Annotated in this window: 82 protein-coding genes, 1 tRNA gene and 2 pseudogenes (1 of these 85 running past the window's edge); 55 read left to right on the top strand and 30 right to left on the bottom strand. The window is 66.9% G+C overall.

Translation table 11 applies throughout. The annotated features are described in order from the left end of the window. Both IEW24_RS21145 and IEW24_RS21150 read left to right on the top strand, forming a co-directional pair. Window positions 1-673: the 3' portion of an Lnb N-terminal periplasmic domain-containing protein gene (locus tag IEW24_RS21145; protein WP_244644583.1), read on the top strand. 344 nt of this gene lie to the left of the window's left edge; 673 of the gene's 1,017 nt are visible here — the last part of the coding sequence; the start codon falls outside the window, past its left edge; its stop codon occupies window positions 671-673. A 179-nt stretch (window positions 674-852) separates the two neighbouring features. Beyond that, a complete protein-coding gene (locus IEW24_RS21150) occupies window positions 853-2,919 on the top strand; it encodes a calcium-binding protein (RefSeq protein WP_188582383.1) in 2,067 nt (688 codons plus the stop codon). Window positions 2,920-2,997: 78 nt separating this feature from the next. On the opposite strand, the gene IEW24_RS21155 is transcribed toward IEW24_RS21150, so the two are convergent. Further along, on the bottom strand, window positions 2,998-4,104 hold the full coding sequence (locus IEW24_RS21155) for a polysaccharide deacetylase family protein (RefSeq protein ID WP_188582386.1): 1,107 nt from the start codon (window positions 4,102-4,104) through the stop codon (window positions 2,998-3,000). 400 nt (window positions 4,105-4,504) lie between these two features. Here IEW24_RS21155 and IEW24_RS21160 point away from each other — a divergent pair, with 400 nt between their 5' ends. The 5 genes from IEW24_RS21160 (at window position 4,505) to IEW24_RS21180 (ending at window position 11,265) form a co-directional block, all read left to right on the top strand. Then, complete coding sequence (locus IEW24_RS21160) at window positions 4,505-8,086, top strand: response regulator (protein WP_188582387.1); 3,582 nt, start codon at window positions 4,505-4,507, stop codon at window positions 8,084-8,086. Beyond that, window positions 8,068-8,925, top strand: coding sequence for a CheR family methyltransferase (locus IEW24_RS21165; RefSeq protein ID WP_210324266.1), 858 nt, complete (start codon window positions 8,068-8,070; stop codon window positions 8,923-8,925). Before IEW24_RS21160 ends, IEW24_RS21165 begins: the two co-directional genes overlap by 19 nt. A gap of 6 nt (window positions 8,926-8,931) precedes the next feature. Continuing rightward, window positions 8,932-9,489 carry a chemotaxis protein CheB gene (locus IEW24_RS21170; RefSeq protein WP_188582389.1) on the top strand — a complete coding sequence of 186 codons (558 nt, stop codon included), beginning with the start codon at window positions 8,932-8,934 and terminating at the stop codon, window positions 9,487-9,489. Beyond that, complete coding sequence (locus IEW24_RS21175) at window positions 9,486-10,535, top strand: diguanylate cyclase domain-containing protein (protein WP_210324267.1); 1,050 nt, start codon at window positions 9,486-9,488, stop codon at window positions 10,533-10,535. Before IEW24_RS21170 ends, IEW24_RS21175 begins: the two co-directional genes overlap by 4 nt. Before the next feature lie 100 nt (window positions 10,536-10,635). Further along, on the top strand, window positions 10,636-11,265 hold the full coding sequence (locus tag IEW24_RS21180) for a flavin reductase family protein (protein ID WP_188582392.1): 630 nt from the start codon (window positions 10,636-10,638) through the stop codon (window positions 11,263-11,265). 43 nt (window positions 11,266-11,308) lie between these two features. Here IEW24_RS21180 and IEW24_RS21185 read toward each other — a convergent pair whose 3' ends face one another. Next, a complete protein-coding gene (locus tag IEW24_RS21185) occupies window positions 11,309-12,565 on the bottom strand; it encodes a D-amino acid dehydrogenase (RefSeq protein WP_188582393.1) in 1,257 nt (418 codons plus the stop codon). Window positions 12,566-12,602: 37 nt separating this feature from the next. Then, on the bottom strand, window positions 12,603-13,721 hold the full coding sequence (gene alr, locus IEW24_RS21190; RefSeq protein ID WP_188582395.1) for an alanine racemase: 1,119 nt from the start codon (window positions 13,719-13,721) through the stop codon (window positions 12,603-12,605). Window positions 13,722-13,852: 131 nt separating this feature from the next. Here alr and IEW24_RS21195 point away from each other — a divergent pair, with 131 nt between their 5' ends. From IEW24_RS21195 to IEW24_RS21220, 6 genes and pseudogenes are all read left to right on the top strand, one after another. Further along, the gene (locus IEW24_RS21195; protein WP_188582397.1) at window positions 13,853-14,320 is read left to right on the top strand and encodes an Lrp/AsnC family transcriptional regulator; all 468 of its coding nucleotides are present in this window, start codon (window positions 13,853-13,855) and stop codon (window positions 14,318-14,320) included. A 120-nt stretch (window positions 14,321-14,440) separates the two neighbouring features. Continuing rightward, window positions 14,441-16,198 (top strand): D-lactate dehydrogenase, encoded by a 1,758-nt coding sequence (gene dld, locus IEW24_RS21200; RefSeq protein ID WP_188582399.1) that lies wholly within the window; start codon window positions 14,441-14,443, stop codon window positions 16,196-16,198. 223 nt (window positions 16,199-16,421) lie between these two features. Further along, window positions 16,422-16,529: pseudogene (locus IEW24_RS21205) on the top strand (IS5/IS1182 family transposase); the annotation flags it as partial. A gap of 467 nt (window positions 16,530-16,996) precedes the next feature. Further along, window positions 16,997-17,245 carry a hypothetical protein gene (locus IEW24_RS21210; protein WP_188582401.1) on the top strand — a complete coding sequence of 83 codons (249 nt, stop codon included), beginning with the start codon at window positions 16,997-16,999 and terminating at the stop codon, window positions 17,243-17,245. Between the two features lie 496 nt (window positions 17,246-17,741). Next, window positions 17,742-21,158 (top strand): hypothetical protein, encoded by a 3,417-nt coding sequence (locus tag IEW24_RS21215; protein ID WP_188582403.1) that lies wholly within the window; start codon window positions 17,742-17,744, stop codon window positions 21,156-21,158. Window positions 21,159-21,181: 23 nt separating this feature from the next. After that, entirely contained in the window at window positions 21,182-21,877 is a 696-nt protein-coding gene (locus IEW24_RS21220; RefSeq protein ID WP_188582405.1) for a hypothetical protein, read from the top strand. A 413-nt stretch (window positions 21,878-22,290) separates the two neighbouring features. Here the strand turns inward: IEW24_RS21220 and IEW24_RS21225 are convergent. After that, window positions 22,291-22,380 (bottom strand) — tRNA-Ser (locus IEW24_RS21225). 190 nt (window positions 22,381-22,570) lie between these two features. Beyond that, window positions 22,571-22,945 (bottom strand): acyl-CoA thioesterase, encoded by a 375-nt coding sequence (locus IEW24_RS21230; protein WP_188582667.1) that lies wholly within the window; start codon window positions 22,943-22,945, stop codon window positions 22,571-22,573. 367 nt (window positions 22,946-23,312) lie between these two features. Between IEW24_RS21230 and rplU the strand changes: the two genes are divergently transcribed. The 5 genes from rplU (at window position 23,313) to wrbA (ending at window position 26,851) form a co-directional block, all read left to right on the top strand. Further along, window positions 23,313-23,687 carry a 50S ribosomal protein L21 gene (rplU, locus tag IEW24_RS21235; RefSeq protein WP_188582407.1) on the top strand — a complete coding sequence of 125 codons (375 nt, stop codon included), beginning with the start codon at window positions 23,313-23,315 and terminating at the stop codon, window positions 23,685-23,687. Window positions 23,688-23,702: 15 nt separating this feature from the next. After that, window positions 23,703-23,972: a 50S ribosomal protein L27 gene (gene rpmA, locus IEW24_RS21240; RefSeq protein ID WP_188582410.1), complete on the top strand. Its 270-nt coding sequence runs from the start codon at window positions 23,703-23,705 to the stop codon at window positions 23,970-23,972. Window positions 23,973-24,129: 157 nt separating this feature from the next. Continuing rightward, complete coding sequence (locus tag IEW24_RS21245) at window positions 24,130-24,762, top strand: GNAT family N-acetyltransferase (RefSeq protein WP_188582411.1); 633 nt, start codon at window positions 24,130-24,132, stop codon at window positions 24,760-24,762. A gap of 457 nt (window positions 24,763-25,219) precedes the next feature. After that, on the top strand, window positions 25,220-25,726 hold the full coding sequence (locus IEW24_RS21250) for an RNA pyrophosphohydrolase (protein ID WP_188582413.1): 507 nt from the start codon (window positions 25,220-25,222) through the stop codon (window positions 25,724-25,726). Between the two features lie 525 nt (window positions 25,727-26,251). Then, entirely contained in the window at window positions 26,252-26,851 is a 600-nt protein-coding gene (gene wrbA, locus IEW24_RS21255; protein WP_188582415.1) for an NAD(P)H:quinone oxidoreductase, read from the top strand. A 189-nt stretch (window positions 26,852-27,040) separates the two neighbouring features. On the opposite strand, the gene IEW24_RS21260 is transcribed toward wrbA, so the two are convergent. Continuing rightward, on the bottom strand, window positions 27,041-27,403 hold the full coding sequence (locus tag IEW24_RS21260; protein WP_188582417.1) for a PRC-barrel domain-containing protein: 363 nt from the start codon (window positions 27,401-27,403) through the stop codon (window positions 27,041-27,043). A 407-nt stretch (window positions 27,404-27,810) separates the two neighbouring features. Here IEW24_RS21260 and IEW24_RS21265 point away from each other — a divergent pair, with 407 nt between their 5' ends. The 3 genes from IEW24_RS21265 to IEW24_RS21275 all read left to right on the top strand — a co-directional run bounded on the left by IEW24_RS21265 (window position 27,811) and on the right by IEW24_RS21275 (window position 32,230). Continuing rightward, the gene (locus IEW24_RS21265) at window positions 27,811-28,314 is read left to right on the top strand and encodes an RNA polymerase sigma factor (RefSeq protein WP_188582419.1); all 504 of its coding nucleotides are present in this window, start codon (window positions 27,811-27,813) and stop codon (window positions 28,312-28,314) included. Between the two features lie 111 nt (window positions 28,315-28,425). Beyond that, the gene (locus IEW24_RS21270) at window positions 28,426-29,376 is read left to right on the top strand and encodes a FecR family protein (protein WP_188582421.1); all 951 of its coding nucleotides are present in this window, start codon (window positions 28,426-28,428) and stop codon (window positions 29,374-29,376) included. A gap of 439 nt (window positions 29,377-29,815) precedes the next feature. Continuing rightward, complete coding sequence (locus IEW24_RS21275; RefSeq protein ID WP_188582422.1) at window positions 29,816-32,230, top strand: TonB-dependent siderophore receptor; 2,415 nt, start codon at window positions 29,816-29,818, stop codon at window positions 32,228-32,230. 83 nt (window positions 32,231-32,313) lie between these two features. Here the strand turns inward: IEW24_RS21275 and IEW24_RS21280 are convergent, their stop codons facing one another. Next, window positions 32,314-33,249 (bottom strand): polyphosphate kinase 2 family protein, encoded by a 936-nt coding sequence (locus IEW24_RS21280; RefSeq protein ID WP_188582424.1) that lies wholly within the window; start codon window positions 33,247-33,249, stop codon window positions 32,314-32,316. A gap of 156 nt (window positions 33,250-33,405) precedes the next feature. Between IEW24_RS21280 and IEW24_RS21285 the strand changes: the two genes are divergently transcribed. From IEW24_RS21285 to ligD, 3 genes are all read left to right on the top strand, one after another. Then, window positions 33,406-33,927, top strand: coding sequence for a hypothetical protein (locus IEW24_RS21285; protein ID WP_188582426.1), 522 nt, complete (start codon window positions 33,406-33,408; stop codon window positions 33,925-33,927). A gap of 227 nt (window positions 33,928-34,154) precedes the next feature. Further along, window positions 34,155-35,141, top strand: a complete 987-nt coding sequence (ku, locus tag IEW24_RS21290) for a non-homologous end joining protein Ku (protein ID WP_188582428.1) — start codon at window positions 34,155-34,157, stop codon at window positions 35,139-35,141. Between the two features lie 32 nt (window positions 35,142-35,173). Beyond that, window positions 35,174-37,804, top strand: coding sequence for a DNA ligase D (gene ligD, locus IEW24_RS21295; protein WP_188582430.1), 2,631 nt, complete (start codon window positions 35,174-35,176; stop codon window positions 37,802-37,804). A 109-nt stretch (window positions 37,805-37,913) separates the two neighbouring features. Here ligD and IEW24_RS29010 read toward each other — a convergent pair whose 3' ends face one another. Next, entirely contained in the window at window positions 37,914-39,209 is a 1,296-nt protein-coding gene (locus IEW24_RS29010) for a methyl-accepting chemotaxis protein (RefSeq protein ID WP_280514992.1), read from the bottom strand. 90 nt (window positions 39,210-39,299) lie between these two features. Between IEW24_RS29010 and IEW24_RS21305 the strand changes: the two genes are divergently transcribed. The 4 genes from IEW24_RS21305 (at window position 39,300) to IEW24_RS21320 (ending at window position 43,103) form a co-directional block, all read left to right on the top strand. Further along, complete coding sequence (locus IEW24_RS21305; protein WP_188582432.1) at window positions 39,300-39,458, top strand: hypothetical protein; 159 nt, start codon at window positions 39,300-39,302, stop codon at window positions 39,456-39,458. Between the two features lie 273 nt (window positions 39,459-39,731). Beyond that, window positions 39,732-40,733 (top strand): Bug family tripartite tricarboxylate transporter substrate binding protein, encoded by a 1,002-nt coding sequence (locus IEW24_RS21310; protein ID WP_188582434.1) that lies wholly within the window; start codon window positions 39,732-39,734, stop codon window positions 40,731-40,733. 360 nt (window positions 40,734-41,093) lie between these two features. Further along, entirely contained in the window at window positions 41,094-41,564 is a 471-nt protein-coding gene (locus IEW24_RS21315) for a tripartite tricarboxylate transporter TctB family protein (RefSeq protein ID WP_188582436.1), read from the top strand. A gap of 39 nt (window positions 41,565-41,603) precedes the next feature. After that, the gene (locus tag IEW24_RS21320) at window positions 41,604-43,103 is read left to right on the top strand and encodes a tripartite tricarboxylate transporter permease (protein WP_188582438.1); all 1,500 of its coding nucleotides are present in this window, start codon (window positions 41,604-41,606) and stop codon (window positions 43,101-43,103) included. A gap of 909 nt (window positions 43,104-44,012) precedes the next feature. On the opposite strand, the gene IEW24_RS21325 is transcribed toward IEW24_RS21320, so the two are convergent. Further along, the gene (locus IEW24_RS21325) at window positions 44,013-48,854 is read right to left on the bottom strand and encodes an NAD-glutamate dehydrogenase (protein WP_188582440.1); all 4,842 of its coding nucleotides are present in this window, start codon (window positions 48,852-48,854) and stop codon (window positions 44,013-44,015) included. A 345-nt stretch (window positions 48,855-49,199) separates the two neighbouring features. Between IEW24_RS21325 and IEW24_RS21330 the strand changes: the two genes are divergently transcribed. From IEW24_RS21330 to IEW24_RS21355, 6 genes are all read left to right on the top strand, one after another. Continuing rightward, on the top strand, window positions 49,200-49,802 hold the full coding sequence (locus IEW24_RS21330; protein ID WP_244644600.1) for a peroxidase-related enzyme: 603 nt from the start codon (window positions 49,200-49,202) through the stop codon (window positions 49,800-49,802). Between the two features lie 148 nt (window positions 49,803-49,950). Beyond that, complete coding sequence (locus IEW24_RS21335) at window positions 49,951-52,308, top strand: Orn/Lys/Arg family decarboxylase (protein WP_188582444.1); 2,358 nt, start codon at window positions 49,951-49,953, stop codon at window positions 52,306-52,308. Between the two features lie 58 nt (window positions 52,309-52,366). Next, complete coding sequence (locus tag IEW24_RS21340; RefSeq protein WP_188582446.1) at window positions 52,367-52,933, top strand: GNAT family N-acetyltransferase; 567 nt, start codon at window positions 52,367-52,369, stop codon at window positions 52,931-52,933. Between the two features lie 196 nt (window positions 52,934-53,129). Continuing rightward, window positions 53,130-53,585 (top strand): hypothetical protein, encoded by a 456-nt coding sequence (locus IEW24_RS21345; protein ID WP_188582448.1) that lies wholly within the window; start codon window positions 53,130-53,132, stop codon window positions 53,583-53,585. 116 nt (window positions 53,586-53,701) lie between these two features. After that, the gene (locus IEW24_RS21350) at window positions 53,702-54,346 is read left to right on the top strand and encodes a glutathione S-transferase family protein (protein WP_188582449.1); all 645 of its coding nucleotides are present in this window, start codon (window positions 53,702-53,704) and stop codon (window positions 54,344-54,346) included. Between the two features lie 260 nt (window positions 54,347-54,606). Then, window positions 54,607-56,151, top strand: coding sequence for a methyltransferase regulatory domain-containing protein (locus IEW24_RS21355; protein ID WP_188582451.1), 1,545 nt, complete (start codon window positions 54,607-54,609; stop codon window positions 56,149-56,151). Window positions 56,152-56,423: 272 nt separating this feature from the next. Here IEW24_RS21355 and ku (IEW24_RS21360) read toward each other — a convergent pair whose 3' ends face one another. Together ku (IEW24_RS21360) and IEW24_RS21365 are read right to left on the bottom strand one after the other, a co-directional pair. Further along, complete coding sequence (ku, locus tag IEW24_RS21360; protein ID WP_188582453.1) at window positions 56,424-57,251, bottom strand: non-homologous end joining protein Ku; 828 nt, start codon at window positions 57,249-57,251, stop codon at window positions 56,424-56,426. 9 nt (window positions 57,252-57,260) lie between these two features. Beyond that, window positions 57,261-57,458, bottom strand: coding sequence for a DUF3008 family protein (locus IEW24_RS21365; RefSeq protein WP_188582456.1), 198 nt, complete (start codon window positions 57,456-57,458; stop codon window positions 57,261-57,263). Window positions 57,459-57,635: 177 nt separating this feature from the next. Here IEW24_RS21365 and mbfA point away from each other — a divergent pair, with 177 nt between their 5' ends. Together mbfA and tyrS are read left to right on the top strand one after the other, a co-directional pair. Beyond that, on the top strand, window positions 57,636-58,613 hold the full coding sequence (mbfA, locus tag IEW24_RS21370; RefSeq protein ID WP_188582457.1) for an iron exporter MbfA: 978 nt from the start codon (window positions 57,636-57,638) through the stop codon (window positions 58,611-58,613). A gap of 232 nt (window positions 58,614-58,845) precedes the next feature. Continuing rightward, window positions 58,846-60,114, top strand: a complete 1,269-nt coding sequence (tyrS, locus tag IEW24_RS21375; RefSeq protein ID WP_373870110.1) for a tyrosine--tRNA ligase — start codon at window positions 58,846-58,848, stop codon at window positions 60,112-60,114. A 41-nt stretch (window positions 60,115-60,155) separates the two neighbouring features. Here tyrS and IEW24_RS21380 read toward each other — a convergent pair whose 3' ends face one another. Further along, on the bottom strand, window positions 60,156-60,944 hold the full coding sequence (locus IEW24_RS21380; RefSeq protein ID WP_188582459.1) for an SDR family NAD(P)-dependent oxidoreductase: 789 nt from the start codon (window positions 60,942-60,944) through the stop codon (window positions 60,156-60,158). A 138-nt stretch (window positions 60,945-61,082) separates the two neighbouring features. Between IEW24_RS21380 and IEW24_RS21385 the strand changes: the two genes are divergently transcribed. Continuing rightward, the gene (locus IEW24_RS21385) at window positions 61,083-61,967 is read left to right on the top strand and encodes an AraC family transcriptional regulator (RefSeq protein ID WP_188582461.1); all 885 of its coding nucleotides are present in this window, start codon (window positions 61,083-61,085) and stop codon (window positions 61,965-61,967) included. Between the two features lie 4 nt (window positions 61,968-61,971). On the opposite strand, the gene IEW24_RS21390 is transcribed toward IEW24_RS21385, so the two are convergent. The 6 genes from IEW24_RS21390 to IEW24_RS21415 all read right to left on the bottom strand — a co-directional run bounded on the left by IEW24_RS21390 (window position 61,972) and on the right by IEW24_RS21415 (window position 70,013). Then, entirely contained in the window at window positions 61,972-62,511 is a 540-nt protein-coding gene (locus IEW24_RS21390; protein WP_188582463.1) for an AAA family ATPase, read from the bottom strand. A 25-nt stretch (window positions 62,512-62,536) separates the two neighbouring features. Further along, window positions 62,537-63,799, bottom strand: a complete 1,263-nt coding sequence (locus IEW24_RS21395) for a hypothetical protein (protein ID WP_188582465.1) — start codon at window positions 63,797-63,799, stop codon at window positions 62,537-62,539. Window positions 63,800-64,036: 237 nt separating this feature from the next. Then, the gene (locus tag IEW24_RS21400; protein WP_188582467.1) at window positions 64,037-65,197 is read right to left on the bottom strand and encodes a hypothetical protein; all 1,161 of its coding nucleotides are present in this window, start codon (window positions 65,195-65,197) and stop codon (window positions 64,037-64,039) included. A gap of 297 nt (window positions 65,198-65,494) precedes the next feature. Next, window positions 65,495-66,952, bottom strand: a complete 1,458-nt coding sequence (locus IEW24_RS21405; protein WP_188582469.1) for a sensor domain-containing diguanylate cyclase — start codon at window positions 66,950-66,952, stop codon at window positions 65,495-65,497. Between the two features lie 162 nt (window positions 66,953-67,114). After that, window positions 67,115-68,983 carry a PHA/PHB synthase family protein gene (locus IEW24_RS21410; RefSeq protein WP_188582470.1) on the bottom strand — a complete coding sequence of 623 codons (1,869 nt, stop codon included), beginning with the start codon at window positions 68,981-68,983 and terminating at the stop codon, window positions 67,115-67,117. Window positions 68,984-69,119: 136 nt separating this feature from the next. Further along, complete coding sequence (locus tag IEW24_RS21415; protein WP_188582472.1) at window positions 69,120-70,013, bottom strand: LysR family transcriptional regulator; 894 nt, start codon at window positions 70,011-70,013, stop codon at window positions 69,120-69,122. Between the two features lie 105 nt (window positions 70,014-70,118). Here IEW24_RS21415 and IEW24_RS21420 point away from each other — a divergent pair, with 105 nt between their 5' ends. The 9 genes from IEW24_RS21420 to IEW24_RS21460 all read left to right on the top strand — a co-directional run bounded on the left by IEW24_RS21420 (window position 70,119) and on the right by IEW24_RS21460 (window position 78,630). After that, complete coding sequence (locus IEW24_RS21420) at window positions 70,119-70,949, top strand: putative hydro-lyase (protein ID WP_188582474.1); 831 nt, start codon at window positions 70,119-70,121, stop codon at window positions 70,947-70,949. A gap of 100 nt (window positions 70,950-71,049) precedes the next feature. Beyond that, window positions 71,050-72,315: an ABC transporter substrate-binding protein gene (locus tag IEW24_RS21425; RefSeq protein ID WP_188582476.1), complete on the top strand. Its 1,266-nt coding sequence runs from the start codon at window positions 71,050-71,052 to the stop codon at window positions 72,313-72,315. A gap of 27 nt (window positions 72,316-72,342) precedes the next feature. Beyond that, entirely contained in the window at window positions 72,343-73,221 is an 879-nt protein-coding gene (locus IEW24_RS21430) for a branched-chain amino acid ABC transporter permease (protein WP_188582478.1), read from the top strand. Beyond that, the gene (locus IEW24_RS21435) at window positions 73,221-74,201 is read left to right on the top strand and encodes a branched-chain amino acid ABC transporter permease (protein WP_188582480.1); all 981 of its coding nucleotides are present in this window, start codon (window positions 73,221-73,223) and stop codon (window positions 74,199-74,201) included. Before IEW24_RS21430 ends, IEW24_RS21435 begins: the two co-directional genes overlap by 1 nt. Continuing rightward, complete coding sequence (locus IEW24_RS21440; RefSeq protein ID WP_188582482.1) at window positions 74,198-74,929, top strand: ABC transporter ATP-binding protein; 732 nt, start codon at window positions 74,198-74,200, stop codon at window positions 74,927-74,929. Before IEW24_RS21435 ends, IEW24_RS21440 begins: the two co-directional genes overlap by 4 nt. After that, the gene (locus tag IEW24_RS21445) at window positions 74,922-75,626 is read left to right on the top strand and encodes an ABC transporter ATP-binding protein (RefSeq protein WP_188582484.1); all 705 of its coding nucleotides are present in this window, start codon (window positions 74,922-74,924) and stop codon (window positions 75,624-75,626) included. The genes IEW24_RS21440 and IEW24_RS21445 overlap by 8 nt, the downstream gene beginning before the upstream one ends. Window positions 75,627-75,808: 182 nt before the next feature. After that, the gene (locus tag IEW24_RS21450; protein WP_188582486.1) at window positions 75,809-76,570 is read left to right on the top strand and encodes a LamB/YcsF family protein; all 762 of its coding nucleotides are present in this window, start codon (window positions 75,809-75,811) and stop codon (window positions 76,568-76,570) included. 267 nt (window positions 76,571-76,837) lie between these two features. Then, window positions 76,838-77,590, top strand: coding sequence for a 5-oxoprolinase subunit B family protein (locus IEW24_RS21455; protein ID WP_188582488.1), 753 nt, complete (start codon window positions 76,838-76,840; stop codon window positions 77,588-77,590). Next, window positions 77,587-78,630 carry a 5-oxoprolinase subunit C family protein gene (locus IEW24_RS21460; RefSeq protein WP_188582490.1) on the top strand — a complete coding sequence of 348 codons (1,044 nt, stop codon included), beginning with the start codon at window positions 77,587-77,589 and terminating at the stop codon, window positions 78,628-78,630. The genes IEW24_RS21455 and IEW24_RS21460 overlap by 4 nt, the downstream gene beginning before the upstream one ends. Before the next feature lie 44 nt (window positions 78,631-78,674). On the opposite strand, the gene IEW24_RS21465 is transcribed toward IEW24_RS21460, so the two are convergent. The 5 genes from IEW24_RS21465 to IEW24_RS21485 form a co-directional block, all read right to left on the bottom strand. Then, window positions 78,675-79,562 (bottom strand): 2-hydroxy-3-oxopropionate reductase, encoded by an 888-nt coding sequence (locus IEW24_RS21465; protein WP_188582492.1) that lies wholly within the window; start codon window positions 79,560-79,562, stop codon window positions 78,675-78,677. Window positions 79,563-79,687: 125 nt separating this feature from the next. Continuing rightward, window positions 79,688-80,452 (bottom strand): HpcH/HpaI aldolase family protein, encoded by a 765-nt coding sequence (locus tag IEW24_RS21470; RefSeq protein WP_188582494.1) that lies wholly within the window; start codon window positions 80,450-80,452, stop codon window positions 79,688-79,690. A gap of 27 nt (window positions 80,453-80,479) precedes the next feature. Further along, window positions 80,480-81,979: a tripartite tricarboxylate transporter permease gene (locus IEW24_RS21475; RefSeq protein WP_188582496.1), complete on the bottom strand. Its 1,500-nt coding sequence runs from the start codon at window positions 81,977-81,979 to the stop codon at window positions 80,480-80,482. A 7-nt stretch (window positions 81,980-81,986) separates the two neighbouring features. Next, window positions 81,987-82,436, bottom strand: coding sequence for a tripartite tricarboxylate transporter TctB family protein (locus tag IEW24_RS21480; protein ID WP_244644584.1), 450 nt, complete (start codon window positions 82,434-82,436; stop codon window positions 81,987-81,989). A gap of 13 nt (window positions 82,437-82,449) precedes the next feature. After that, window positions 82,450-83,439, bottom strand: a complete 990-nt coding sequence (locus tag IEW24_RS21485) for a Bug family tripartite tricarboxylate transporter substrate binding protein (RefSeq protein ID WP_188582498.1) — start codon at window positions 83,437-83,439, stop codon at window positions 82,450-82,452. Window positions 83,440-83,640: 201 nt separating this feature from the next. On the opposite strand from IEW24_RS21485, the gene IEW24_RS21490 reads away from it, so the two are divergent. Continuing rightward, window positions 83,641-84,540, top strand: a complete 900-nt coding sequence (locus IEW24_RS21490) for a LysR family transcriptional regulator (protein ID WP_188582500.1) — start codon at window positions 83,641-83,643, stop codon at window positions 84,538-84,540. 274 nt (window positions 84,541-84,814) lie between these two features. On the opposite strand, the gene IEW24_RS21495 is transcribed toward IEW24_RS21490, so the two are convergent. Together IEW24_RS21495 and IEW24_RS21500 are read right to left on the bottom strand one after the other, a co-directional pair. Beyond that, the gene (locus tag IEW24_RS21495; protein ID WP_244644585.1) at window positions 84,815-85,702 is read right to left on the bottom strand and encodes a zinc-dependent alcohol dehydrogenase family protein; all 888 of its coding nucleotides are present in this window, start codon (window positions 85,700-85,702) and stop codon (window positions 84,815-84,817) included. 95 nt (window positions 85,703-85,797) lie between these two features. Beyond that, a complete protein-coding gene (locus IEW24_RS21500; RefSeq protein ID WP_244644586.1) occupies window positions 85,798-86,307 on the bottom strand; it encodes a MarR family winged helix-turn-helix transcriptional regulator in 510 nt (169 codons plus the stop codon). A 358-nt stretch (window positions 86,308-86,665) separates the two neighbouring features. Here IEW24_RS21500 and IEW24_RS21505 point away from each other — a divergent pair, with 358 nt between their 5' ends. The 3 genes from IEW24_RS21505 to IEW24_RS21515 are packed head-to-tail and all read left to right on the top strand — an operon-like array spanning window position 86,666 to window position 90,300. Further along, window positions 86,666-87,193, top strand: a complete 528-nt coding sequence (locus IEW24_RS21505; RefSeq protein WP_188582503.1) for a sugar dehydrogenase complex small subunit — start codon at window positions 86,666-86,668, stop codon at window positions 87,191-87,193. Between the two features lie 30 nt (window positions 87,194-87,223). Further along, a complete protein-coding gene (locus IEW24_RS21510; protein WP_188582505.1) occupies window positions 87,224-88,858 on the top strand; it encodes a GMC family oxidoreductase in 1,635 nt (544 codons plus the stop codon). Then, entirely contained in the window at window positions 88,858-90,300 is a 1,443-nt protein-coding gene (locus IEW24_RS21515) for a cytochrome c (protein WP_188582506.1), read from the top strand. Before IEW24_RS21510 ends, IEW24_RS21515 begins: the two co-directional genes overlap by 1 nt. A gap of 125 nt (window positions 90,301-90,425) precedes the next feature. Here the strand turns inward: IEW24_RS21515 and IEW24_RS21520 are convergent, their stop codons facing one another. From IEW24_RS21520 to ileS, 3 genes are all read right to left on the bottom strand, one after another. After that, the gene (locus IEW24_RS21520) at window positions 90,426-90,956 is read right to left on the bottom strand and encodes a hypothetical protein (protein ID WP_188582508.1); all 531 of its coding nucleotides are present in this window, start codon (window positions 90,954-90,956) and stop codon (window positions 90,426-90,428) included. Between the two features lie 251 nt (window positions 90,957-91,207). Continuing rightward, a complete protein-coding gene (locus tag IEW24_RS21525; RefSeq protein ID WP_188582510.1) occupies window positions 91,208-104,638 on the bottom strand; it encodes a DUF4114 domain-containing protein in 13,431 nt (4,476 codons plus the stop codon). 494 nt (window positions 104,639-105,132) lie between these two features. Then, complete coding sequence (ileS, locus tag IEW24_RS21530; RefSeq protein WP_188582512.1) at window positions 105,133-108,312, bottom strand: isoleucine--tRNA ligase; 3,180 nt, start codon at window positions 108,310-108,312, stop codon at window positions 105,133-105,135. A 317-nt stretch (window positions 108,313-108,629) separates the two neighbouring features. Between ileS and pqqB the strand changes: the two genes are divergently transcribed. The 4 genes and pseudogenes from pqqB (at window position 108,630) to IEW24_RS21550 (ending at window position 111,840) form a co-directional block, all read left to right on the top strand. Beyond that, window positions 108,630-109,511: a pyrroloquinoline quinone biosynthesis protein PqqB gene (pqqB, locus tag IEW24_RS21535; RefSeq protein ID WP_188582514.1), complete on the top strand. Its 882-nt coding sequence runs from the start codon at window positions 108,630-108,632 to the stop codon at window positions 109,509-109,511. Then, window positions 109,508-110,230: pseudogene (gene pqqC / locus IEW24_RS21540) on the top strand (pyrroloquinoline-quinone synthase PqqC); the annotation flags it as partial. The gene pqqB and the pseudogene pqqC, both read left to right, overlap by 4 nt. 123 nt (window positions 110,231-110,353) lie before the next feature. Then, window positions 110,354-110,728, top strand: a complete 375-nt coding sequence (locus tag IEW24_RS21545; protein WP_210324268.1) for a hypothetical protein — start codon at window positions 110,354-110,356, stop codon at window positions 110,726-110,728. Between the two features lie 155 nt (window positions 110,729-110,883). Further along, window positions 110,884-111,840 (top strand): glycosyltransferase family 2 protein, encoded by a 957-nt coding sequence (locus tag IEW24_RS21550; RefSeq protein ID WP_188582518.1) that lies wholly within the window; start codon window positions 110,884-110,886, stop codon window positions 111,838-111,840. 348 nt (window positions 111,841-112,188) lie between these two features. Here the strand turns inward: IEW24_RS21550 and IEW24_RS21555 are convergent, their stop codons facing one another. Further along, window positions 112,189-113,316 (bottom strand): S-(hydroxymethyl)glutathione dehydrogenase/class III alcohol dehydrogenase, encoded by a 1,128-nt coding sequence (locus IEW24_RS21555; protein ID WP_188582519.1) that lies wholly within the window; start codon window positions 113,314-113,316, stop codon window positions 112,189-112,191. A 132-nt stretch (window positions 113,317-113,448) separates the two neighbouring features. Next, on the bottom strand, window positions 113,449-114,021 hold the full coding sequence (gfa, locus tag IEW24_RS21560) for an S-(hydroxymethyl)glutathione synthase (RefSeq protein ID WP_188582677.1): 573 nt from the start codon (window positions 114,019-114,021) through the stop codon (window positions 113,449-113,451). 266 nt (window positions 114,022-114,287) lie between these two features. Here gfa and IEW24_RS21565 point away from each other — a divergent pair, with 266 nt between their 5' ends. Next, window positions 114,288-115,274 carry an AraC-like ligand-binding domain-containing protein gene (locus IEW24_RS21565; protein WP_188582520.1) on the top strand — a complete coding sequence of 329 codons (987 nt, stop codon included), beginning with the start codon at window positions 114,288-114,290 and terminating at the stop codon, window positions 115,272-115,274. Window positions 115,275-115,343: the final 69 nt, after the last annotated feature.

The following is a 115,343-nucleotide window of genomic DNA, read 5'->3' on the forward strand; positions in this document are numbered from 1 at the left end:
CAATTTCGACTGGCGCAGCGAGACCGACTTCACCCCGCGCTGGGAAACCCGCACCTATGATCTCAACGGGTTGCAGGGCGTGGACCTCGTCACCTCGGTGTGGGCCAACCCCGCCATCGCCCACACGCTCGTCAGCTTCGCCTTTGCGGACGGCCAGCATCTGGTGTTCTCGGTGGAGATCAGGCGCGAGCGCACCGAGGTGTTTTCCGAAATCGGCGGCTTCTTCAAGGAGTTCGAGCTGGCGATGATCGCGGCGGACGAGAATGACATCGTCCGTTTGCGCACCGATGCACGCGGCGAAACCGTCTCGCTGTTTCCGCTGAACGTCACGCCGGAGCAGGCGCGCAAGCTGTTCCTGTCCTATCTCGCCCGGACCAATGCCTTGGTGGATAAGCCGGAATTCTACCAGACCATCACCAGCAACTGCACCACGGTGATCTTCCGGCTGGCGCGCCTCGTGGCGCCGGGCCTGCCCATGGACTGGCGCATTCTCCTGTCCGGCTATGTGCCGGATTATCTCCATGATCATGGGGCCTTGCGCACGTCCCTGTCGCTCGACGAGACCAAGCGCGCGGCGGTGATCCACCGCAAGCCGGGAGATGCTTCGCCCGCCGGCACATTCTCGGCGGACATCCGCGCGGCGAGCCCGCTCTATGGGGCGGGGGTGCGCTGAGATGCTCGGTTCGCCATCGCATCTGTAAACTGATTCAAATTTAGAATTGAAATTCGGGCGATAGATCGCGCGAATGCTCCGCTTTTGTTGGATTTTGCAGCGTGTTATCCTTGGGATATGCGTGTCATCCGCGTTCCTGGATAAATATAAATTCCAATAATTGCAGCGGAGAGAACGTCATGAACCCGATCATTGGGTCCGATGGCAACGACAGCTTCACCGGTACCGCCGGTGATGACGAAATGTTCGGCCTTGGCGGCAATGACTGGCTGCGGGGCATGGAGGGCAATGACCATCTCCTCGGCGGCGACGGCAATGATCAACTGGATGGCTACGCCGGAAACGACTGGCTGGAAGGCGGTGCCGGAGATGATCTGCTGAGCGGCGGCGGCGGATATGTGGATCCGCCCGGCCCGGACGTACTGGATGGCGGGCCCGGCAGCGATACGGCGGTCTATACCTATTCACCGACCCGCGTCATCGTGGATCTCAATACCGGGACGGGCTATGGCGGGGCAGCCGAAGGCGACACGCTGATCAGCATCGAGAATCTGAACGGCAGCTTCTATGACGACGTGCTGATCGGTGACGACGGCGCCAATACCCTCAAGGGCGATTATGGCGACGACATCCTGATCGGCGGCGCCGGAGATGATGTCCTGCACGGTGGCCGGGGTGTTGATCTGCTCGTCGGCGGCGCCGGCAGCGATACGGCGGTCTTCTTCGAACCCTTCAGTTCACCGGACTCCACCATCAATCTCGCGCTCGGCACGACGCCGGACGGCGACATCCTGATCGGCATCGAGAATGTGGCGACGGGGAACGGCAATGACACCCTCATCGGCGATGACGGGGACAATGTGCTGAATGCCGGGGGCGGCCGGAACCTTCTGATCGGCGGGCTGGGCGCCGACACGCTGATCGGTGGCTCCGGCCTTGATACCGCAGACTATTCGGCCTCCGATGCGGCCGTGACCGTCAGTCTCGCCAGCGGCGAGGGCAGTGGCGGGCATGCGGAAGGCGATCGCCTGCAAGGCATCGACCGGCTTATCGGCAGCCTTCATGGCGACCGGCTGACCGGTGATGATAATGCCAATGTCCTGTTGGGCGGCGCGGGTGACGACCATTTGTCCGGCGCGGGTGGCAATGACGAGCTGACCGGCGGCGCGGGCGCGGACGTGCTCGATGGCGGCAGCGGCCTCGACTGGGCGCTGTATGCGTCAACGGATGGCACGGCCAGTGCCGGTGCGGTCTCCGTCAATCTGCTGCTCGGAATGGGAACGGGCGGTGATGCGGAGGGCGACACCTTCACCGGCATCGAGAATGTCCGGGGTACCGAATATGCCGACACGCTGATCGGCGATGATGCGGACAATGTGCTGGAGGGCGGCGGTGGTGCTGATGACATCAGCGGCGGTGCCGGCAATGACAGCATCATCATCGGCGCGGAAGGCGCGGTGGATGGCGGGGCCGGCGAGGACTGGCTGGAGCTGGACCTGACAGCCGCAGGGGACGTGGTGTTGGATGGAGAACGCGGTTTCTCCAGCAGTGGGGCCATCTTCACCGACATCGAGCATCTCGCCGTCGTCAGCGGGGATGGCGCGGATAGCTTGAGCGGCCTTGGCTTGGCGGACATCATCTCCGGTGGCGGCGGCAATGACAGCATCATGGGGCTGGGCGGCGATGACCGCCTCGATGGCCAGGACGGCGACGACACGGTGCGCGGTGGCGACGGTAATGACCGCATCCAGGGCGGGCATGGCTCGGACTGGCTGTTCGGCGATGACGGCGACGACTTCATTTATGGCGACGGGGAATTCTTCAGCGATAACAGCCGCGACTATCTGCGCGGCGGCGCCGGCAACGACTACCTGCGGGGCGACGGTGGCCACGATTCCCTGCGGGGCGGGGATGGCGACGACATCCTCGTGGGGGCCGGCGGAAACGATTATCTGGTGGGTGGTGCCGGGTCCGACACCTTCGTCATGGGGGTCGAGGCAAGCAGCCGGGATCGCATCGTGGACTTCACCGCGGGGGAAGGCGGCGACACCATCCATATCGAAATCGGGCTGACCTACCGCGCCGGGATGTTCAGCTTCGAGGATGTGCTGTCCCACGCCTCGCAGACCGACGAGGGCACCTATCTGGATTTCAGCCGGGGCTCACCCTGGACGTTCGGCGTGCTGATTCAGGACGTGGAGATCGCGGACCTGATGGCGGACAATTTCACCTTCCACCTGCTCTGAGGCCCCAAACGCATACGGCCCGGATCGCGATGCGATCCGGGCCGTATGCCGTTCAAGGTGTTGAAGCAGCTTGCGTCGTCAGTAGGAGCCGACGTTCCGTGCCACCGAGGCGGGCGGCAGCGGCTGGCCGCCGGTGGGCGTGATCGAGAGCGGCGCGCCGGGCACGGCTGCGTTCGAGTTGGCGGGGCGCTGGGCGTTTGCCGGCTTGGCGGCGCCATTGGCAGCGGCCACCGTGCCGTTGGCGGGGCGCGGGTTGGCGGCATTGTGCTGGGGCGGACGCGGCTTTTTGCGCGGCTGGGCGGGCGTTGCCGCCGGGGCTAGCGCGGCCACGGCCTTCGGCTTGTTCATGGCGATCAGCTCGGACACCGTGACGAACTTGTAGCCCTTGGCGATCAGCGCATCGAGCACCCGGGGCATGGCCGACACCGTGGTGGCATGAATGTCATGCGCCAGGATGATGGAGCCCGGGCGGACGTGGGTGGTGATCTGATTGTAGATGCTCTCCGCGTCCCGGATCTTCCAGTCCAGCGGATCCACGGACCAGTAGATCAGGCTCATGCCGTACTTCTGCTCCACGTGGCGCTGGAGCGCCGGCGTCATGGCGCCATAGGGCGGCCGCAGATAGATGGGCTTCTTGCCGATGACGTTCTGGATCGCGGCGTTGGTATCCTCGATCTGCTTGTCCACCGCAGCTTCAGTCAGCTTGGGCAATTGCGGGTGGTTCCAGGAATGGTTGCCGATCTCGTGGCCGGCGGCGGCGACCGCTCGCACCACGTCGGGATTGGCGACCGCATTGGAGCCGAGCATGAAGAAGGTGGCCTTGATGCCGCGTGCTTCCAGCATCTTCAGCAGCTTGGGCGTGGTCTCCGGATTCGGGCCGTCATCGAAGGTGATGGCGATATAGGGGCCATCCACCTCGGCGGACCGATAGGAGGCGGGGCCTTTGGGCGCCTCGGGCGCGGGCGTTGCCTGCGGGCCGAAGACCGGCGGCGCGAACACCGGGGAGGCCGCGGCAGCGATACCGCCCGCCGTGGCCTGGCCGGTGGCGGCCGTGCCGCTGTTCACGGCCGGCATAGTCACCTGGGCAAGCTTGGCTTCGGGCTTCGTCTCAGGCTTGGCGGCGGGGGGGCCGGCGTCGGCAACGCGCGCGATGGCCGTCGGCGCCGGGGCAGAGGCGGACGCCATGATCTGGCTGCACGCGATGCCCAGCCCGAGGGCTGCGGCAACGGCAACTGCGGAGACGGCCAATACTTTTTTCACGGCGAAGCCTTGCACCTGATGGGAGCATCTGCAGCGCAGTCTGATCCCGATCCCATGGATAAAGTGTGAAGCCCTTGGGTTTCGATACTCCGAAAACTGGATACGCGCCATGCTTGCAGCGCAGGACAAGCGCTTTCCTGTCCCCGACAGCGTGCTTTTGCCTTGTCATTTCGAAACCCGTGGCGCCTGTGCGACACTTCTGCGGTAGCGTGGGAGTGCTGATCTGCCGGTGACGACTTGAGCGGGCGGTGACGCATCCGAAACGCATCTCCTGTATGGAGAGCGGCAGGACTAGCGTGAGTTGCGTAGAGGGCGGGAGGGGCTGGTGACAAAGTCCAGGAGTACATGGCTTGCCGACCTTCCGGCTCAGTGGAAGTTCGCAATCCTGCTGTCGCTGATGACGGCTTTCGTCCTCGTGCTGTTCACCGGCAACATCCTGGCGGTGCGTGAATCCGACCGGGCGCAGGCCGAGGCCGAGGAACTGGTGGACATCATCAACCAGGCCAACCTCACCGCGCGTTCCCTGAATCGGCGGCAGATCTCGCTCATTCGCATGATCTTCGTGCGTTCCGCCGCCAATGTTCAGGTGTTCGAGACGGCTTCACAGGATGCGGACGGCTACATTCAGAAGCTGCGCGACCGGACGCAGACCCAGCCCGTCCTGCGCACCGCCGCCGATCGCGTGGCCAGCCTGAACGACCGCTGGCCGCAGCAGGTGGGCTCGCCCATGGTCGCGCTGTCGGAGCGGGTCGGGCGCGGGCCGGTGCCCAGCTCCGAGCGGGAAGAGGTCCTTGAGAATTTCCTGGTCGCGGAAACGGGCATGTCCGGCAGCCGGGCCGTGGTCGCGATCCTGGATCAGCTGTCCGCATCCGCCGGAGCCCAGCTGAAGGAGCGGCGCGAGGCGCTGGACCGGCAGGGCGATCTCCTGAGCATCGTCAATGCGGTGGCGCTCGTGGGCATGCTGCTGGTCAGCATCATTGCCTTCTATCTCAGCCGTCGGTTCATCACCCGGCCGCTGCGTCACATGGCAGAACTGATGGAGCGCCTTGCCGGGCATGACCATTCCATCGAGGTGCCGCACCTGAACCGGGGCGACGAGGTGGGCATCATCGGCAGGGCCTTGAACGTCTTCAAGGAAATGGCGATCACCACCTATGACAACGACTGGGTGAAGAGCGGTGTCGCCAGCGTCTCCTCCAACCTCCAGCGGGCGGAGGATTTCCGCAGTTTTGCCGCCAGCCTGCTGGCCGATCTGGCGCCGCGCCTGAATGCCGGGGTCGGCGTCTTCTATGCCTTCGACGAGGAGAAGCAGGAACTCGGCCTGCTGGGCAGCTACGGCTACAAGGAACGGCGGCACGTCTCCACCAGCTACCGTCTCGGCGAGGGGCTGGTGGGCCAGTGCGGCATGGAGCGCAAGCCGATCCTGCTGACGCCGGTGCCGGAGGACTATGTCCGCATTCATTCGGGCACCGGCGAGGCCAGTCCCAGGACGGTCTTCGTGCTGCCCATCATCGCCAAGGACCGGCTGCTCGGCGTGCTGGAAATGGCGAGCTTCGAGGCCTTCTCCGGTCGGCGCCAGCATCTGCTGGAGGAAGCAGCAGACATCATCGCGCTGTCGCTGGACAATCTTGCGCGCGCCCTGCGCACGCGGGAGCTTCTCGATCAGAGCCAGCGGCAGGCGGCGGAACTCAGGGCCGCCGAGGAAGAGCTGCGGGTGCAGCAGGAGGAATTGCGCACCACCAACGAACAGCTCCAGCAGCAGTCGCAGAAGCTCATCACCTCCGAGGAGGAACTGCGCGTACAGGCGCAGGAGCTGCAGTCGTCCAATGACGAGCTGCGCACGAATTCCGACGCGCTGAACGAGCAGAAGACGCAGCTGGAGCAGTTGCAGGCGGAGACCGAGCGCAAGGCCGAGGATCTGGAGCGGGCAAACCAGTACAAGTCCCAGTTCCTGGCCAACATGTCCCACGAGCTGCGCACGCCGCTGAACAGCCTGCTGATCCTCTCCCAGGATCTGGCCGAGAACCACACGGGCAATCTCGACGCGGATCAGGTGGAGGCGGCCTCCATCATCTTCTCGTCGGGCAGCAATCTCCTGCGTCTCATCAACGAGATCCTCGATCTGTCGAAGATCGAGGCCGGCAAGATGGACGTGGTGATGGAGCCGGTTTCCATTCCGGCCATCGGTCAGCGTATGGAGCGCAACTTCCGCCATGTGGCGCAGGAGAAGGATCTGACCTTCTCCGTCTCCATCAGCGAGGGCACGCCGCAATCGGTCATCACCGACGACGGCAAGCTGGAGCAGATCACCAACAATCTGCTGGGCAATGCCTTCAAGTTCACCGCCGAGGGCGCGGTGCGGGTGGTGTTCTCGGCGGTGGCAGGCGGCGGCCTGCAGGTGGAGGTGACGGACAGCGGCATCGGCATTCCCGCCGAGAAGCTGGAGACCATCTTCGAGGCGTTCGAGCAGGTGGATTCCTCCACCCGGCGCCAGTTCGGCGGCACCGGTCTCGGCCTTGCGATCTCCCGTAGCCTCGCCCAGCTGCTGGGCGGCACCATCGACGTGCGCAGCGAAGTGGGACAGGGCACCACCTTCCGCCTCGTGCTGCCGGCCAGCGGCGCCGGTGCGGCAGAGGGCGCGGCCGCTGCGGCGCCAGTGGTGGCTGCGCAGGAAATCCGGCCCCAGCCCCAGGCCAGCCGGCCGCCCCGACCCGCTGTGTTCGTGGAGGACGACCGCGCCGTTCTGGACGGGAAGACGCCCTGCATCCTCATCGTGGAGGACGATCCCATCTTCGCCCGCACGCTGGTCGGCATCGTGCGCAAGAAGGGCTATCAGGCCCTTGCCGCCGGCGATGGCGAGTCCGGGCTTGCGCTGGCGCGTGCCCACAAGGTGCGGGGCATCCTGCTCGACGTCATGCTGCCCGGCATGGATGGCTGGACGGTCATCGAGGAGTTGAAGAAGACGCACGCCACCCGGCACATTCCGGTTCATATCGTCTCTGCGCTGGACGAGGCCCGCAAGGGTCGCGATCTCGGCGCGGTGGGCTTCCTGACCAAGCCCGTCACCGCAGAGGACCTGTCCGGCGCGTTGTCGGTGCTGGAGCATTTCTCGCCCGATCGCGGCCGTCGCGTGCTGATCGTGGACGATGACGCGGATGCCCGTTTCGCCGTGCACAAGCTGATTGCGCGGGAGGGCACGGAGGTGGCGGATGCGGGCAGCGGCGAGGAAGCCATCGCCATGCTGCAGAAGTCCGCCTTCGATTGCCTGGTGCTCGATCTCGGCCTGCCAGGCATGTCCGGCTTCGAAGTGCTGGAGCACATGACCGCGCTCAATCTCCATGTGCCGGTGGTGGTCTATTCCGGCCGCGATCTCACCAGCGAGGAAAGCCTGCGCTTGCGCGGCTTCACCGACAGCATCGTCATCAAGGGGGCCATGTCCAAGGAGCGGCTGCTGGATGAGGTGAGCCTGTTCCTGCACAGTGTCCAGGACGAAGCCAAGGCGGTGCCTGCGGCACCCGATGGCGATCTGGAGGGCCGCAGGGTCCTGCTGGTGGATGACGACATGCGCAACATCTACGCGCTGGCGAAGATCCTGCGCGGCAAGGGCATGGAGGTCATCCTCGCGCAGGATGGCGTAAAGGCCCTGGGCCAACTGGATGAGGCGCCGGGCATCGAGATCGTGCTGATGGACATCATGATGCCGGTGATGGATGGCTATGAGGCGATGACCGAAATCCGCAAGCGCGGTGGCGCCTTCACCCAGTTGCCGATCATCGCCCTGACCGCCAAGGCCATGAAGGATGACCGCCAGAAATGCCTTGAGGCGGGCGCCAGCGACTATCTGGCGAAGCCCATCGATGTGCCGCGTCTCCTGTCCATGATCCGGTCGTGGTTGCCGAAAAGATGAGCCCGGAAACCGATCCCGCGCTCCTTGAGGAGCTTGAAGTCGATCTGTTCGTGGAGGTGCTCCACCGCCGCTACGGCTACGACTTCCGGGATTATGGTCGGGCTTCGCTGACGCGCCGCATCCGCAATCTGGTGTCCCAGCAGGGGGAGCAGAGCATCGCCGATCTGGCGGCGCGTGTGTTGCACCAGCCCGAGCGGATCGGTGATGTGATTGCGGGGCTTTCAGTCCCGGTCTCGGAATTCTTCCGCGACCCCTCGGTTTTCCTGGCCCTGCGGGAGGTGGTGCTGCCGGCGCTGTCCACCTACAGCCAGATCACCATCTGGCAGGCCGGCTGCGCGCGGGGGGAGGAGGTCTATTCGCTGGCCATCCTGCTCACCGAGGCGGGCCTCTACGACCGTACCCACATCTTCGCCACCGATATTTCGGACGCAGCTCTGGCCAGCGCAAAAGAGGGGATTTACCCCAGCGAAGATCTGAGGGATGCGGCACGCCGTTACCTTGCGGGAGGCGGTACGCATACGCTGTCAGACTATTATCACGCCCGCTACGATCGGGCGAAAATGGATCAGCGGCTTATATCCCGTGTTACCTTCGCCAATCACAATCTTGTAACGGATGAAGTCTTTTGCGAGGCGCATCTGATTTTGTGTCGGAATGTTCTAATCTATTTTACCGATGTCTTGCAGGATCGCGTGCTGGGAAAGTTCGCAACCAGCCTCGTGCGAGGTGGATTCCTCTGCGTCGGGACGCGCGAAAATCTACAATTCTCTCCCGCAGCGCAAAAATTTCATGCTATTGATATCAAAGCTCAGCTTTATCGGCTCCAGGGCAAGCGGTGAGGCGCCATGACCGCCGTCGTGATCGGGGCATCCGCCGGCGGACCTTCGGCGTTGCAGCACCTGCTCAGCCATCTGGATGCATCTTTTCGAGGTCCCGTCGTCGTCGTGAATCACCTGGGGCCCGATGGGCCGGATTTCTTGGCGGATATGCTCGCCAAGACCTCGCGGTTGCCTGTTGAAACAGCACGAGAGCGCATCGTCGCGCAGCCGGGCGTGGTCTATGTGGCGCCGAGCGGCTACCATCTGCTCCTTGAAAAAGGCGGCCGTTTCGCCTTGTCCATGGACGAGAAGGTGGCGTTCTCCCGCCCATCCATCGACGTCCTCTTTGCAAGTGCCGCGACAGCTTATGGTGCCAATCTTGCAGGCGTGGTCCTTACGGGCGCGAATGCGGATGGAGCCGAGGGGCTGCATCTGATCCGGCGCGCGGGAGGGCTTGCGTTCGTTCAGGATCCCGATGAGGCCGCCATCCGTACCATGCCTACCGCCGCGCTGGCCCGTGCAGGCGCGGACTATTGCGGGTCATTGGCCCATATTGCGGATCGCATAAACCGGCTCCCACGATGATGAAGACCCTGGATACCGTGGTGGATGGCGAGCCTCTGCCGAAGATCCTCGTGGTGGACGACGTGTCCGCCAACCTCGCCTCCATGCGCCGGTTGCTCTCATCGGTGAAGGCCGAGCTTTACGAGGCCAGTTCGGGTAACGAGGCGCTGGCCCTGTGCCTCGACAATGAATTCGCCCTGATCCTGCTCGATGTGCAGATGCCGGACATGGACGGGTTCGAGGTCGCGGCGTTCCTGAACGACAATCCGGCCACCTGCAGCATTCCGATCATCTTCGTCACCGCCGCCTATCTCGACGATATCAACCGGCTGAAGGGCTACACCTTCGGCGCGGTGGACTATATCGCCAAGCCCATCAATGACGCGGTGCTGCTCTCCAAGATCACGGTGTTCCTGGATCTGCACATCAGCAAGCTGCGTCTGAAATCGGCCATGGACGAGCTGGAACAGCGCAACAAACAGCTGGAAAGCGAGATCGAGGAGCGGCGTCGGATCGAGAAGCAGATCCGCCACATGGCGACCCACGACTCCCTGACCGGCCTCGGCAACCGCCTGCTGTTCCTGGAACATCTCGGGCGCGCCATCTCCTATGCGGAGCGCCACGTCCAGCCCTTTGCCCTGCTCTATCTCGATATCGACGGCTTCAAGCAGGTGAACGACCGCCATGGCCATGGTGCCGGGGATGCCTTGCTGTGCGGCATCGCGCAGCGTCTGCGGGAGAATCTGCGTCAGGAGGACGTGACCGCGCGTCTGAGCGGCGACGAGTTCGCGGTCATCATGGCGCCGGTCGCCGATGCCGAGGCGGCGGTGAAGCATGCGTGGCGCATCTGCGAGCTGATCAGCGAGCCCTATGTGCTGACCATGGACGGCAGCACGGTCGAGGTGAAGATCGGCGCCAGCATCGGCGTGGCGCTCTATCCCGAGCATGCCGACACCGGAACGGATCTCATCCGCATGGCCGATACCGCCATGTATGTGGTGAAGCAGGGCGGCAAGAACGGAGTGCTCCAGGCCAGCCTCGACCTGCCCGCCGTGTCGCAAGCCTGAGGCGCGTCTCCCGCAGCGGCACGGCTGGTCTCGGCACGCGCCGTGGGCCAAGGTCGGCATGACGAATCGTCGGGGGCTGAGGCCCGCCGCGGAGGCTTGCATGTCCGAGACCGCTGACATCCATTTCTACGAGCCGGCCAAGGGGCACGGGCTCGCGCATGACCCGCTCAACGCCATCATCGGCCCGCGTCCCATCGGCTGGGTCGCGACACGCGGGCGGGATGGCAGCGTCAATCTTGCGCCCTACAGCTTCTTCAACGCCTTCAATTACCGTCCGCCCATCATTGGTTTCTCCAGCACCAGCGCCAAGGATTCGCTGCGCAATGCGCAGGAGACCGGCGAGTTCGTCTGGAACCTCGTGACCCGCGATCTGGTCGGACGGATGAACGAAACCAGTGCGCCCTTGCCCTATGGCGAGGACGAGTTCGTGCGGGCGGGGCTCACCAAGGTCCCGTCGCGGCTGGTAAATGTGCCGCGGGTGGCGGAGAGCCCGGTGCAGTTCGAGTGCAAGGTGACGGATATCTATCCGCTTCGTGGAGCCTCTGGTGCACCCACCGGCGCCACGCTGGTGCTGGGCGAGGTGGTGGGCATCCACATCAACCACGCGGTGCTGAAGGAGGGCGTATTCGACACCTTCGGCGCGGGCCTCGTGCTGCGTGCCGGCGGGCCCACGGCCTATGCCCACATCACGCCGGACAGCCGGTTCGATCTGGAGCGCCCGGCAAGCTGATGGCCGTGAGCAGGAGCCTGCCCCACCGGGGGCAGGCTGTGGTTCAGGCCGCGTAGCGGGAGATGGCGAGGTCGGAGGTTTCGATTTCCGGGCGGGCGCCGCTGACCAGATCCGCCAGCACACGGCCGGAGCCGCAGGACATGGTCCAGCCCAGCGTGCCGTGGCCGGCATTCAGGTAAAGATTGCCGTAGCGGGTGGCGCCGATCACCGGCGTGCCGTCCGGCGTCATCGGGCGCAGGCCGGTCCAGAAGGTGGCCTGCTTCTGGTCGCCAGCGCCGCCGAACAGGTCTTCTACGGACATTTCCAGCGTTGCCCGGCGGGCGGGCGGCAGGTCGAGCGCGAAGCCGGCGATCTCCGCCATGCCTCCCACGCGGATGCGGTCGCCGAGGCGGGTGATGGCCACCTTGTAGGTTTCGTCCATCACGGTCGAGACCGGCGCCTTGCTCTCGTCCACGATGGGAACGGTGATGGAATAGCCCTTCACCGGATAGACCGGCAGATCGAGGCCGAGCGGGTTCAGCAGGTGGGGCGTATAGCTGCCGAGCGCAGCCACGAAGGTATCCGCCGTGATGTCGCCTTCCGGGGTCTCCACCGCGACCACGCGCTGGCCCTCGGTGCGCAGCCGGCGGATGTCCACGTTGAAGCGGAAGGTGACGCCCATGGCTTCGCACAGCTTGGCGAGGGCATTGGTGAACTTGAAGCAGTCGCCGGTTTCGTCATGGGGCAGCAGCAGGCCGCCCGCGATCTTCTCGCGCACATGGCCGAGGCCGGGCTCGTGGGTGATGCAGCCCGACGCATCCAGCACCTCGAACGGCACGCCGTCGGCGCGCAGCACCTCGATATCCTTGCCGATGCTGTCCAGCTGTTCCTGCGTGCGGAACAGCTGCAGCGTGCCCTGCATGCGCTGGTCATAGTCGATGCCGGTTTCGTCGCGCAGGGCCATGAGGCAGTCGCGGCTGTATTCGGCGAGGCGCACCATGCGGCCCTTGTTCACCACGTAGCGCGCCGAGGTGCAGTTGCGCAGCATGGCGAGCATCCAGCGCCAGGTGGCGATGTCGGCCGTGGGACGCACCACCAGCGGCGCATGCTTCATGAACATCCACTTCAGCGCCTTGAGCGGGATGCCGGGGGCGGCCCAGGGCGAGGAATAGCCGGGGGAGACCTCGCCGGCGTTGGCGAAGCTGGTTTCCAGCGCCGGACCGGCCTGCCGGTCCAGAACCGTCACCTGATGCCCCGCCTTGGCGAGGTAGTAGGCGGATGTGACGCCGATGACGCCGGCGCCGAGAATGGCGATCTTCATGGAACCCTCTGGTTTTATTTGGCCGGCCGGTTGCGGCTCAGCGATAGGCGCGGTGGTAGCGCTGACCGAGGCTGGTCAGGATCTCGTAGGCGATGGTCCCGGCCGCCGCCGCCACGTCTTCCAGCGACTGGTGCGGGCCGATGATCTCCACCAGGCTGCCGAGCTTCAGGGCGCCTTCGGGAAGCGCGGAGATATCCAGCGTCATGGCATCCATGGACACCCGGCCGACGATGGGCAGGCGGGTGCCGCCGAAATAGGCGGCGCCACGATCGCTCAGGTGCCGGGGCAGGCCATCCGCATAGCCGGCGGCGACGGTGGCAAGGCGGGTCTCGCCCTTGGTCACATAGGTGCCGCCATAACCCACACGGGCACCTGCGGGCACGGTGCGGGTCTGGGTCACGCGCACATCGAGCCGCACCACGGGTTCCATGGGATTTCCGATGCCGCCCGTGGGCGCGCCGCCATACAAAGCAATGCCGGGGCGCGCGAGAGCGACGTGGTAGCCGGCATCGAGGAAGATGCCGCCGGAGTTGGAGAAGCAGATGTCCAGGCCCGGATAGGCGGCAGCAAAGCGGCGCATGGCAGCGAGCTGGGCGGCGTTCTGCGGGCTGTCCGGCTCGTCCGCCGAGGCCAGATGGCTCATGACGAAGGCGATATCGATGCCGCGCAGCAGGGAGGGATCGTCCACCAGCGCCTGTGCCTCGTCGTCCGACAGGCCGAGGCGGGACATGCCGGTATCGAACTGGAGGGCGGCTGGCAGCGAGCGACCCTGTGCCTGCGCGGCGGCAGCCCAATTGGCCACCTGCTCCAGCGAATTGAGCACCGGGATGATGTCGGCGTCCGCGCACAGCGCCTCGGCTCCGGGCAGCAGGCCATTGAGCACGAACAGGCGGGAATCGTCCGGGATGAGGCGGCGCAGCTTCAGGGCCTCGCCCAGATGGGCCACGAAGAAGGTCCGGCATCCGGCGGCATGAAGGGCAGGCGCCACCCGTGTCGCGCCCAGCCCATAGGCATCGGCCTTGACGACAGCGCCGGCCGCCGTGGGGGCGAGGCGCGCAGCCAGCGCCCGATAATTGCGAGCCAGCGCGGACAGGTTGATGGTCAGAAGGCCCGGTGCCGTCTCGGCGGCCTGAGGCTCGGAAACGTCCACGTACATGTGTGTGCCATCCCGCAGAAGGTATTTACATGCTAGGACAAGGATCGCGCAAAAGGTGGTCGATTTGTGCTTGAAAATTTCATCCACGCGGTAATTGTGCGCGGATCGACGAAGAAAAAGCAGATTTGTGCATGTCGACCCTGGATGCCATCGACCGGAACATCATCCGCCTGCTGCGCCTGAACGCGCGCATGAGCAATACCAAGCTGGCGGAGGAGGTGGGCCTTTCACCTTCGGCCTGCCTCCGGCGCATCCGGCTGCTGGAGCATAGCGGCGTGATCCGGGGCTATACGGCCCTCCTCGATCACGCCTCCAGCGCGGAGGTGATGGCCGTGATCATCAACATCACTTTGGAGCGCCAGACCGAGGATTATCTCAACCGTTTCGAGGCGGCGGTGCGGCGCTATCCGGAAATCCGTGAGTGCTACCTGATGACCGGCGGCGCGGATTATCTGCTGCGGGTGGACATCGGCAATGCCTCGGAATTCGAGCGCATCCACACCGAGATTCTCTCCACCTTGCCGGGGGTGCTGCGCATCCACTCCAGCTTCTCCATCCGCAACGTTCTGGGACGCCGACGGGCGGCTACGGAGCCTTGAGCCGCAACGCCGGAACGGTCGCAAGGGTCCGCAGGATGGACCACGCGCTCTGTTCGCTTGCGGCATCGATCAACCCGTGAAATAGCGGGGCGTTCGGACGCGCTGTCATCTGGAGCAATCATGGCCTCTCCCTCGCCCCTGACCTCTCCTTCGGTGCAGACGCACGCGCGGCCGTCGAATGCGGACTTGCTCAGCCGGTTGCGGGAGGCGGTGGGATCCTCCCACGTGCTGACGGGCGACGCGCAGACTCGCCGCTTCCGTTCCGGCTTCCGCTTTGGCACGGGGCCCGTGCTTGCGGTCATCCGGCCGGGCACGCTGGTGGAGATGTGGAAGGCTGCCAAGGCGAGCGTGGAAGCGGGCGCCGTCGTGATCATGCAGGCCGCCAATACGGGCCTCACTGGCGGCTCCACGCCGGATGGCGACAGCTACGATCGCCCGGTGGTCATCATCTCCACCCTGCGCATGAACAAGATCCAGCCGATTCTCGGTGGCAAACAGGTGCTCTGCTTTCCGGGGGCGACGCTGGATCAGCTCGAACGGCTGCTGAAGCCGCTCGGGCGCGAGCCGCACTCGGTGATCGGCTCCTCCTGCATCGGTGCCTCGGTGCTCGGCGGGGTGTGCAACAATTCCGGCGGCTCGCTGGTGCAGCGCGGCCCGGTCTATACCGAGCTGGCGCTGTTCGGCCGCGTGGGCGAGGACGGGCGCCTCAGCCTCGTCAACCATCTGGGCGTGGATCTCGGCAACGAGCCGGAGCAGATTCTCGCCCGCCTCGATGGGGGGGATTACACCGACGCTTCGGTCAATCCCGATGCCGGGGCGGCGTCGGACCCCGACTATGCCCGCCATGTGCGGGACGTGGACGCGGATACGCCCGCGCGCTTCAATGCCGATCCCAAGCGCCTGTTCGAGGCCTCCGGCAGCGCCGGCAAGCTGGTGGTGTTCGCGGTGCGGCTGGACACCTTCCCGGTGCAGGCCGGACAAAAGGTCTTCTATATCGGCACCAATAATGCCGACGTGCTCACCCGCATCCGGCGCGATGTCCTGTCCGGCTTCAAGGCGCTGCCCATCGCCGGCGAGTATATCCACCGGGAGGCCTTCGACATTGCGGAGGTCTACGGCAAGGACGTGTTCCTGGCGATCTGTCATCTGGGCGCGGGCCGCATGCCCACTTTCTTCTCATGGAAGAGCCGCTTCGACGCCTTCGTGGAGAAGTTCGGTTTTCTGCCGCGCAATCTGGGAGACCGCCTGCTTCAGGGCCTGAGCGCGTTGTTTCCCTCGCATCTGCCCAAGCGGATGCGGGACTATCGCGACGCCTATGAACACCATCTGCTGCTGAAGGTGCCGGGCGAAGGGGTGGAGGAAGCCCGCGCCTATCTCGCCGCCTGCTTCAAGACGGGGGAGGGGGCGTCCTTCGAATGTACCGCCGAGGAGGGCGCCAAGGCCTTCCTGCATCGCTTCGCCGTGGCGGGTGCGGCCGGGCGCTACAGCGCCGTGTATGAGGGCAAGGTGGGTGGCATTCTGGCGCTGGACATCGCGTTGCGCCGGAACGAGCGCGCATGGTTCGAGCATCTGCCCGCCGAGATGGATGCCAAGATCCATAAGAAGCTGTTCTACGGCCACTTCCTCTGCCACGTCCTGCATCAGGATTACATCGTGAATGCAGGCGTGGATCCCATCGCTCTCGAGCACGAGATGTGGGACATCCTCGACACGCGCGGCGCGGAATATCCGGCCGAGCACAATGTGGGCCATCTCTACAGGGCGAAGCCGGCTCTGCTCTCCCACTACCGCGCACTGGACCCTTGCAACTGCATGAACCCCGGCATTGGCGGCGGGCCGAAGCAGCGCGATGGCTGGAAGGCCGAAGCGGTGGTCTGAGGCCGGTTGTTCGGGAGTGCCCCCATGGTGGGGCGGCTCCCGGGCGGCTCTCTTTTGCCCTTTGAAGACCCATGCGCAGCCTCAACCGAGGCAGGGATCGGCGTGGGCGCAAGCTTGCTCCGTCCGGGACGGTGCTTTTCTCTTGGTAATGCCCTACCAAGCTTTATCGGCTTGCCCAAACTGAGGCTCGATACTCAGGCAGCGGCACAAGGCCGAGAACCTGTTCGCCAAGCTCAAGGACTGGCGCCGCATCGCCATCCGCTACGACCGCTGCGCCCATACCTTCTTGTCAGCCATACGCATCGCCGCTGCCGTCATTTTCTGGCTCTGATTAAAAAGTCCTGAGCCTGATTCAGTTGTATTGAGCGCTTTCTCAACTGCACTAGGAGCGCCCGGCATCGCCACGCGATATCTCCGCGCGTGGGGATCCTGCCAGCTTCGCGACGCTGGAACCATGGCGTCTCCCGTTACACGATCGTCAGGATTATGACAATAAAGACAACAATTGTTGCGCGGGCGGGGGCGAACGTTATTGGCGGCGAACTGGATATCCGCATCTAACTGGGTCCTCAAGGGGGCGCAGCAGATCGAGCCGTTCACGGGCGATAGTGCGAGACCTTCAAGGCGGGGCATCGGGGGGAGGGCAAGCTGCCGCTGCGACAATTAGGAGCAGTGACACCCACTCCGTTTCGATGGATGGCTCCTCGATGGATGGCTATATATTGATCAACACTCATTAGTTGCCATCGCTAATAAGCCGGGTATCGAATTTCTTTATTCCGAACATGAGGTTAAAGGATGCCACTACTCCAGATTGATGGCGACCAAATTGCCGTCATATCGGCGGACCTCGCCGCTCGCTTGCGGGCAGCGCTCGATATTCCCCATGCCCGGGTCGTAGACTTCGATGTCGGCGAAAAGCAATCGATCAGTACCCCCATCAGTACACCACAGATGACAGTCATGACGGCGAGTTACACGCGTGCGACGGTGAATTTATTGATCGAACTATCAACAGGTGTCACGATGTTTGAAACCTTGGAGTGATATAATTTAAAGCTTCAGGTGACGCCGCTATCGTTGCAGTAACTGCAAGTTTAGATCAAAAAGTCAGATATTTCTCTAGATGCCGCCCGTCCATTGCTGTGTGATTCGATATCGTATCTGCATCGAGATCGACGTGCGCCGTCATTAAACTTGCCATTTCATAAGCTCATGTTCTCTCGGTCTTAAAGTAGCGATGTTGCCAGGGACTGCGCGTCGCCGTGCCGCCCCTGCGGGGAGGGTGTCACACATATAATGAAGCCGACTGCAGTTCGAGATGACTACGCGCTTATCAAATTCGGGCAGGCATACAGACCGACGCCGCTGGGTTCTGATGCCTTGGGGTGGGTATTAAGCATCTGATAATTAAGAGGAAAGCGAATGGCCAGCGCACGTGCCGGACGCCATTTGCCAAGATCGGTAGGGCCGGATGCCCTGTGGGATGGAGGCGCTTTAACGACGCGCCGCCGGCTAAACATTTCGTTTGGGGGAGCGAGCTGTGAGCAAGGTTGAGAGCGATGCCGGGACGACACCGCGCGTCCTTGTGGTGACGGGCTACTACAAGGAAGATCCGACTCTTATTAAGCGGACGATCCGCTCCGTCGCCACACAGACTGCGAAGCGGAACAAGGTGGTCGTGGACCACATGCTCGTGGCCGACGGTTTTCCCCAAGACTGGATCGACGGAGAGGCGGTACGGCACGTCCGGCTGGACCGCGCGCATGCAGACTATGGCAACACCCCCCGCGGGGTTGGAACACTGCTCGGTATCGTCGAGAATTACGATGCCATCTGCTACTGCGACGCCGACAACTGGTTCGAGCCGCAGCACATCGAAGCGTGCCTCGCGCTGGCCGCCAAGCATGGCAGCAGCATTGATTATGTGGTCGCGCGTAGGACTATGCGCCGCCCCGACGAGAGCGTGTTGCCGATCGCCGAAGAGTCTATTGAGCATCACGTCGATACCAATTGCTACTTCTTCCTCCCTGCCTCTTATCCCTGGCTTCACCGCTTCGCATCCGTTCCCAATGCCGTATCGTCCGTCGGCGACCGGCTGTTCTATGCCGCGCTCAAAGCTGCCAAACTCAAAATGGCGGTCGTCCAGCAGCCGACTGTCGCCTATCTCTGCTTGTGGGAGTCGCTCTACCGGGCTGTCGGCGAGACCCCGCCGGTAGGGGCCAAACCCAATGTGGATTCCTCGGTCGTCAGGAGATGGCTCACGACCCTCAGCGAACGTGAGCGCACCATCGTCTGGCGGCTGGCCGGCCTAGCCACTTCGCGTCCGCAAGTCACGGCGGAACCCGCATCGTTGCAGCCGAAGCCGACGCGGGTGCTCGTCGTCACAGCCTACTACAAGGAAGGCCGCGCGATGCTCGAGGCCTGCATCGCCTCGGTGGCAGCGCAGACTGCGGCAGCAAAGGGCATCGCCACCATCGGCCACATGCTGGTTGCCGACGGCTTCCCGCAGGACTGGATCGACGGGACCAACCTGCGCCACGTAAAGCTCGACCGATCGCACGACGACTACGGAAATTCTCCGCGCGGCGTCGGTGCCCTGCTTGCCGTCTCCGAAGACTGGGACGCGCTCTGCTTTCTCGATGCCGACAATCGGTATCAACCCGAGCATGTGGAAAAGTGCCTTGCACGGGCGCAGGAAATCGGGCCGGACTGCGACTGGCTGATGGCATCGCGCTCCTATCGCCGACCCGATTGGTCGGTGATGCCAATCAATGCCGGCCCGCAAGACGTCGACACCAATTGCTTCTTCTTCCTGCGCGGCTCCTTCCATTTGCTGCACCACTTCGCCGCCCAGCCGCGCAGATTGGCGGCGGTCGGCGACCAGATCTTCCATCGCGTGCTGTCGATGGCGAACCTCGTCACTGGCCGCTTGAATGAGCGGACGGTGGATTATCTCTGCATGTGGGCCAATACTTATCAGGTGGTAGGAGAAACCCCGCCACCAGGCGCCCGACAGCTACCCGACCAGGACGCGATCAAGGCCTGGCTCTTGGAGCAGCCGCCGGCGCGCCGCCTCAACATCATGCGCCTGGTTGGCCTTGCCGACAGCGAGCGGCGCGATACGCTCACGCCATCGGCGCCAGCCTCGCAGCCTGCGCCTATCAGGGCGTCAGCGGAAACTTCAGTGCAGGCGAAGGTCGAAGCCCGCGTCGACGCGGGGGGCTCCGATGGGCGGTCCTATCTGATCGGCGCCCCCGCGAAATCGCCGTCACTTGCCATGCGGCGCTCGAACGCTGCGGCTGGCACGGCGGAGACGCGGAGCCATCCACTCCGCACGCCGGCCGGGGCCACGCCCGTGGCCGCTGACGGCCGGACCTATCTGATCGGCGCCACCGGCGAAACCTCCGCATCTGCTGCCGCTTTTCCGTCGGTGGCGGGACAACCCGCCCTCTCGCCCGATCTGATCGATGCCCCCGATGAGATCGAGACGCCAGCCGTCTTGCCGGCCGATGCTGACAAGCCGCATGTGCGCACCTTCGATGTGTTCGATACGTTGATCGCGCGGCGGTGCATCGAGCCGTCGATCGTCTTCGATATGGTCGCTGCGCGCATCGATATGCCTGGCTTCACGAGCGCGCGAAAGGGGGCCGAGGCAACCGTCGCCCGAAGCGCCTACACCATCGACACCATCTACGATGAACTCGCGAAGGTTCTTGAGCTCGACGCCGCGCGCGCCCAGGAAATCAAGGCGATCGAGATCGAGATCGAGATCGATCAGGTCCTGCCGATCGCGGAGAATATCGCACAGATCCACCATGGCGATGTTTTGATCTCCGATATGTATCTGGGTTCGGACACCATTAAGCGGCTGCTCGACAAAGCCGGCGTGGATCAGAAGGTCAGCCTGGTCGTGACCAGCGACGGCAAGAGATCCGGCATGATCTGGCCGCATGCGAGCGACACCTTGCGGATCCGCGAGCATCTTGGCGACAACACGCGTTCCGACGTGCTGGTCCCCACATCCTTCAACATCACCAGCCGTCACACCTCGATCTCAGAACCGACCACGGTTGAGAACGTCCTCAAGTCGATCGGCCTGCGGCCGCTCGCCGAACTGTGCCGCGAGATCCGCCTCTCGACCTGGTCGGCCGATGCCCAGACGCGCAAGCTCCAGCTGGTGCAGGCAAGCCTGAACTTCCCCATTCTATTGTTGTCGAGCGTCGCTTTGCTGCGGCTTGGCGAGCAGCTCGGAAAGCGCTCCGTGCTCTTCTCCAGCCGCGATTGCGACATGTGGCGCCCCCTGTTCGACGACATGGCGCAATTGGGCGGCATGCAGCGCTCGTCCACCTATTTCTACACCAGCCGCGTGGCCAGGACGCAGGCCTCGCCGAGCTATCTGCGCTACGCAAGCGAGCTCATCACCGACGACACCATTGTGGTCGATCTCTGCGGCTCCGGCTGGTCGCTCGCCCATCTGGCGCAGAAGCTCGACCGCGAAGACATGCCCGTTTTTCTGTTGCATCAACTGGCGCCGGTGGTCGGCTATGAGCGCAAGGCTCCGTCCCCGAAGACCTGCGTGGTGCACAATGTCGTCCCCCCCAGCGTCGGGGGCCTCGATTGCTCGACCATCGAAATGTCCAACTACACCGACCACGGCATGGTGGTCGATGTGCGCTACCTCCTGGATTTTCCGGTTCCCGTGTTCGCGGAGGATGCGCGCGACGAAGAGACCCTCGCCCGCGTGCGGGCGCAGCACGAGTGCTTCCGGATTGCCCGGAAGCTGCTTGGGAAACACGATTTGCGCGGCATTTTCGATCTGGATCATGAATCCATCAGCACGGTCTGCACCTCGCTCTACCAAGTGCTGTCGCGTCAAAGCGTGCTGCGGGAAGCTTTTGGCGCCAGCCACACCCTGGAGGACCAGTCGGTTCTCCAGCGGATCGGCTGCTCCTACTGACCTCATTCAGGGATAAACGGGCCATGGTTGACCTTGTTGAACTCGCAGACCACTACAAGACCGACAAGGGGTCGCGCGAAGGTCACGCTCACAACTACACGACGCTCTACTCCTTCCTGTTCGAGCAGTTCCGGAACGAGGAGTTCACCATGCTCGAAATCGGGCTTGAGCGCGGCGGCGTGGAAGCTGGCGCGTCGGTGGATCGCCGCGGCTCCGACGTCCCCTCCATCCGCACCTGGCTGGACTACTTTCCGAAGGCGAGCATCCACGGCTTCGACCTCTCCAACTTCAGCCACATCAAGCTCGACCGGTTCCAGTTCCATCGCGGAGATCTCGGCAGCGTTGCCGACCTCGATCGGCTTGCGGCGACGCTCCCGCAGCTCAAGCTCGCGATCGACGACGGCTCTCACGCGTCCTTTCACCAACAGCTCGCGTTCCTTAAGCTGTTCGACAAGGTGCAGCCCGGTGGCTTCTATGTGATCGAGGACTTTCACTGGCAGCCGCCGTTCGAGAACGCGCTTCCGCCCTGCCGCAAGACTGCAGAAGTGTTCGAAATTTTCCTGCGGACCGGGGTCTTCGACATACCCTTCGCCCATCCGGATTATCTCGCGGCCATCGCGGCACAGATCCAGAATGTCTTTGTTCATCGGAGCAACAAGGGCGGCGTGAATGACTGGCATTTCAAGATGGTCGCACTGCAAAAGCGGCTCGAGGTCTAGGGTCAGAATGCAGGTTGGAGGCCGAGCCGGACAACCCGCACAGCTGGCGCTGTGAAGATTCTTCTTGGCGCCCGCTGTATTGGATATGCGAACAGGCTTCAGTCGCCGACGATTGCACGCCAGCTTGAGACGCATCGCGTTCGCGTCTGGCTTGAACGTCTCAACGGCAAGCCAGATCGCCCTCGTGCATTTTTTGTCGGCTAACCGATGGCAGCAGGGATTGGACGCGGCTTGAACTGCCGCCGCGTTCGTTTAGCCGCGATGATAAATCGAGGGCCCAATCGCCGGATCGCCGTTTACTGGAAACGGTCGCGTCGGACGAGACGTCTCGGTGGGCGCGCTGGGGCTACTGCTGGGGCTGCATCAGCCGCCTTCAGAAAAAACAACCACCACAATCATTTAAGGGGTTGGAATGGCGGAGAGGGGGAGATTCGAACTCCCGATACGGTTGCCCGTATGCCGCATTTCGAGTGCGGTGCATTCGACCACTCTGCCACCTCTCCAGCCGAGGCACGAAACCCGAGGGCTCCGGCGTAGTCGGACGCGCTTCTAGCCGAGACCGCGGGGCGACACAAGAGAGGCTTGTGGGCAACGCAAGGTTCGGGCAATCCCGGTCGAGCGCCTGGATCCGAGGCGGCGTCGCCAACGGCCGTTGCGCGACGCCGCCCGACGGCTAAAAATCGTTGCTATGGCTCAATATTCCGGCGGAACGGGGCGCGCCTTGCGCTGGGCGTCGATGGCCACGAAGGTGAAGATGGCCTCCGTCACCTTCTGCGACTCGTCGCTCTCCCGCGCGCGGCGCCAGGCTTCCACCTCGATCCGCATGGAGGTGCGGCCCACATGGAGCAGGGTGCCGAACAGGCTCACCTCGTCGCCCACATAGACCGGCGAGAGGAACGTGATACCTTCAACGGCGATGGTGGCGGCGCGGCCGCGAGCGCGGCGGGCGGCGATGTTGCCGGCCGCGAGGTCCATCTGCGACATGAGCCAGCCGCCGAAGATGTCGCCCGAGGGATTGGTGTCGCTGGGCATGGCGATGGTGCGGATCACCGGCATGCCATCGGGCATCTGCCCATCGGGGGTCTTACCGTCGGTCGTCTTGCCGTCGGTCGTCTTGCCGTCGGTCGTCTTGGCGGAGGAGGGCGGCATGAGCGGGCGGTCCTTTGGGGGCGGCAGCGTTCTCCTGGGAGCGGCTGTCGCCTGAGGCGAAGCAGTGGGGCCGGTTTTGGGAACCGGTGTTGTCCTCATCGTCGATGCCAAAGGATGACGCGGCATGCAAGCGCGGTTATAGGAATTCCAAGCTTTCGCGCATTGACAGGCGATGGCCCCGCGCGTAAAGAGCACCCTCCCGTGAACCCTATGGTCCGCGGGAATCCCTCACCGACCGGAAGAAGCCTGCCCTTCGAGGCGTGGCTGAACACGAAAGCGAGAACAGATGTTCGCGGTCATTAAAACAGGCGGCAAGCAGTATCGCGTTGCCGCGGACGACGTCATCACCATCGAGAAGCTCGAGGCTGCGGCCGGCGAGACCGTGACCTTCCCCGTGCTGCTGCTGACCGGCGCTGCGACCCATGTGGGCGCCCCGGTGGTGGAAGGCGCGTCGGTCACCGGCGAGGTGGTCGAGCAGACCCGTGGCGAGAAGGTCATTGCCTTCAAGAAGCGCCGCCGTCAGAATTCCCGTCGCAAGCGCGGTCATCGTCAGGAACTGACGGTGGTGCGTATCACCGAGATTTCCGGGCTCAACGGCGAAGTGGCCAAGGCCACCGTCCGAGCCCCGCGCGCGGCCGCTCCGGCCGCTGCCGAAGCCTGATAGGAGTTAGGTTCCATGGCTCATAAAAAAGCAGGCGGCTCCTCCCGCAACGGGCGCGACTCCGACGGTCGTCGCCTTGGCGTGAAGAAGTTCGGCGGCGAAGCCGTCATTCCCGGCAACATTATCGTGCGCCAGCGCGGCACGAAGTGGCATCCCGGCACCAACGTGGGCATGGGCAAGGACCATACCCTGTTCGCGCTCGTGGACGGCAAAGTCGAATTCCGCACCAAATCCAACGACCGTACCTTCGTATCGGTCGTTCCCGCCCTTCAGGCGGCTGAATAAGCGGCGAGAATCCAAGGTGATGGATCCCGCCGCGCTCGTCGAGCCGGTGGGAGCCTGACCAGGACATCTGGGCTTCCGAATTGACCGGGGAGACGAGCGATCGTCTCCCCGGTTTTCGTTTGTCCGCAATGTCTTGTCTCACCTTCTGGAGCTTGCCATGACCCTCGTCGAACAGCCTTTGGGCACGCCTTTCGCGGAGAGCTGTATCCCCGTCCTCGAAACCGAACGGCTCGTGCTCCGCGCGCCGCGCATCGAGGACGTGCCGGCCGTGGCGGCCCTTGCCAACAACCACCGGATCGCCGAGATGACGGCGAACCTGCCCTATCCCTATCGCCTGTCCGACGCCCGTACCTTCGTGGAGACGCTGGCCCAGGGTCCGGACGCCACCACCTTCGCGCTCTTCCTGAAAAGCGAGGGTAATCAAGAATTTGCGGGCATGTGCAGCTTCGGCCGCCGGCCGCCGGAGACGGTCCACGAGATCGGCTACTGGATCGGCGAGCCCTTCTGGGGCAAGGGCATTGCCACCGAGGCCATGCGCGCCGTGATCGACTACGCCTTCTCGGAGACGGACATCGACCAGCTGGCCGCCGCCGCCCGCGTGGTCAATCCCGCCTCCCGCCGGGTGCTGGAGAAGTGCGCCTTCCAGTGGTCGGGCGTCGGCCTGTGCCGGGTCAAGGCGCTGTCCGCCTCGGTGCCCGTGGACCGGTTCCAGCTCGACCGGCGCACCTGGGCCTCGCTCCGCGCCTGGGGCGCCGCTGCCATGCCCATGCGGCGGGAATTCGCCCACTGAGGTGAACCGGGCGGTCCATCCGGGACCGCCCATCCTCCCCCCCTTACCGTCCGAATGTGCCACGGCCGCGATGGCCCTCTGGCAGCGTGACGACCCGTCATGGCCATGGGTCGCCCCTTCCCGGTGGTCCATTCCTGTTGTGCCGGAATCGTGTCGCCACAAGCCTCGGCGCGGGTGCGTGCAACGGACAGTGCCGGATGGCACAGGGATGGACAGGGACATGTCCGCCGGGTGGCACATTGGCTCTCCCCGGCGAGCGGCTCCAGCACGCGTTAGGCGTATCCGGAAACCTCCCGTCGCTCTCCGGTGCCGATCTCCCCGGCTCCCCCTTGCCAGCAGCCCCCCGGTCGGGTTTGGGTGGGGCATCGGTGGTGCGACAATCCTGAGCGTAAGCGATGGATGCACCCTCATCAGTCCTGTGCGCAGCCTGAGGTTGCGTCCGGTGGGAAAGGCAGTGATGACCCGTCTGGAAGATCTCCCCTATCGCCCCTGCGTGGGTCTCGCCATCTTCAACCGGGCGGGGCAGGTGTTTCTCGGCCAGCGGCTGGGCGGGGCGGAGCATGTGGATGCCACCCATTCCTGGCAGATGCCGCAGGGTGGCATCGACAAGGGCGAGGAGCCCTATGAGGCGGCGCTGCGCGAGCTTTATGAGGAGACCTCCATCCGCTCGGTGACGAAGCTGGGCGAAGTTGAGGACTGGCTCAATTACGATCTGCCGGGCCGCGTGGCGGGCGAGGCGTGGAAGGGCAAGTATCGCGGCCAGACCCAGAAGTGGTATGCCTTCGGCTTCACGGGCGAGGAGGGCGAGATCGACATCCTCAAGCCCGGTGGCGGCGTCCACAAGCCGGAATTCTCCTCCTGGCGCTGGGACAGCCTCGATCGCGCGGCCGAACTGGTGATCCCCTTCAAGCGCCCGGTCTATGAGCGCGTGACCCGCGAATTCCGGCGCTTCGCCAAGGCGTGAGCGTTGGGCGGTAGGATGGATCGTGGCCTCCAGCGTGCAACGGTCTTGAAGCAGTAGATTGTCATGCCCGGGCTTGACCCGGGTATCCACGTCGGGCCGACCGTGGACGGCGCCAGACCCAGGTTCTGCCCCAGCCGTTCGCGGACCAGGCCAGCACCTGCCTGGCGGGACCACGTGGATCCCCGGAAGTCGGCTTGCCGACTTCCGCACTTTGGGACCGAAGTCGGAAACATCCGACTTCGGAATCAAGTCCGGGGATGACGGTTCCTTTGCTGCATCGGTGCCCCGCGCTCCATAGCGATCCGCTAAGCCGCCCCGGTCGGCCGGCAGCCGTTCGTTCTGAAAAATAGAACGTAACGACCAACATTATTCGACTGTTTCTCGCTATCGACCCATGGCACTGTCCGGCCCGGTTCAAGCCGGGTGGGCGTTCGCACGCCTCCAGCCCGGGCCGCCGCGATCACGCACGGTGATCGGCCGGCGGGATCATCGGGGGCAGATGCCCCGCGTCAGTTGGAGGCCGTCATGGCTAAGGTTCTGGTTCTCTATTACTCGTCCTACGGCCATCTCGAGACCATGGCGAATGCCGTCGCCGAGGGCGCCCGCGCCGCCGGCGCCACCGTGGACGTGAAGCGCGTACCCGAGACCGCCCCCCTTGAAGTGGCCAAGGCCGCCCACTTCAAGCTCGATCAGGCGGCGCCCGTCGCCACCATCGCCGATCTGGAGCATTACGACGCCATCATCGTCGGCGCCCCGACCCGCTTCGGTCGCCTCGCCTCGCAGATGGCGTCCTTCCTCGATCAGGCCGGCGGCCTGTGGATGCGCGGCGCGCTGAACGGCAAGGTGGGCGCGGCCTTCACCTCCACCGCCACCCAGCATGGCGGCCAGGAAGTCACCCTGTTCTCCATGATCACCAACCTGCTGCACTTCGGCATGGTGATCGTGGGCCTGCCCTACAGCCATCAGGGCCAGATGAACATGACCGAGATCGTGGGCGGCTCGCCCTACGGCGCCACCACGCTGGCGGCCGGCGACGGCTCGCGCCAGCCCAGCGAGATCGATCTTGCCGGCGCCCGCCATCAGGGCGAGCTGGTGGCCAAGACCGCCGCCAAGCTGTTCTCCTGATCCTCTGATCAGTCCTTTGCGAGAGGGCCGGTCCGGCGTTTGCCGGGCCGGCCCTTTTTGTTTCTGATGGTGGGCGGCGCGCGTGCTCAGCCGCCCGTCTCGCCATTTGTCGGTCCCTGACGCCCGTCGCGGCCGGGCTCGGCGACCTGTGACGTTGGGCGGATGATCAGTATGGGATCGTCCTCGCCCTCACACCCAGTAATACGGCGTCCGGTAATAATCGTGGACGCGCGTTTCGTAGTCGCGGCCCCAGTCGGGCTGGTCGTCGGCGGCGAAGTGGGGCGCGCTTTTCAGTTCGTCGCTGGTCACGTTCACCAGATAGCCCTTGCTGTCCACGTCGTAGCGCAGCGTGGACCAGGGCAGCGGGTGATAATGCTCGCCAATGCCCAGAAAGCCGCCGAACGACATCACCGCATAGGCTACCTTGCCCGTGGCCTTGTCGATCATCACGTCGTGAATGGTGCCGATCTTCTCGCCGTCGGGGCTGTAGACGGTGGTGCCATCCACCTTGTCGCCCGCGATCAGGGTGGTGGTTTCCTGCGTGGCGCCCATGGTCTCCTCCTGTGACTGTTCTTGAAGGCACAACACCGCAGTCCGGCCGCACGTTCCGTAACGTAAGTTTGTGCACGTGCGGGGCGCCCGGCGGCGGTCTGCCGCAGGGCGCGCGGCTACGCCCATCCGCTGCAACGGGTCTTCGGTCTTCCCTGTAATCATTATAAATCATTGACCTTGAGGCCTTTTTTCAAACTCCCTATGGTTCCGCACGACGTTGGCGCGAGTGGTGGCGTGCGGGCGTTCCGCATGCCCCTTCGTGTTGCCCCGGGTTCAATGGCGCGCTCAAAACTCCATCCAGCCTTCGCCAGAGCCGTCCGGCACCCTGCCGGCTTGGCCATCCGGCCGGACTTCGCCGTTGGCGCGCCCGCCGCCGGAACGGGTTGCCCCGTGCACCGGGTCGCGCCATGAGCTGGGATCTGCACGATCTGTTCGTGCGCCATGCGCGCGACATCACCGCCGCCTTGCGCCGGCGCGGGCTCACCGAGGAAACGGCGGCCGATCTCACGCAGGACACCTTCGTGCGCGTGCTGGTCTCCCCGCCCGGCCAGACGGCCACCACCCACAATCCCGCCGCCTATCTGTTCCGCGTCGCCCGCAATCTGTGCGTGGATCACAAGCGGCGCGAGCGGGTGCTGCCCGGTGTCGATCTCTCGCCCGATGACTTTTCGGCCATTGTCGATCCCGCGCCCTCGCCGGAGGCCACCCTCTACAGCCGCCAGCGGCTGGAGCTGACGGAAGCGGCGCTGGCGGAATTGCCGGAGCGCACCCGCAGGGCCTTCCAGATGCACCGGGTGGAGGAGATGACCCTCGCCGAGGTGGCGGCGGAACTGGGCCTCTCCACATCGCGCACCTGGACCCTGATCCGCGATGCCTATGAGCATATCGCTGCCCGTTTGACGGGGCTGTGATAAGCATCCATCCGGAATTTTGAGAAAAATCGCGCCGCTCATCCGTAAGGCATGATGGGAGCGCGATGGCTCCCGCTCAGCCGGACACGCTCCGGAGCCGGAAGGATCCGCATGACAGAGATGCCGGAGGCGCGCCGTCTGTTTCGGGAAGCGGCCGATCTCGCCATCCGCCTGCAGAACGATCCGGCCAATCCGGTGTCGCAGGAGATGGTGCGCCTGTGGGTGGCGCGCGGCCCGGCGCATGCGACGGCGTGGGCGCAGGTGGCCGAGATCCACGGCATGACCGGCTCCATCCTCGCCGCCCAACGCAAGGCCGAAAGCGGGCGCGGGCTCTCCCGCCGCACGCTGCTGGCGGGCGGCGTTCTGGCGCTGGGGGCGGCGGGGGCAGGGTCGCTGGTGCTGCCCCAGGCGATGCTGCAGGCGCGGGCCGATTACGTCACCCACACCGCCGAGATCCGGCGCATCGACCTGCCGGACGGCAGCATCATGACCCTCGGCCCGGACAGCGCGGTGGGGCTCGCCTATACGCCGCAGAACCGGGGCGTCACGCTGCTGGCGGGCATGGCCTATTTCGAGGTGGCCGGTGCGGCGGCGCCGTTTCGGGTGGTGTTCGAGGATGTGGCCGCCACGGCCTCGGACAGCCTGTTCGATGTGTCGAGCGACGGCGGCTTCCTCTCGGTTTCGGTCGGGCAGGGGGAGGTGGAGGTGCATGAGCCGCACAGCGTGCTGAAGAGCGGCGCGCGGCTGGTGGCCGGCGACTGGCTGACGCTGGGCATGAGCTCCCATGAGGTGACGCGGGGCACCCGCGAGACGTTTCAGGTGGGCGCCTGGCGCGAGGGTGTGATCGTGGCCGAGCGCGAGACGGTCTCCGCCATGGTGGCGAAGATCGCCCGCTGGCAGCCCGGCCGGGTGGTGGTGGCCGATCCCTTCCTCGGTGCCCGCGTGGTGAGCGGCGTGTTCGATCTGAAGGAGCCGCTGAGCGCGCTGGAAGCGGTGGTGCGGCCGTTTGGCGCGCATGTGCGCCGGGTGGGCGGCTATGTGACGGTGATCTCGCCGGTGTGAGGGGATGGGGAGCTGGCGGCCGGGGCCGACATAGAGGCCTTCTCCAGCTTCTGCTGTTCCCTCCGATTTCCCCCTCCCCCCTTGCGGGGGAGGGCAGGGAGGGGGGTAACGCGGCTGCGTCTGTCCGGCCGACACGTTTTCGGAAACTTGCTTTTGCGGTGAGGGCATTACCCCCCTCTCCAACTCTCCCCCGCAAGGGGGGAGAGAGCCCGTTGCACGGTGTGGCGGGATGCCCCGCGAGAAAAATCCGCGGATCGCAGGAAAAATCGAAAACCCGTTCGTAAAGCACCATAGGGGCTGTGCGCGTCGCTATACGAGACGGCCGCCCATAGAGAGCGTTTTACGTTCTCTATCAAAGCATTAGAGGCTGATTCACCGAGCAGGTCGATTCAACCTGATCGGATCAGGCTCTAGGGACGTGACGAACGGAGTGGCCGGTATGGGGTATGGGTTCAAGGCGAACGCGGGTCGGGGATGGGGTACGGCCGGGCGTGGCGCGCTGGTGGCGGCGCTGCTGGCCACCACGGGGATCGCAGGCACCGTGATGCTGCCCGGCGCGGCGCGGGCGCAGGCCCAGGCGAGCTTCAACATTCCCGCCGGTTCGCTGGCCCAGGCGCTGGCCGCTTTCGGCCGCCAGTCGGGCACCCAGCTCTCCTATGAGGCCGCCATCGTCAGCGGCAAGTCCTCCCCCGGCGTGCAGGGCGTGGTGCCGCGCGAGCAGGCTCTGGCCCGCATCCTCCAGGGCTCCGGCCTCACCTACAGCTTCACCGACAGCCGCAACGTGCTGATCCGCCGCCCGGTGGCGGCCGGCGGGGCCGACGCGGCTGGCGCCATCGCCCTCGACACGGTGGACGTGCAGGGGGCCGGCGGCACGGTTGGCTATGTGGCCACCCGCGCGGTGGCCTCCACCAAGACCGACACCCCGCTGGTGGAAGTGCCGCAGTCCGTCACCGTGGTCAGCCGCGAGGAGCTGGACGACCGCAATGTGCAGACGCTCACCCAGGCGGTGGCCTATACGCCGGGCGTGCGCACGGGGCAGAGCGGCTACGATCCGCGCTTCGACGTCTTCACCATCCGCGGCTTCGACACCACCTATAACGGCATCTATCGCGACGGCCTGCGCCTGCCGGGCTCCAACATGTCGGTGTTCAAGATCGAGCCCTATGGGGTGGACAGCGTGACCGTGCTGCGCGGCCCCTCGTCCGCGCTCTATGGCCTCGGTTCCCCCGGCGGCCTCGTGGACGTCACCTCCAAGCGCCCCACCGAGACCGCGTTCGGCGAGGTGGAGCTGCAGGCCGGCAATTACGACCTCTGGCAGGGCCAGTTCGACGTGGGCGGTCCCGTGGACAAGGACGGCAAGCTGCTCTACCGCCTGACCGGCGCGGTGCGCGATGCCGGCTCGCCCAACGTGCTGGGCGGCGGGGTCAACGACATGACCTATATCGCGCCGGCGATCACCTACAAGCCGAATGACAGCACGCGGATCACCATCCTCGGCGAGTACATGGACTACGAGACCCCGGCCTCGCTGCCCTTCTACGGCTGGACCGGCGGCAGCACGGACACCTTCAGCAGGACGCCGGGCGACTATAACAGCCAGAAGCAGACCCAGTATCTCATCGGCTATCTGGCCGAGCATGACGTCAACGACATCTTCACCGTGCGCCAGAAGGTGCGTTACGGCCATGCGGACACGCAGGTGCGCTACACCGGCATGAATTCGCTGGACGAAGCCACCAACACGGCCAGCCGCTACAGCGCCTATGTGCACGACAAGATGGATTCGTTCGCCATCGACAATCAGGTGCAGGCGAAGTTCACCACCGGCGCGGTGGAGCACACGCTGCTGGTGGGCGTGGACTATACCTATCTCACCCTCGATGACGGCATCGGCTACGGCACCGCGTCGGACTACAACTACACCTACAACATCGCCTATGGCCCGATCGTTGATCCGGATTTCAATACGTCGCGCTACAAGCAGAAGCAGAGCCAGCTCGGCCTCTATGTGCAGGAGCAGGCGAAGTTCGGCGGCTTCCTGCTGACCCTGACCGGGCGGCAGGACTTCGTGAAGACCACCAATGACGACCTGCTCGCCTACAGCAGCGAGACCCAGAAGGACGATGCCTTCACCGGCCGCGTCGGCCTGACCTATCTGTTCGACAACGGCATCGCGCCTTATGTGAGCTATTCCACCTCGTTCGCGCCCAATCTCGGCCAGGACATCAACGGCAACACCTTCTCGCCCACCACGGCCAAGCAGATCGAGGGCGGCGTGAAGTATGCGCCCACGGGCTTCGACGGCTACATCGCCGCCTCGGTGTTCCAGATCAACCAGGAGAACGGCCTCGTCACCGACGAGAGCAACCCGCTCTATCAGGTGCAGACCGGCGAGGTGCGGGCGCGCGGCTTCGAGCTGGAAGGTGTCGCCAATCTCGGCCAGGGGCTGAAGGTGCGCGGCGCCTATGCCTATCTCGACCTCACCAATGTGGCGGGCACGAGCGACACGCTCGGCCTCACCCCGTCCGGCCAGCCGCAGAACACCTTCTCGTTCTGGGCGGACTATCAGTTCCAGCCCGGCACGGTGCTGGCGGGCCTCGGCATCGGTGCCGGCGTGCGCTATACCGGCGCCACCTGGGGCAACTCGCTCAACACCTTCCAGAACAGCGCCTATACGCTGGTGGATGCCAAGCTGAGCTACGACCTCGTCAACATGGGCCAGCAGTTCAAGGGCTGGAGCATGCAGGTGAACGCGCAGAACCTGCTCGACGATGAATACATCACCTGCGATGCCGGCTATTGCTACAAGGGCATGCCGCGCACCGTCATCGCCGGCGTGAAGTATCGCTGGTGAGCTGACGGCGCCACGTTCGGTGCAGGCATGAAAAGGGGCCGGTCCGCGTTGCGGGCCGGCCCTTTTGCGTTGCGGAAGCGGGCTCAGCCCTTTTTCTTGTCCTTCTTGCCGTTCCCGTCCTTCTTCTCGCCGTCCTTCTTTTCCCCTTCCTTCTTCTTGGCCGCCTTCGGCGCGGCCGGGTCGATGCCGGCCTTTACGCATTCGGCCTCGTAGAGGGTGCGGATGTCGTCGATGTCCACCGTGGGGGCGGGCGTCTTCAGCTTCATCTCGTCCAGCGTGTTGGCGATGATCTGCGAGATGGCGAGATCGCGGAACCACTTGTGGTTGGACGGGATCACGTACCAGGGCGCGTCCGGCGTCGAGCATTTGGTGATCATGTCGTCATAGGCGGCGCCATAGTCGTCCCAGCGGGAGCGTTCGCTATAGTCGGCGGCGCTGATCTTCCACTGCCGCTTCGGGTCGTTCAGCCGGTCGCCGAAGCGCTTCAGCTGCTCTTCCTTGGAGATGGCCAGGAAGAATTTCAGCACCGTGGTGCCAGCCAGCATCAGGCTGCGCTCGAAGGCGTTGATGACGTCATAGCGCTGCTTCCACACCTTCTCGGGCACCAGTTCGTGCACGCGGGCGATCAGCACCTCCTCGTAATGGGAGCGGTTGAACACCGACACATGGCCCTGCGCGGGCGTGTGCGGGTGGATGCGCCAGAGGAAATCGTGCGCCCTCTCCTCGCTGGAGGGCTCCTTGAAGGCCGTGACCGAGCAGCCGTGCGGCCCCAGCCCCTTCAGCACGTGCCAGCACACGCCGTCCTTGCCGGCGGCGTCGATGCCCTGCAGCACGATCAGCAGCGAATGCCGGCGGTCGGCATAGAGCTTCTCCTGCAGTTCGCCCATGCGCTCCAGCTGGGCCTCGATGGCCGGCTGGGCCTCGGCGCGGCTGGAATAGGAATTATGGAAGCCGGGATCGAACCCGGCCAGCGAGAAGGAGGAGCCGGGAGCGGCGCGGAAGAGGGTGCGATAGTCCATCTGCCCATTCTGCACGCTTCCGGCCATTTTTCGAGCAGGCACGCGACGATGGCCCGCGGCACGTCGCCGTGCCGCATGGCCTGCGGGACAGCCCCGTGCAAGCTTGACGGGACAGGGTCCGCCACGTGGTGGGGACCACAGGAGTTGTGCTCTCCCATGACGAGCATCTCATCGACGCAGAGTGCGTCCTCAAGCCTGACCTCGACGTCCTCGTCGTCGTCGGGGCGCGTTGCCGCGTTGCAGGCTGAACTGGAAGCGGCCGAGACCGCGCTCCAGGAGGCCAAGGACGCCGAGGATCAGGAAGAGATCGCGGCCCAGGAGGCGGCGATCCAGAAGCTGCAGCAGCAGATCCAGCAGCTGGAGCAGAAGCAGGCCACGCAGGCGACCTCGTCTTCGTCCCAGGTGGACGCGATGTCCGGCGTGCAGTCGGTCACGAACACCTCCACCACCGCAGCGTCCGAGACGATCGAGGCCGGCAACCCCTACAAGGCGGTGATGAAGCTGGACCTCGCGGGCATCGCCCAGAACGTCAAGGACACCGAGGCCCAGCAGGAGGCCGAGGAAGCCGCCAAGGTCAAGGCCGCGGCGGAAGCCAAGGCGGCCGCCGATGCCGAGGCTGCGGCCGAGGAAGGCGCCGAGAAGACCGACGAGACCTCCGGAACGGTGGCTGCGGCCTGACGCGTTTCGCTTCCGGCGCCTGTCAGTGCCGGGAGACCCGTGCCTCGCGGCCAGTGATCCCATGGCTCGTACCCACATGGTGGCCGCGAGGGCCGGTGCACACACGCGCACCGGCAGGGGCATGCAATGGCGGACGCATCCTCAGGTGCGCGTGAGAGCCTGTGTGCGGGAACGGTGCTCCGCGATGGGCGTTGAGCTTCACAGTTCCATCTGCTCAGGGGATCGGCGTGGCACCGCGCGCGCTCTGGAAAGGCTTTCTGAAGGTCGCCGAGCTGTCCTGCGCGGTCGGCCTCTACAGTGCTGTCTCGAAGGCGGAGCGCATCTCTTTCCATATGGTGGACCGCGACAGCGGGCACCGGCTTGCCCGCCAGTTCGTGGACGAGGAGACCGGGCGCGAGGTGCCGCGCGAGGCGCAGGTGAAGGGCTATGACACCGGCGGCGGCACCGTGGTGCTGGAGCCCGACGAGGTGGCGAGCGTGGTGCCCGAGAGCACAAGGACGCTGGCCGTGGAGGGCTTCCTCGCCTGTGACGACATCGAGCCGCTCTATTTCGACACGCCCTACTATCTCGGCCCCGCCGACAAGGCGTCGGCGCCCGCCTTCGCGCTGATCCGCGAGGCCATGCGGACCCGCAAGGTGGCGGCCATCGCCCGCACCGTGCTGTTCCGCCGCCTGCGCACGGTGCTGATCCGCCCGGCAGGTACCGGCTTCACCGCCACCACCCTGCATTTCGACTATGAGGTGCGCTCCGCCACCGAGGCGTTCGAGGATGTTCCGGACGTGAAGGTGGACAAGGAGATGCTGGATCTGGCCCGCCACATCATCAAGACCAAGAGTGGCGGCTTCGACCCGGAAGACTTCGAGGACCGCTACGAGGCCGCGCTGACCGATCTGGTGAAGGCGAAGATTTCGGGCCGCACGGTGCGCCCGCGCAAGGCGGCGCCCCCGGCCAAGGTGGTGAGCCTGATGGATGCGCTGCGCCGCAGCGCCGGGGCGGACGCGACGGGCGGGCGTGGCGGCAAGACCAGCAGCAAGGCGAGCGGCAAGGCACCGGCGAAAAAGAGCAGGACGTCAGCCGCCAAATCCGCACCCGCCAAGGCATCCGCCGGCAAATCCGCATCCGCCGGCAAAGCGGCTGCCAAGCCTGCGGCAAAGGGACGAGCCAAGGGCACAAAAGCCGCCGCCAGCCCACCGGCAAGGCGCAGGGCCAGCTGAGGCGGCACAGGCAAGCTGAAAGGGACTGAACCGTGGCCCTTGAGACCTATCGCGCCAAACGCGACTTCTCCCGCACACGGGAGCCCTCCGGCGTGAAGGGCCGGAAGGCCACCGGCCTCTATCTGATCCAGAAGCACGACGCCACGCGGCTGCATTATGATCTGCGCCTCGAACTCGATGGCGTGCTGCTGAGCTGGGCGGTGACGCGCGGCCCCAGCCTCGTGCCGGGCGAGAAACGCCTCGCCGTGCATGTGGAGGATCATCCCGTCGCCTATGGCGATTTCGAGGGCACCATCCCCAAGGGCGAGTATGGCGGCGGCACGGTGATGCTGTGGGATCGCGGCACATGGGCGCCCATCGGGGACGCGAAGAAGGGCCTCGCAAAAGGGCATCTGGAATTCGAGCTGAAGGGCGAGAAGCTCACCGGCCGCTGGCATCTGGTGCGGCTGCGGGCCAGGCCGCGCGAGAAGCGGGATAACTGGCTGCTCATCAAGGGCGAGGACGATGCCGCGCGCACCGAGGCCGATCCGGACATTCTTGAGGACGAGCCCAATTCGGTGAAGACGGGACGGACCATCCCGGAGATCGCGCAGGAGGCGCCCGGCTGGTCCTCGAAGACCGGGCCGATCCCGAAGGCGAAGCGAAGGGCAGGCGAGGAGGCGAAGGCCAACGGCGCGAGGAAAGCCAAAGCGAAGGCGCAGGCGGCGAAAGCGCAGGATGAGGCCGCGCCCGATGCCGTTGCCGCGCCCGATCCCGCCGCCATCAGGGGCGCGAAGGCGGGGCGGCTGCCGGGCTTCGTGGAGCCCGCGCTGGCGAAGCTGGTGGCCAAGCCCCCGGCGGGCAAGGGCTGGCTGCACGAGATCAAGTTCGACGGCTATCGCCTTCAGGCCCGCATCTCGCAGGGCAAGCTCAGGCTGCTCACCCGCAGCGGCCTCGACTGGACGGAGCGCTTCGGCGCCAGGGTGCACGATGCGCTCCTCGCCTTGCCGGTCAAAAGCGCGCTCATCGATGGCGAACTGGTGGTGGAAGGGCCGAACGGCGCCTCCGACTTTTCCGCCCTTCAGGCGGACCTCTCGGAGGGGCGTTCCGACCGTTTCGTCTTCTATGCCTTCGACCTCATGTTTCTGAACGGGCAGGATCTCACGGGGGCAAAACTCTGCGACCGCAAGGCGGCGTTGCAGACGCTGCTGGAGGGGGCCGATCACATCCTGCGCTTCTCCGGCGATTTCGGTGATGACGGCGCGCTCATCCTCTCCCATGCCTGCCGCCTCAGCCTTGAGGGCATCGTCTCCAAGCGGGCGGATGCACCCTATCGCTCCGGCCGCACCGGCGATTTCGTGAAGGCGAAATGCTCCGAGCGGCAGGAGTTCGTGATCGGCGGCTATGTGCCCTCTTCCACGGGTGCGGCGGCCATCGGCTCTCTGGTGCTGGGCTATGGCGAGAAAGGCAAGCTGCGCCACGCCGGGCGCGTGGGCACCGGCTTCTCGCAAACCGTGGCGCGCGATCTGATGAAGCGGCTGAAGCCGATGCGGGTGAAGGACAGCCCGTTCGCGGACGCACTCACGGCGGAGGAGGCGCGGGACGTGACCTTCGTCGCGCCGGAACTGGTGGCCGAGGTGGAATTCCGGGCCTGGACGGCGGATGATCACATCCGCCACGCGTCCTTCCGGGGCCTGCGCGAGGACAAGACCGCCGCAGACGTCAAACGCGAGACGCCGGAGGCCCGCATGCCGCAGGCGAAGGTCGGGACAGAGAAGACGGCAAAGGCGGGCAAGACCGCCGCGCCGAAATCCGGCGTGAAACTCACCCATCCCGACCGGCTCTACTGGCCGGATGCGGGCGTCACCAAGGCAGGACTGGCGGACTATTATGCGCAGGTCTGGCGCTGGATGGGGCCGTTCGTGACCGGCCGCCCGCTGGCGCTGCTGCGCTGCCCGGAAGGGACGGCGGGCCAGTGCTTCTTCCAGAAGCATGTGTGGCGCGGGGCCTCGAAATCCATCCGCCTCGTCACCGATCCGCAGGACAAGGACGCCGGGCCGCTGGTGGCGGTGGATGATCTCGACGGCCTCGCCGGCCTCGTGCAGGCAGGCGTGCTGGAAATCCACCCCTGGGGCTCCACGCTCAGGGACATGGAGCATCCCGACCAGATCATTCTCGATCTCGATCCCGGCGAGGGCGTGGACTGGGCGGACATCACCGCTGCCGCGCGCGAGGTGAAGGCGCGGCTGGAGGCGGTGGGGCTCGCGAGCTTCGTGAAGACCTCGGGCGGCAAGGGCCTGCATGTGGTGGCCCCGCTCAAACCCAAAGCGGACTGGGCGGCGGCGAAGACCTTCGCGCACGATCTGGCCTTCGCCATGGCGAAGGACGACCCGGACGCCTTTGTGGCCGTCGTCACCAAGGCCAAGCGCAAGGGGCGCATTCTTGTTGACTATCTGCGCAACGGACGCGGCAACACGGCGGTGGCCGCCTATTCGACGCGCGCGCGGGCGGGTGCTCCGGTTTCCATGCCGGTGGCGTGGGCGGAGATCGACGACATCGGACCCGCCGCCTTCGCGGTGGAGAACGCGCCGACGCGGCTCCTGAACCTAAAGGCTGACCCGTGGGCGGACTTCTGGGACAGCGCCGCGCCTTTGCCTGCGGCGAAGGGCAGGCGGAAGGGATAGGGCGATCCGCCGGACCGTTCGACACTTCTCCTGACGGGGAGCGACGCTGGCGAACTCCCTCCCCCCTTGCGGGGGAGAGGGCACGTTCCGTGGAAAGGAGGGCAGTCCCTCAGAGCACCCTGCGCATGCCGTCGAGGAAGCCGCGCACCTGACCGCGCATCTGCGCCGCCTGCTCGGACAGTTCGCCGGAGGCGGACAGAACGTGACCGGCCGCCGAGCCGGTCTCTTCCGCCGTGCGGGCCACGCTGACGATGTTGTGCGTCACCTCGCGGGTGCCGCTGGAGGCCAGATTCACCGCGCCCACGATCTCGTTGGTCGCCTGGCTCTGCTGGGCGATGGACAGGAACATCTCGCCCGCCGCCGCGTCGATCTCGCGGATGGTGCCGGAAATGCCGCCGATGGCATCCACCGCCTTGTCGGTGGTGGACTGGATGGCGTTCACCTTGCCGGAAATCTCCGCCGTCGCCTTGGCGGTCTCGTTGGCCAGCGCCTTCACCTCGGCGGCGACCACCGCGAAGCCCTTGCCGGCATCCCCGGCGCGGGCCGCCTCGATGGTGGCGTTCAGCGCCAGCAGGTTGGTCTGTGCCGCAAGGCCGTTGATCATGTCCACAACAGCGCCGATGGAGGCGGCGACCGCGCGCAGCTCGGACACGATGCCGGCGGTGGCGTCGGCCTCGCGCACGGCCTCCTTGGACATGCCGGCGGAGCGCTCCACCTGACGGCGGATCTCGGCCACCGACGAGCCCAGCTCCTCGGCCGCGCCGGCAACGGCGGCGACGTTCGCGCCCGCTTCCTCGGCGGCGGTGGAGACGGCGTTCGACTGGCCGGTGGTCTGGTTGGCAGAGGCGGAGAGCTGCTGCGCGGTGGATTCCAGCTCGGTGGCGGCGCCGGCCACCTTTTCGGTGAGCGCCGACATCTCGCGCTCGAAGGTGGTGGTCAGCGTCGACATGGCCTCGGCCTGCGCCTTGGCCTTCTGGGCGGCGAGGGTGGCGTCCTGCACGTCCACGAGGGCGCCACAGGCGCGCACCGCCTTGCCGGACGCATCATGCACGATGCCGCCGGTGGCACGGAACCAGCGATAGCTGCCGTCCTTCATCTTCAGCCGGTAGCGGGCCTCGAACACCGACTTCTTGCCCGGCACCTTCTTCAGCGCCGCATTGAAGGCCGCGAACACGCCGGGGGCGTCTTCCGGATGCATCTTGTCCGACCAGGACTGGCAGACGTTGGGAAAATCGGTCTCGTTGCTATAGCCCACGAGGCGGCGGAACTCGTTGGTCCAGGTCCACTGGCTCTTCGGATGCAGGGCATCCTCATTCACCAGCACGGCATCCCACAGCCCGACGCCGCAGAAATTGCCGAGCACCTCGATCAGTTCATCGCTCTTCCGGTTCGGACGGCCAAGCATCACGCACTCCACGCATTACGGGACAGCACCCGCCGCGGGCGGGCACACCCCGCACACCATCCCACACAGGTTTGCGCAGGGATAAGTTGAATGGCTTGCATTGAGCTTGCAGCCGTCGTGATCGCGACAGATTTCCGGCAGGACGGTCAGACTACCATTCCGATGTTTTGCCGGCTGGGTGCAGATGTTTCCGGTAGATCATTGGAATATATGCCCGCCTTACGGATCATTCTGCTGGCCGATTTCTGAGCCATGACCATCCCCACCACCGCAGGTGGCGCCCAGATCATGGCCGGACGTACCTCGCGGCGGGCGGATGCAGCGCTGCGGAGACGGCGGCAAGCTTAAACCTGACGTTGCGGAAGCGTATTCGCGGTTGAAAAATCTCAGGGATGGAGCTTCGTAGCGCTTCCTTTCGCGGCGGAAGCGGCGGATGCTTCCAGTAACGTCAGGCGGGCCTGCGGCTCGACCCGGCACCTATCAGGCGGACGATACAGTCCGCAACGGGAAGGAAGCCCAAGCATGCCCTGCCACTCTCACGCCCGTGGTGTGTCCCGCCGTTCCGCTCTGTTCGGCCTCGCCGGGGCGCTGGCGCTGGGCGGCGCCGTGCTTGGACCGGGGGCCGCGCAGGCCCAGCTCGCCGAACTGAAGATCATGGCCCCCGCCTCGCCCGGCGGCGGCTGGGACCAGACGGCGCGCTCCATGCAGCAGGCGCTCGTCACCTCCGGCACCGTGCGCAGCGTGCAGGTGACGAACGTCACCGGCGCCGGTGGCACCATCGGCCTCGCCCAGCTGGTCTCCACCGCCAAGGGCGATCCCAACCAGCTGATGGTGATGGGCTATGTGATGGTGGGCGCCATCCTCACCAACAAGGCCCCCGTGACGCTGGCGCAGGTAACGCCCATCGCCCGCCTGACGGAGGAGACCGAGGCCATCGCGGTGCCCGTCAACTCCCCGCTCAAGACGGTGCAGGAGCTGGCGGAGGCCATCAAGGCCAATCCCGGCAAGGTGACATGGGCCGGCGGCTCCGCGGGCGGCACCGACCATATCGCGGCGGCCCTGTTCGCGAAGGCTGCGGGGGCGGACCCGGCCAAGATCAATTACATCCCCTTCTCCGGCGGCGGGGAGGCCTTGGCGGCCGTGCTCGGCGGCAAGGTGACGGCGGGCATCTCCGGCTATGGCGAGTTCGAGAGCCAGGTGAAGGCCGGCAAGCTGCGCATCCTCGCCGTGACCGCGCCGCAGCGGGTGGAGGGCGTGGATGCCCCGACCCTCACCGAGGCCGGCATCCCTTTGAAGATCACCAACTGGCGCGGCGTCGTGGCGCCTCCCGGCATCACGCCGGAGCAGCGCAAGGCGCTGACCGACGCCGTGGAGAAGATGGCGAAATCGCCGGCGTGGCAGGACATCCTGAAGCAGAAGGGCTGGGATGACGCGCTGCTCACCGGGGAAGCCTTCGACAAGCTGCTGAAGGACGAGACGGCCGTGACCGCCGAAGTGCTGAAGTCGGTCGGGCTGGTGAAGTGAGCTTTTGGGGGCGGGCGATGGCGGACGCGCAAGCCTAGCCACCGGAGCATCGTCATCCCCGGACCTGATCCCAAAGTCGGATCTTTCCGACTTTGGCTCTTGGAATGCAGAAGTCGGCAAAGCCGACTTCCGGGGATCCACATGGCGCCGCTCGGAACAGCCCTCTGAGGTCGCCACAGTCGGCCTGACGTGGATGGCCGGATCAAGTCCGGCCATGACGAGTGGAGAGGGACCGCACCTTCATCTGCCCGTGCGTCGTTCGGCCATGACGAGTGAACAGGACGGCGCTTCCAATCAGGTCGCAGGTCGCGCCGTCCGGGTGCGCCGCGCGCAAGCAGACAGCCCCTTCAGGGAGGCCCCATGGACCGCAAGCTGAACCGGCCGGATGGCGCCGGCATCGCCATCGCCCTTGGCCTGCTGGCGCTGGCCGGCGTCATCTGGTGGGATGCCACCCAATTGTCCGCCGGTTCGCCCTACGGCCTCGGGCCGGACGCGGCGCCGAAGGTGGTGGCGGCGGGCCTCGCCATCCTCGCGGTGCTGAATTTCATCTCCGCATGGCGGGGCACCATGCCCCATCGCGAACGCGGCGACCTCGGCCCCATCTTCTGGATCGTCGGCGGCATGGTGGCGCTGATCGCGCTGATCGCCCTCGGGGGCGGCTTCATCATCGCCACCGCCATCCTGTTCGCCGCCACCGCACGGGCCTTCGGCCGCAAGGCGCTGCTGGCCGATCTCGGCATCGGCTTCGGGCTGGGGTTCGGGGCCTATCTGCTGTTCGCCAAGCTGCTCACCCTGTCCCTCCCCATGGGGCCGCTCGAACGCCTGCTCTGAGGCCTCTCCCCTTTCGAGGTTGCCAACTTCGAGGCTCCTATGGACACCTTCTTCGCCCTGCTTCAGGGCCTCTCCGTCGCCATCGCGCCCATGAACCTGCTGTTCGCCCTCATCGGCGTGCTGCTGGGCACGGCGGTGGGCGTGCTGCCCGGCATTGGTCCGGCGCTCACCGTGGCGCTGCTGCTGCCCGTCACCTACAAGCTCGATCCCGCCGGCTCGCTGATCATGTTCGCGGGCATCTATTATGGCGGCATGTATGGCGGCTCCACCACCGCCATCCTGATCAACACGCCGGGCGAGAGCGCCTCCATGGCGACCGCCCTCGAGGGCAACCGCATGGCCAAGGCCGGGCGCGGCGGGCCGGCGCTCGCCACCGCCGCCATCGGCTCCTTCGTCGCCGGCACTATCGCCACTTTGGGCCTCACCTTTCTGGCCCCGACGCTGGTGGAGATCGCCGTTAAGTTCGGGCCGGAGGATTATTTCGCGCTCATGTGCGTGGCCTTCGTCACCGTCTCGGCCACTTTCGGGGATTCGCCCGTGCGCGGGCTGACCAGCCTGTTCATCGGCCTCGCGCTGGGGCTGTTCGGCATCGACAAGCTCACCGGACAGGCGCGCCTTGCCTTCGGCGTGCCGGAATTGCTGGATGGCGTCGAGATCACCACGCTGGCGGTCGGCCTGTTCGCCATCGGCGAGGCGCTGTTCGTGGCCTCCCGCCGCAGCCATGCGCCGGAGCAGCTGGAGCCCGTGCGCGGCTCGCTCTGGATGAGCCTTGATGACTGGCGGCGCTCGTGGAAGCCGTGGCTGCGCGGCACGGCTTTGGGCTTTCCCATCGGGGCCCTGCCGGCGGGCGGGGCGGAGATCCCGACATTTCTCTCCTATTCCATCGAGCGGCGGCTCACCAAGCATCCGGAAGAGTTCGGCAAGGGTGCCATCGAGGGCGTGGCGGGGCCGGAAGCGGCCAACAATGCCTCCGCCGCCGGAACGCTGGTGCCGCTGCTCACCCTGGGCCTGCCCACCTCGGCCACCGCTGCCATGATGCTGGCGGGCTTCCAGCAATATGGCCTCAACCCCGGCCCGCTGCTGTTCGCCGATCACCCGCAGCTGGTGTGGGGGCTGATCGCCTCGCTGTATCTGGCCAACGTCATGCTGCTGGTGCTGAACCTGCCGCTGGTGGGCCTGTGGGTACGCCTGCTCGCCATTCCCCAGCCATGGCTCTATGCCGGCATCCTCGTCTTCGCCACCATGGGCACCATTGCCGCGAAACCCTCGGTGGTGGAGCTGGGCATGCTGACGCTGTTCGGCCTCATGGGCTATCTCATGCGCCGCTTCGATTATCCCATCGCCCCGGTGGTGGTGGGGCTGATCCTCGGGCCGGTGGCTGAGGCGCAGCTGCGCCGCGCGCTCTCCATCAGCCTCGGCGATCCCATGGTGCTGCTGGAGAGCCCGATTTCTGCGACGCTTCTGGCCATTGCCGCCATCGCTTTGATCGCGCCCTTCGCGCTGAAGGGCCTCAACCGCTTCAAGGCGGAGGAGGATTGAGGTGGCATTTTAGTCCTCGCCCAAACGGAGCTTTCCCGCTGCGAGACAGGTCCCCTCTCCCGCTTGCGGGGGAGGGTTAGGGAGGGGGCAGAAGACGCGCAGTCACACAGGGCCGCGCTCTCAGGTCGTCATGGCCGGACTAGGTCCCGAAGTCGGATGTTTCCGACTTCGGTTTCATAATGCGTAAGTCGGCAAAAGCCGACTTCCGGCCATCCACGTCGGGCCGACAGTGGCGACCTCCGAATACTGAGCCTAGCCCAACCACGTGGATGCCCGGGTCAAGCCCGGGCATGACGAATGGATGGGGTGTGCGAGCGTTTGAAACGCAGCCGGCATGTGGCTGCATTTACTATTAATCCCCTGCTTAATGGAACCCGTCCCCGCGCTACGCGCGGCCCCCTCCCAACCCTCCCCCGCAGGCGGGAGAGGGCTTTGTGGTGCGCCCGGTCGGGTGCGGCGACCTTCCCGCTGCGAGACAGGTCCCCTCTCCCGCTTGCGGGGGAGGGCTAGGGAGGGGGCAGAGGACGCGCAGTCACATATGCCGCGCTCTCAGGTCGTCATGGCCGGACTTGATCCGGCCATCCACGTCGGGCCGACGGTGGCGACCTCCGAAACCCGAGCCTAGCCCAACCACGTGGATGCCCGGGTCAAGCCCGGGCATGACGAATGGATGGGGCGTGCGGGCGTTTGAAACGCAGCCGCCATGTGGCTGCATTTTCTATTAATCTTCCGCTCAACGGAACCCGTCCCCGCGCTGCGCGCGGCCCCCTCCCAACCCTCCCCCGCAAGCGGGAGAGGGCTTTAGGGTGCGCCCGGTCTATCAGGCAAGTACTTATCGCTGCGCGACAGGTCCCCTCTCCCGCTTGCGGGGGAGGGATAGGGAGGGGGCAGGCCGGGTGGAACGGAAGGCTACCCCCTTGCCAGATCGCCCAGCAGGTTCGCGGCCAGCGTCAGCTTGGAGAGGGTGAGGCCGGAGGCGGTGATGTCCTGAACCGTGGCGCGGATGCGGTCCACCTCCTTGCGGCGGTGTTCCACCCACGCCTCGACCCCCTCTTCCCCGGTGCCGCCCTGCGCCAGCACTTCCGCCGTGATCTGGCGGGTGAAGGTCTCCATCTGCGCCAGGGCGCGGTCGAGGGCGAGGCGGTCGTAATAGTCCGGCGCGGTGATGGCGCGGGCCGAGGTCACGATGTCGTCCACCGCGAAATAGCGCCCGGCGGCGAAGAAGGTGGGCGCCACCTCCGCGATGCCGCGCCCCGTGCGCTCGGCGAGCTGGGCGATGTCCGAGCCCACGGCCAGCGCCGGCAGAACGGCGATGTCCAGCGCCAGCGCCTGCGGCACCCGCTTGCTGATCAGCTCCGCCACCCGGCGGTCGCGCGCCGCCCGCCAGCTCTCCGGCAGGCTGGCGTCCATGCCCGCGCCGATGGCGGCGATGGCCGCGCCATAGCGCTCCACCACCCCGGCGATGCCGTCGGCGAAGGAGACGTTGCGCAGGAACCAGATGGTGCGGCCGATCATCAGCGACTGCACCTCCTTGTAGAGGGCGAGCTGCACCTCGCCGTCCACCTGCGTGTCCAGCGCGTCGATGGCGGCGTTCAGCGCGCCGAGGCGATAGCTGTCGCGCACCGCCGCAAAGGCGCGGGCGATGCCGGCGGCATCCGCGCCGGTCTGGTCGGCGATGCGGGTGACGCCCGCCGGTCCCCCCTGATTGACGATGGCGTTCGCGAGCCCGGTGGCGATGATCTCGCGGCGCAGCCGGTGGGCGGCGATCGCCTCCGGGAAACGCTCGCGCAGGGCAGCCGGGAAGTAAGCCTGAAGCTCGTGCGCGAGATAGGCGTCATCAGGCACGTCGGAGGCGAGCAGGTCCGCATAAAGCGAGAGCTTGGCATAGGCCAGCAGCACCGCCAGCTCGGGGCGCGTAAGGCTCTCGTTGCGGGAGCGGCGGTCGCCGATCTCGCTGTCGGAGGGCAGATACTCCACCGCGCGGTCGAGTTCGCCGCGCCCTTCCAGCACCTGCATCATGCGCTGCTGGAAGGCCAGATCCTCGGTGCCGCGCCGCTCGGCCAGCGACAGGGCCAGCGGCTGGAGATAGTTGTTGCGCAGCACGAGGGCGGCCACATCCGGCGTCATCTCGGCCAGCAGCTTGGCCCGCTCGGGCGCGGAGAGCGCACCTTCGGCCACCGGCAGCGAGAGCGCCACCTTGATGTTCACCTCCACGTCGGAGGTGTTCACGCCGGCCGAATTGTCGATGGCGTCGGTGTTGAGCTTGACGCCCTTGCGCCCGGCCTCGATGCGGCCGCGCTGGGTCATGCCGAGGTTGGCGCCTTCGCCCACCACCTTCACCCTGAGATCGGAGGCGGCGATGCGGATGGCGTCGTTGGCGCGATCGCCCACCTGCGCGTCGGTCTCCTGCGAGGAGCGCACATAGGTGCCGATGCCGCCGAACCACAAGAGATCGGCCTTGGCCTTCAGGATGGCGGTCATCACCTCGGCGGGGGCGGCCTCGGGCTTGTCCAGCCCCAGCAGCGCGCGCACCTCGGGCGAGAGCGGAATGCGCTTGGCGGTGCGGGCGAACACGCCGCCGCCCTGCGAGATGAGCGCGGGATCATAATCCGCCCAGGACGAGCGCGGCAGAGCGAACATGCGTTCGCGCTCCGCATGGGCCTTGGCCGGATCGGGCGTCGGATCGAGGAAGATGTGGCGATGGTCGAAGGCGGCCACCAGTTTCAGCGCCTTCGACAGCAGCATGCCGTTGCCGAACACGTCGCCGGACATGTCGCCGACCCCCACCACGGTGACGGGGGTGGTCTGGATGTCCACGTTCAGCTCGCGGAAATGGCGTTTCACCGCCTCCCACGCGCCGCGGGCGGTGATGCCCATGGCCTTGTGGTCATAGCCCACCGAGCCGCCGGAGGCGAAGGCATCGTCCAGCCAGAAGCCGTGCGCCTGCGAGATGGCATTGGCGGTGTCGGAGAAGGTGGCCGTGCCCTTGTCGGCCGCAACCACCAGATAGGGGTCGTCGCCGTCGAGCCGCACCACGTCGCGCGGGTGCACCACCTCGCCGCCCTTCAGGTCGTCGGTCAGGTCCAGCAGGCTGGAGACGAAGGTCTTGTAGGCGCTGATGCCCTCGGCCTGGATGGCCTCGCGGGTGCCGTTCGCGGGCAGGCGCTTGGGCACGAAGCCGCCCTTGGCGCCCACGGGCACGATGACCGCATTCTTCACCTGCTGCGCCTTCACGAGGCCCAGCACCTCGGTGCGGAAATCCTGCGGCCGGTCGGACCAGCGCAGGCCGCCGCGCGCCACGGGGCCGAAGCGCAGATGCACGCCTTCCACCTGTGGTGAGTAGACGAACACCTCATAGAGCGGCAGCGGCAGCGGCAGCGCCTCCACCTTCGCGCTCTCATATTTGATGGCGATGACGGGCCGGGGCTGCCCGTCCGCGTCCGGCTGGTAGAAGGTGGTGCGCAGGGCCGCGTCCACCAGATTGACGAAGCGCCGCAGGATGCGGTCCTCGTCCAGGCTGGAGACGTCGGCGAGCGCGGCCTCGATGGCCTCGCGCAGCGGCGTCTCGCGGGCTGCTCTGGCTTCCAGCGTCTCGTCGCGGGAGGGATCGAAGCGGATGTGGAACAGGCGGACGATCTTCTCCGCCACGCCCGCATGGTGCACCAGCGTGGTCCAGAGATAATCCTGCGAGAAGGCGATGCCCGCCTGCCGCAGGTAGCGCGCCAGCGCGCGCACCAGCGCCACCTCGCGCCAGTTCAGCTGGGTGTCGAGCACGAGGGCGTTGAAGCCGTCGTTATAGGCCTCGTCGCGCAGCACGGCGGTGAGCAGGTCTTCCAGCCGTTCGGCGGAGCCCGAGACCTCGATGTCGCGCCCGTCGGTGCGCTCGAGGCTCATCTCGTGCACCCAGCTCAGCGCGGCTTCGCTGTTGCCGCGGCCCTTGGCCTCGATTTCGTAGGAACTCTCGTCGATGGCGCGCAGGCCCATGTTCTCCAGCATGGGCACCCGCTGGGAGAGCGGCAGCGGCCGGCCGTGGGAGAGCAGGCGCAGCGAGATGCGGCTCTGGGTGTCGTCCGCGCCGCGATAGAAATCCAGCGCCACCGGCCGGGCGTCCGACAGGCGTTCCAGACGGGCGATGTCCTCCACCGCCGTCTGCACCCCGTAGGCGGCGATATAGCCGGCGTCGAAGGCATTGCCATAGCGCTCGGCCAGCTGCTGCGCCTCGCGCATGCCGTGGGAGGCGAACAGCGCGTCGCGCAGGCGGTCGGCCCAGGTGAGGGACAGGCGGGAGATGTCCTTCTCCAGCGCGTCCCGGTTCACGTCCGGCGTGCGGCCTTCCTGCCGGCCGATGATGTAATGCACGCGGGTGAGCGGCAGATCGACGAGGAACACCGGCTCCACCGCCGCCACCTGCCCGGCATAGGCCTGCGCCAGCGCGGCGCCGACCCGCTTGCGCAGGGACGCATCGAAGCGTTCGCGCGGGGCGAAGACGAGGACCGAGACGAAGCGGTCGAACGCATCCACGCGCGGCAGCACGCGCACGCGGGGCCGGTCGTAGAGGGAGAGGATGTCGAGGGCGTGGGCCTGGAGCGTGTCGAGATCGATCTGGAACAGGTCGTCGCGCGGATAGGTTTCCAGCACGGTGGCTAGCGCCTTGCCGGAATGGCTGTCCGGATCGAGGCCGGCGCGGTGCAGGGCCGCTTCGGACTTGGTGCGCAGATAGGGAATCTGCGCCACCGAATGGGTGTAGGTGGTGGAGGTGAACAGGCCGATGACGCGCAGTTCCCCGGTCAGGCGGCCTTCGTCGTCATGCAGCTTCACGCCCACATAATCGAGGAAGACGCGGCGGTGGACCTTCGAGCGCAGGGACGATTTGGTGATGATCAGCGGCTTGCCGCCGGCCAGGAACTGGCGGATCTCGGGCGTCGTCACCACCGGCTCGCTGCCGAGGCGCAGCTCGTGCACGGCCGGATCACGCAGCACGCCGAGGCCGCTCTCGGGCACCGCCTCAAGGCCGCCCTCCGGGGTCAGCGCATAGGCGCGCAGGCCGAGGAAGATGAAATTGTCGTCCACCAGCCAGTCGGCGAGGTCGGCGGCTTCCAGCCGCTCGGCGGGGGTGTAGGGGGCGCTGTCGTCGCGATAGCGGTCGGCGGTCTCGGCCACCCGGCCGCGCATGGCGAGGAAATCGGTGTTGGCCGCGCGCACGTCGGCCAGCACGCGTAGCAGCGCCTCGCGCAGCTCGGCCTCGGCTTCCGCGCCGCCGAGGGCGGGAATGTGCAGGTGGATCAGGCTCTCGCGCTTGAGGCCGCGCCCGGCGGCGGCGGCAAGATCGGTCTCCACCCCGGTGACGCTGGCCCCCGCGCGCTCCAGCGCGAAGATGGGATGGGTGACGAGCTGGACCTCGATGCCCCGGTCGGTCAGCTCGGCGGCGACGGAATCGAACAGGAAGGACATGTCGTCATTCACCGTCTCCACCACCGTGATGGCCGGCTGGCCGGGCAAAGCGGGGGTGAAGACGTGCACGTCGCTGGCGCCGGGCTTGTGGGCGGACAGGTGCCCCCAGGCGGTGCGGGCGAGGGCCGCGATGGCTTCGGGCAGGAGGGCTTCCACATCCTCCGGCGCTGCGCTGCCGAACAGCTGGCGGGTGAAGGCTTCCGGCACGCGGGCGCCGTCCGCTTTCAGGAGGCTCACCGCCATGGAAAGGCGGGCCTTGTGTCCGAAGGTGTCGGCGCCCTGACTGCCCTGGATATTCATCACATCTCTCCTGAGGCTCTTGCGCAGGCCTCGTTTTGAGCGATCCTCGCTCCCGCATGGGAGGCCGGGGGATGGACGGGATGTCTGCGCCCCCGGCGAGACAAAAGAATGACGAGGCAATCGGATATGGCGAAAAAGATGACGTCCGCACCCGCAACGCGCAAGCCCGCCACGCTTGATGAAGCGCCCGCCGCTTCGCGCGCCGCGCCCAAGAAACGGGCAGTGGCGGCGGCCCCTGCGGCGGCGAAAGCGGGGCAGACGTTGAACGGCAGGTCAGCGCCGTCCGCCGCCGCGCCGAAAGCCTCGAAAAGCTCCAAGGTTGCGTCCTCCACAACCACGGCGGCGGTGAAGCCCGCCAAGGCCGTGAAGCCGGCCACCAAGCCCGCACCCGAGGCGCCGACCGCCCTCGATCTGCCGCCGGCGCCGCTGGATGCTGCAACGCAGGCCTATTTCGACAAATGCGTGGAGAAGCTCGGCTTCGTGCCCAACGTGTTGCAGGCCTATGCCTTCGACATGGCCAAGCTCGGCGCGTTCGCGGCCATGTATAACGATCTGATGCTAGCGCCCTCCGGCCTCTCCAAGCTGGAGCGGGAGATGATCGCGGTGGCGGTCTCGGCGGTGAACCGCTGCTATTACTGCCTCACGGCCCATGGGGCGGCGGTGCGGGCGCTCTCCGGCACGCCGGAGCTGGGCGAGCAGATTGTGATGAACTACCGCGCCGCCCGGCTCGACAGGCGCCAGCGGGCCATCCTCGATTTCGCGGTCAAGCTCACCGAGGCCCCGCACACCATCGAGGAGGAGGACCGCGCCGCCCTGCGCACGGCCGGCCTCAGCGACCGGGACATCTGGGACGTGGGCGCGGTTGCGGCCTTCTTCAACATGTCGAACCGCGTGGCCAGTGCCACCGACATGCGGCCCAACGCCGAGTATCACGCGCAGGCTCGTTGAGGGCGGCGGCGGGGGCGGGGCAGGTCATGCCGGCCGCTGCCGTCACGCCGCCGTCATAAGACCTTAGCAAAGATCGCCGCGACCGGCGGGCGCGGGGCTTCTGGCCCGCGCGCCCGCAGATATGAGATACCAGCAAAGCCGGGGTTCCATGGACTATTTCAGGCGTTTCAAGTTCCTCTTCGCCACGCCCGCCTTCGATGGGGATGACCTGGAGGGCCTGCGCTTCAACGAGATCGTGGACGAGATCGAGCGCTCCGGCTTCGAGGTGGTGAAAGCCCGCAAGGTGGAAGACGCCGAGATCGCGGTGCAGACCGACGCCGCCATCGGCTGCATGCTGGTGGACTGGGGCAAGAAGGGGCTGGAGGGCAAGACCGCCTCTCTGATCAACCTGATGCGCAAGCGCGGGCTGGATTTCCCCATCATCCTCCTCATCCGCCGCAAGCGCTTCGAGGAACTCCCCGTCGAGGTGCTCGATTTCATCGACGGCTATGTGTTTCTGGCCGAGGAGACCCCCTCCTTCATCGCCAAGAACATGATCAGCCGCCTCAAGCAGTATGCCGAGACGCTGAAGACCCCCTTCTTCGGCGCGCTGGTGGACTATGCGGAGGAGGGCAACCAGCTCTGGACCTGCCCCGGCCACAACGGCGGCGTGTTCTATTCCCGCAGCCCCATCGGCCAGGTGTTCATGGACCATCTGGGCGAGGCCGTCTTCCGCGACGACCTCGACAATTCCGTGCTCGATCTCGGCGACCTGCTGACCCACGAGGGCCCCGCCCTTCAGGCGCAGAAGGAAGCCGCGCAGATCTTCGGGGCGGAGAAGACCTATTTCGTGCTCAACGGCACATCGACCTCCAACAAGGTGGCGCTGGCCGCTCTCGTCACCGAGGGCGATCTGGTGCTGTTCGACCGCAACAACCACAAGGCCGCCCATCACGGTGCGCTGATGATCTCCGGCGGCATCCCGGTCTATATCCCCACCGCCCGCAACGCCCACGGCCTCATCGGCCCCATGCGCTGGGAGGAATTCGACGAGGAGACGCTGCGCGAGCGCATCCGCACCCATCCCCTCGTGAAGGATCCGGAGGCGTGGCAGAAGCCGCGCCCGTTCCGCGTGGCGGTGGTGGAGCAGTGCACCTATGACGGCACCATCCACAATGCGCAGATGATCATCGAGAAGATCGGCCATCTCTGCGAATACATCCTCTTCGACGAGGCATGGGCGGGCTTCATGAAGTTCCACCCGCTCTATGCGGGCCGTTTCGCCATGGGCCTGAAGGATCTGGGGCCGGACGCGCCGGGCATCATCGCCACCCAGTCCACCCACAAGCAGCTGGCGAGCTTTTCCCAGGCCTCGCAGATCCACATCAAGGATCGCCACATCCGCGGCCAGAAGCGGCGCGTTGAGCATCGCCGCTTCAACGAGAGCTTCATGCAGCACGCCTCCACCTCGCCTTTCTATCCGCTGTTCGCCTCGCTGGACGTGGGCGCGCAGATGATGAAGGGCCGGCAGGGCGAGGTGCTGTGGGACGACACCATCCGGCTCGGCATCGAGCTGCGCAAGAAGATCCGCGCCGTGCGCCGCGAGTTCGAGGAAAAGGAGACGCGCGCCGAGCGCCGCTGGTTCTTCGATCCCTTCGTGCCCGACCGGGTGAGCATCCCCGACGTGCTGAAGCCGGAAGCCTCCCATGACGTGCCGTGGGAAGCCATCGGCACCGACCAGCTGGCCACCAATCCCGCCTATTGGGCGCTGGAGCCGGGCGCGGGCTGGCATGGTTTCTCGGACATGGCGCCGGGTTTTGCCATGACCGATCCCAACAAGCTCACCCTGCTGACCCCCGGCTTCGACCGGGCCACCGGCACCTATGGCGAGCACGGCATCCCGGCCCCGGTGGTGGCGCAATATCTGCGCGAGAACCGCATCGTGGCGGAGAAGAACGACCTCAACTCGCTGCTCTTCCTGCTCACGCCGGGCGTGGAGGCCTCCAAGGCCGGCACGCTGATTTCCGGCCTCGTCGCCTTCAAGAAGCTGCATGACGAGAATGCGCTGCTGGAAGAGGTGATCCCGGAGTTCTACAACCGCCGCAAGCGCCGCTATGCGGGCGTGCGGCTGCGGGATCTGTGTTCGGAGATGCACGGCTTCTTCCGCGCGGCCAATGTGTCCGCGCTGCAGACGCTGCAATTTTCCGCCGACCATCTGCCGGATCTGGCGCTTTCCCCCATGGAGGCGGCGCGGCGGCTGGTGCGCAACGATGTGGACTATCTGCCCATCGGCGATCTGAAGGGTCGCATCGCCACCACGCCCTTCGTGGTCTATCCGCCGGGCATCGCCACCATCGTGCCCGGCGAGCGCCTGACCGAGCGGGCCCAGCCCATGATCGATTACCTGAAGATGTTCGAGACCTGCTTCAACACCTTCCCCGGTTTCGACGTGGAAATCCAGGGCGTGTACCGTGAGAAGGACGCTGCCGGTCGGGTCCGGCTTTACACTTATGTGGTCGCCGAATAGACCGCAGGCAGGACAGGATGGGGAAGCCGCGCCGCGCGGCTTCCCGACGGGGATGCGTATGGACGCGGGCAGAGATACGGCGAACGACGTGGTGATCCGGCCCTCGCAGGAGGGCGACGTGGAGGCGATGCTGGCGATCTACCGCCGTCATATCCGCCGCGGCGTGGAGGAAGGGGTCGAGGAAACCGGCGTGCCCGAGCCGGACGACCTGAAGGACCGTCGCAAGAACTTCAAGAGCAAGCGCTTTCCGCACATCGTCGCCACCGTCAACGGCGTGGTGGTGGGCTATGCCTATGTGGTGCTGTTCCGCAAAAGGCCCGCCTATCGCTTCACCGTGAAGCATTCCATCTATGTGCATCACGAGCAGCACGGGAAGGGCGTTGGCGGCCGGCTCATGCAGGGCCTGATCGACGCCTGCGCGGCAGCCGGCTTCCGGCAGATGATCGGCTATATCGACGGCGACAATATCCCCTCGCTCAAGCTGCACGAGCGCCATGGCTTCGTGCGTGTGGGCCATCTGCCGGCGGTCGCCTATCGCTATGGTAAATGGTCGGACAGCGTGATGATGCAGCGCTCGCTGGGCCCCGGCAGCACCACGCCCCCGCCGCCCGTGGTGGTGCGCTGAGCTTTTTTCTCCGCGCGCCAACTATTCCGCCTGCTATCCGATACCTCTGCCCTGCCGGATACTGGCTTGTAGTACCGGGACTTTCCCAGCTTCCCTACAGATTGGAACCATTAGCATTATTTGATCGGTGCTGGACGAAATATTAATTCTTGACCATGATGCTGCCCTACTGAAGAGAAGCTTTGGCGGGGCGCTCATGATCAGGGATGCATCTGTTCTGGACTGTGGGTCCGCATCCCCGCTGCTGGGCGATGCAGGAACGAAGACCGAGCAGGCCGCCGTTTCGAGGCGCGATGCGGCCCGCGCCAGCCTTGAAGCCGAAATCCTGCCCGTGGTGCGCAGGGTCCAGGAGACTGTGGCCGGCACCGGGGCCTGCGACATCACCTTTACAGTGGTGGACTACGTCTTCGTGGGCATCAGCCTGCAATTTCGCACCTGCGGCGCGCTTGCGTCCGAGGTGGACATCATGATGGCGGGCACCTGGACGGCCCGCCGGGTGAATGGCGGCAATGCCGGCGTGATCAATGCCAACCTCTCCAAGGGGCCGGGCCTCGCGGCCAGCGTCCGGCAGCTCCTGAACGCCGAGGTGATGCGCATCCGCCGCCAGCGCGCCATCGCCGCTCTCCCACCCGTCGTCGTCAGTCAGAGCTGAGCCTGTCGCCCGCTCCAGCCCGGTCCTCCCTCATCTCAGGCCTTCTCCCTGCGGGCGCATCAGACGCGGCCATGGCGGTGCCTAGCGGGTACCCTTGAAGACGGCGAAGGACGCTCATGTCGATCACGCTCTATCTCCACCCCTTCTCCTCCTACTGCCAGAAAGCCAAGATGGCCTTCTACGAGAAGGAGATCCCGTTCGAGACGCGGATGCTGGACGGCAGCGAGCCGGGTGCCTCCGATTTCGCCGCGCTCTGGCCCATCGGCCGCTTTCCGGTGGCGGTGGAAGGGGAGCGGCTGGTGTTCGAGGCCACGGGCATCATCGAATATCTGGAGGCGCGCTTTCCCGATGCGATGCCCCTCATTCCCGCCGATCCGCTGGCGGCGGCGGAGGTGCGCATGTGGGATCGCTTCCTCGACAATTACATCTCCTACCCGCAGCAGCGCCTCGTCTATGGGAAGCTGGGGCGGGAGGCGGATGATCCGCCACGCTGGCGCGCCGCGCTGGAGACCGCCTATGGCCTGCTGGACGCGCGCATGGCGGGGCGCGAATGGGTGGCGGGGGATTTCAGCCTCGCCGACTGCGCGGCGGCGCCTGCGCTGCTCTATGCGGACTGGTCGCATCCCATCCCCGAGGGCCTTGCCGCGCTGAAGGCCTATCGCGCCCGCCTGCTGGCCCGGCCGAGCTATGCCCGTGCGCTGGATGAGGCGCGCCCCTGGCGTGCGTATTTCCCCCTCGGCGCGCCGGAGGGGCGGGACTGACCGCAGCACGGTCCGTCCTCACGCGGGGACGGGAGGATCGATGCCGTGCTCAGGGGTCGTTTCCGATGCCGGAACTTCATCACGCGGCCGTGATTATTCGTTTCCATTCATGGGTTTATGTCGTCCGGCAGGGCTAATCAAACGTCTCCCTTGCCGTTACGGTGGGCCCCGATGCCCGGGGGACGGGTGCGTGCCCCGGCGCGCGCCCGCCTCCGGTGAGCCGGCGCGGTGGGTGCCGGCTGCAGGGCAAAGGGTGTCGCGTGAACAGCTGGACGCACGGATATGTGCATGAGGTCGATTACACCCATGGTTTCTACCGCGAACTGACCCCGGCCGTGATGGCCCTCGCCGCGCTCCGGCGCGGCAAGCGGGTGGACCTGCCGGATGAGGGCGCCACCTATTGCGAGCTGGGCTGCGGCCACGGCTTCTCGGTCAATCTGCTGGCCGCCGCCAATCCGCACATGGATTTCCACGCCAACGACTTCCTGCCGGCCCATGTGGCCGGCGCCCGCCGGCTGGCGCGCGATGCCTCCCTGCCCAACGCCCATTTCTACGAGCACGGCTTCGCCGATTTCGCCGCGGCGCCGGGCCTGCCTGCGAGCTTCGATATCATCGCCCTGCATGGCGTCTACAGCTGGGTTTCGGAGGAGAGCCGGCGGCACGTCATCGACTTCATCGCCGCGCGCCTGAAGCCGGGCGGGCTCGTCTATGTCAGCTACAACGCCCTGCCGGGGCTGGCCGCCGTGCTGCCGCTGCGCCGCCTGCTGGTGGACCATGCCGGGCGTGGCGCCGGGCCGATGCTCGGGCGCATCGAGGAGGCGCTCGGCTTTGCCACCAGCGCGCAGGAGGCGGACGCCATCTATTTCCGCCACAGCCCCGATGCGGGCGCGCGGCTGAAGCAGATGAAGACCATGTCCGCCAACTATCTGGCGCATGAATATTTCAACCTCGACTGGGAGCCCTTCTATTTCGAGGATGTGGCCTCCGCGCTGGAGGCGGCCAAGCTCTCCTTCGTGGGCTCGGCCAACCTGATCGAGCAGGCCGATGAGCTGGCGCTCACCGATGCCCAGCGCGCGCTGCTGGCCGGCGAGACCGATCCGCTGCGCCGCGAGGGCCTGCGCGACTTCATGGTCAATGAGCAGTTCCGCAAGGACCTGTTCGTGAAGGGCCCCATGGACCACACCTTCCGCAGCGGGGTGGGCGTGTGGCTCAACACCCGCTTCGCGCTGGTGACGGCCCGCGCCCATGTGCCGGCCATGATCAAGGGGCGGCGGCGCAATCTGGAGCTGGACCCGCAGGTGCACGGCGCCATCCTCGACGCCTTGCAGGCCGGGCCGGTGACGGTGCGCCAGATGCTGGGCGTGCCGGCGGTGGCGGCGCTGAATTTCGACCAGATCACCAATGCCCTTGGCCTTCTGGTGGGCGCGGGGCAGGTGCAGCCCTGCCTGCCCGAGGCCGGCGAGGCCGAGCGCGCGGAGCGCTGCCGGGCCTTCAACCTCGCGGTCTGCACCCGCTCCGAGGAGACGGAGGATTTCCAGTTCCTCGCCTCGCCCGTCACCGGCGGCGGGGTGGTGCTGAACCGCTTCGAGCAGCTGTTCCTCGTGGCGCTGCGCGAGGGTCACGAGACGCCGGCGCAATGGGCCACCTTCGTCTGGCAGGTGCTGGCCCCGCAGGGCCACAAGCTGGTGAAGGACGGCCGCATGCTGGAGACGGCGGAGGAGAATCTGGCTGAACTGCTCTCCGGCGCCGAGCTGTTCGCCCGAGAGCGCCTGCCTCTCTGCCGGACGCTCGGGCTGACGCTCTGAGGGGCGCGTTGAGCGTTAAAGGCTCGGCCGCTATCCCACAGTAGATCGTCATGCCCGGGCTTGACCCGGGCATCCACGTCGGGCCGACGGTGGATGACGTGACGTTGGAGCGGGCGTCAACCGCTCGCTCAATTGCCCTACGGCTCTTCCCTGTGGAGGGACGTGGATGCCCGGATCAAGTCCGGGCATGACGATGTTTTGCGGCATCAACGGCGCTTTGAGCGCCCGGCGGTGCCTGCGTGCAAGTGAGCGATCGCTCGCCGGGCACCCGCTCAGCGCTTCTTCCCGTCGGGCTTCCCGCCGCCGGCCTTCTCGGCGGCGAGGCTGCGCTTCAGGGCATCGCGAATGTCCACCACATTGCCCGTCGCCTTCGGCGGCGGGCTCGCCTTGGCGCGGCGGGGGCGCTTCTTCTGGCGTTCCGCGATGAGGTCCAGCAGCGCATCCTGCACCGGATCCGCCACCATCTCCTCCGACCACGGCTTTGTCCGCGCGGCGATGAGATCCGCCAGCATCTTCTTCAGCCCGGCCTCCGCTTTCTCCGGCTCCGCCTTCTCCGCGCCGAGCACGTCCCGTTCGCTGCGCACCTCCTCGCCATAGCGCAGGGTCCACAGCACCATGCCGCGCCCGTGCGGCAGCAGCATCACCGCCCGCTCGCGGCGATGGAGCACGAGACGGGCAATGCCCGCCGTGCCGGTATCGGCCATGGCGGCGCGGATGACGGCGAAGGCTTCCGCCCCGACCTTGTCGTCGGGTGCGAGGAAATGCGGCTGGTCGTACCAGATCCAGCCGATGTCCCACGCGGGCACGAAGGTCTCGATGTCGATGGTGCGGGTGCTTTCCAGCGCCACCTGATCCAGTTCCTCGTCCTCGAAGGTCACGTGGGTGCCGTCCTCGGTCTCGTAGCCGAGGACGATGTCGTCATCCTCCACCACGTCGCCGGTCTCGGGATCGAGATAGCGGGCGCGCACGCGGTTGCCGGTCGTCTTGTTCAGGGTGTGGAAACGCACCTTCTCCGATCCGCTGACCGCCGGCTGGAGCACCACCGGGCAGGTGACGAGCGAGAGCTTGAGATAGCCCTTCCAGAAGGCGCGCGGAGCCATGGCGATGCCTCAGGTGGCTTTCTTCGGGGTGACGTGATCCGGCTTGCCCTTCTGCGGGGTGGAGGCCAGCTCATCGAGTTCGCGTTCGGACATGGAGGCGTACATCTGCTTGGACGCGCCCTTCAGATCCTTGACCCTGGTGTCGCCGCGCTTGGCGGAAAGGGCGGCGCCGGCCGCCTTCTGCTGGGCTTTCGATTTCGCGGGCATGCGGCCCTCCCTGCCGGGATGTGTCCCCGATGGGCATTAACGCACCAGCGGGCCTGCCGGTTCAACGCACCGCGCCGTGGTGCCGCAAGCGTGAACAGGACAGTGGCGCCCGGTGCCCGTTGCAGCTAGCCTGCGGCGAGCCTATATAATTTATAATTATTCTAAACAGGTGCTCCCATGCTTCCGGGCTTTCCCGCGCGCCGGCGCTTCTCCGACCTCTCCGAGCAGGAGATCCTCGCCCTCGCCATTTCCTCCGAGGAGGACGACGGCCGCATCTATGCCGATTATGCCGAGCTGGTGCGGCCCGAGTTTCCCGCCACCGCCCGCATGTTCGAGGGCATGTCGGCGGAGGAGAACGGCCACCGCCGCCGCCTGATCGCGGACTATGAGCGCCGCTTCGGCAGCCATATCCCGCTGATCCGCCGCGAGCACATCTCCGGCTACTACGCCCGCCGCCCGGTGTGGCTGATGAAGAATATGGGCATCGCCCGCATCCGCGCCGAGATCGCGCGCATGGAGGATGAGAGCGCCAATTTCTATATCGAGGCGGCGCAGCGGGCCACCGATCCCGGCACCCGCAGGCTGCTGGGCGATCTGGCCGAGCAGGAGCGCCGGCACGAGGAGATCGCCGAGGAGCTGGAAGCCGCCAATGTGCCGGCCGATGTGAAGGCGCAAGAAGAGGGCAAGGCGCGGCGGCAGTTCGTGCTCACATGGGTACAGCCCGGCCTTGCCGGCCTGATGGACGGCTCGGTCTCCACCCTCGCGCCCATCTTCGCCACGGCATTCGCCACCCAGAACAGCTACACCACGCTTCTGGTGGGCCTTGCCGCCGCCGTGGGCGCGGGCATCTCCATGGGATTTACCGAGGCGGCCCATGATGACGGCGTCATCTCCGGGCGCGGCTCGCCGCTGAAGCGGGGCCTCGCCTCGGGCATCATGACGGCGGTGGGCGGGCTCGGCCATGCGCTGCCCTATCTGATCCCGGACTTCTGGACGGCGACGATCATCGCCGGCCTCGTGGTGTTCGTGGAGCTGTGGGCCATCGCCTGGATCCAGAACCGCTACATGGAGACGCCCTTCTTCCGCGCCGTGATGCAGGTGGTGGTGGGTGGCGCGCTGGTGCTGGCGGCGGGCATATTGATCGGCGGCAGCTAGGCGCCGGGGGCAGCCCCTTCCCGCGCGGCAGCCATGCACGGGGGGCGCTTGCCTGTGGCGCGGGGGCGGGCTATGTCCCCCGCCATGATCCGGACCGCACCCATCGCCGCCACCTATTATGCGACGTTTCCATAAGGAGCGGCGCGTTTCGATCATGCCTTGAAACAAGCCGCCGTCAGGCGGCTTTTTCTTTGCGCAAGAACCTCCTGACGGCCCCCGCAGGAGAGTTTTCGTGACCATTCCCGTTCCCGTCCCGTCTGCCGATCCCGTGCCGCTGCGCTCCCCCGTGCTGGCGACGCTGACCGCGCGCGGCTTCATCAATCAGGCGACCGATCTCGCCGGCCTCGATGCGGCGTTCGAGCAGGGCATCGTGCCGGCCTATGTGGGCTTCGATGCCACCGCAGACAGCCTGCATGTGGGCCATCTGCTGCCCATCATGACCCTGCGCCGGTTGCAGCAGGCGGGTCACAAGCCGATCGTGCTCATCGGCGGCGGCACCACGCGCATCGGCGATCCCTCTTTCCGCACCGACGCCCGCCCCATGCTGGACGAGGCACAGATCGCCGCCAACATCGCCGGCATCCGCAAAGTGTTCGACCGCTTCCTCACCTTCGGCGACGGGCCGACCGATGCGGTGATGGTGAACAATGCGGACTGGCTGGCGCAGGTGCCGTGGATCGACATGCTGCGCGACGTGGGCCGGCATTTCTCCGTCAACCGCATGCTGACCTTCGACAGCGTGAAGACGCGGCTGGAGCGGCAGGAGAATCTGAGCTTCCTCGAATTCAACTACATGATCCTGCAGGCCTACGATTTCCTCGAACTCAGCCGCCGCATGGGCTGCCGCCTGCAGATGGGCGGGGCGGACCAGTGGGGCAACATCATCAACGGCATCGATCTCGTGCGCCGGGTGGAGGGGCGCGAGGTGTTCGGCCTCACTGCGCCGCTGCTCACCACCGCCTCCGGCGCCAAGATGGGCAAGACGGCGGCCGGTGCCGTGTGGCTGAATGCGGACCGCCTGTCGCCTTATGCCTACTGGCAGTTCTGGCGCAACACCGAGGATGCGGACGTGGCCCGCTTCCTGCGCCTGTTCACCGATCTGCCGCTTGAGGAGATCGAGGCCCTGACGCAGGCCGGCGGGGCGGCGCTGAACGCCGCCAAGGCGCGCCTTGCCCATGAGGCGACGGCGCTCGCCCACGGGGAGGACGCCGCGCAGCAGGCGGCCGACACCGCGCGCGAAGCCTTCGGCGCGGGCGCCGCGGCCGAGGGGCTGCCGGAGATCGTCCTGACCGGGGCCGAGCGCGCGGACGGCGCACCGCTGGTGGAGCTTCTGGTGCGGGCGGGGCTCGCCGGCTCCCGCAGCGAGGCGCGCCGGGCCATCGCCGGCCGGGGCGTCCGGCATGACGGCGCGGTGGTGGAGGATGTGGAGGCGCGCCTTGCGGCTCCCATGCTGCCCGCGCGCCTCTCGCTGGGCCGCAAGCGCCATGTGGTGGTGAGGTAGGCGGGCCGGGCGCGTGGCTGGATGCCACGCGCCCGCTGCGCTCAGATGCCCTGACCGCCGGAGACCTCGATGCGCTGGGCGTTGATCCAGCGATTGTCCTCGGAGAGCAGGCTGGCGATCATGGGGCCGATGTCATCGGGCACACCCGCGCGTCCCAGCGCGGTCATGCCGGCGAACAGCGTGTTGATCTCCGGATTGTCGCGCACCGCGCCGCCGCCGAAATCGGTCTCGATGGCGCCCGGCGCCACCGTGTTGACCGCGATGCCGCGCGCGCCCAGCTCCTTGGCCAGATAAAGCGAGAGGATCTCCACCGCCCCCTTCACAGCCGCATAGGCGCCATAGCCGGGGAAGGAGACGCGGGTGAGGCCGGAGGACAGGTTCACGATGCGCCCGCCATCCGAGAGCAGCGGCAGCAGGGCTTGCGTCAGGAACAGCACGCCCTTGAAGTGGACGTCCACGAGGCGGTCGAACTGCGCCTCGGTGGTGTCACTGATGAGTGCATAGTCACCATGGCCGGCATTGTTGACCAGATGGTCGAAGGTCTCGCGCTGCCATGTGTCCTTGAGCGCGGCCTTCAGGCGCAGCGCGAAATCCGCGAAGCTCGCGACCTTGCCGGTGTCGAGCTGGAGCGCCACCGCCTTGCGGCCCATGGCGGCGATCTCGGCCACCACGGCGTCGGCCTCGGTGCTGCGGCTGTGATAGGTGACGATCACATCGCCGCCATGGCGGGCGATGCTGAGCGCCGTGTTGCGGCCGAGGCCACGGCTGGCGCCGGTGACGAGCGCGATCTTCGGGGCGATCTTCGGGGCGGTGGTCTGGGTGCTGGTCATCGGGGCAACTCCCTGCGTTCGGTGTGCCCCATTGATAGGTCCGCACCCTCCGGAGGTCGTTGCCGGACCCTCCGGCTTCCTTGCCTATTCGTCCAGACCCGCTGGCGGAAGCCCGCAAGACCGGGTTAGGATAGGCCCATGACCGACGCCCTTCTCCATGCCGTGCGTGCCTATACCGAGGCCCATGCCGATGCGGCGGGGCTGGCGCAGACGCCTGTGCCCGGCCTCACCACCATCCGCGCCACGACGCCCACGGGGCTCGCCCACGGCATCCCCTGTCCGCTGGTGTGCCTGATCCTGCAAGGCACCAAGCAGGTGACGCTGGGCATCGAGACCTTCACCTTCAATGCCGGGGAGTCGCTGCTGATCACGGCGGACGTGCCCACCGTGAGCCAGATCACGCGGGCGAGCCCGGAAGAGCCCTATCTGTCGCTGGTGCTGGACCTCGATGTGGGGCTGATCGCCGAACTCACCTGCGAGATGGCGGCAGGCGGCACGGAGGAGGGCAGCGCGGTGCGTTTCGAGCCCACGGATGGCGAGGTGGCGGAGGCGGCGCTGCGGCTGATGCGCCTGCTCGATCGTCCGGCGGCGGTGCCGGTGCTGCACAAGCCGCTGGTGCGCGAGCTGCATTACTGGCTGCTGGCCGGCCGCCACGGCGCGGCCATCCGCCGGCTCGGCCAGCCCGATGGCGCCGCCCGCCGGGTGGGGCAGGCGGTGGCGCGGTTGCGGGCCGAATTCGCCCGCCCGCTCAGGGTGGAGGATCTGGCGGCGGCGGCGGGCATGAGCCGCTCGTCCTTCCACGATCATTTCAAGACCGTCACTTCGCTCTCGCCGCTCCAGTTCCAGAAGCAGCTGCGGCTGATCGAGGCCCGGCGGCTGATGCTGGGCGAGGGGCTTGCCGCCGGCAGCGCCGCCTTCGCCGTGGGCTATGAGAGCGTGCCGCAATTCACCCGCGAATACGGCCGCCTGTTCGGCCTGCCGCCGGGGCGGGATGCGGCGGCGGCGCGCCTTCAGGCGGCGTGAGGCGTCAGCCGGCCTTCAACGTGGCCAGCACGAGATCGGCGCGATCGGCAACCGACGCGCGGGGCAGGACCACCGGCGCGTAGCCGGAGGCGGGAAAGGCGCTGAGCAGACGCTCATATTCGGCCACGGCGGCGGCGAAATCGAGCTGGCGCTGGGCGTCGGTGCTGTGAATCTCGGGCCAGGGTGGAGTGAGGAAGACAGGGCTCGCATAATGCGGGCCGTCCGCCAGCGTTTGCGCGAGTGGAATGCCCGCCGCATGCTCCAGCGCGGAGGCCGCATCGATCAGCCCCCGGTCGAAGAAGACCGGGCCGGGATGCTCCGCGACGGCGGCGAGATCGGCCCGCGCCATCTCCACCGCCCGGCGGGCGAAGGCGGCCATGTCCACCCACGGCAGCGCGGTGCCGGAGGATTCCTGCTCCTCGATCACGATGCGCCGGCCGGGCTCTTCCACCACGCGGTGCCCGCGCCGGGCCAGCTCCGCCAGCAGCGTGGACTTGCCGCCGCCGGAACAGCCGGAGAGGACGATGCGGAGGGACGGGGACATGGACATGGAAACGGATGCGGGCGGGCTACGGCTGCAGCCCTTGTGAGATGCCGCTCAGCAGGAAGTAGATCTGCATGCAGGCATCGGGATCCTGCAGCATGAATTCCTCCTTGATGAAGATGTTGCCCTCGAAGGCGCCGCGCATGTCCACCTGCCGGCAGGCCACCGTGTCCCGCCAGTCCAGCAGGCCCGGCATGGAAATCTCCTGCTCGTCATAGGGGATGATGATGTCGGGATGGGTATTGGAGGCGGGAATGACGCCCCGGGGCGGAATGTCGAACCCGCCTTCCACGAAACAGGCATAGATCCAGCCGGCATGGCGGGACGCGGCGCCGGTGGTGCTGTTCATATTGGTGGCGAAGCCCTTCGTCACCGCATAGGACTTGCAGACCGAGATGTAGCCGCCGAAGTGCTGGTTGCCGAGGAAAGTCGGCAGGTCGAGGGCCCTGTTGTCCGGCTTGCCCATGGTCTGCGCCTGGGCGATGTGGTCGGGCCGGGTGTAGTTGGAGTTGAAGCCACCGGCGGAGCGGATCACGCTCGGCGGGCGGGAGTCACCGCGGAAGCCGTAGGCGATCACCCGCTTCAGCGGCAGCCCGGCGGTCTCGGCCATGTAGGTGAACTGCCCGTTGTGGGTCAGGTTCTTGTTGCTGTAGACAATCCCGATATTGCGCCTGTCGCCCTCCTTGGTGGACATCGGTCTGTCCTCGGTGAAGACCCCGGCGGGATCCGGGCCGACCTGGATGAATTCGGTGAGGGCCGGGTCCACGATCGCCGGCGGCACCGCCTGCGCGCGCTTCTGCAGATAGGCGACGGCGTCATCGACGGTGAAGCCTCTGGCCCGCACGCCGTTATAGGCCGATACCGTGGCGCCGATGGCGTCGAAGCCGGTTTTCAGCGCCTTCATGACGAAGCTCGGGCCGGACATGTCGCGGCCGAAGGTGAGGCCCTTGGCATAGCGCCCGGCGGTGCTGCTGCTGAAGCCCTTCCAGTCGACGCAGATGGCCCGCTGGAACTGGCACAGGTCGGTGCTGTTGCCGATCTTGTCGCCGAACGACAGGGTGACGTCGCGATAGCGGTCGGCGGTGGCGGGATTGATGGCCGACCAGCCGGCGGGGCTGGTCACTCCGCCGATCAGGGCGGTCACGAACCTCTGGCCGAGGCCGCCGGTGATATAGTCGGTATTGGTCAGTTGCAGCCAGACCACAGTCTTGGCGTGGTTGTAGCAAAGCTCAACGCGACGGCTTGAGGCGGGAAGCTCGCCGATCACCGGTATCGTGTGAAAAGGCATGGCATCACCTTCCGGACAATCAGGCTCACGTTTCCTCACGGAACCAGAAATCTAGGGTTGCGGCAAGTTGTCCAATATTGCCTTCAGCGGCGAATTGCCTGAAGGCGCAGGGGAAAGCGCGCGCCATGCCGGTGCTCAATCCGGCGCCGGACATGCGCAATTTTGTGTCCATGGCAAGCCGCTACCGCCCGCCACCTGTCCGGCGATCACGATGCGCGGGGCGCTGGGCGGGGCCGGTCAGTGGTCGCCCTGTGAGGCGCCGCTCAGCAGGAAGAACACCTTCATGCAGGCCTCCCATTCGTGCTGGGCGAAGACCTTCCGGATGAAGATGTTGCCCTCGAAGGTGCCCGTCTTGGTCACGCGCCGGCAGGCCACGATGTCGTCCCAGTCGAGCATGCCGGGCATGGCGATCTCGTGCTCAGCAAAGGGAATCTTGATTTCCGGATGCTTGTCCGAGGCGGGGATGGTGCCTTTCGCCGGAACCCGAAAACCGCCTTCCACGAAGCAGACATAGACCCAGCCCTCCGTTCGGAGCCCTCCGCTTGTGCTGGCGAAGGACTTGGTGATCGCATAGGACGAGCCGGTCGAGATATAGCCGCCGAGTGTCGGGTCGCCGAGAAACGTCGGCAGGTCGAGCGCCTGCGTGAAGGCGTCTCTCTGCTGCCCGATGATGGGCTGCTCCGAGAAATCCCGGGTGTAGTTCGGGAGGAAGCCGCCGACGGCGCGGATCTCGCTCGGCGGGCGGGTATCGCCACGGAAGCCATAGGCGACCACCGGCTTGAACGGCGCCGGGGCAATCCCCTTCCCGTAGGCATTCTCGCGGCTGTGGGTCTTGTGCTTGTTGCTGTAGATGGGCGCAATATTGCGCGCGTCGCCCTGAAGCTGGGTTCTCGGCTTGTCCTCGGTGAGCTTTCCCGCCGGATCGGGCGCCATCTGCACGAAGTCGTGGGTCAGCGCCGGATCGGTGATCAATGGCGGCACGGCCAGCGCGCGCTTTGCCAGATAGCCGAGCACATCGTCCACCGTGAAGGCCCTGGCGCGGATTCCGTCATAAGCAGATATGGAGGCGCCGATGGCGTCGAAGCCGGTCTTCAGCGCCTTCATGATGAAGCTGGGGCCGGAGATGTCGGTTCCAAACGTGGTGCCCTTGGCATAGCGCTCGGCGGTCGCGGGGGTGAAGCCGGCCCAGTCGGCGCAGATGGCGCGCTGGAATTCGCTGACCCGGGCGCCGATCTGGTCGCCCACCGGCACCACGACGTGGCGATGATGTGCGGCGGTGGCGCGCTTGATCGCCTCCCGCCCTCGCGGGCTGGTCACGGCGCCGATCAAGGCGGTCACGAAAATCTGGCTGTTGCCGCCGACCATGTGGTCCGTATTGGTCAGCTCCAGCCAGACCACGGTCTTCTCTCTGTTGTAGCAGAGCCGGACGCACTCACGTGACTCCGGGAGTTTGCCTCTTGGCAGCTCAATCTTCTCAAAGGGCATCAGATGGTCGTCCGGCCTGGCGAAGGGCGGGAGTCTGCCCTGGTGCCTTCACGGAAGCAGAACAGCTTAAGCTGGGCAAGCTATGTGATGCCACCGAAGGTGGCGAAATCTGGTGGCATCGCGTCAGAGGGACGTCGGGCTTTTCCGCCGCGCGGTAGCAGGATGATGGCGGCTTCCAGTCCGGCACAGTCCGCCGGGGGCGCCGGCGGCTTACGCCTGGGCGGCGGAGGTGTCGAGCTGTGCGGCGGCGTCGGCCTTGGTGGTGCGCTTGTTGGCGTACATGGCCAGATCGGCCCGCCGCACCACATTCTCCATCCGCTCGCCCACGGTGCTGGTCGCCATGCCCACCGAAATGTGCAGCGGCATGGAGGCGGAATGGAACTGGTTGTTCAGCGTCACCAGCTTGAACAGATTGTCCAGCACGCCCTCGCCGGCCTCCGCATCCAGGCCCGGCAGCAGCACGGCGAACTCGTCGCCGCCGATGCGCGCCGCGTGGCTCGGCTTCTCCACCAGCGAGTTCAGCACCTCGCCGATGCGCCGCAGCAGGTCGTCGCCGGCGGCGTGGCCGAGCTGGTCGTTCACGCTCTTCAGGTCGTTGAGGTCGATGATGATGAGCGTGACCGGACGCGGGCCCTTGCGGTCCAGCCGGTTCAGCTCCTCCACATAGAAGGAGCGGTTGTAGAGGCGGGTGAGCACGTCGTGCTTGCCCAGATATTCCAGATAGGCCTCGGCCTTCTTGCGGGCGGTGATGTCGGTGAGGCCCACCTGCACCTGCCCCCAGTCCTCCTCGTGCCCCGGCAGCACGGAGAATTGCAGCAGCACGTGGAGCTGGGTGCCGTCGAGGGCATAGTTCACCACCTCGCGCTGCTGGAACAGCTTGCCGTCCCACAGGTCGATCAGCTGCTCGCGGAAGGCCACCAGCATCTCGTCGCGGAAGATGCTGTCCAGCGCGCGCATCAGCGTCGCCTTGTCGGGGGCGCCGAACAGCTGGAGCGTGTGGCGGTTCACCTCCAGCACCCGGATCTCGCTGGCGCACTGCTCGACGAATTCGGGATGCACGTCGGTGAAGACGCGGAAGTCGGCGATGCCCTGCTCGCGCACCCTGTTGATCAGCCGCTTGACGGCGGAGAAATCCTCCACCCAGAGCGAGACCGGGGAATGCTCGAACAGGCCGCGTGCATAGGCCTCGCTCACGGCGAGGTTGCGACGGGCCTGGACGCTCTCGGTCACGTCCTCCAGCGCCACCAGCACCCGTTCCCAGCTATCCTCGTAGCCGGGCATGATGGTGCCGCGCAGCAGCACGTCCACCCGGCGGCCGCTCATGGTGTAATTGCAGGTGTGGCTGGAGAAGCTGGCTTCCCCGTTCCACAGCTGTACCAGCTCTTCCGCATGGACGGCGAGCATGTCGTCGCGGAAAATCCGGTCGAGATTGCCGGCCAGTTCCTCGAAGCTCTCGGCCTCGTAGAGGTCCAGCGTGCGCCGGTTCACCTTCACGAGGTCGATGTGGCGGGCGCACAGGCTGACGCGCTCCATGTCCTGCGCGAAGTGATGGCGCAGGTCGCGCACGCCTTCGGCCCGCCATGCATCGAACAGCGCCTTCAGGCGGCTGTAATCCTCCACCCACAGGGAGACGGGGGAGAGGTCGAAGATCACGGAGTCGTCCAGCATGGTCTGTCTATGGCGCAGGGCGGGAACGGGGGCGGGGGGCCGCGCTGCGCGTCGGCTGGCCCCGCCCGGGGCCCCTGATGATTTCGGCAGCACCGTAGCTGAAGGCCAACGGATGTTCCACACGGCTTTGTACGCATGGCCGCCCGCTGCCGTCCGCCCCTCTCACCGCTGGTGTACGTAGGTGCCCGGCGCCGCGTCCAGCGGCGGGTAGCCGGCGTGCGTGTTGCCCATGGGCGGCGGGGCGACGCGATAGGGCTGCGAATGGGCGGCCAGCCATTGGCTCCAGGCCGGCCACCACGAGCCCTCCTGCGGCGCCGTGGTGGCGAGCCACTCGTCCGGGTCCACATAGGGCTCCGCGGCCGCCTTGGCGCGCAGGCGATAGTGCCGGTGCTTGTGGCCGGGCTCGGAGACGATGCCCGCATTGTGCCCGCCGGAGGCCAGCGCGAAGGTCACGTCGGTGTCGGCGAGGTGGTGCAGCTTGAACACCGAGCGCCACGGCGCCACGTGGTCGCGCTCGGTGCCCACCGCGAAGATGGGCTGGCGCACGTTGGGCAGCGCCACGGGGTGGCCGTCCACCACGTAATGGCCGGTGGCGAAGGCATTGTCGAGGAACAGGCGGTGCAGATACTCGCTGTGCATGCGGTAGGGCATGCGGGTGGAATCCGCGTTCCACGCCATCAGGTCGATCATGCGCGAGCGTGTGCCCTTCAGATAATCCTGCACCATGCGCGACCAGATGAGATCGTTGGGCCGCAGCATCTGGAAGGCGCCGGCCATCTGCTCGGCTTCCAGAAAACCCTTGTCCCACATCATGCTGTCGAGCACGTGCAGCTGGCTGTCGTCGATGAACATCTGCAGCTCGCCCGGCTCGGTGAAGTCGGTCTGGGCGGCGAACAGGGTCAGGCTGGCGAGGCGGTCGTCCTTGGCGCGGGCCATGGCGGCGGCGGTGATCGCCAGCAGCGTTCCGCCGAGGCAATAGCCGGTGCCGTGCACCTTGGCGCCGGGCACGATGGCGTTGATGGCGTCGAGCGCCGCCAGCACGCCCTCGCGGCGATAATCGTCAAAGCCGAGATCGCGGTCTTCCGCCGTGACGTTGCGCCAGGAGATGCAGAACACCGTGTGCCCGCGCGCCACCAGATCGCGCACCAGCGAGTTCTGCGGCGAGAGGTCGAGGATGTAGTATTTCATGATCCAGGCCGGCACCAGCAGCACCGGCTCGGCATAGACGTCGGGCGTGGTGGGGGCGTACTGGATCAGCTCGATGAGGTGATTGCGGAACACCACCTCGCCGGGGGTGACGGCCACCTCGGTGCCGGGGCGGAATTTCTCCGTGCCCACGGCCGGTGCGCCGGAGGCCTGCGCAAGGCAATCCTCCACCCAGTTGTCGAAGCCGCGCCGGAAGTTTTCGCCCTTCTCCGCTTCAGCCACCGCCAGCACTTCGGGATTGGTGAGCGGGAAGTTGGAGGGCGAGGCCATGTCCAGCATCTGGCGGACCAGGAAGGAGGTCACGTCCTGCGTGTGGCGGGAGGTGCCGGGCACTTCATTGGTGACGTTGTGCCACCACTGCTGGGTCATCAGGAAGCTCTGGGCATAGAGGCTGTAGGGCCACTTCTGCCACTCCGGCGCGCGGAAGCGATCATCGCCGGCGAGCGGCTCGATGGCCGGCGGCGTTTCCGGATCGCGCATGGCGCGGCCCACGTAATTGGCGAGCTTGCCGGCCTTGCGCCCGGCCTTCAGGGCCAGTTCCGCGCGCTTGCCGGGGGCCTGCGCCAGATGCAGGCCGAGATCGGCCCAGGCCATGGCCATGGCCACCGGCGAGAGCCCGCCGGTGAGGCGCGCGCCCATGGCCTGCACCATGCGGTCATAGGCGCGGAAGCCTTCCAGGCCGAGGCTGGTTTCCTCGGCCGGCGCGGGCGCGGCCTTGGCGCCGGGCGCGGGCCGGGCAGCGGGCGAGACGGGTGGAGGTGCGGCGGGGGCCGGATCGGCGGCGGGGGAGGCGGGCTGCGGGGCGAACGGCTGAACAAGCTGCATCGGAACGGACCCTCACGTCGCGTGACATGATCCCATGGCCCGCAGCGTGGACCGGGACCTTGCGCCATATCAAGGGCGGTTACGCCTTTCTGCCGGGCACATCATCCGCTTACCGCGCGGTGGCGGGAAAGGCGCTTCATCCCCCGTCATAAGCCTGCGCGATGTCGGCGGCGATCTCCACCAGCTGCTGGGCGGCGCTGTTGTCCGGGCCGGTGCTCCAGGCGGCGTAGAAGGGCAGGGTCGGGATCTCCACATGCGTCTCCACCAGCGCGAGGCGGCCGCTCGCCAGTTCGCTGCCCACGATGGCGGGGGGAATGACGGCGATGCCCAGCCCCTCGGTGGCCATGTGCACCACGGTGGAGATCGAGGCGCTGGCATGCAGGCGCACCGGCGGCAGATCGTGGCGGGAGAACAGCGCGCGCACCGCCACATAGGGCTGGGTGTTGCGGGAGAAGGTGATGATGGGGAAGGTCGCCAGTTCCTCGATGGGCACCGGCTGGCGCTGCCAGCGGATGGCCGGGCTGGCGATGAAGGCCACCGGATAGGAGCACAGCATGCGGCTCTGCATGGTGGGCAGGATGGACGGGCCGAGCATGAAGGCCAGATCCAGCTCCTGCGCGGCGAGGCGCTCGCGCAGGTTGGGGGAGATGTCCACCTCGATCTCCAGCCCCAGATGCGGATGCACCTGGTTCACATGCTTCAGGAAGCGGGTAAGCCAGGTGTGGACGATGGTTTCGGCGAGGCCGATGCGCATCACCCCGCGCAGGCTGGAGCTGTCGCCGAAGGCGGAGAGCATCTCCGTGCGCAGGGCCAGCATCTTCTCCGCATAGGAGAGCAGGGTGCGGCCCCGCGGGGTGGGGGTCACGATGCGTCGCTCGCGCTCCAGCAGCCGCGCGCCAAGCTCGGCTTCCAGCTGCGCGATGCGCTGGGAAATGGCCGGCTGGGTGGTGTGCAGCTTGTTGGCAGCTGCACGGAAGCTGCCGAGTTCGGCAACGCAAACGAACGTTTCCAGGGCTTTCAGATCGACCATGGTGCACTCCGATAAGCCCGTTTTATCGAAAGGGATGCGAATTTAAAATTCGACACGGATATTTTGTGATGATCACATAGGCATGCGCAACCTGTGAGCAGTTCCATGACAGCCCATGCCTTAGGCGTTTCCCCCGGAAATAGTCCCGCCGACATTCCCCTGGCCACCGGCCTGGATGTCCGCCTGGCGTCGCGCAGCGGCGCGCTGACAGGCTCCACCGCCGGCATGGCGCCCGGCTATGTGCAGGCCAATCTGGCGATCCTGCCGGAGCGCCTCGCCAATGATTTCCTGCGCTTCTGCCAGCGCAACCCCAAGCCCTGCCCGCTGATCGGCGTGTCCGAGCCGGGCGACCCCAGCATCCCGGCCATCGGCCTCGACATCGATATCCGCACCGACGTGCCCGGCTACACGGTGTTTAAGGACGGTGTGCTGGTGGATGAGCCCGCCGACCTGAAGTCCTACTGGCGCGACGATCTCGTCACCTTCGCCATCGGCTGCTCGCTCTCCTTCGAGGAGGCGCTGCTGCAGGCGGACATTCCGCTGCGGCATGTGGAAAAGGGTCTGAAAGTGCCCATGTTCCGCACCAACGTGCCCTGCAACCCGGCGGGCGTGTTCGCCGGCCCCATGGTGGTATCCATGCGCCCCATGACCCCGGCGCAGGCCATCCGCGCGGTGCAGATCACCACGCGCTATCCCTCCGTGCACGGCGCCCCGGTGCATATCGGCCTGCCCGAGGCCATCGGCATCACCGACCTCCAGAAGCCCGACTATGGCGACGCCGTGGACGTGCGCGAAGGCGAGATCCCGGTGTTCTGGGCCTGCGGCGTGACCCCGCAATCTGTGATTGCAGCGGCCAAGATCGAGTTCGCGCTCGCCCATGCCCCCGGCGCCATGCTGGCCACCGATCTGAAGAATTACGAGCTCGCCACGGGCTGACAAAGCCGCGTGGAATTGCATTGATTGCTGGTACCCGGACCAAAAATAAAGCGCCGGTGAGCGTGGTCCGGTCGGTGTTTACACAAGAGGGACCCTTCCAATGTCGTTTTCCATCAATCGTCGTAATCTCCTCGCGGGCAGTGCCGCCACGCTCGCGCTCGGCGCGGGCGCGGTGCGCCCGGCCAGTGCCCAGACCAAGGAAGTCGTCATCGGCGCCCTCTACCCGCTCTCGGGTGCGGCGGCGCAGATCGGCGTCGATGCGCAGAAGGCCTTCGAGGTCGCGCTCGCCGTCATCAACGAGAAGTCCGACCTCGACCTGCCGCTGGCGGGCTCGGCCGGTCTGGCCGGCCTCGGCGGCGCCAAGGTGCGCATCGTCTATGCCGACCATCAGGGCGACCCCCAGAAGGGCCGCGCCGAGGCTGAGCGCCTGATCACGCAGGAGAAGGTCAGCGCCCTCGTCGGCTCCTACCAGTCCGCCGTCGCCGCCACCGTCAGCCAGTCTGCGGAGCGCTACGGCATTCCCTTCCTGTCCGCCGACAATTCCTCGCCGTCTCTGACCCGCCGTGGCCTGAAGTATTTCTTCCGCGCCGCCGCGCATGACGAGATGTTCTCCGCCGCCATGTTCGATTTCCTCGACGCGCAGCGGAAGAAGGGCCAGAAGGTCGACACCATCGCCCTGTTCCACGAAGACACCATCTTCGGCACCGACAGCGCGAATGCCCAGCTGAAGATCGCCAAGGAACGCGGCTACAACGTCGCCGCCGACATCAAGTACCGCGCCAACTCGCCGTCCTTGACCGCCGAAGTGCAGCAGCTCAAGGCCGCCGACGCGGACGTGCTGATGCCCTCCAGCTACACCACCGACGGCATCCTGCTGCTGAAGACCATGAACGAGCTGGGCTACAAGCCGAAGGCGGTTCTGGCCCAGGCGGCCGGCTTCTCCGAGCAGGCGCTCTATGACGCCGTTGGCCCGCTGGCCGAAGGCATCATCACCCGCGGCTCCTTCTCGCTCGATCTGGCCAAGAAGCGTCCCTCCGTGGGCGTGGTCAACGAGCTGTTCAAGAAGGCCTCGGGCGGCAAGGATCTCAACGACAACACCTCGCGCGAATTCATGGCCCTGCTGCTGCTGGCGGATGCCATCGACCGCGCCAAGTCCACGGAAGGCGAGGCCATCCGCAACGCGCTGATCGCCACCGATCTGCCGGGCGAGAAGACCATCATGCCGTGGTCCAAGGTGAAGTACGACGAGAGCGGGCAGAACCCCTATGCCGACCCGGTGCTGCTCCAGCGCATCGGCAACACCTTCGTGACGGTCTTCCCGGCGCAGGCGGCCATCGCCGACGCGCTCTGGCCGATGAAAAAGTGACCTGAAGGAGGTGCGTGGAGCAAGACCATGACAGCCGCAATCATCATTCAGAGCTTGGCCAGCGGCCTGCTCATGGGCTTGCTCTACGGCCTCATCGCCGTCGGGCTCGCGCTCATCTTCGGCCTGATGGACGTCACCAACTTTGCACATGGCGAATTCCTGATGTTCGCCATGTACATCACCTTCTTCTGCTTCAGCTTCTTCGCCCTCGATCCGCTGCTCTCGGCGCCCATCACGGCGGCGGTGCTGTTTGCGTTCGGCGCGATGGTCTACATGCTCATCGTGCGGTTCGCGATGCGTGCCAAGACCAACGTGGGCATGGTGCAGATCTTCGCCACCTTCGGCCTCGCCATCGTGATGCGCGGCCTCGCCCAGCTGTTCTTCACCCCCGACTATCGCTCCATCCCCACCACCTGGCTGGGCGGCAAGACGATCTCCTTCGCGGGGATCTATCTGCCGGCCCCGCAGCTGGCGGGCGGCGCGGTCTCCATCCTCGCCTTCGCTCTGCTCTGGGTGCTGATCAAGCGCACGGACTTCGGCAAGGCGCTGGAAGCCACCCGTGAGGATGCCGGCGCCGTGGCGCTGGTGGGCATCGACCGCAACAAGGTGTTCGCGCTCGGCTGGGGCCTCGGCTCCGCCCTCGTGGGCCTTGCCGGCGCGATCATGGCCTCGTTCTTCTACATCTATCCGGATGTGGGCGCCTCCTTCGCGCTGATCGCCTATGTGACGGTGGCGCTGGGTGGCTTCGGCTCGGTGTTCGGCGCCTTCGCCGGCGGCATCGTGGTCGGCCTCGTGGAGGCGACCACCGCCATGGTGCTGCCGCCCTCGCTGAAATCGGTGGGCATCTACGCGGTGTACCTGCTGGTGGTGTTCTTCCGCCCCCGTGGCCTGTTCGGGTCGATCTGATGAGCACCGCTTCCTTCACCTCCCGCCGCAAGCGGCAGCTGGCCATCGCGGCCGTCCTCGTGGTGCTCGTCGGCCTGCTGCCTTTCGGCATCAAGGACGTCTACACCCTCAACATCCTCATCCTCATGCTGATGTATGCGGCTCTCTCGCAGAGCTGGAACATCCTCGGGGGATATTGCGGGCAGCTCTCGCTGGGCCATGCCCTGTTCTTCGGGCTCGGGGCCTATACCTCGACCCTGCTCTACACCAAGGCGGGCATCCCGCCGTGGTTCGGCATGATCGCCGGCGGCCTCATCGCCGCGGCCATCGCGCTCATCGTGGGCAAGGCCTGCTTCCGCCTCGCCGGCCATTATTATGTGATCGCCACCATCGTGATCGCGGAAACCGGCCTGCTGCTGTTCCACAACTGGGAATGGGCGGGTGCCGCCACCGGCATCGAGCTGCCCTTCGGCAGCGACAGCTGGCTCTACTTCCGCTTCGCCCGTGACAAGCTGCCCTATTTCTACTTCGTGCTCGTCTTCGCCGCCATCACCTGGCTGGTGACGTGGAAGATCGAGAATTCGAAGTGGGGCTATTGGTGGCGCGCGGTGAAGGACAATCCGGAAGCCGCCGAGAGCCTGGGCGTGCAGGTGTTCAACTCCAAGATGGCCGCCGCCGCTTTGTCCGCCTTCTTCACCGCCGTGGGCGGGGCCTTCTATGCCCAGTTCGTGGCCTATATCGACCCTGAATCGGTGATGACGTTCCAGTTCTCCCTGCTCATGGCGCTGCCTGCCGTTCTCGGCGGCATCGGCACCCTGTGGGGACCGGCGCTGGGCGCGGCCATCCTGATCCCGCTCACCGAGCTGACCCGCGCCTATATGGGCGGCTCGGGCCGGGGCATCGACCTCATCGTCTACGGCTGCCTGATCATGCTCATCGCGCTCGCCCGTCCCGACGGCCTCGTGGGCCTGTTCACCCGCCGCAAGAGGAGCGCCGCATGAGCACCGCCCCTCTGCTTGAAGTCCGCAACGTCTGGCAGCGCTTCGGCGGCCTCGTGGCTAATTCCGACGTGAGCCTCTCGGTGGTGCCCGGCGAGATCGTCGGCCTCATCGGCCCCAACGGCGCCGGCAAGTCGACGCTGTTCAACGTGATCGCGGGCCTGCGCGCCCCGACCGAAGGCAGCGTCTGGTTCGACGGCAAGGACGTGACCAAGCTGACCGCGCCGCAGCGCTGCGCGCTCGGCATCGGGCGCACCTTCCAGGTGGTGAAGAGCTTCGAGAGCATGACGGTGGCGGACAACGTCATCGTCGGCGCGCTGGTTCGCACCTCCTCCACCCGCGAGGCCCGCAAGAAGGCCGAGGAAGTGCTGGAGTTCGCCGGCCTCGGCCATCGCTCGGACGTGTTCGCCAACGAGCTGACCCCGCCGGAAAAGCGGCGGCTTGAAGTGGCGCGCGCGCTCGCCACCGAACCCAAGCTGCTGCTGCTCGATGAAGTGATGACCGGCCTCACCCCCTCCGAGGCGCGGGCCGGCGTCGATCTGGTGCGCGCGGTGCGCGACAAGGGCGTGGCCGTGCTCATGGTGGAGCATGTGATGGAGATCGTGATGCCGCTGGTGGACCGGGCCGTGGTGCTGAACCTCGGCGCCGTGCTCGCACAGGGGCTGCCGAAGGACGTGGTGCGCGACGAGCGCGTGATCAACGCTTATCTCGGGGAGCGCCACCGTGCTTGAGGCCAAGGACATCTCAGTCACCTACAACGGCCTCATCGCCGTCGCCGGTGCCTCCATCACGGTCAACAAGGGCGAGATCGTCTGCGTGGCCGGCGCCAACGGCGCGGGCAAGTCCTCGCTGCTGAAAGCCATGGTCGGCATGGAGCGGCCGAAGACCGGCTCGGTGAAGTTCGACGGCGAGGAGCTGGTGGGCATCGCGCCCCATCTGATCACCGCCAAGGGCCTCGCCTATGTGCCGGAGAACCGCCGCCTGTTCCCGCGCCTCTCGGTGCGGGACAATCTGCGGCTCGGCAGCTACATGTACCGCTCCAAGGCCGACCGCGAGGCGCCGCTGGATATGGTCTTCACGCTGTTCCCGCGCCTGCAGGAACGCCTCGACCAGCGGGCCAACACGCTCTCCGGCGGCGAGCAGCAGATGCTCGCCATCAGCCGCGCGCTGATGACCCGTCCGCGCCTGCTGATGCTGGACGAGCCCTCGCAGGGCATCATGCCGAAGCTGGTGGACGAGATTTTCCAGGCGGTGACGACCATCCGCGATACCGGCATGACCATCCTCATCGTCGAGCAGCGGCTCACCGAGTGCCTGGAGATCTCCGACCGGGCCTATGTGCTCCAGACCGGGCGCGTGACCATGAGCGGCTCGGCGGCCGAGATCAGCGCCAACCCGGACGTGCGCCGGGCGTATCTGGGCCTGTGAGGCCCGCGCGCTTCCGGCTCCGGGAGCGCGTCACAGACAGTCGCTGGAGACGTTCCGCCTGACGACGACGGCGAAACGCCTCCAGTGCCGGTGCTGGGGGGCAGTCCCGGCGCCGGCCCCCTTTCATGTCCCGCCGCCGCCCGGCTGCGCGCCCGCGGCGGCATTTCCCGTTGAGGCCAAGCATGCCCACAGTGGACCTGAATTCCGATCTCGCCGAAGGCTACGGCATCTGGACCCTGACCGAGGACGAGGCGCTGATGAGCGTCGTCACCTCGGCCAACATCGCCTGCGGCCTGCATGCGGGTGATCCCGAGATCATGGCCAAGGCCTTCGCCTTCGCCAAATCCAAGGGCGTCGCGGTTGGCGCGCATCCCGGCTTCCCGGACCTCTGGGGTTTCGGGCGCCGCCGCATTCCCTTCTCCCCCGGCGAGATCGAGCGCCTCGTGGCCTATCAGGTGGGCGCGGCGCAGGCGCTCGCCACCTATAGCGGCCATCGCATCACCTATGTGAAGAGCCACGGCGCGCTGGGCAACATCTGCGAGGAGAATGCGGAAGTCGCCACCGCCTTCGCCCGCGCGGTCAAAGCCGTCGATCCCTCGCTCGCCATCCTCGCCGGCCCGCTGGGCGAGCAGGCCCCCGCCACCCGCGCCGCCGGGCTGCGCGCCGTTGCCGAGATCTTCGCCGATCGCGGCTACACCGAGCAGGGCCGCCTGATCGCGCGCGGCCAGCCGGGCGCCATGGTGCATGATCCCGACGTGGCTGCCGATCGCATGATCGCCATGGTGGAAAGCGGCGCCATCATCACCGCCGCCGGCACCAAGCTGCCCACCGAGATCGCCTCCATCAGCGTGCATGGCGACGGCCCGCATGCGGTGGAAACCGCCCGCCACGTGCGCACGCGCCTGGAGGCCGCCGGCATCACGGTGGCGCCCTTCGCGCCCTGAGCGAGTGCTGAGCATGGTTCGGCCGGATCGGATGCGGCAGGCGGGTAAAAAGCGCCCGGCTGCCCCTTCCCAACCCTCCCCCGCAAGCGGGAGAGGGCTTTTCCGGTCGGCCCGCCCGCAGGGGCATGCCCTTCCCGCTCCAGCGCAACGTGCTCCCTCTCCCGCTTGCGGGGGAGGGTTGGGGAGGGGGCAGGGGCGCGACGGCCGGTGCAAAGTGCCCGGCGGCAGGTCGCGCCGGACGTCAAAACCGATTTCGAGCATGGTCTTATGAGCAAGCCTCTGATCGAGGGCGCGATCTACGATGCGCCCCGTTTCCTCAATTCCGGCGAAACCGCGCTGGTGGTCGAGTTCGGCCGCAGCGTGGAGCCGGAGATCAGCGACAGGGTGCTGTCGCTGGATGCGGCCATGACCGCACTGAAGCTGCCCGGCGTGCGCGAGACGGTGCCCACCTATCGCTCGCTGATGATCCATTACGACCCGCTGGTGATCGACCGCGCAACACTCATTGCGCAGGTGGAGGAGATCGCCAGCCGCCCCGGCACCGCAGGCGGGCCCGCCAGCCGCTGGGTTCTGCCCTGCTGCTACGATCCCGAGTATGGCGAGGATGTGGGCGAGATCGCCCGCATGACCGGCCTTTCGGAAGAAAAGGTGGTGTCGCTGCATTCCGGGGCCACCTTCCGGGTCTATATGTACGGCTTCGCGCCCGGCTTCTGCTATCTCGGCGGCCTGCCGCCGGAGCTGGCGGTCTCCCGCCGCACGCGGCCGCGCCCGCCGCATCCGCCGAACATGACGCTGATCGGCGGCGGCCTCGCCATCGTCACCACCTTCTCCATGCCGACCGGCTGGTGGCTGATGGGCCGCACGCCGGAACGCATGTTCTCTCCCCAGCGGGAGAAGGCGTTTCTGGTGGCGGTGGGCGATGAACTGAAGTTCGAGCCCGTGGACCGCGACACCTTCCTCTCCCTCGATGCCCGCGCCGCCGCCGGCGAGGTGGTTGCCCGCCGGGAGGCCCTGTCGTGAGCGAAGGAACAGTATCGGGTGCGGCCCTGCGCATCCTCGCAGCCGGCCCCGGCGTGACCATTCAGGATGCCGGCCGCCACGGCCTGCTGCGCTTCGGCGTCACCGGCGCCGGCCCCATGGACCCGCTGGCCTTCGCCCTCGCCAACAAGGTGGCGCAGGTGCCGGACGGCTCGGCCGCGCTGGAAATCTCCATGGGCGGCGTGGAGCTGGAGGCGGTGGACGCCGCCATCACCCTCGCCATTGCCGGCGGCAACTTCCGCGTGACGCTGGACGGGCAGGCCATGCCCTCCGCCGCCCGCCTGACGCTGGAGCCGGGCTCCAAGCTCTCCATCAAGGCGGGAGAGGAGGGGGCATGGTGCTATCTGGCGCCGTGCGGTCGCATCGACATTCCCGCCCAGCTGGGCTCGCTCTCCACCCACACCCGCTCCGGCATCGGCGGCCTTCAGGGCCGCGCGCTGGCGGCGGGCGACGTGCTGCCCTTGGCCGAACCGAAGGTCCTGCCGGGCGGGGCGATGGAGATCGAGGCGCCGGTGCTGAAGCGGCCGGGGGATGTGATCCGCGTGCTGCTCGGCCCGCAGGATGACTATTTCAACGATGCCGAAATCGCCGCGTTTCTCAACGGCCCGTGGACGGTGTCCGTGCGCTCCGACCGCATGGCCTATTTCCTCGACGGCACGCCGCTGACCCATGCGGGCGGGTTCAACATCGTCTCCGACGGCATCGCGCACGGCGGCATTCAGGTGCCCGGCGAGGGCTTTCCGGTGGTGCTGATGGGCGACCGCCAGCCCACCGGCGGCTATCCGAAGATCGCCACCATCATCGGCGTCGATCTTGGCCGCATGGCGCAATTGCGCCCCGGCTCGGTGTTCCGCTTCGCCTCGGTGTCGTTGGAGGAGGCCGTGGCCGCGCGCCGTGCTGAAGCGGCGGAAGTCGTGTCCGGCTGGGCGCTGGCGCCTCTGGTGCGCACCAGCCTGTCGTCCGAGTTCCTGCTGGGCTGCCGGCTCGTGGACGGCTGGGTGGACGCGCTGGCGGAGGACTGAGAACAGGCGCGCCGCCCACCCATCGGGCCGGCGGCGCGCGAGCCTCACGCTTCCGGCGTCACCGTATGGGCGGCCTGAAGCTCCAGCGCCTTCACCAGCGCGGAATGATCAAGGCCAGCGCCGCCATTGGCCGCGACAGCCGAGAAAAGCTGCTGGGCGATGGCGGTGGAGGGCAGGGCCACTTCCAGCTGCTTGGCGCTTGCCAGCGCCAGCGCCAGATCCTTCTGGTGCAAGGCGATGCGGAAGCCGGGGTTGAAGGTGCGTTTGAGCATGCGCTCGGCATGCACTTCCAGGATCTTGGAATTGGCAAATCCGCCCATCAGGGCCTGGCGCACCTTGGCCGGATCGGCACCCGCCTTGGAGGCGAAGACAAGGGCTTCCGACACCGCGAGGATGTTGAGCGCCACGATGATCTGGTTGGCCACCTTGGTGGTCTGGCCGGCGCCGTTCTCGCCCACCAAAGTGATGTTCTTGCCCATCTTCTCGAACAGCGGCTTCACCGTCTCGAAGGTCGCTTCCGGGCCGCCGACCATGATGGTGAGGGTGCCGGCTTTCGCGCCCACCTCGCCGCCGGACACCGGCGCATCCAGATACTGGCAGCCGAGGTCATTGATCTTCTTGGCGAATTCCTTGGTCTCCACCGGCGCGATGGAGCTCATGTCCACCACGATCTTGCCCGCCGAGAGGCCCTCGGCCACGCCGCCCTCGCCGAACAGCACCTTGGCCACGTCCGGGGTGTCGGGCACCATGGTGATGATGACGTCCGCATTGCGGGCGACGTCGGCGGCGGTGTCGCAGGCGGTGGCGCCCGCGTCGAGCAGCGCCTGCGGCACGCCGGAGCGCGACTGGCCGTAGAGGGTGTGTCCGGCGGCGATCAGCTGCCCCGCCATCGGCGCGCCCATGATGCCGAGACCAATGAAACCGACCTTCATCTTCCTCTCCTTAAGATACGGAAATTTCGTGTGTTTGGGCCGCGTGACGCAGCCGGCCGGGCGCGACTGTGCGCCCGATCAGACAGCGGGTCAAAACCCGCGCCGTCGGGCGCACAGCACGAACCTCACGCCTTGTACTTGCGGGCGATGGCTTCCGTCTGGCGGGCGAGCAGGCCGGTGTCGATGCCAACCGCCGTATAGACGCAGCCCGCCGCCATGTAGCGGCGCGCCAAAGTCTCGTCGGGGGTCAGGATGCCCGCGCGGTTGCCCGCCGCGACGATGCGCTTGATCGTCTTCTCGATCAGCGCCACCACGTCGTCATGGCCCTGATTGCCCAGATGCCCCATGTCGGCGGAGAGATCGCCGGGGCCGATGAACAGGCCGTCGATGCCCGGAACCGCCGCGATGGCTTCCAGATTGTCCAGCCCCTGCATGGTCTCGATCTGCACCAGAATGCAGATCTCCTCATGGGCGCGGGCGTGATAGTTGGCGACCCGGCCGTAGCGCGAGGCGCGCGACGCGCCCGCGAAGCCGCGGATGCCGTTGGGCGGGAAGCGGGTGGCGGCCACCGCCGCTTCCGCCTGCTCCACCGTCTCCACCATGGGGATGAGGAAGGTCTGCGTGCCGATGTCGAGGCAGCGCTTCAGCACGATGGGGTCGTTCTCCGGCACGCGCACCACCGGATGGGTGGTGTTCTCCATCATGGCCTGCAACTGCGCCATGAGGCTGGCCGGTTCGTTGGGGGCGTGCTCGGCGTCGATGAGCAGCCAGTCAAAACCGGAGCCGGCGAGGATCTCGGTGGCGGTGGTGCTGACCATGCTGTTCCAGAAGCCGATCTGCTGCTGGCCGGCATAGATGGCGCGCTTGAAGGGATTTTGCGGAAGGTCCACGGTACAAGTCCTTCTGAATGAGAGTGTTTATTCGGCGAGCGCCCGCTTGCGGGTGCGCAGGATGGCCGGTGAGAGCATGGCCGCCAGCAGCAGCACCACCACGCCGAGAAGCACGGCGCTGATGGGGCGGGTGATGAAGACGGACGGGTCGCCATCGGAGAGCTGCATGGCGCGGCGGAAGTTCTCTTCCAGCTGCGGGCCGAGCACGAGGCCGAGCAGCAGCGGGGCGGGTTCGACGCCCACCTTGATGAAGAAGTAGCCCACCAGCGCGCAGCCCAGCATGAGCCACACGTTGAACACGCTGTTGGAGATGCCGTAGGTGCCGATGCAGCAGAACAGCACGATGGCCGGGAACAGCAGCCGGTAGGGGATCTTCAGCATGGAGACCCACACCCCCACCAGCGGCAGGTTGATGATCAGCAGCATCAGATTGCCGGTCCACATGCTGGCGATGACGCCCCACACCAAAGCGGGCTGTTCGGTCATCACCTGCGGGCCGGGCTGGATGCCCTGCATCATCAGCGCGCCGATCATCAGCGCCATCAGCGCATTGGCCGGAATGCCAAGGGTCAGCAGCGGGATGAAGCTGGTCTGCGCGCCGGCATTGTTGGCCGCCTCGGGAGCGGCGACGCCCTCGATGGCGCCCTTGCCGAAGCGGGAGGGATCCTTCGCCAGCTTCTTCTCCAGCGCGTAGGCGGTGAACGGCGGCAGCGCCGCGCCGCCGCCGGGCAGCACGCCCAGCGCCGAGCCGATGAAGGTGCCGCGCACCATGGCCGGGAAGGCGGCCTTCAGATCCCGCAGCGAGGGGATCAGGTCACGCAGCTTCTGGCTGACCACCTGCCGCACTTCCGGGCGTTCCAGATTGGCGATGATCTCGGCGAGGCCGAACAGGCCCATGGCGACGGGCACGAAGTCCAGCCCGTCCGCCAGCTCCGGCACGCCGAAGGTCATGCGCGCGGCGCCCGAATTCACGTCGATGCCCACCACGCCGATGAGCAGGCCGAGGAACACCATGGCCAGCGACTTGGACACCGAGCCATGGGCCAGGATGACGGCGGCGAACAGGCCGAGCACCATCAGGCTGAAGTACTCGACGGCCGTGAACTTCAGCGCCAGCGACGCCAGAGGCAGGCTGAGCAGGACGATGATGATGGTGGCCACCGTGCCGGCGAAGAAGGAGGAGATGGCGGCGATGGCCAGCGCCGGGCCGGCGCGGCCCTGTTTGGCCATCTCGTGCCCGTCGAGACAGGTGACGACGGAGGAGGTCTCCCCCGGCACGTTGACGAGGATGGCGGTGGTGGAGCCGCCATATTGCGCGCCGTAGAAGATGCCGGCGAGCATGATGAGGGAGGAGGCCGGCGCCAGCCCGAAGGTGAAGGGCAGCAGCAGGGCGACGGTGGGGATCGGCCCGATGCCCGGCAGCACGCCGATGGCGGTGCCGATCACCACGCCGATCAGGCAGTACATGAGGTTGTTGAGCTGCAGGGCCGTCTGGAGGCCGAGCAGGAGGTTGTCGAACAGTTCCATGACGCGCCTACCAGGGCCAGATGGGAACGGGCAGGGAGAGCGCCTTGACGAACAGCAGCACGGACCCGGCGGCGATGGCGACGCCGAACGGCACCAGCTGCGCGAAACGCGTCTCGCGGCTGGCGATGCCGGCAATCAGGATGCAGGCGAGGGAGGCGAGGGCGAGGCCCCCGTTCTCCACCAGCAGCGCGAAGGCGCCGACCGAGGCGCAGACCCCGAGGATCGGGCGGGCCTGAACCCGCTCGATCCCGAGAGCCGTTCCGCGCACCACGCCGCGCCCGGCGAAGAACAGGCCGAAGCCCATGATCACGAGGGCGATGGCACGGGGCATGTAGCCCGGCCCCATGTCCGCCGCCGTGCCGCCGGCCAGCCGCCAGGTGGCGGCGAACGTGCCGGCGGAGACGGCGATGAGGAAGAGGCCGAACAGCAGGTCCGGCCAGTCGAAGCGGCGGGTCACGGTGCGCAGCCGCTCAGTTGATCTTGATGTCGGCCGAGCGCACCACGTCGCCCAGGCTCTTGATGTTGGAGGACAGCCACGCCTTCATGTCCGCCGGCGAGCCGGGGCGCACGGTGCCGCCCTGTTCGGCCAGCTTCTCCTGGATCTCCGGCAGCGCCAGGATCTTGTTCAGCTCGGCATTCAGCTTGGCCACCAGTTCCGGCGAGGTCTTGCCGGTGGTCAGCAGGCCCTGATAGGTGCCCACATCGCTGAGCGGCAGCTTGGCTTCCTTGAAGGTGGGGGCATCGGGCAGCGAGGGCAGGCGCTTGTCGCCGGTCACGGCGAGGCCGACCAGCTGCTTGGAGGTCACGAACGGCAGGGTGGCGGTGGTGCCGTTGATGATGACGTTGCTTTCGCCGCCGACCACGGCGCGCGAGGCAGCCGAGCCGCCCTTGTAGGGCACGGTTTTCCACTCGATGCCGAGATCACGGGCCAGCGCCACGGCGGTGATGTGGTTGAGGCCGCCGATGCCGGAATTGGCGGCGGCGAGCTTGCCGGGATTGGCCTTGGCATAGGCCACCAGCTCCGGCACCGTCTTGGCCGGCACCGAGGGGTGCACTGCCAGCACATAGGGGCCGAACATCACCATGCCCACGGGGGCGAGGTCGCTCTCCACATTGAAGGAGAGGTCGGGGAACAGGCTCGGGGCCAGCGCCAGCGAGCCCACGTCCAGCAGCAGCAAGGTGTGGCCGTCGGGCTTGGCCTTGGCGACCGCATCGGCGCCGATGTTGCCGGCCGCGCCCGGCTTGTTCTCCACCACTACGGGCTGGCCGATGGCCTCGGAGAGCTTGGGCGAGATCAGGCGGGCGAGGATGTCGGACGTGCCGCCGGGCGCATAGGGCACCACGATGCGCACGGGGCGCTCGAAGGTCTGCGCGATGGCGGGCGCGAGGGGGCCGGAAAGGGCAGTGACGCCGCAAAAGGCAATAGCGGCGGCCGCCGCCTTGAGAAGACGAAGGCTCATTGTGCGTTCCTCCAGAACCGTGATGCGTCTGCGCGGAAAAATGGCGTGCGCCGGACGCTTCAAGCTGATGGTTTTTCGTGCGGACGGTCTTGGCGCCGTCCGATGGCGTGCGCAGGTCAATACGCGCCGATGATGAGCCTAGCGCAGGGTCGATGCGGCAATGTGTTGTTCTGCGCATCGATCGATGCCATTTTTGGATTGATGTTCGAACTAAGTCATCTGCGTTGTTTCGTAGCGGTAGCCGAGGAATTGCACTTCGGCCGCGCCGCCGTGCGCCTCAATCTCAGCCAGCCGCCGCTCAGCCGGCAGGTGCAGTTGCTGGAGCATGCGCTGGGGGTGCGCCTGCTGGAGCGCACCAGCCGCGTGGTGCGCCTGACGCGGGCGGGCGAGACCTTCCTGCCGGAGGCGCGCCGCCTGCTGCGGCTGGCGGAAGGGGCGGCGCTGGCGGCCCGGCGCACGGCCAGCGGCGAGGCCGGCTCGGTGACGCTGGGGTTCACGGCGGCCTCCGGCTACGACTTCCTGCCGCGCTTCATCCAGACGTTCCGGGCGCAGGCGCCGGGGGTGGATCTGGTGCTGAAGGAAATGGTGTCGGCTGATCAGTTCGAGTCGCTGGCGGCCGGACGGATCGAGATCGGGCTGGTGCGGCCGTGGTTCAACCGGCGGGAGTTCTCATCCCAGCTGGTGGCGCGCGAGCCCCTGCTTCTGGCCGCGCCCGAGGGGCATCCCCTCGCGCAGGCGGCCGAGGTGGCGCTGGCCGATCTGGACCAGCAGCCCATGGTGACATACTCGCCCTATGAGGCGCGCTATTTCTACGACCTCGTGGCGGCGCTGTGCGCCAGCGCCGGGGCCACGCCGCATTATGTGCAGCATGTGAGCCAGATCCATTCCATCCTCGGCCTCGTGAAGGCGGGGCTGGGCGTGGCGCTGGTGCCGCGCGCGGCGGGCAACCTGCGCTTCGACGGCGTGCTGCTGCGCCCCATCGCGCTCGACGCCAGGAGCGGCGAGGCGCCGAACCTCGTGGAGCTGCATGCGGTGTGGCAGCCCACCAATACCAATCCGGCGCTGGCCACCTTGCGGGGCCTGTTACCGCGGGTGGGTTAGAATGGATCGACATTCAGGTCAGGTCGTCGATGCAGCAAAAGAACCGTCATCCCCGGGCTTGACCCGGGGATCCACGTGGTACCGCTTGGCGGGCGATGGACCTTCTCGCGAATGGCGAGGGCAGACCTCAATTTAGCACCGTTCACCATCGGCTCGACGTGGATGCCCGGGTCAAGCCCGGGCATGACGATCTACTGCTTGAGTGCCGCTGAGCGCTGAATGTCGATCCGTCCTAAAGGGGCGTGCCGCGTTGGGCGGGAGCGGCCCCCGCAGCTCACGGACGCAGGAGGATCTTGCCGTCGCGATCGGGGCGGGCGTTGTGGCGCAGCGCGTCGCGGAAGGCGGCGAGCGGGTAATCCGCCTCCACGCGCGAGGCGCAAAGCCCGCTGCGGATGTCGGCGAATGTTTCGGACATGGCGGCACGGAGATCGGCGGGGGATGCGGCCTGCACCCAATCCCGCAGCCGGAACAGTTTTACGCTCGCCCGCGCGTGCCCCGGCAGCGCCGGCGGGAGCGGCTGGCCCGACAGTAGGCCGTAGTGCAGCAGGAGGCCGCCGGGCCGGATGGCGGCGGACAGGCGGGCGCCCGCAAGGCCGCCCACGGCATCGAGGCCTGCGGCCAGGGGCGGCAACGGCGCGCCCTCTTCGATGACCTCGGCGGGTTCGCCGCGCAGGGACAGGCGGGCCTGTGTTGAGCGGACGATCGCGATGGGAGATGCACCTGCCGCGTCCAGCAGGCGGATCAGCATGCGCCCGATGCCTGAGGCTGCGGCGGTGATGCCGATCCGGTCTCCGGGGACGGGCGACAGGGCCTGCACCATCAGGCGCGCCGTCAGCGGGTTGATGTAGGCCAGGGCCGCCTGTTCGTCGGTGATGTCATCAGGCACGTCCACGCAGGACGCGGCCGGCAGCACCTTCCATGTCGCCCAGTTGCCGGCCGACCCCAGCGGCAGCACGCGGCGACCGCGCAGGGCCGGATCAACGCCGGGCCCGGTCTCGTCCACGACACCGACGCCATCATAGCCCGGCACGAACGGCAGGGGCGTGCGATGCCGGTACGCGCCGGTGACGGGGATGAGATCGGAGGGGTTGATCGTGCTCGCCCGCATGCGCACCAGCACGTCTCCCTGGCCGGGAGCGGGCCTGGGGGCGGGCGCGTACATCAGAGCGTCTTCAGGAGAGCCGAACGCGTGGGCGACCACTTGGAACATACCCGCACCATAGCAGACGTCGCGCCGGCGGGCCGGCGGGGAGGGGCCTAACCCGCCGCGCCGCCGAGGCGCTGCTCGATGCGGGTCAGCAGGCCGCCCAGCGTGGCGATGTCCTGATCGCTGAGGTCCGCCAGCAGGTCCGCCTCAAGGCTGCGGCGGGCCGCATGCATCTGCGCCAGCAGGCCGTGGCCGTTGGGGGTGAGATGGATGTGCCGGATGCGCCGGTCATCGAGATCGGTTTCCCGCCGCACCAGATCCCGGGTCTCCAGCATGTCGATCAGCCGGACCAGCGTGGAGGCGTCGAGCCCCACGCGCGCCGCCAGCTCCTTCTGGGTGATGCCGTCGCCATGCTCGGCCAGATGGATGAGTGGCGCCCAGGTGGCGTCCGTCAGCCCGAGGGCCGAGAAGCTGGCATCGAGCCGCCGCCGCCAGGCCCGCGCGGCCAGCGCGAGGCGGATGCCCATGCGGTCGCGCGCCGTTTCGGCCGGCGACTTCTCAGTTGGCGTCTTCTGGGCCGGTGCCGTGACGGCACGGGCCTTGTGTGGACGTTGCGCCATGATCCCTCCTGAGGGATTGTTTGGAGTTCAAATTATTTACAATCCAAACTAACGGTGGTACGGGGCGCTCCTGCGACGTTCTGGCGCAGGTGGGGCTACGCGCATCGCTGTGGCGACGTCCGGCTTTGATTGCTGTGCAGTCAAAGTCCCAAGACGTCTCCCTCAAGGCTTTCGAGGCGGATCTGCGGTTCGGAGTGATCCGAACCGATCCGGCTGTCCTTGACGCGTGTCCCATGCCTGCGGCCGGAGCCAGCGGCAGTGTGCCTTCGGTTTCTGAGACCTCCTGAAAATGGGCGGCTTCCTTCAGGCGCATTTTGACGACGAGAACGCAACGAGGCGCCAGTTGAGTGAAGCGAAGATGAAACTGCCGGTTTCGCGGCGGCGGCTGCTGATCGGCAGCGCAGCAATGGCCGTGGGCTATGTGGCCCTGTCCACCTCCCCGGCCTTCCCGGCGGCCCCTGCCGCCGCGGCATCGGGCGAAGCGCTGAATGCGAAATTCATGCGCCTGTCCAACCTGCTCATCAACCATCGCCTGAGCCCGGCGGTGGGCGCGCGCATCGCCGAGGGCGCCGCCGCCGACCACAAGGACATGGCGGCGATGATGGACCAGATCATCGCCATTGCCGAGCAGAAGCAGGCCCGCGTGGTGGAAGACTTCTTCGAGGACATTCCGGCAGGCCCCGCGAAGGAGTTCGCGCACTGGGTGATCTTCGCCTGGTACAGCGGCGTGTCCTCGCCCAAGCCGGATGCGAAGGTCTTCACCTTCGAGGAAGCGCTCACCTTCCAGACCACCAGCGACGTGGTGACTATCCCCTCCTACGGGCTCTCCGGCCCGAACCTGTGGAGCCAGGCCACCGTTCCGCTGAGCCAGATGCCGCGCTTCTGAGCGCGCCCGCTTTCGAGAGAAATCCGTCCCATGGTCACGAAGAATAATGCCGAGGTCGTCGTCATCGGCACCGGCGTCGTCGGCGTCCTCATCGCCGAACAACTGCTGGATGCCGGCATCTCGGTCCTCATGCTCGAAGCCGGCCCGCGCGTCTCGCGCGCCGAGATCGTCGAGAACTTCCGCAACGCCCCGCTGGGCCTGAAGGGCGACACCTCGGTGTCCTACCCGCCCGCGCCCTGGGCGCCGCATCCCACCGGCCCCACCGGCGGCGCGCACGATTATCTCCAGCTCTCCGGCCCGGACAGCTACGCCCAGACCTATATCCGCTATGCGGGCGGCTCCACCTGGCACTGGGCCGGCACGTCCTGGCGCCTGACGCCGGAGGACATGCGCCTCAAGTCGCTCTATGGCGTCGGCCGCGACTGGGCGTTCGATTACGACACGCTCGATCCCTTCTACACCCGCGCCGAATACAAGCTCGGCATCTGCGGCCCGTCGAACCCCGAGCAGCAGTGGCCGCGCCGCGCGCGCCTGAAGCCCTATCCCATGCCGCCGCTGCCCTTCTCGCCCGGCGAGACGCGCTTCACGCAGATCGTGAAGGAGCTTGGCTACAACAACATTCCGGTCTCGCAGGCCCGCAACAGCGGCATGCCCTATGACGACCGCCCGGCCTGCTGCGCCAACAACAATTGCGTGCCGGTCTGCCCCGTGGGCGCCAAGTATGACGCCGCCACCGCCCTCGGCCGCCTTGAGGCCAAGGGCGCGAAGATCCTCGCCGACGCCGTGGTCTACAAGGTGGAGACCAACGGGCAGAACCGGATCGAGGCGGTGCACTATCTCGATCCGAACAAGCAGAGCCACCGCGTGGCCGGCAAGCTGTTCGTGATCGCCGCCAACGGCCTCGAGACGCCCAAGCTGCTGCTCATGTCCAAGGACGACCGCAACCCCAACGGCATCGCCAACCGCTCCGATCAGGTCGGGCGGAACATGATGGACCATCCGCAGCTGACCCTCACCGTCACTACCAAGGAGCCGTTCTGGTCGGGTGTTGGTCCGGTGGTCAACAGCGGCATCATGGAGACCTCGCAGGGCGCGTTCCGCTCCGAGCATGCGGGCGCCTACTTCCGCTACAACAACTTCGCCCGCAACCGCTTCGTCACCTTCGCGGCGCTGAAGAAGGGCCTCGTGGGCAAGGCGCTGGACGAGGAGATCCGTCGCATGACCGCCTGCACGGCGGACATCGTGGCGGCGCACGAGATCCTGCCCCATCCCGACAACCGCCTGACGCTCTCCGACAAGACCGACTGGCTGGGCCTGCCCAAGCCCTCCATCCACTATGACGTGGGCGATTACGTGCGCAGATCGGCCGAGGTCTATTCGCTGCCCATCGGCAAGAAGATCGCCGCCGCCATGGGCGCGACCGACGTGAAGATCTCGCCGAAGTTCGCCCAGTCCAAGCACATCATGGGCGGCACCATCATGGGCGCCGACGCCATGAACTCGGTGGTGGACACCGACTGCCGCTCGCACGACCACGACAATCTGTTCCTGCCCGGCGGCGGCGCCATGGCGAGCACCGCCTGCGGCAACAGCACCATCACCATGGCCGCGCTGGCGCTCCGCTCCGCCGACGCCATCGTCAGCCAGATGAAGGGCGCGCACTGATGAGCCTGATCAACAAGCTCCGCGCCGCCCTCGCTGCGGCGGCGATGGTCACGGTGGCCGTGCCCGCCGTTGCGCAGCAGTTCCCCGACAGCGTGGTCGAGCGTGGCCGCTATCTGGCGACCGCCTCCGACTGCACGGCCTGCCACACCAACACCGGCGGCAAGCCCATGGCCGGCGGCCATGTGATCTCCTCGCCCGTGGGCGGCATCGTCGCTACCAACATCACGCCCTCCAAGAGCTTCGGCATCGGCACCTATACCGAGACGCAGTTCGCGGATGCCGTGCGCAAGGGCGTGCTACCGGATGGCACGCACCTCTTCCCGGCCATGCCCTATACGGCCTATGCCGTGATGACGGACGAGGACATCCACGCCCTCTACGCCTATTTCATGCAGGCGGTGACGCCGGTGGATGAGGCGCTGACGGCGAAGACCGATCTGCCGTTCCCGCTCAACATCCGCCTGTCCATGTTCGGCTGGAACCTGCTGTTCGCGAACGCCAAGCCGTTCGTGGCCGATCCGGCGCGCTCGGCGGAATGGAACCGGGGCCGCTATCTGGTGGAGGGCGCCGCCCATTGCGGCACCTGCCACACGCCGCGCGGCATCTTCATGCAGGAGAAGACCGACCAGCCGCTGGCCGGCGCGCAGGTGGGGCCGTGGTTCGCGCCCAACATCACCAAGGACAAGACGGCGGGCATCGGCAGCTGGTCGCATGATGAGCTGGTCACTTACCTGAAGACCGGTCGCCTCGTCGGCAAGGCGCAGGCGGCGGGCAGCATGGGCGAGGCCATCACCCATTCCTTCACCCACATGACCGACGCCGATCTCTCGGCCATGGCCACCTATGTGCTGGACCTGCCGGCGAGCCCCGCCGGCGCGGTGGCGGGCGGCACGCGCTTCGATCAGGGCAAGGCGGGCAACGAGCTGGCCGGCTTCCGTGGCGAGGGCTTCGCCAAGGGCATGAAGGGCCCGAAGGAAGGCGCGCAGATCTATTCCGCCAACTGCGCCTCCTGCCATGGCTACAATGCGCAGGGCACGACGGACGCCTATTATCCGAGCCTGTTCAGCAACTCGGCCACCGGCGGCCCGAATGCGGCCAACCTCGTCGCCACCATCCTGTTCGGCGTGGATCGCGAAACCGGGCACGGCCATGTGTTCATGCCGCCGTTCGGCGGGCAGCCCAATGCTGTCACCTCGCTCACCAATGCGGAAGTGGCGTCGCTCTCCAACTACGTGCTGAAGACCTACGGCAACAGCACGCTGACGGTGACGCCCGCGGAGGTGCAGACCATCCGCATCGGCGGGCCGCAGTCCGACCTGCTGCTGATGGCCCGCGTGGGCATGGGCGCGGGCGCCGCCGTGGCGCTGATCGCGGCGCTGGTGCTGCTGGTCTACGGGCTCCGCCGCCGCCGTCCCGCCGCTCCGGCGCCCACCGGCGTCTGAGGCAGCGCGCCTCCCGCAGGGGCCCGCGTTCCTGAAAAGACGAAACCCCGCCGTCCGGCCGGACGGCGGGGTTTTCTTATGGCCGAGACCAGCCGGCCCCATGTCAGCCGCCGAAGTGGCAGGCCTCACGCCAAGGGACGGCTTTCCGTGGCATCGAGATACTCATCAACATCCGACCTGAAAGCCATGATGTTGGGCCAGCTGACGACTTCCCCGGTCACATCGCTCGAAATGCTGAGATCCTTGTTCCGCGTGTATCTGATGCCGCGATACTCCTCGACCCCGTCGGTGGGCCGCGCTTCCACGGGCACAGGCGCCGCAAGGACAGGTACAGGCTCCTGAGGTTTCGCCTTAGGCAGGGCTTCGCGGGAATTTTCCGCTTCTGCTGTCACCGCCTTGGCAATCTGCGCTGCCCCGTAGAGAACGGACGCGCTGATGAGGGCCGACATATAAAGGAGTATCGCCAATATCTCGTGCGCGACCGATCGGCTGAGATAAGCGACCACTACCGCGCATGCCGTCAGCAATAAACTGACCCAAAGCGATACAATGTTATCGGATGCGGCCGATAAGATGATCGGAAATATGCCGAGTACGATGGTGGCGATAAATACCGCATGAACGCCAGTCTGCGGAAAAAGCCCAAGATCCAGCATTCGCCTAGCCCCCCTAAAACGCAATGCATTGCGAGCGTGAGGCGATAGCCCAAGCCGCTTCGCGACCAAGCTATCAAACTCGTCTTTTGTGAAAAAGATTTCACCCCGCCGGGGCAGATGCTTTCCCTCAGCGCGGCTTGACGCCGAGCGATCATGAGGGCTGGCGGAGCCAGCTACATGCGCCGCCATGGCGAGGCGCGCGGGAGAAGTGAGATCCCCCGCGCAGCACCAGCCGCCTCGCTGTCCCCGTCTCAGCCCACGAAGTGGCCGGTCACGGGGGTGAGGCGCATGACCATGTCGTTATAGTCGAAGTCCGAGCCCTGATTGTAGGCGAGGTCCTCGAAGCCAAAAGTGTTCTCGCCATACATGCGGATGTATTCGTAGCCGCCCGCATTGCCGGTGCCGACCACGAAGATCTCGCCGGTCTGGGTCAGCAGCACCGGGGCGTAGAAGCCGTCGCTCCCCGCCACCGTCCAGGTGGCGGAGGTGCTGAAGGTGCCGCCCGCCGCAGTCGAGAAGCCGGTGTCGAGCGCGCTCTGCACCGCGTGCTGGAAGTCGATGGTGTCGCCATAGGCCACCCCGCCCACGCTCCAGCCGCCCGAGCCGTCCACGTCGATATGCACGAAGCCCAGCGTATTGGTGTGCGCCGTGCTGCCGGTCATATCCACGGTCAGCATGTCGCCATGGTGCAGATAGAGCAGCGGCGAGTTGCTGTCGCGCTGGTAGCCGGCCAGTTCCGCGCCCTCGGAGAGCGTGTCGTTGGTGATGGCGTTGATCGTCAGGCCGCCCACGGAAAGCTGCAGCGCACCGCTGGTCAGCGTCGCGAAGTTGATCGAGGCCGACATGTCGATCACGTGATTGCCGCTGAGCACCGCGAAACGCAGCTGCTCACCGGCGGTGAGATAGACCGACTGGGCGCCGAGGAACAGGGTGTTGCCATGGTCGTCCGTCACCGCGCCGACGGTGGCGAGGGTGGCGCTTTCCAGCGTCACGTCGGCCCCGGTGTGGTGATCGGAACGGGCCACGAGATTTCCCGCCGCATCCACCGCATAGACCAGCAGCGTCACGCCGCCGGGCACGCTGGCGTGCTGCGCCTCGAACCGCACCCACTGGCCGGTGATGCCGCTCGCCGCGTCGAAATCCAGCTCGATGCCGTGGCTGCCCGCGCCCACCTTCAGCGATACGGTGCCGTCCGGATCCTCGAAATCACCCACATTGTCCAGATTGGCGGTGACATGGTTCGCGAGGCTGGTGCCGGTGTAGCTGTTGAGCACGCCGGCAAGCGCGGCGGCGTCCGTGCCGGCGGCATGGAGGGCGTCCGACGTCTCGCCCTGCGCGGAGATGCTGACCGCCGTGATCGCCCGCAGCAGCGCCAGCGCATCGTTGCCCGCTGCCGCCGCGCTCTCGGTGAGCAGGCGATTGCTGGCGATGACGAGCTGCGTCACCGTGGAGGCCACGCCTGCCGATACGCCGCTGCTGGCGGCGATCGCGGCGATGGTGGTGGCGTTGGAGAGGTCCACCGTGGTGCCGGCCGTGCTGGCGGCGGTGAGCTGGCTGGCGATGATGTCGAACGGATTGGTGGTGGCGCCCGCCGCTTCCAGCAGCGCCACGGTGTTGAGCACGGTGGCGGCGCGGGCGAAGATCTCCACCGCCCCGGCAACACCTGCCTTCACGCCGGCGATGGCGTCGAAATCGTCGAGATCGATGGTGGTGGAAAGGCCGAGCGCCGCCGCCACCACCGCCTGTGCCGCCACCGGATCGCCAGTGCCGCGCTGGGCCACCTTCTGGATCAGCGTGGTGATGGCGCTGATGGTGGTGGCGCCCTCGGGGGCGATCAGCCTGCCGTCGAAGGCAAGGCCGGTGGCGGTGTCGATGCCGCCGGTGGCCACCAGCGGGCCGTTGGCATTGGTCAGCGTGTAATGGCCGTTGGCATCGGTGATGGCGAAGGCCTCGCCGGGATCGAGCACGCCGTTGTAATTGGCGTCCGCGAACACGGTGGCACCCCGGATGTAGCCGTCGAACACCGAGCCGACCGCATCCCACACATCCTCGGCAAAGTTGCCGATGGAGTGGGCGACATCGCGCAGCACGTTGCCGGCGGTGTCGAGGGCGGTGCCCACCAGCAGCGCGCCGGTGACGAGGTTCTGGCCGAGCAGGGTGAAGCTGTCGCCCATGAGGGACAGCGCGTTGTTCACCGTGCTCGCGTACTCCATGATCTTGTTGGAGACGACGCCCAGATAGGGGTTCTCGATGATGATATCGAGGAAGGATTCCCCCATGGCCTGGATGTCCGCGACCGCCGCGTCGAGATTGCCGTCCTCCAGATGGTTGTAGAGATCCACCATATGCTCGGCCACCTCGCCATAGTGGCGCAGATCCGAGCCGGTGAGCAGCTTGATATAGTCGAAATAGACCTCGGTGCCGGCGAGCGCGATGTCCGCCGCATTGCCGGAGCCGATGGCGCTGGTCATGTCGAGCACATGATCAATGCTCTCGCTCACCGTCTCGCCGGCGGCGGTGCCGAAGCCGGTGAAGATGTTGCCCAGCAGCCCGGCGGTGGCGCCGAGGATGGTGTAATAGCCCACCCCGATGCCCGCCACCGGCCCCAGCGACGTCTGGATGGCGCTGAGCGACAGCAGCATGACCATGCCCTTGGCGGCAAAGGTCGCCACGGTCAGCGCCGTGCCCACGGGATTGGCGCCGAACACCGCGGTCATGAACACGTTGGCGGCCACCTTGGCGCCGATCTGGGTGCCGAGTTCCACATAGGAATCGACGCTGTCCGGATCGTTCATGACCGAGGTCAGGCCACGTCCTGCGCCGTCCTGCTGCAGGCCGTACGTGATGCCGTTGGTCACCAGGGTGCCGAAATAGGAGAGCCCGTCCTGCACCGGCTGGAGGGGATTGTCGCTGGCATTCTTGGTGGCGAGGATGCCGAGTGCGTTGAAGGCGTCCTGCTTGTCTTGCGTGGACGGGCCGACAGCGGTGGTGTCGTCGGTCTCAAGCACGGTGATGAAGGCGAGGTGCTCGACCAGATCCTCGAAATAGAGATCGGCCAGCGGCGCCACCGTCGCGTCGCCATGCCCGGCGGCATAGACATAGGCGATGGTCAGCGAGCGCAGCTCGTCAAACTCCGCGCCGCTGCTCACCCCGAGCGCGGTGGTGACGTAATCGTCGATGGTGGCCAGCAGCGCGGGGATGAGCGAGGCCGGGTCGGTGGAATACCGGGCGGCCTGATAATAATTGTTGAAGATGGCGTCGGCGGCATCGCCGTTGAGCAGCAGGGTGTGCAGCTCGTCCGGGAGGCCCGCATAGCCGCTGTCCACGGTGCTGTAATGGTTGCTCTGGTCGAACTTGAGCGCCGTGTAGATGGCCTCCGCCGCGCTCAGGGTGTTCTGCGGCGTGCTGCCGTCCGTGGCGGTGGCGATGGCCTGCGCGACGCTCGTGCCGGTGTAGAGCGCGGTGTAGAAACTATGGAGCGCGATGAAGTGCGCGCGGCTGGCGTCGGCCACGCCGTAGAAGTTGGCGAGCACCGTCTCGTAGCTGATGGCGTTCGGGTCCGCCGCCACCGTGGTGGGGTTGCCCAAGGCGTCATACACCACATGGGCATGCTCGCTGGAGGCCAGATGCTGGGCCAGCTCCTGATCCTTGGTCGTGGCCTCATAGGCGAAGATCGCGGTCTGGATCTGGTTGTAGGTGGCTTGCGTCGGTGCCTGGCTGAGCAACTGCGTGAGCGCCGCCCAGTAGCTGACGTCGTGATCGGCGCTGTAGCTCTTGAGGTCGGCCAGGGCATCGGCCAGCGTCATGTTGCCGGCGGCGAGCAGCAGGCCGTCGAGCTTGGCCTGATGCAGGGCGTCCGTGAAGAAGGCGTCGGCGGTGCCGACCGAGATCGTGATCGAGGCTGCGGTGACGACGGCATCGGCCAGCACATCGAGGGTGGCGGGGTCGGCACCAGCCGCCAGCGCCGCCAGCAGCTCGGTCCAATGGAAGGAGCGGGAGGCCATCTCGTTGAGGAGGTCGGTGATCGGCAGCTCGTGCGCCTGCACCATGGCCACCAGTTCGGCCTTCACCAGATCATCATAGACGGTGCCGTCGGTGGTCAGCAGGCCGAACATGATGTCGAGCGCGGTGTCGGTGGCGATGGTGCCGGCGGTGAGCGCTGCGTGCACGGCCGCGACGGCATCCGCCGGCGCGTTGATCGCCATGATCACATACACAACATTCAGGATGTTGGCATCCGAACCGTGCTCGGCGGCGTCCGCGAGGATGGCCACCATATCGGCGGTGGAAACGCTGGTCTTGTAGAGGTTGACGGCGGCATAGGCGCCCAGGCGCACAAAATTTTCCACATTGTTGGCATCAGGCGCGTGGACGCCGTTGGCCACCATATTGGCATAGATGCGGATGACCTCCTCGCCCGAGAGCGCGCCGCTCTGGCCCGCCGCATCGACACCGATGGCGGTGAGGAACAGGGACGGCGTGCCGTGGGCCTGCCCCAGCTCGATGAACTGCTTGCCCACGAAGGCCTGCATGTCCGCATCGCCATTGATGGCGAGCTGCAGCAGCAGGCTCTCGGAGACGGCAAGGCTGTACATATTGGAGGGCAGCACCACGGTGCCCGGCACGAACAGATGCGCGTCGATGGCGGCGGTGGCGTCCGCGAAGCTGATCAGACCGTTGCCGATCAGGCTCTCGATCTCGCCGGCCGCGAGCGCGCTGTAGCCGCTGATCTGCATCAGCTCCAGCAAAGCGGAGACCAGCGTCGCCGCCGGCACCGTGCCGGCGGTGGCTTCCAGCGCGGCCATGGCGTCGGCGCCGGTGATGTCGCCCCGGCCGATGAGGGTCGCAAGCTCGGTGGCGACCACTTTGGCGGCGAAGACATGGGTGCCGGCCTGCCCGGCGATGCCGGCGAGCACGCTGATCAGCGCGGTGGAGCCCAGCGCACCGGCGGTGAAGGCCGCATCGAGGCGGGCGGCGATGGTCGCCACATCGCCGGCGCTGTCGGCTTCGGCACCGAGGATGCCGCCGATGGCGATCTGCGCGTCGCCATCCAGATGCCCGGCGACGGACAGCAGCACGGTGGCGCGCTGGTCGGCGGTGAGACGGCCGGCGGTGACGGACGCCGCGATGGCGGTGGTGACGGCGGTGAGGCTGAGCGTGCCGTCATCAGCGAGCAATGCCAGTCTGGCGCCCACGGCCACCTGCTGCACACTGTTCGTGCTGCCGCCGAGATCGGCCATCATGCGGGCGAGGGTGGCGTCGCCGGTGGCGTCGGACGCGTCCATCAGCGTCTCAAGGGCGCCGAACACCTGCGAGAGTGTGAGGTCGCCGTCCACGAGCAGCCCGGCGAGGGACGACGAGCTGTCGCCCGCAAACCCGTTGAGGCCGAGGCTGGCGATCAGCAGCGCTGCATGGTCGGCACCGATGGTGCCGTTGCCGAGATAGGTGCCGAGTTCGGACAGCAGCGAGGACACCCCGCGCAGCTCGTCGGTCGCCAGCTCCGCCAGAGCGGAGCCGATGGCGAGGTCGAACGTGAACTGGTCCGCACGGCCTTCCGCCGCCCCGGCGAGCTCGATGAGCACGGCGGAGGTGTAGACGGGGTGCAGCGTGCCCGCGCTGGTCGCCGTGGAGATGGTGGCGACGGCATTGGCGATGGAGAGGCCCGCATCCACCAGCGTGATGAGTCCGTCGGCCACGTCATCGAGGATGGAGGGGCTGGCGCCGTTGGCGATGGCCACGATCAGCGTGGCGGCGATGGCGAGGGTGATCACCTGATCATCCACCGCAGCGGTGTCGATGGCGGCGATGACGGCGGCGGCCGTGGTGGCGGTGGAGCCGGCCATGGCCACCACCACATTCGCCAGCCCCGCCGACGACGTGGAAGGATAGGCGCTGTCCGGCGTGCCGATGAGGTTCAGGAAGACCGAGAGCGCGGCGGCGGCGGTGACGTGCCCGGCCTGGATCTCGGCGGAAAGGCCGCTCGTGACCTCGGCGGCATAGGCGCCATTCACCGCCGCCAGATCCGCGAACATCCGCACCGCCAGCGTGGCGGAGATTTGGCCGACCGTGACGGCTACGTTGATGATCGCGACGGCGCTGCCGGCGGTGAGGGCACTGCTTTCGATCAGCGAAGTCAGCGTCTCGGCGACGGTGACGCCCGCCGCCGTGGAGGTGGCGGCGATCTGGAGCAGCAGGACTTCCGCCAGCTCGCCGCTCAGCTCCGTGCCCACCTGCGCCGAGATGAGAGCGGCGGCGGCGGCGGCGCTGATGTCCCCGGCCGTCACATGGGTGGCGATGACCCCACCCAGCACGAAGCCGGAAATGCCGTTGCCGGCCATGGCGGCGAGCAAAGTGATCTCGCCGGCAATGTCGCCGCCGCGATAATCGGCGAGCGCCGTCTCGATGAGCGGCAGCACACTGTCGTTGTCGATGTTGCCGGCGATGATCTCGGCCGCGATGGCATCGCCCGCCGCTGCGGCAAAAGCGGTCCCGCCTTCGCCGGACACCGCACCGGCGGCCAGCAGCGTGACGATCTTGTCGGAGGCAAGCCCGCTGGCGGTGATCTGGGTGATGGCGGCGGAGACGGTCAGCACGCCGTCACCGGCCAGCGCCGCGATGCGGCCGGCCAGTTCCACCAGCATGGCATTGCCGCCGGTATCCGCCATGGCGATGAGTTCGGCCACCACGGCGGTGGGGTCAAGCGGCGCGGTGGCGAGCTTCGCCAGTTCCGCGTCGGTGGCGGCGCGCGAGCCGCCGGTGGCGGTCACATAATAGGAGAGGAAATCGACGGCCTCGATGCCGGTCAGCTCGCCGGCCGTGACCAGATTGTCCACGGCCACGCCCACGCCGGTGGTGGCGGTGCTGGCGATGCCGGCGGCGACCCCGGCCACCATGGCGAGGAAGACGTCATCGCCCGCGAAGGCCAGAGCGATGAGGAAGCCGGCCAGCGGCGCGCCCTCGAACGGGCTGACGTGCGCCGCGAGGGTGGCGGTGAGGGTGGCGGCGTCGAACGTATCCACCAGAGCGTAGACGGCGCGGCCGGCGGCGGCCTGCATGGCGACATCACCCTCAAGGCCCATGGCGATGAGGATGTCGAGCTGGTCGTCCGCAGCGCCCGTGGTGTCGGCCTGAACTTGCGCGATCACGTCGGCAATGGGCGTGGTGGGGTTCACCAGGGCGTCAAGCCCGGCGCCGATGAGCCCCCAATCAACCGCGCCGCGGCCGAGACTGGCGGTCGCCGCGTCATTCTGCCCGCGCAAGGCGATGATGAGGCGGGCGGCGGTCAGCGGAGCTTGGGTGGAGAATTCCGCGATGAGGTCGGCATCGCTGATCTCCCGCTCTGCCGCGAAGGCGGCGATGAGGGCGCCCATGCTGGTGCGGGCATCCGCCGCGCCGTCCAGCAGCATCTGCTCCAGCACGGAGAAAGCCGTCGAGGCGGCATAGGGGAAGCCGGCGATGGCCTCGGCGGCGCTGTCCAGATATTGCGGATTGCCGAGCAGGGCATAGCTGCCGAGCGCGGCGATGGCCTGCGTCACCGTCAGGCCGGGATCGCTGCCCACCGCCACCGCAGCGACGAGGGCGGGGATGATGCCCACGGGCGCACCATCACCAGACAGGGTGATCATGTGCTCCAGGACGCCGACGAACAGCGCGGAGCTGCCCGCCGGATCATTGCCGTCGATGAGCATGGCGGCGACGAGATACTGGCTGCCCAGCGCGGACAGCACCTCGGCCTCCGTCACCGCGCTGTCGGCCAGCAGGCCGGCGATGGCCTCCGCCACCGCCTTCACGGTGGCAAGGTCGCTGCTGCCGGCGGAGATGCTGGCCATCATGCCGAGCACGTCGGTGCCGTCGGCAAAGCCCGCTTCCGTCAGCGTGGCGATGCCCCGCAGGGTGGCCGCCACATCGGTGGTGGTGGCGAGCGCCGCAGTGGCCACGTCCACCTGGCTCTCAAGCCCGTCCGGCGTCAGGATCGGCGCCGTGCCGGCGAGGAACATGAGGCCGAGAATGACGCCTCCGGCAGCGGTGGAGGCGAGGCTGGTGAGGGTGCTGAGCGGGATGTCGCCGGCATTGATCAGGCCGATCAGCCCGGCCAGCGCCGCGTTGGGCATGTCGGCGTCATAGGCCGCGCCCACCGTGATGGCGTTCACGGTCGCGGTGATGAGTTCGATGAGCGCGGAGGCGGCCAGGGCCGGCGTCACCACGGTCGGCGAATGGTCGGCGGCGGCCAGGATCTCGGCCACGGCGGCGGCGGCGGTGATGAGGCCGGCATTCACCAGCGCGCCGATGTCGCTGGTGGCTTCCGTGCTGTGCAGATAGGCCAGCATGAAGGCGGCGGTGTCGGCGGGAATCGCGCCGCTGAGGCCGGCCTGATAGATGGCCTGCGTCTCGATGGAGAGGCCGTTGGCGGGGCTGACGCCCACCAGCCCGTTTTCCGCGAAGGCGCGCAGCTGCGCGGTCACGGCCGCCTGTACGTCGTCCGCTCCCGTGCCCGCGATGGCGATGAGCTGGGCGGTGGCGGAGGCAACGGTCAGCGTGCCGGCAGTCACCTGCGTGAAGATGTCGGCGAGGATGGCGTCCACGCCGGACGGATTGTCGGCGGTGAGCGTGGCGATGATGGCATAGGCCATCGTTTCCACATGCGCCGCCAGCGCTGCGGCGCTGGTGTCGGCGGCGGCACCCTGCAGCAGCGCCACGGCTTCCGCCAGCGACAGGAAGGGCGTCACCACGGGCGCGCTCTGGCTGCCGTTCACCGCCAGTTGCAGGCTGGTGCGCAGGTCCGTCTGCGTGATGATGCCGTTGGCCAGCAATTCGCCGAGGCCGAGCCCCATGGAGGTGAGGTCGGCGCCGGTCAGGTTGCTCGCCACCGTCTCGATGGCGGTCAGCGCCAGTGCGACGGTGAGATAATTGGTGCCGATGACCGTGCCGATGGTCTCCACGGCGGCGGCGGGCGTCAGCGCGTCGGTCGCAATCAAGCGGTCGAGGATCGCGACAAGGTTAGAGGTCTGGCCGTTGGCGGCGGCCATGCCGGCGCCGGCCGACATGGCCTGCGTGGCCGTGAGCACGCCACCGGAGATGGCGCCGGACAGAGCGGTGAGCAATTCTGACTGCGAGAAGAAGGCTGCGCGGAGCTGGTTCAGCACCTGCCCCGCCGCCACGCCGCCGCCGCCGGCCACGATGCCGAAGGCGACGTTCAGATCCTGCTCGGGGGTCAGCATGCCGTCCGTCACCGGCACATAGACGGCCTGATAGAGCGCGAGCGCCGTCAGGTCGCCGCTTGCATAGAGGGCGCCGATGGCCTTGCCCGCTTCCACCTGCAGGCCGGCATCGCCCGCGCCCGCCACCGTCATCAGAACGGCGGCCACCTGCACGGCGGTCAGCGGCGGGGTGGCGTCCAGGGTGGCGAGGATGTCGGAGACCACGCGGGCATCGGAAACGGTGCTGCCCGCCAGCGCCACGATCTGCTCGGCCACCACGCCGCGCGTGGCGCGGCCGGCATCGCCCCCGGCCAGCGCCAGCGCGGTGATGGCGTCGTCCACGTCAAGGCCGTTGCTGATCAGCAGCGCGTGCTCGTCGGTGACGGCCTGCTGGAGATCGTCCGTGGCCTGCACAAAAGCGGGATCGGTGAAGGGGCCTTCCTCCAGCCGGTACAGCAGCAGGCTTTCCACCAGAGCGAAGGCCTGCGTGGCGGTGATGACGCCGCCGGTGACGGCGGCATTGATGCCGGCCATCACCTCGGCCACGTCCAGCCTGCCGGTGGATGAGGTGGTGCCGCCGGTGATGGCGTCGGACAGCACCTCATAGACGGCGGTGCGGGTTTCCGCATGGGTGGACTGGGTGCCGATGGCGGCCAGCGCCACCACGCCGTCGGCGGTCTCCACGATGTCGTCGGCCATGGCCGAGACGATGCCATAGGCCAGCGCGCCGCCATCGATCACGCCGTCGGTGACGAGGCTGTCGCTGAGCAGGATGGCGCCGGAAAGCTCGCCGGCCAGATAGATGCCGAGCACGATCTGCGCGGCTTCCACCGGGCGCAGATGGGCGAAATCATCGGCGATGAGGCCGCTGATGCCGGACATGGCCGCGAGCTTGTCGGTGTCCGACATGCCGGCGATCTGGGCGGCGATGACCGCGCCGGCGGCGAACGGGCCGTCCGCCTGCGTGAGCTGGCCGCCGATATGCGCCACCAGCGTGATGAGGTCCGTGGTGCTCAGCAGGCCGGCGGTGAGCACGTAGGAGAAGACGGTGGCCGAGGTGAGCGAGCTGCCCAGCGCGGCGATGTCGGTGCCGGCCACGAGCAAAGCGTCGATGGAGCCGGCGGCGGCATTGGCGATGGCGGTGATGGCCGCATCGCGGGTGAAGCCATAGGCGGGCTGGGTGCCGTTGTGGCCGATCACCTGCTCGATGAAATTGAGCGCGGTGGCATGATCCGGCGAGATCAGCAGCATGGCGGCGGCAATGGCCAGCACCTGCGTGGGATTGGCCGCCGGATCGGGATTGGACAGGTCGAGCGCGGTGCCGAGCACGCCCACCGCAGTGGTGGTGGTAACGATGCCATCGGCCACGAGGGCGGCAAGCTCGGCCCGCGCGTCGGTGCGCACGCCGGTGTCCTGATCGCCCACATACTCCAGCAGGAAAGCATAGGCGTCATCGCCGCCGCCCGCCGCCGCGACGATGGCGTGCAGCGCCTCATAGGCCACGCCCCGCAGATCGCTGTCGGTGCTGGCGATCAGCGGCATGAGGGCGGTGACGGCGAGCGAGCCCAGCGTGGCGTCGGTGCCGACGATGCTCTCCAGCGCGTCGGCCGCCTCGCTCAGCAGCGTGCCGGTGGCGCCGCGCATCACCAGCGCCACGGCGGAAATGGCCGTGCCGGGGGTGATGTCGGTGTTCACGGCCTGCTGAAGCTGGGCGAGCGTGGCGTGCGCGTTGAGGATCAGGCTGGAGAGGGCGCTCGCCACCGCCGTGGTGTCGTAGGTTTCGAGGTTGCCCAGCAGGCTGAGCGCGTCGGTGGCGGCCATGAAGCCCGCCGCCACGGTACCATCCACCATGCCGGTGAACACGCCCACGGCCACGGTGCCGGCGTCGATCAGATCGTGGATCGTGGTCTCGGCGGCGGTGGCGGCCGTGCCGCCGGCCCCATAGAGGTCCACGAGGAAATGGGCGGCCTGCGTGCCGCTGAGGTCATAGAGTGCGCCGATGCGGGCCGAGAGGCCGTCGAGCATCGCCTGCGCAGCAGTCGGATCGGCGCCGTAGAGCGCGGAGATGAGCCCGGCCACATGGGCGATCTGCGCCTCGTCGCCGAGGCCGACGGTGCCGGCGAAGTTCACCGGATTGTAGAGGATGGCCGCGATGTCGGCGGTGAGCGCGGTGGCGAAATCGCCGGTGGCGGTGGCGAGCAGCGTGGTCAGGTCATAGACCGCCCGCGCAGCGGTGAGCCCGCCGGTGGCATTGTCGATATAGGACTGGATGGCGTCTTCCACCGCCGTCGCATCGACGCCGTGGCCCTGCAAGGTGGCGAGCACGGCGAGCGCCCGGTGCACGTCCAGCGGCGAGACCGAGGCGGTGAGGGCGGCGGTCACGTCGGCGACCGCCTGTGCATCGCTGAGCGCGCCGTTCTCCACCAGCGCGGCGATCACCTCGCCCACGAGGGCTATGACCACGGCCTGCGCGGCAATGGCTTCCGCGCCGAACAGATACTGGCCGGCATTGGCCACCGCCGTGAGCAGCACCGCCACCGCCGTGTCCACGGAAGCGAACAGCGAGGTCCGGCCGGCGAGAGCAAGGATCTCGGCTTCGAGCGCGCCGGCGGTGGCACCGTCGGAGAGGGCGGCCACATTGGCCAGCAGATAGAGCGTCTCGGTGCCGGCCAGCGCGGAACCGGCGGTGTTGCCCACCACCGCGTCGAGGGCGGCGATGTGGGCCGCCGTGTCGGTGGAGAACAGCGTGGCGAGGCTGTCCCAGGCCGCCGCCTGCCCGCGCGAGCTGGTGGTGGCGGTGGCGATGCCGGCCAGCACGAGGATGGCCTGATCGGCGGTGAGCGTGGTGCCGATGGCGGCGGTCACGGCCGCCGCCACGTCCTCCGGCTGGGTGGCGGCGGAGGCCAGCACCCGCTCCATGAGCCGGCCGGCCTGCACGGAGGCGTAGCCGCCGCCGCCGCCATAGCCGATCAGCATCTGGATGGCGGCGTCCCCCGTCACCGTCTGGTAGGTGATGAGGGCGGTGATGGCGGCGAGCGCATCCGCCGCATCGCCCGGTACCTGCGCCGTATAATAGCCGAGCGCGGAGCCGATCAGCACCAGGCTGGCGGTGTCGTTCGCCGGCAGCTCGGAGACGGCGGCGGCCAGCAGCTTGATGGCATAGAGGCCGGTATAGATGCCGCGCGTGGAGGCGACGGCGGTGACGAGATCCGCTTCCAGCGAGGCCATGGTCAGCGTGGGGGTGGCGCTGATGGCATCCGCATGGATGAGGGCGGCCAGCGCCGGGGCGGCGGCGGCCATCAGATAATCGTCGGCCCAATAGGCATTGCCCGTCACATGGCCGGTGGCGCCGAGGCCGAGCAGCAAGGTGACGCCCGCATCCGCCGTCAGGCCGAGGTCGGAGATCACGTTGGAGATGGCGGCGACGATGGCCCGCGCGGTGGCGGTGGGGTCGGAGGCCTGCGCAACCAGGGTGTGGAGCGCGGTGCCCGCGAGGTTCAGCGGATCGCGGGACTGGCCCTGCGCCGTGCCGTGCTTGGTGGCGATGGCGGCCAGCAGCTCATAGGTGGCGGTGGAGGCGCCGCGCGCCAACACCGCATTCACCGCCGCGCTGGCATACATGCTGTAGGAATAGACGCCCAGATATGAGGCCGAGGTGACGTCGATGGTGGCGGCGATCTGCACGCCGGCATCCGCCGCCAGCGCGGGATCGAGCGTCACCATGCCGAGCATGAGCTGCATCAGGCCATAGGCGCCCGCGCCGGCATTGGTGCCGGTGGTGCCGCCATAATTGCCGGCGAGCAGCGCGCCGTCGGCCAGTGCCTGAAGTGCGGCGCCATCCGAGATGTCGCCGGCAGTGATCAGCGCCACCGCCTCGGTGGCGATGGTGGAGACGACGCCGCTGTTCTGCACACCCCGGATGATGGCGAGCTGGCCCAGCAGGACGAGGGCGGCGGCCGGCTCGACGCCGGCGGCGTCGACCTGCGCCGTGATGAGCGCCGCCGTATCGGCCAGCGTCTGGCCGGCGGTGTTGGCAATCGTGCTGAGGGCGTTGGCCATGGTGTAGGCATCGCCCTGGCTCTCGATGCCAGAGGCGATGGTGAGCGCCGCAACCGCCGTTCCGGCCAGCGACGGGTCCGCGCTCAGCATGCTGTTGAGCGCGGTGTTGGCCTTCAGGTAGGCATAATATTCCGCGCTGCGCAGCATGCCGGCGAGCAGGCCGATGCTGTCCGCGCTGCTGATGGTGCCGGCGTCGACGGCCGCGGTAATGGCGGTGATGGCCGCGTTGCCGGTCTGGTTGCCGTTCGATCCCAGGTCGACGGCGGCGGTGATGCAGTCGGCGATGCCGTCGCCGATCAGGGTGTCGTCGGCGGCGCTGGCGGTGGCCGCCAGAGCGATGAGCTGGCTGATGCCGTTGGCATAGGTGAGGGTGCCGGCGGCAACGCGCGCAACGATGTCTGCAATGAAATCGGAAACGACGGACATGCCGGACCCCACCACCCGCAATGGTCCCCACCCGAGGACAGCTCAAAAAACGGCGGCCCCGAGAGAGACCGCCATTCGTTCAATGGGAGGTGACTGCGGCCCCCCAGCCACAGCCACCTCCGGCGACATTAATGTCGCATACACAGCCACAGCTACCGCACCGGGGCCAACGCTTTCTTCCCATTTTGCGCAGGAGGCACCGCCCAAAATTGGGTGCATCGCGGTCCGGTGCCCGGAGCGTGGGCTTAGCCGGGAGCCGTTGCTCAATTTGACGGCATTGGGGTAGGTGTTTCGGGAGGTTATTATACTTTTGCGCGTGAATCCTAGTTGTGACAATCTTTGATTGTATAGATGCCGCAATGCAAGCGTGGTCGCTGCCGCGCGCGGATCCCCCCGCCCGGTGCCGGGCATAAAAAAATCCCGCGCCGGAGGGGCGCGGGATGGGAATGCGGAGGGCCGTGAGCCGGCCCCTGTATCAGGGGCCGAAGTCGCGATCAGACCGGTGCGATGACGAGGCGGATGTCCTCGCCGTCCAGCGTGTCCGAGGTGATGCCTTCGGCGTCCTTGGCGAACTCGACGGAAAGGTCGAGGTTCGCGGTCAGCGTATCGCGCTGGATGGTCTCGCGATGGGTCTCCAGCGCCGCCTTCAGCGCCCCATGCACCTGCGCGGACACATGGATGCGGGCCGTCACCTCCAGATCGGCGTCCTTGCGGGCGCTCTGGATCAGGCGGACCACGTCGCGCGCCCAGCCCTCGGCGCGCAGCGCGTCGGTGACTTCCGTGTCGAGCATCACCGCGCCGAGGCCCTGGGAGAAGGCCGCCACCGCCACGCCCTCGGGCGCGCGGATGCGCAGCTCGAACTCGTCCGGCTCCAGCACCAGTCCGCCGATCTCCAGCTTGCCGTCGTCGCGCAGCGTCCAGTCGCCGGAGCGCTGGGCGGCGAACACCGCCTTCATGGCGGCGCCGTACTTGCGGCCGAGCGAGGGCTCCACCTTCACGTCGCGGGTGGCGATGGCGGAGATGTTGGTGATGAACTCCAGCTGCTTCACGTTCACTTCCGCCGCGATGACGTCGGTGAAGGGCACCAGCTCGGCGCTGTCGGCATGGGCGACCACCAGCTTGGAGAGCGGCAGGCGCACGCGCAGGCGCCGCTCCTCGCGCAGCGCCAGCACCGCCGAGCACACGTCGCGGGCCAGATCCATGCGGCGCACGAGGTCGTGGTCCTCGGGCAGGGTTGCCAGCTCGGGCCAGTCGCTCAGATGCACGGACGGTTCGCCGGTGAGGCTGGTGTAGATCTTCTCGGTCACGAACGGCAGCAGCGGCGCCAGCGTGCGGCAGATCACGGTCAGCGCCGTATAGAGTGTGTCGTAGGCGGCCTGCTTGTCGCCCGCATTCTCCGCCGCGTCCGACCAGAAGGCCTGGCGACGGTTGCGGATGTACCAGTTGTTCAGCGCGTCGATGACCGGCGTCACCTGCGCATAGGCGCCGGGGATGTCGAACGCATCGAGCCGCCCCTGCACCGCTTCCACCATCTCGCGCACCTTGGCGAGGATGTAGCGGTCGAGCACGTTGGTGCTGGCGGTATCCACCTTCGCCTTCACGCCATCGATGTTGGCGTACATGGTGAAGAAGGCATAGGCGTTCCACAGCCGCAGGATCACCGGGCGGGTGGCCTTGCCGATGTCCTTGCCGTCCTTGGCCATGGCGAGATCGCCGCCGACCATGAGGGGCGAGGACATCATGTACCAGCGCAGCGCATCCGCGCCGTACTGGTCGAACACCTCCACCGGGTCGGGATAGTTCTTCAGGCGCTTGGAGAGCTTCTGGTTGTCCTCGTCCAGCACCACGCCGTGGCAGACGCAGTTGCGGAACGGCGCGCGGTCGAACAGCGCGGTGGAGAGCACCATCAGCGTGTAGAACCAGCCGCGCGTCTGCGCGACATATTCCACGATGAAGTCGCCGGGGAAGTTCTCCTCGAAGCGGTCCTGATTCTCGAACGGATAGTGCTGCTGGGCGAACGGCATGGAGCCGCTCTCGAACCAGCAGTCGAGCACATCCGGCACCCGGCGCATGGTGGAGCGCCCGGTCGGGTCATCGGGATTGGGCCGGGTCAGGGTGTCGATGAAGGGGCGGTGCAGGTTCTCCACCGGCACGCCGAAATCCTTCTCCAGCTCGGCCAGCGAGCCGTAGACATCGGTGCGCGGATAGTTCGGGTCATCGCTCTGCCACACCGGGATCGGCGCGCCCCAGAAGCGGTTGCGCGAGACGTTCCAGTCGCGGGCATTCTCCAGCCACTTGCCGAAGGCGCCATCCCGCACGTGCGAGGGCGTCCAGTTGATGCCCTTGTTCAGTTCGCTCATGCGATCCTTGAACTGGGTCACGGCCACGTACCAGCCGTTGATGGCCTTGTAGATCAGCGGCTCGTCGGTGCGCCAGCAGTGCGGATAGGAGTGGAGCACCTGCTCGTGGCGCACGACGGTGCCGTCGCGCCGCTCCTTCAGCGCCTTGATGACGCTGGGCGTGCCTTCATAGATGACGTTCTGGCCGACGAAATCGGGCACCTGCGACGTGAAGCGGCCGGCCTCGTCCACCGGCACCACCACCGGGATGTCGGCGGCGCGGCAGGCGGCCATGTCCTCTTCACCGAAGCCGGGCGCCATGTGCACGATGCCGGTGCCGTCCTCGGTGGAGACGAAGGCTCCGCCAAGCACGCGGAAGGCGTTCTCGGTGTCGGCGAAATAGGGGAACATGGGCTCGTAGGTGCGGCCCACGAGGTCGCTGCCCTTGCCGCGCCACACCACTTCGGCGTCGGGGAATTCGCGCTTGTAGGTCTCGACCGCGGCCTCAGCCATGATCCAGGTCTCGCCGTCCTTGGCGAGGCCGACGTAATCGATCTCCGGCCCCACCGCGAGGGCGAGGTTGGAGGGCAGGGTCCACGGGGTCGTCGTCCAGGCGAGGATGCGCAGCGGGCCGGCATCGCCCGGGCGGGCTTCCAGGCGGAAGGCCACCGTCAGCGCCGGGTCGGCGCGTTCGCGGTAGGAATTGTCGAGCCGGGTCTCGAAGTTGGAGAGCGGCGACTGCACGGCCCAGCTGTAGGGCACGACGCGATAGCCCTCATAGACCAGCCCCTTGTCCCAGAGCGTCTTGAAGGCCCAGATCACGCTTTCCATGAACGAGGTGTCCATGGTGCGGTAGGCGTTGTCGAAGCTCACCCAGCGGGCGGCGCGGTCCACATACCACTTCCACTCCTGCGTGTAGCGCTGGACGGACTTGGCGCAGGCGTCGTTGAACTTGTCGATGCCGTATTCGATGATGGCGGTGCGGCCGAAGACCTGGAGTTCCTTCTCCACCTCCAGCTCGGCGGGCAGGCCGTGGCAATCCCAGCCGAAGCGCCGCTCCACATGGCGGCCCTTCATGGCGTGATAGCGCGGCACGATGTCCTTCACGAAGGCCGTCGCGATATGGCCATAGTGCGGGAGGCCGTTGGCGAAGGGCGGGCCATCGTAGAAGACGAATTCGTTGGAGCTGCCGTCCGGATTGGTCTTCGGACGCGCCGCAACCTGGGCCTCGAACGTGCCCTGCGCTTTCCAGTACTCCAGAACCTCCTGCTCGATCTTCGGGAAGCTCGGGGACGGATCTGCGCTGGGATAGAGCTTGGCGGCTTCGTGTTTCATGAGGCGTTATTCCAGGGGCGTCATCGCTTTGGGAACAGGCGATAGCCGGTTCCGCCGCCTTTCGGAACTAAAAAAAATGCGGGGCTGGCTTGCCCTTGGCGAGACGGCGTGCCTTGGCGCGGTCATTGCCGCGCTCATGGCGCAGGACCATATCCCGCGCGCGGAGCGCCCCCGGAAGGCACGGGCCGCCGGCCGGTCGCCATGGCTTACTGCCTGCTCAGTTTGTCGCAGCCGGCAATGAGCTGTTGCGCGCCGGGAGCATAAGCGCAAACCTGAGGTTGAGCGCATAAGGCGGCTCCAACGACAGAAGCGTGCAGATGAAAGCCGTGGTCCTGGGAGCCGCCGCCGGCGGCGGATATCCGCAATGGAATTGCCGATGCGCGGTCTGTGCCCTCGCCTGGGACCGGGATCCCCGTGCCCCATGGCGAACCCAGTCCAGCCTCGCGGTGACGCTCGATGGCGACAGCTGGGTGGTGCTGAACGCTTCCCCCGATCTGGGCAGCCAGATCCGGGCGACCGATGCTCTGCATCCGCGCCAGCCCCGGCATTCGCCGATCCGGGCCGTCCTTCTCAGCGGCGCCGAGATCGATCAGGTGGCCGGGCTGCTCCATATGCGGGAGGGCGCGCCGTTCGACCTGATCGCGCTCGCCCCGGCGCTGGCGGCGGTTGAGGCCAATCCCATGTTCGCGGCGGTGCCGGCCCGGCCCGTGGCCGCGACCGGCGCCATCGCGCTGCCGGGCGGCCTTGAGGCGGAGCTGTTTCCCGTCGCCGGGAAGGTGCCTCTGTATCTGGAGGGGGCCGCGCCGCAGCTTCAGTCCGAAGCGGGCGAGGCGGCGGGCATCCGGATCAGCGGCGGCGGGCGCTCACTGCTCTATGTGCCCGGCTGCGCCGCCGTGACCGACAGCCTGCAGGCGCAGGCGGAACGGGCGGATGCGGTGTTCTTTGACGGCACCCTGTTCACCGACGACGAGATGCTGCGCGCCGGCATCGGCATCAAGACCGCACGGCGGATGGGGCATCTGCCCATGACGGGGCCGGGCGGCTCGCTGTCCTGGCTCGCCGGCCTGCCGGCGCAGCGGAAAATCTATGTCCACATCAACAATACAAATCCGGCTTTGATCGCGGGCTCCCCGGAGCGCCTCCAGATCGAAGCCACCGGGGTGGAAGTGGCTCAAGATGGCATGGAGGTCGAGCTGTGAGTGCTTTGCTGTCGCCTGAAGGTCTGGAGCAGCGTCTGCGCGATGTGGGCGCGCAGCGCTATCATGACAAGCATCCGTTTCACGTGCGCCTGCACGCGGGTGGCTGCACGAGGGGAGAGGTGCAGGCCTGGGCCCTCAACCGCTACACCTATCAGGCCCATATTCCGGTGAAGGACGCCGCCCTCATCGCCCGCACCGGCTCGTCCGATCTCAGGCGCGCATGGCGCCAGCGGCTGGTGGATCACGACGGCGCGGAGGCGGGGGAGGGCGGCGTCGAGCGCTGGCTGCGGCTGTGCGAGAGCCTCGGCCTGGAGCGGGCGGACGTGCTCGCCTTTCGCGGCGTGCTGCCGGCGACGCGTTTCGCCGTGGATGCCTATGTGAATTTCGTGCGCGAGCGCTCGCTGCTGGAGGCGGTGGCCTCTTCCCTGACCGAGCTGTTCTCGCCGACCATCATTCGCAATCGCGTGGCGGGCATGCTGGCGAACTATGATTTCGTCAGCCCCGAGAGCCTCGCCTATTTCAGCGCCCGTCCCGAACAGGCCCGGCGCGACGTGGAGGTGGCGCTCGCCTATGTCACGGCCAACGCCCGCACACCGGCGGAGCAGGAGGCGGTGATCGCCGCGCTCGAGTTCAAGTGCGACATGCTGTGGGCCATGCTGGACGCGTTGCAGCATGCCTATGTGGAGCCCGGCCACATCCCGCCCGGCGCCTTCGTGCCCGAAGGGTGAGGGGGAAGTTTCATGCGCGGGCACGGGCAATGCGAATTGCCCGTGCGGCGACCGGGGCATACGCTGTGTCCCGACGATCCCGCTCCACATGATGCCGAGCCAGGGAGAAGCCAAATGGGCGGAAAAGCGTTTCCCTTCGCGCTGCGCCGGGGGCTGGTGCTGCTTCTGATGACGGCTGCGGGCATGGGACGTGCCGGCGCCATCGATCTGCCGGTGAATGATTACCCGACGGCGGCGCGCGCCGATTATGTGTTCGGCTGCATGGCCGCGAACGGCCAGAACCGAATCGCGCTCGAGCGGTGCTCCTGCTCCATCGACATCATCGCCTCCGTGCTGCCCTACGCGGACTATGAGGAAGCCGAGACCATCATGTCGGTGCGCCAGCGGGGCGGGGAGAGTACGGGCATGTTTCTCAGCATGCCGCTGATGCGCGAGAAGGTGGCCCGCCTGAAGCGCGCGCAGATCGAGGGCGAGTTGCGCTGCTTCTAGAGCATGCCCGGCTTTGATTGCCTCCCGGCCTATCCGAAAGCCTTAAACAGGTATCGTTTGGGTAGGGTTTCAGAGCCCGCGACGGCGCTCCACCACGATAGATCCGGCATTAGAATCGGCCTCCGACAGCGCCCGCAGATTCTGGAGAGCCATTCGTGCCAGTGCCCTCACAAGCAGCCACGCTTTCCATCATCATCTGCACGCACGACCGGCCGGACCTGCTCGCAACCTGCCTCGAGGCCCTGTTCGCGAATCACCGTCATGCGGCATGGCCTGAGGTCATTGTCGTCGACAGCGCATCGGGCGCCCCTGCGCGGGCCAGGATCGAGGACATGGCGCGGCGATTTCCGGGTGTGACGCTCGTGCGCGAGTTCATGGCCGGGCTGTCCCGCGCCCGGAATGCCGGACTCGCGAAAGCCGCGGGACAGTGGGTGGCGTATCTCGATGACGACACCATACCCGCACCGGACTGGATCCCCCGGGCGCTGGAATTGACGGCGTCGGTGCCGGACGATTGCGCGATCATCGCTGGTGCGGTGCATCCTCATGCCGCAAACGCCCGAATCAGGTCGCTGCCGCCGCGCTGGCGCCAGCTGCTTTCGATCATCGAACTGGAAGGGCAGGGGGACCGCACCGAAGCGCCTTCCATGTGTGGCGCCAACGTCCTGTTTCGCAGGAGCGAACTCCTGGCCGTCGGCGGTTTCCCCGAGACGCTGGGGCGCGTGGGCACCAACCTGCTAAGCGGAGAAGAAAAATTCATCGAGCAGCTGCTTATCGGCAAAGGAAAGCGGCTCTGGTACTCGGATCGCCTGCGCGTCGATCACCAGATCGCGCCGACCCGGCTGCAATGGGGATGGGTGACGTCGCGGGCCTATTGGGAAGGCGCAAGCGATGCGCAGATCGCGAAGCTGCTGGGGCGTCCGATACCCGCCATGGCGCTTCTGAAAGCGGCGATCGGAGCAGGCGCATATGGGCTGGCCCATGCTGTTCCCCGCCGCCAGACCGAGCAGGCGCTGCGGTTCTGGTACAACATCGGGCTGCTGGCGCATCACCTCCGCATTCTGGGTGCCCCCTCACCGCAGGCGGCGCCTGTGAGCCCGGTCAAGCAATGAAATGCAAAAATCGTGCAGGGACATGGACTTGGAGGTCGCGTAAAAACGAGCCGGTTACGGCTTTTCCCCCTCCACCCTCCCCCGCAAGCGGGAGAGGGAACCGGTTGTGCCGGATCACGGTGGCGCGCCTGAAGTCCAGACGGGGAGAGCCCTCTCCCGCTTGCGGGGGAGGGGTGGGAAGGGGGCAATCGAGGCCGGGACGAGAGAGGCGATCAGCTCCGGGAGAGCAAGCCCAAGAGTACGCTCAAGAGTACGCCCAAGCGCAATCCCGAGAGCATTCTCAAACGGACTTTCAGCGATCCGCTGCTGCGGAAGTGGCTCCATAGCTCCGACCGAGAATGCCGACGCTCAATAGACCACCACAGAGCGAATCGACTTGCCCTCGTGCATCAGGTCGAAGCCGTGATTGATCTCTTCCAGCTTGAGCGTGTGGGTGATCAGATCGTCAATATTGATCTTCCCCTCCATGTACCAGTCCACGATCTTCGGCACATCGGTGCGCCCGCGTGCGCCGCCGAAGGCGGTGCCCTTCCAGACCCGGCCCGTGACCAGCTGGAAGGGGCGGGTGGCCACCTCCCGTCCGGCCTCGGCCACGCCGATGATGATCGATTCGCCCCAGCCGCGATGGCAGCATTCCAGCGCCTGACGCATGACATCCACATTGCCGGTGGCATCGAATGAGAAATCCGCGCCGCCGCCGGTGAGATCGACGATCGCCTGCACCACCTTGTCGTTGCCGACCTCTTTCGGATTGACGAAATGGGTCATGCCGAATTTCTCGGCCATGGCGCGCTTGGACGGATTGACGTCGATGCCGACGATCTTGTCCGCCCCCACCATGCGCGCGCCCTGGATGACGTTGAGGCCGATGCCGCCGAGGCCGAATACCGCCACATTGGCGCCGGGCCAGACCTTGGCCGTGTTGATCACCGCACCAATACCGGTGGTCACGCCGCAGCCGATGTAGCAGATCTTGTCGAAGGGGGCGTCCTCCCGCACCTTGGCCACCGCGATCTCGGGCAGCACGGTGAAGTTGGAGAAGGTGGAGCAGCCCATATAGTGGAACACCGTGCCGTTCCCGCCGCCCACGGGCTCGCAGGAGAAGCGCGAAGTGCCGTCGGGCATGACGCCCTGGCCCTGCGTGGCGCGGATGGCGGTGCACAGGTTCGAGCGCCGGGAGAGGCAGGTTTTGCACTGCCGGCACTCCGGCGTGTAGAGCGGAATGACGTGATCGCCCGGCTTCACGGACGTCACGCCGGCCCCTACCTCGCGCACGATGCCCGCCCCCTCATGGCCGAGGATGGCCGGGAACTTGCCTTCCGAATCCAGCCCCGAGAGGGTGTAGGCATCGGTGTGGCAGATGCCGGTGGCCATCACCTCCACAAGCACTTCGCCCGCTTTCGGACCATCGAGGTCTATGGTCTCGATGGTCAGCGGTTTGGCAGCCGCCCAGGCGACTGCGGCACGTGTCTTCATGACTACTCACTCCCCCAACGCTGAAACGCTCCAGAGCATGTCCGGCTTTGACTGCTTCGCGATCAAAGCGACAAGACATTCTCCATCAATGACTTGGAGCGCTTCCGTGTTTCCATGAAACACGGAAGCGCTCTAGGCCGCCAATGCGCCGGATGCCTTGGCGATGTGCGTCGCGATGAAGTCCATGAGCGGGGGAGACAGGCAGTCATAAGGCTCGAGATGCAGCTCGCGCAGGCGGGCGCGCACCGCGTCCTGATTGGCCGGATTGGCGCCGGATTCGATGATGGAGGAGACGAAGGCCGCGAATTCCGGCGGCGACCAGCCGGTCTCCGCCGACAGCTCGGTGTGGATGAAGTCGAGCCCGTAGAAAGGATGGCCCGTATTCTCGATCCGCCCGTGCATGTGCACGCCGCATCCGGTGCAGGCGTAGCGCTGGATGGTGGCTGAGGAATCGACGATCTTCAGCTTGTCGCCATTCTCGACCACGGTGACTTTGTCACGCGGCGCCACGGCGACCATCGAGAAGAAATAACCCTTCGGCTTCCAGCACTTGGTGCAGCCGCAGGCGTGATTGTGGGCCGATTGCGCATCGACGCGGACCTTCACCGGGTGGTCGGTGCATTTGCACACGAGCGTGCCCCCGGCAAAACCGGGAGCTGCGGGCGGAAGGCCGCGGTCGATCGACGGATGAATGGCGATGGTCATGATCTCGTCCTCCCTGGCGTCGGTACGACCGCAGGCGGGGTCGATGACGATCCCGCCTCTGGTCATCCGTTGCTTTGCACATGCCTCTGATGGGTCATGTTCCGCAGACAGTGTTGTGCCATTCGCAGGGCAATGCTTGCTCCACAGGGAAGTGAAACTTGCGTGTGCGGGAAGACATTTGTCCGATCGGGCACAAGGAAATCGTTCCTTGCGGTTGGCGGGCGATGTATGTTGGCAGTCTTCGAAGCTGCGATGGTCGAGCGCCAATGACCCTACCGATCGTATCGCTGAATACAGCCCGGACGCCGGCTTCGCAGCGTCCCGAATATTGGGCGGGGGCGTTGGCCACGCTGTGCGGGCCCGTGCATGCGGAGGCGCTCGGCGGCGCGACCCTCGACGGCCGGATCGATTATGCGAGCATCCAGCGGCTGCGTCTCTGCCATATCGAGGCCAGCGGCCACCGGATCATGCACGCCGCCGCCCCGGCGGGGGGCGGCGATGCGGTGGTGAAAGTGGTCTTCCAGACCTGCGGAACCTCGGTCTTCGAACAGGATGCGCACCGGTTCATCATCCGGCCAGGTGATTGTTTCGTCTACGATGTTTCCCAGCCGCACGTGATCACGAGCCTCGCCCCGACGAAGCACAACGTCATCATCATGCCCAGGTCCCTGATGGCGCAGCGGGGCGCGCCGGCCGGGCCGCTCCATGCGCGGCAGGCCTCGGCGCGCGAGGGTGCGGGGCGCCTTGCGCATGATTTCCTCATGTCCGCCTTCACCCAGGCGCCGGCGCTGTCGCCGGGCCTGGAAACGCAGGTGGCGGAAACGCTGCTGGATCTGGCCGTCCTGCCTTTCTTCGCTGCGGCGACGGCCCCCGATGCGGCGGGGCGCGACGGGCTGAGGCAGCGGATCAAGGCGCTGGTGCAGGAGCATCTGGGCGATCCGGAACTCAGCATCGAGCGTATTTCCGCCAGTCTTGGCTGCACGAAACGCTATCTGCACATGAGCTTTGCCGATGAGGGCATGACGATCACCCGCTACATCTGGCAGCAGCGGCTGGAGAAATGCCTCGCGGAGCTGGAGCTTGGGCCAAGGCCGGGACGGTCATTGACCGATATCGCCTTCTCCTGGGGCTTCAACAGCTCCTCGCATTTCGCCCATCTGTTCAAGAAACACTATGGAATTGCGCCTTCGGCAGTGCAAAGACAGGCCGGGCGCGAGGGTTTGCGGATGTTGTCTTTGGCTGCCGAGCCATAGTTACAGGCTCCGCAACCGGGATGAGCCGTTGTTGTGCCCCAGTAAAGGCCGGCATTACACCAAGTCTTC

This window comes from Azorhizobium oxalatiphilum (assembly GCF_014635325.1).
Taxonomy (GTDB): domain Bacteria; phylum Pseudomonadota; class Alphaproteobacteria; order Rhizobiales; family Xanthobacteraceae; genus Azorhizobium; species Azorhizobium oxalatiphilum.

Coding starts and splice junctions, on each gene's coding strand:
- IEW24_RS21150 (WP_188582383.1), top strand. CDS start 853: ATGAACCCGATCATTGGGTCCGATGGCAACGACAGCTTCACCGGTACC.
- IEW24_RS21155 (WP_188582386.1), bottom strand. CDS start 4,104: ATGGCGTCCGCCTCTGCCCCGGCGCCGACGGCCATCGCGCGCGTTGCC.
- IEW24_RS21170 (WP_188582389.1), top strand. CDS start 8,932: ATGACCGCCGTCGTGATCGGGGCATCCGCCGGCGGACCTTCGGCGTTG.
- IEW24_RS21175 (WP_210324267.1), top strand. CDS start 9,486: ATGATGAAGACCCTGGATACCGTGGTGGATGGCGAGCCTCTGCCGAAG.
- IEW24_RS21180 (WP_188582392.1), top strand. CDS start 10,636: ATGTCCGAGACCGCTGACATCCATTTCTACGAGCCGGCCAAGGGGCAC.
- IEW24_RS21185 (WP_188582393.1), bottom strand. CDS start 12,565: ATGAAGATCGCCATTCTCGGCGCCGGCGTCATCGGCGTCACATCCGCC.
- alr (WP_188582395.1), bottom strand. CDS start 13,721: ATGTACGTGGACGTTTCCGAGCCTCAGGCCGCCGAGACGGCACCGGGC.
- IEW24_RS21195 (WP_188582397.1), top strand. CDS start 13,853: ATGTCGACCCTGGATGCCATCGACCGGAACATCATCCGCCTGCTGCGC.
- dld (WP_188582399.1), top strand. CDS start 14,441: ATGGCCTCTCCCTCGCCCCTGACCTCTCCTTCGGTGCAGACGCACGCG.
- IEW24_RS21210 (WP_188582401.1), top strand. CDS start 16,997: ATGCCACTACTCCAGATTGATGGCGACCAAATTGCCGTCATATCGGCG.
- IEW24_RS21220 (WP_188582405.1), top strand. CDS start 21,182: ATGGTTGACCTTGTTGAACTCGCAGACCACTACAAGACCGACAAGGGG.
- IEW24_RS21230 (WP_188582667.1), bottom strand. CDS start 22,945: ATGCCCGATGGCATGCCGGTGATCCGCACCATCGCCATGCCCAGCGAC.
- rplU (WP_188582407.1), top strand. CDS start 23,313: ATGTTCGCGGTCATTAAAACAGGCGGCAAGCAGTATCGCGTTGCCGCG.
- rpmA (WP_188582410.1), top strand. CDS start 23,703: ATGGCTCATAAAAAAGCAGGCGGCTCCTCCCGCAACGGGCGCGACTCC.
- IEW24_RS21245 (WP_188582411.1), top strand. CDS start 24,130: ATGACCCTCGTCGAACAGCCTTTGGGCACGCCTTTCGCGGAGAGCTGT.
- IEW24_RS21250 (WP_188582413.1), top strand. CDS start 25,220: ATGACCCGTCTGGAAGATCTCCCCTATCGCCCCTGCGTGGGTCTCGCC.
- wrbA (WP_188582415.1), top strand. CDS start 26,252: ATGGCTAAGGTTCTGGTTCTCTATTACTCGTCCTACGGCCATCTCGAG.
- IEW24_RS21260 (WP_188582417.1), bottom strand. CDS start 27,403: ATGGGCGCCACGCAGGAAACCACCACCCTGATCGCGGGCGACAAGGTG.
- IEW24_RS21265 (WP_188582419.1), top strand. CDS start 27,811: ATGAGCTGGGATCTGCACGATCTGTTCGTGCGCCATGCGCGCGACATC.
- IEW24_RS21270 (WP_188582421.1), top strand. CDS start 28,426: ATGACAGAGATGCCGGAGGCGCGCCGTCTGTTTCGGGAAGCGGCCGAT.
- IEW24_RS21275 (WP_188582422.1), top strand. CDS start 29,816: ATGGGGTATGGGTTCAAGGCGAACGCGGGTCGGGGATGGGGTACGGCC.
- IEW24_RS21280 (WP_188582424.1), bottom strand. CDS start 33,249: ATGGACTATCGCACCCTCTTCCGCGCCGCTCCCGGCTCCTCCTTCTCG.
- IEW24_RS21285 (WP_188582426.1), top strand. CDS start 33,406: ATGACGAGCATCTCATCGACGCAGAGTGCGTCCTCAAGCCTGACCTCG.
- IEW24_RS29010 (WP_280514992.1), bottom strand. CDS start 39,209: ATGCTTGGCCGTCCGAACCGGAAGAGCGATGAACTGATCGAGGTGCTC.
- IEW24_RS21305 (WP_188582432.1), top strand. CDS start 39,300: ATGGCTTGCATTGAGCTTGCAGCCGTCGTGATCGCGACAGATTTCCGG.
- IEW24_RS21310 (WP_188582434.1), top strand. CDS start 39,732: ATGCCCTGCCACTCTCACGCCCGTGGTGTGTCCCGCCGTTCCGCTCTG.
- IEW24_RS21315 (WP_188582436.1), top strand. CDS start 41,094: ATGGACCGCAAGCTGAACCGGCCGGATGGCGCCGGCATCGCCATCGCC.
- IEW24_RS21320 (WP_188582438.1), top strand. CDS start 41,604: ATGGACACCTTCTTCGCCCTGCTTCAGGGCCTCTCCGTCGCCATCGCG.
- IEW24_RS21325 (WP_188582440.1), bottom strand. CDS start 48,854: ATGAATATCCAGGGCAGTCAGGGCGCCGACACCTTCGGACACAAGGCC.
- IEW24_RS21335 (WP_188582444.1), top strand. CDS start 49,951: ATGGACTATTTCAGGCGTTTCAAGTTCCTCTTCGCCACGCCCGCCTTC.
- IEW24_RS21340 (WP_188582446.1), top strand. CDS start 52,367: ATGGACGCGGGCAGAGATACGGCGAACGACGTGGTGATCCGGCCCTCG.
- IEW24_RS21345 (WP_188582448.1), top strand. CDS start 53,130: ATGATCAGGGATGCATCTGTTCTGGACTGTGGGTCCGCATCCCCGCTG.
- IEW24_RS21350 (WP_188582449.1), top strand. CDS start 53,702: ATGTCGATCACGCTCTATCTCCACCCCTTCTCCTCCTACTGCCAGAAA.
- ku (WP_188582453.1), bottom strand. CDS start 57,251: ATGGCTCCGCGCGCCTTCTGGAAGGGCTATCTCAAGCTCTCGCTCGTC.
- IEW24_RS21365 (WP_188582456.1), bottom strand. CDS start 57,458: ATGCCCGCGAAATCGAAAGCCCAGCAGAAGGCGGCCGGCGCCGCCCTT.
- mbfA (WP_188582457.1), top strand. CDS start 57,636: ATGCTTCCGGGCTTTCCCGCGCGCCGGCGCTTCTCCGACCTCTCCGAG.
- IEW24_RS21380 (WP_188582459.1), bottom strand. CDS start 60,944: ATGACCAGCACCCAGACCACCGCCCCGAAGATCGCCCCGAAGATCGCG.
- IEW24_RS21385 (WP_188582461.1), top strand. CDS start 61,083: ATGACCGACGCCCTTCTCCATGCCGTGCGTGCCTATACCGAGGCCCAT.
- IEW24_RS21390 (WP_188582463.1), bottom strand. CDS start 62,511: ATGTCCCCGTCCCTCCGCATCGTCCTCTCCGGCTGTTCCGGCGGCGGC.
- IEW24_RS21395 (WP_188582465.1), bottom strand. CDS start 63,799: ATGCCTTTTCACACGATACCGGTGATCGGCGAGCTTCCCGCCTCAAGC.
- IEW24_RS21405 (WP_188582469.1), bottom strand. CDS start 66,952: ATGCTGGACGACTCCGTGATCTTCGACCTCTCCCCCGTCTCCCTGTGG.
- IEW24_RS21410 (WP_188582470.1), bottom strand. CDS start 68,983: ATGCAGCTTGTTCAGCCGTTCGCCCCGCAGCCCGCCTCCCCCGCCGCC.
- IEW24_RS21415 (WP_188582472.1), bottom strand. CDS start 70,013: ATGGTCGATCTGAAAGCCCTGGAAACGTTCGTTTGCGTTGCCGAACTC.
- IEW24_RS21420 (WP_188582474.1), top strand. CDS start 70,119: ATGACAGCCCATGCCTTAGGCGTTTCCCCCGGAAATAGTCCCGCCGAC.
- IEW24_RS21425 (WP_188582476.1), top strand. CDS start 71,050: ATGTCGTTTTCCATCAATCGTCGTAATCTCCTCGCGGGCAGTGCCGCC.
- IEW24_RS21430 (WP_188582478.1), top strand. CDS start 72,343: ATGACAGCCGCAATCATCATTCAGAGCTTGGCCAGCGGCCTGCTCATG.
- IEW24_RS21435 (WP_188582480.1), top strand. CDS start 73,221: ATGAGCACCGCTTCCTTCACCTCCCGCCGCAAGCGGCAGCTGGCCATC.
- IEW24_RS21440 (WP_188582482.1), top strand. CDS start 74,198: ATGAGCACCGCCCCTCTGCTTGAAGTCCGCAACGTCTGGCAGCGCTTC.
- IEW24_RS21450 (WP_188582486.1), top strand. CDS start 75,809: ATGCCCACAGTGGACCTGAATTCCGATCTCGCCGAAGGCTACGGCATC.
- IEW24_RS21455 (WP_188582488.1), top strand. CDS start 76,838: ATGAGCAAGCCTCTGATCGAGGGCGCGATCTACGATGCGCCCCGTTTC.
- IEW24_RS21465 (WP_188582492.1), bottom strand. CDS start 79,562: ATGAAGGTCGGTTTCATTGGTCTCGGCATCATGGGCGCGCCGATGGCG.
- IEW24_RS21475 (WP_188582496.1), bottom strand. CDS start 81,979: ATGGAACTGTTCGACAACCTCCTGCTCGGCCTCCAGACGGCCCTGCAG.
- IEW24_RS21485 (WP_188582498.1), bottom strand. CDS start 83,439: ATGAGCCTTCGTCTTCTCAAGGCGGCGGCCGCCGCTATTGCCTTTTGC.
- IEW24_RS21490 (WP_188582500.1), top strand. CDS start 83,641: ATGTTCGAACTAAGTCATCTGCGTTGTTTCGTAGCGGTAGCCGAGGAA.
- IEW24_RS21495 (WP_244644585.1), bottom strand. CDS start 85,702: ATGTACGCGCCCGCCCCCAGGCCCGCTCCCGGCCAGGGAGACGTGCTG.
- IEW24_RS21500 (WP_244644586.1), bottom strand. CDS start 86,307: ATGGCGCAACGTCCACACAAGGCCCGTGCCGTCACGGCACCGGCCCAG.
- IEW24_RS21505 (WP_188582503.1), top strand. CDS start 86,666: ATGAAACTGCCGGTTTCGCGGCGGCGGCTGCTGATCGGCAGCGCAGCA.
- IEW24_RS21510 (WP_188582505.1), top strand. CDS start 87,224: ATGGTCACGAAGAATAATGCCGAGGTCGTCGTCATCGGCACCGGCGTC.
- IEW24_RS21515 (WP_188582506.1), top strand. CDS start 88,858: ATGAGCCTGATCAACAAGCTCCGCGCCGCCCTCGCTGCGGCGGCGATG.
- IEW24_RS21520 (WP_188582508.1), bottom strand. CDS start 90,956: ATGCTGGATCTTGGGCTTTTTCCGCAGACTGGCGTTCATGCGGTATTT.
- IEW24_RS21525 (WP_188582510.1), bottom strand. CDS start 104,638: ATGTCCGTCGTTTCCGATTTCATTGCAGACATCGTTGCGCGCGTTGCC.
- ileS (WP_188582512.1), bottom strand. CDS start 108,312: ATGAAACACGAAGCCGCCAAGCTCTATCCCAGCGCAGATCCGTCCCCG.
- pqqB (WP_188582514.1), top strand. CDS start 108,630: ATGAAAGCCGTGGTCCTGGGAGCCGCCGCCGGCGGCGGATATCCGCAA.
- IEW24_RS21545 (WP_210324268.1), top strand. CDS start 110,354: ATGGGCGGAAAAGCGTTTCCCTTCGCGCTGCGCCGGGGGCTGGTGCTG.
- IEW24_RS21555 (WP_188582519.1), bottom strand. CDS start 113,316: ATGAAGACACGTGCCGCAGTCGCCTGGGCGGCTGCCAAACCGCTGACC.
- gfa (WP_188582677.1), bottom strand. CDS start 114,021: ATGACCATCGCCATTCATCCGTCGATCGACCGCGGCCTTCCGCCCGCA.
- IEW24_RS21565 (WP_188582520.1), top strand. CDS start 114,288: ATGACCCTACCGATCGTATCGCTGAATACAGCCCGGACGCCGGCTTCG.